The sequence below is a fragment of the Dyella sp. M7H15-1 genome (assembly GCF_004114615.1).
Classification (GTDB): domain Bacteria; phylum Pseudomonadota; class Gammaproteobacteria; order Xanthomonadales; family Rhodanobacteraceae; genus Dyella_B.
Window position 1 is genome coordinate 2,879,503 of record NZ_CP035300.1, and the last position, 115,343, is coordinate 2,994,845.

Here is a 115,343-nt window from a genome sequence, read left to right on the forward strand (position 1 = left end):
AATATGCCGCTCGGACGTGGTAACACATTGACCAATCAGGATGCCTGGGATGTGGCGTATTTCATGAATGCCCACGAACGTCCGCAGGATCCACGTTACAAAGACTCCATTCCTGTCACGCGCGCTGCTTTCCATGACACGCCCGATTCGCTGTACGGTGTGATGGTCAATGGACACCTGTTAGGGCAGGGCACGGCCGATTCGCGTACACACAGCGGCGGCTTGCGTGAAACTGAAGACGGGCACGAATAGTCGCCACCCGGAGGGGAGAGGATCCTTACCTCCAAAGGCACTAACTTAAAGCATCGTCGCCCCGGCGAAGGCCCTGTCTCTTGATCACATCTTTTTGTTTGCTATGTGCTGCAAATAACCAGCAAAACGGGACAGATCAGTCCCCTCTCCCCAAAGGGGAGAGGGGGTGCCGCAGCGTCAGATTTGTGATCAAGAGACAGGGCCTTCGCCGGGACGACGGCTCTGAATTTTTCGCAATATTCGAGCGAGATGCAGTTTAAGCGAGTGCCGTTGTCTCTAGCCCAACTTTGCGGCTTTATGTGAAACTCAGGCTTCCAGGTTCAACAGGGGGTGGACGTGCGTTTTCTGTCATTGCAAGATTTTGCCCCGCATGTGAATGAGACTTTTCATGTCGCCGTGGGCGACAGTCGCACCGATTTTATGCTGGTGGAAGTAAAGTCCCTGCCAGCGCGCGTTGTTCCCGGTTTGGTGCGCGCTCCATTTTCGCTGACGTTTCACCATGGTGCCGCGATCGTCTTTCCGCAAAAGGTTTATCCGATGAGGCACGATTCACTCGGTGAATTCGGTATTTTTCTGGTGCCGATTGCACGCAACCGCGACGGATTTTTATATCAAGCGATCTTCAATTGACCATCCAGCGCATCCGGATATAAGGCGGTTCCGGTTCGATGGTGACAAAACCTAGCCGTGTATAAAGTCGATGCGCCGCGACGTTTAGGATGTTGACATGCAGATCGATGCCAGCCGCTTTATTTTCGCACGCCATCGATTGCGACCATTGCAACAAGCTGCTGCCGATGCCTTGCCCACGCCACGTCGGCAATAAAGCGACATCGACGACCAGAAAATAAGCTTCTTGCCGCAGCAGATAGTAGCGTCCAATAGCGGTGTCGCCGGATTCGACGATCAGAAAATCGGATTCCCCGTAGTAATCCACGAAGTGCCGATGTTGCAAGGCGAATTGGTCGTCGAGGAAGAGCTTGCACATCGCCGCGGGCCATCCCGTCAGATGCAATTCTTCCATGTGCAGTTCGCCGTAGAGGTTTCGCAAGAAAAATAAATCCCGCTGCGTGGCACGACGCAGGCGAATACCGCGCGCGTCAAGTACGGCGCACGCAGGGATAGGTGCGTGAGCTGGTGGGAATGCCGGCAGTGATTCATCCAGTGGCATTAGCCGAATGATGGAAAGTTGCCGTACAAGGCGATGCAGTAATTGATGGCCAGTGACGGCTGGCAGTTTTCATGAGGTATGTTTTGACCAGTCATGCCCAACATGGTCGAAGCAAAATTCCCGTTGGGGTTAGTGCCTTGCGGTGGGAATGGATTGGCGTGCTGGGGCATCTGTAATGCGCTGTTGGCGAGCGGGCCAGCGGTGCGTTGTGTCGCATCGGTTTGGTCATAGATCAGGAAGCCGTGGTTGTGTGCAGGTATTTCCGTGGTCAGCAAGGCTACGCTGGCTTCGCCGAAGGTTTCACCTGCAGTACGCGGGCTGAGGCCCGTGCCTTGTCCCTGGCTGCAGGCTGCACGCGTGGTCAAATTGGGAAGCTGGAAGGTGGTTTGGCCATTGCCGCCGTAGAGGGTGCCGATCAACGAAAACAGCGCGGTGTTTTGCAGGACGTTCAAGGTAGCGCCGTTGCAGAATGCCCAGTCAATCGGCGCAAAGTTGAAGCCTAGCAGCTGGATTTCACCAATAAATGGCTGAGTCATGGAGATTGCCCCTGTATCAGCTTTGCGAGGGAAAAAGGCCTTCGAAGGCGATGCAATACGACGCCGTCAAAGTGGGCATGGTGTTGTCGTGCGGTTGACTGCCGCCGGTGTAGGTCACGGCACTGTTTTCCAGGTTGAAAGACCGAGCGCCGGTCAGATTGCTGGAATACATGGTGTCGGTGCTCGCCACGGTGCCGGGTGCCACGCTTGAAGAAGGGCTTGTCGCATTGGCTTGGTTAGTCGTTGCATAGGCGATGTGCGTGTGTAGTGGCAACTGGACGATTGTCAGGTCGACACTTTCGGTGCCGACACTCTGGCCCAGCGGACGAGGACTCAAGCCATTCCCCGTGCCTTGATGCAACGGCACCCTGCCGCGTAAGTCGGGGAGGCCAAAGGTATTTTGTCCATCGCCTCCATAGGTGGTGCCAAGCAGCGTGTATAGCACTTCGTAACCCGAAATGGATTGCAGGCTGCCATCACAGGCCAGCCAACCGGTGGGAATGCGTGGAAACCCGAACAGACGGATTTCGCCGACGAATGGTGTACTCATGAAGCACCTCTTTCTCTGGGTTCGATTCAACCGCGCGATGGATAGATGCCGTTCAACGCAATATTGAAGTTGATGGTGAGGTTCGGTTGCATATTGTTGTGCGGCAGCCCGGAACCGGCGTTTTGCACCTGCGCCGGATTCAGTGCAGACAGCCCCGATGCGGCGCTGGCATAAAGGGCCTCATTGGCAAAGCTGCCGTAAAGCGAGTTGGTGGGATTGCGGGAAACGCCATTTTGAGCGGTATTGGTCACGTTGTGGGTGTGCATAGGAAGGTTGGTCGTGGTCAAGCTCACCGTTTCCACGCCTAATGACTGGCCGACGGAATAAGGTGTTGGTTGCCATGCGCTATCGGCTGACGGGCCGGCGCCTACGGGCGTGCGCCCTCGCATATCAGGCAGCGCGAAATTCACGCGACCGTCACCTCCGAACTGAGTGCCCAGCAACGAAAACAACGCTGTGTTCTGGTTGATGGGGAGCAACTGCCCATTGCACTGGGCGAAACCACGCGGTGAAAAGCCGAAGCTGGTTAGCATGATCTGTCCGAGAAAGTAGTCAGACATCGTGAACCCCTTTTGGCTGGATGATTGGAACTTTGCCACTTTAGCCTAAGGATGCCATTTTGAATTAAAGTGGCAGCCTGTTGAAGGTCGAGCACGCCAAGCATTTTCGTGTATCGGCACGTTATATGCAGTTATTTTTGGCTGGGCCACGAAAGCGTGCCGTTTAAATAAATTCGGCACGAGTTAGATCGAAAGCTGCACGTTTACCACTCGCGGCCGACCTTTTAAAGGCAGGCTGCACCCTGGGGGAGGGTGAGTGATGAGGCTGCTGTCTGTTGTGAGTATCCGTTCACATCGCCATGCTACAGCGTGGGGAACGCTTGCTTGGCTGTTTTTGGCATGCTTCGCATGTTCTTCACTCACAAATCGTACACATGGCGACGGCGCGAGCCGTAGCGCTGGTCGTTTCGCCCGTATGGCCGCGCTTTTGTACAAGCTGCTGCTGGTTTTATCTTTGGCGGCATTTGCCCTTATGCCGATCACAGCGCGAGCCGGTAATTTGAGCGGCTGCCCGGCCTCGTTTGAAGTGCCGGCCAGTGGTTCGGCAACGTTGAACACCTTCAATTGTTCCGATATCTACGGCAGCCTGGATGGTCTGGGTACCAACTACCCGGCCTTCGATCCCGACAGTTCGCCGCCGCAAGGTCCGGATCAGGTCAATACCACCAACGGCACGGCCGTCAACGTCGACGATAACGATCAATATCTGCAATACACCAACAACGGAAATGGCAACACGACGGATAGCTACGTCTGGGTCGATGCCAACGACATCAACCATACCGAAACCATCAGTATTCTCAACATCAGCACAAGCAGTCTCCCCAACGCTACGGTGGGCACGGCTTATAGCAAGACGATCTCCGGCGCGGGCGGTACGACTTCCGGTTACAGCTTCAGTTCGACAACCTTGCCGGCGGGGCTGTCGCTCAGCACTAGCGGTGTGTTGTCGGGTACGCCCACGACAGCCGGCAGCTACTCGTTCACTGTCACCTTGTCGGACAGTGTCGTGTCGGTCAGCCGAACCTATTCCAGTTTCACGGTTGCCAACGCCAGCATCAGCATTTCCCCCAGCACCCTGCCCAATGGCACGGTGGCTAGTGCCTACAGCCAAACGATTACCGCCAGCGGCGGCACGTCGCCTTATACCTATGCCATCATCGCCGGGGCTTTGCCGGCGGGATTGAGCCTCAACAGCGGCAGTGGCACGATATCGGGCACGCCCACCGCAGGCGGCACGTTTACGGTGACCGTGCAGGCAACGGATGCCGGCAGCAATACGGCCTCCAAGACGTATTCCAGTTGGACGATGGCGGCGCCCACCATCACCGTATCGCCATCGACCCTGCCGGCCGCGACGCAAGGCAGCAGTTACAACCAGGCTATCACCGCCAGCGGCGGTACCTCGCCTTACACTTATGCGGTGACCAGCGGCAGCTTGCCCAGTGGTGTCACGCTTTCCAGTAGCGGCACGCTCAGCGGTACGCCCACGGTGTATGGAAACTTCACCTTTACCGTCACCGCCACGGATAACAGCACCGGCACCGGGCCTTATACCGGCAGCGCCAATTACACGCTCACCGTGAATGCATCGGCGCCGACCATCACCACCAGTACGGTGCCCAACGGCACCGTGGGTGTGAGTTACAGCACAACGATCAGTGCAAGCGGCGGCAATTCGCCGTATACCTTCTCGCTGGCGTCGGGCAGTTTGCCGCCGGGTTTGAGTCTCAGCAGCAGCGGTGTATTTTCGGGCACGCCCACCGCGGGTGGCAGCTATACGTTCACCGTACGAGTGACGGATGCGGCTAGCAGCACGGCCACCAAGACCTATTCGAATGTCACGATCAGTGCGCCGACCATCATGGTGTCGCCGTCGAGCTTGCCAAGCGCCACGCAAAACAGCAGTTACAGCCAAACCGTCAACGCCAGTGGTGGTACGTCGCCTTACACCTATGCGGTGACCAGTGGCAGCTTGCCCAGCGGTGTCACGCTCAATGCGAGCAGTGGTGCCTTGGGCGGTACACCCACGGTGTACGGCAATTTCAGCTTCACCGTTACCGCCACGGATAGCAGCAGCGGTACCGGGCCGTATACCGGTAGCGCCAATTACACGCTGACCGTGAATGCATCGACGCCGACGATCACCACCAGCAGCGTACCCAACGGAACGGTCGGCGTGAGTTATAATCAGACTATTAGTGCAAGCAATGGCAATCCGCCATATACCTTCTCGATTTCGTCCGGCAGCTTACCGCCGGGTTTGAGCCTCAGCAGTGGCGGGGTGATTTCCGGTACGCCGACCGCGGGCGGCAGCTACACCTTTACGGTCAAGGTAACGGATGCGAACAGCAATACCGCGACACAGACCTACTCAGGTGTAACGATAGCTGCGCCGACGTTGTCTATATCGCCAAGCAACGGCACCGCCTTCAGCGCAACCTACGCTACAGCCTATTCGCAAAGCTTCAGCGGTAGTGGCGGAACGTCGCCGTATACCTTCCACGTGAGCAGCGGCAGTCTGCCGGCGGGTGTGAGTTTGTCGAGTGCTGGTGTGCTCTCCGGTACGCCCACGCAGGCGGGGCATTTCAGTTTTGCGATCACGGCGACCGACAGTTCCACCGGCACCGGCGCGCCGTTTACCGCCACGGACAATTACAGCCTGACGGTGAGTAACAGCACGATCACCCTAACCCCGACCACGCTTACCAGCGGTGTGGCGGGTGTCAATTATTCCGCGACGCTGAGCGGCAGCGGTGGCGTAGCGCCATACAGCTTCAGTGTGACGTCCGGCAGCTTGCCCGCGGGTATTTCCTTGAGTAGCAGCGGTGTCTTGAGCGGTACGCCAACAGCGGCGGGTGCGTTCAATGTCACGATCACCGCCACGGATGCGAACAGCTTTACCGGTAGCCAGGCGTATACGTTGACGATGACGGCCGCGACGATCAGCCTCAGTCCCAGTTCGTCGACCTTGACCGTGGCGACCGCGGAAAGCGCTTATTCGCAAACATTCACTGCTAGCGGCGGCACAGCCCCTTATCACTACACTGTAACATCGGGCAGTCTGCCGGCGGGTTTGAGCTTGACCAGTGCGGGTGTGCTATCGGGTACGCCGACGGTATCTGGTGCCTATACGTTCTCCGTCACGGCCACCGACAGCAGCACCGGTACGGGTGCGCCGTTCACGGGCATGCGCAGTTATTCGCTCTCCGTCAATGCACCGACGCTAACGATAACGCCTACCACCTTGCCAAATCCGCAAGATGCAGCGGCATATAGCCAGCAGTTGCAAACCCGTGGTGGTACGGGCACGTACACCTATTCGGTCAGCCAGGGCAGCTTGCCCGGCGGGCTTAGCTTGAGCTCGGGCGGCTTGCTGTCCGGCACACCTGCGGTGAATGGTGCATTCTCGTTTACGGTGATGTCTAAGGACAGCAACAACTTCACCGCATCGCAAAGCTATAGTGTGAATGTCGAGCAGGCCGTGCCCGTTATCAGCAATGATGAGGTGACCACGCCTGCCGATCAGCCAGTGGTCATCGCTATCGGGTCACTGGATAAGGGCGGGCCGATCAACAGCGTCGTCATCGCCACAGCACCTTCGCATGGCAATGCCAGTGTGAACGGTTTGCATATCGTGTACACACCGGCCACCCATTATTTTGGTACCGATACACTCACCTTTACGGCCACCGGGCCGGGCGGCACCTCGGCAGCGGCCACCCTAACCATTGTGGTCACATCGCTGGCGGTACCCTCTGTGCCGGAACAAACCGTGATCGCGATGGGTTCCAAACCGTTGACCATCAATGCAGTGCGCGATGCCAGTGGCGCGCCGTACACCGCGGTAACGATCACGCAGCAGCCAAGCACTGGGCATGCGGTGGTATCGGGTACCAACATCGTCTACACGCCTGATGCCGAGGCATCGGGACGGGCAACGCTGCTGTATACCTTGACCAATCCGTTCGGTACTTCCGTGCCGATCACCGTCACCATCATCAACGAACCGATTCCGATGGCGGTATCGCAAAACACCACGCTAGTCGCCGGTCGAACGGCACAGGTGAATTTGACCCAGGGCGCGCAGGGTGGACCGTTCACGGGTGCTGCGCTGATATCGGTGTCACCCGCCTCGGCGGGCACGGCATTGATCCAAGCGGTATCCGGCGGTTATCAATTGAAGTTTGTCGGCGCACCTGCGTTTAGCGGCAACGTGGTGCTGACATTCACACTCTCCAATGCGTTCGCGACTTCCACTCCGGCGACCGTGACGATTGCTGTATCGGCGCGTCCTGATCCATCGAAAGATGCGCAAGTGCTAGGCGTGCTTGCCGCGCAGGTCGACGCGACTCGCAACTTTGCACTAGGTCAGATCAACAACTTCCAGCAGCGTCTGGAAGTACTGCATGGCGGGGGTGGTAGCGGTGGATTCCAGAACAACCTGAGTTTCAGTTCCGACAGCATGATGATGGCGCAACAACGCATGCTCAATGTGCAGAATCAGGGGCCCATCCAACGCAATTGGCTTGATCCGCAACCACAAAGGGCCCCGTCCACGGCCACCACGGCGCTGCCGGATGGTTATGCGGTATGGACGGGTGGTGCGATCAATTTCGGGTCGCGCGACAGCAGCGCCAGTGCAAACGGCTTCAACTTCAACACCAGCGGGATCAGTGCGGGTGTCGATAAACGTATCTCGCCATCGTTTGCGGTAGGTGGTGGTTTTGGCTACGGCCATAACGATACCCATGTTGGTAGCAACGGCAGCCGCATGAGTGGGGACAGTTACAGCCTGGCCGCTTATGCGAGCTACAGCCCTGGCGAGTCTACCTTTATCGATGGCGTGCTTGGCTATCAGTGGCTTTCGTTCAATACAGATCGTTACGTAACGGTCGACGGCAATCGGGTCAACGGTCATCGCGAGGGCGGGCAGTGGTTCGCTTCGTTCTCGGGTGGCTATGTGTGGCGCAAGGATGCATGGATGGTCTCGCCGTATGGACGTGTCGATCTTGCGTATGCGGACCTCGACGGTTACACCGAACAAGGTGACGACATCTATGCGCTGCATTACCAAGGTGAGACGGTCAGTACTAGTACCACCAGTTTGGGTGTGCTGACGAGTTATGTCTTCAAGCTCGACAACGGTATGGTCATGCCGCAACTGCGCCTTGAATATGGGCACGATTTCCAGAGCGCCAGCGAAGCGACGATGAGTTATGCGGATCTGCAATCGGCAGGCGAATATTACAGTGCACCGGTCGATCGCCTGGCGCGCAATCACTACATGCTTGGCATAGGCGTCAATTGGCAATACGCCAAAGGGACGACCATACGGCTGGAATACGACAATGAAATGGATGGCAGCAATCAGAACAGCCAGACCATCCTGCTGGGGATACAGATACCCTTCAACCCATAAAAAACGCAAAGGCCGCGGGGTTTGCAGTGACGCCGCGGCTTATCTGTTCTTGTCGTGATCGACCGGCGCATGCTCACGTTCATGCTCGTGACGCTCCGTGGCGACATGCCGCTCATGCAGCTCTTCGCTGGTATTCAACGGCAGTTCCTGCTGCTCACCAAGCTTTTCGCTCTCGGTTTGCGTCACAGATACGGGTTGCTCTGCGGGTGCAGCGGCAGGGTGGGCTGATTCTTTCTCCGGATCGCCGCCGGTGATCTTGAGAATGGAGTGGCGCATTTCCCGGGAGAGGATGACGCGGGCGTCACGCACCATGTCTTCCAGCGCTATATCGTAGTCGAGTTTGCCCCCGTCGTCGGTCCATACCACGCGGCGTTCGCGTAGTTTATGGATAAAGCCGCGGAACAGGGCTTTGTCGAAAAATTCGGGTGCCGAAAGTTCGCTGAGCAGGCTCAGGCGCTGTGCGGTGAGCGTGCAGATGTTTTCCAGCTCGGCGGCGGAGATGGTGTGCGGGCCGTTCTTCACCAGGGCAGCAATGGTGATGTAGTAGCGTTCGAAGGCTTGGATCAGACTGCGCGCGATCACTTTAAGCTGATATGCCGCATCGTCCTGCCCGGGGCCGCGTTCCAGCACGCGGCCTTCGCCGCGGGCTTCCAGCAGGCCTCGGCGTACGAAGAAATCGACGGTGGCCTGCAATTGTTGGCCGAAGCCCTCGCTGTCCCAGGGCAGGAACAGTTCGCCCCGGATAAAGGGATAAATGATGCGGCCCAAACGCAGGATCGAGGCGCGTGTCATGCGTCGGTTGTTGAGGAAGCAGCAGGCCACCCATGCCGCTGGGGCAATGAGGTGCTGCACGTTGTTGCGGAAGTAGCTCAGCAGCACCGCCGACTCGCTTTCCACTGTCAGTACGTCGCCGAGCGGATGGCGTACGCGGGTGATCCAGCCCATCTGTTCGCCGTAAGCGCCGATAGCATCGGGTGCCATCGGTGTGAGTGTGATGCGATCCGAATAGGGCAGCTCTTGCAGCAGTGACTTCATTAACTCCAATTGCGTGAGCAGATCGTTTTCCGCCATCGCATGCTTGGGCGTGGAAAGCAGGGCCAGCGCCAGCAAGTTGATCGGATTGACGTCTGCCGCGCGATTGATGTTGATCTGGATCTGTTCGGCCAGCTTGTCGACCACACTGTTGAGCCATTCGGGTTTCGTGTTCGCATCACCGGTGGTATTGCGCCAGTCTTTGCTGGTGGCGTCGAGCATCGGCATCAGCTCGATCGGCTCGCCGAAATTCAGCGCAACATGGCCGTAGCGCTGGCGCAGTACGCTAAGGCTGCGAATCAGGCCGATCAGCGATTCTTTTTCCTTCGGCTGGCCGGATAGCTCGCCAGCGTAGCTCTTACCTTCGGTCAGCTTTTCGTAGCCGATGTAGACGGGCTGGAACAGCACTGGGCGGCGTGGTGCGCGCAGGAAGGCGCGTACGGTCATGGTGAGCAGTCCGGCGCGTGGCGCCAGCAGTCGGCCGGTGCGCGAGCGTCCGCCTTCGATGAAATATTCGATCGGTACCCCGCGATCAATAAGCTGTGCCAGGTATTCGTTGAACACCACCGGATACAGCGCATTGCCCTTGAAGCTGCGGCGCAGGAAGAACGCGCCGCCACGGCGCAGGAGCGGCCCAATCAGCGGCAGATTGAGGTTCACACCAGCGGCGATATGCGGCACCACCACGCCAGAGGCGTATAACTGATACGACATCAGCAGATAGTCGGCGTGGCTGCGATGGCTGGGCACGTACACCACTTCGTAGCCGGGCGCAGCGGCGCGGGCTTTGTCAAAGTGATGCATGGTGATGCCATCGTACAGCTTGTTCCAGAAATTGCGCAGGAGAAATGACAGCGAGCGCACGACGGGATGCGAATAGTCGGCGGCAATTTCCATCGTCATCTTGTGCGCGCGTTCCCACGCCTTGGCGTAGCTGATACCTTCCTTGGAGGCGGTAGCCGTGATCGCGGTACGCACGGGTTCGGCATTGAGCACGGCGTCGACCACGGTGCGCCGGTGCGAAAGGTCCGGCCCGATCACCGCCGCGCGAATGCGGCGGAAGTGGGTGCGCAGTACACGCGCTATCTTGCGGGCGAAGCGCTCTGGCTGCAGTTCGCGGCTTTCATCCATGACCGTGCGCAGCGACACGGGTGCGGAGAAGTGCACGATGGTGTCGCGACCATTCAGCAGCAAGGCGAGCATGCGCCGGAAGCGGCCGACCATTACCCAGTTTTCCGAGAACAGCACACGGAACCAGCCGGTTTCACGCGAAGGTGCTCGGCCGACGTAGATCGACACCGGCACGATCTGGATATCACGTTCGGGAAAACCTTTCAGCGAGCGGATCAACTGACCGATAGGCTCATTGGGTGAGTGCTTGCGGTTGCGCCCGAACACTTCGCCGTCGCGGCGGGCAAGCGCAAAGACGGAGCGCTTGCGGCGCGTATGCGCCAGCGATTGCATCGGGCTGGGCAGGCCCGCCTCGCGGCAGGCGCGATCCAGGATCAGCGCATCGGAAAAGCCGTCGCGCTCGATGACATAGCAAACCGGGGCGCTGCTTTTCAGCAGCGCGGCTGGTTCGGCGGGGTCGCGGCGGATGCGTACCCAGGGCTCAAGCAGGTGCCCGGTGAGGTTGAACCACCAGGGGGCGCGGCTGCGGTAGGTGGTTTCCGCGGTCGTCATAGTCGGCATCTGCATATTCTATCGTTAGCGGATTGGCGCCTGCTGCAGCTCCTGCCCTGTTGGGAGGGCGGTTGTGGCCGAACCGAGCTCGTGGCGCATAGGGGCCGCGCTGCATCATAAAGAAAACCCCACGGGCGATGGGCCTCGCAGGGTTATGCCGGCATCGCCGGAAGGGAAATGGCCGTTGCCCGCCGTGGATTGGAGGTCAGCAGGATTCGACGGGGCTCATGATACGGGGCTGTTTAACTTCATGCAATACTTTAACTTTATGTATCTAAGTGATTAATAGTTAAGCTAATCGATGCGCAAGGCATTGATTTTCTGCGACAGAGACAGCGTAGCGGGAGGATAGCGCAAGTTTATGACAGACTTGCCGGCACCCTGCTCTGCCATAGGCCACCCACGTGCCAGCACTTACTGATGCCTCCCGTGGTATTCGCATCACGAGTTACATCCTTGCAGCGCTTGCATTGACGATGCTGCTGTTTCTGCACCTGCTGCCAGCTTTGCTGGCGGGTTTGCTGGTGTACGAACTGGTGCATGCCATGACGCCGCTACTCGGTCGCCGCATCTCCGGTGACCGTGCACGGTTGGTGGTAGTGACCCTACTGGGCGTGATCGTCGTCGGTCTTTTGACTTTGCTGGTCGCGTGGCTGGTGAGCTTCTTCCGCAAGGAAATGGGCGACCCCGATCTTTTGTGGCAGCAGCAACTGATGCCGCTGGTGGAAAAGGCGCGCGAGCAATTGCCCACGGCGATTACCAACTGGCTGCCGGATAGCGTGGATGAATTGCGTGTCATGGCGTTGGACCTAGCCCGCAAACACGCGATGAGTCTGCAAAACGTGGGCAAGGAAACGGCGCGGGTGCTGGTGCGCATCATGGTTGGGATGGTGTTGGGCGCGCTGGTAGCGCTCAATCGCGCCCGCCCGCCGCATCAGGTGGGGCCGCTGGTCGGGGCATTGGGAGAACGTTGCCAGCATCTGGCTGAGGCGTTTCATAACATTGTGTTCGCGCAAATCAAGATTTCGCTGATCAACACGGCAGCGACGGCCATCTTTCTGCTGGGTGTGCTGCCGCTGTTGGGGATTCACGTTCCTTTGTCCAAGACGCTGGTGGTGATCACCTTTCTGGCCGGCTTGCTGCCGGTGATCGGGAACCTGATTTCGAACACGGCGGTGACGATTGCCGGTTTGTCCGTATCCGTGTGGGTGGCCGTGGCATCGCTGGGTTTCCTGATTGTGATTCACAAGCTCGAATATTTTCTCAACGCACGCATCATTGGCACGCAGATACGTGCGCGCGCATGGGAATTGCTGGTGGCGATGCTGATCATGGAGGCAGCGTTTGGTTTGGCCGGGCTGGTTGCCGCGCCGATTTACTACGCGTATCTCAAGAGCGAGCTGGAGTCGGAAGGGATAATTTAGTGTGATGTCTCACAAGTACCATCCCATCATTACGGTGTCTTTCGCCGCGATTCTGTGTTGTTCGTCGTCGCCATAGTGCCCACGATGACTACGCTTGCGCCGAATTGCCGAACGGTTTCGAGCATATGGCCTGGAATTGTATCCAGACAAAAAACGGATAATTTATTGCCGAGACGTAAATCGGACGATGAATTATCCTGCGGTGAAGCTCACGTTCTTGGGCTATACCTTTCGACCGCGCAAAGCGGTGGACTGGTATGGTCGCGTCTACATGAACTTTGCACGTCAGTCAGTTGAGATGCGCTTCGCGCTATGTCTCCACTTTCGGTTGGTATCGCCCGAGGGGTATTGACCATTACATTGCATCTTTTTTATGCCTTTTAGCAGTAACTGCGTCAGTAGTTGTTGCTTGATCTATTCGCTTCCTGGCAGCAGCTGCGCCAGTAATTGTTATACGATCCTTTTTCTTTTTATTAACGCTATCGCGATCCGTATCTCTATTTAGTCTGTCTTCAATACTCTTCGTACGCACGACCTCTCCGTCCAAGCGATTCAAAAATTGGTTTAGCTCTTCTTTTCCTAGCATTTCTTCCCATTTATGCTTATTACAATTAATATCATTAACTATCGTCAAAAGCGCTTCATGTTCATACAGTCCATGGATTTCCGCGAAGAAAATGTTTTCGGCGTTATCTAGAAGAAGATCTTCCATACTAATTTCTATTCTTTCACGTAAATTTTCGACACGTTTGCTACATTCCTTATTAATATTCGCCAAAGTATCGATGGTGTTATTAGAAGAACGTCTCGCAGCGACAAGCACGTTAAGGGAGGCGTCCGCTATACTCGATGCATTAGATGATCGGCGTGAAGGTCTCGAGTGTAATGATTGGCCCATAATCTTGTTGGCTCGATCATTATTATAAGACTTAATATCTTTATATTTTTTTTCTTCCTCCACTTCTGCCTCTTTCTGGAAAGCCTTAAGCTCTTCACTGTCCATTTCCAAACGATCAAGAACAGAGAGTTCCTTATTCACCTCCGTGGACTTTCCGTTCACTATGTTATATGAAAAAGCCATATGCTCTTTTCCTACATGAACAAGCCTTGACACATTAAGACCGGCGCCATCACCTGAAAAAGTTGCAACGCCGACCCCGGATCCTCGGAGTCCGCCGCTATCATTATTTTTAATCTTTTTACTTATCTTATTTTCAATAGATTTATCGGTGCACAAGTTAACCGATGATGTCTGATATGCCGTTTGAGGTATTTCTTCGCCATCAATATTAGGGAGTTTAGCAGTTACACCAAATCGATCACCGAATATATGTGAATTATGTAGCGTTTTATCTCGATTATTATTATAATAATTCGTGTTAACAGCGTTATTTAACTCATCCCTCTCGGAACTATCTCTTTCATCTAGCTGCGTAGTCACAACCAGAACGTTTTCAGGCTGTGTGCATCCTTGAACTACCGCAGCAGTGCGTGGACATAGCTCCTGAAAGTTTTTCCACGAAAGCCATTCCGCGCCTCCTTGCAGATCTCTTGTGGCATGACCAGTCCTCCGACGAGGTACTACGATATCTACTTCATTTGCTACCACTGCGTATTGCAAAGGCGTTATTGGTGTTGTGCTAAACATATATTATATACTGTTATTAGATATTTTAAGTTTAATGAAATAATTAACGTGAATTAAGCTTTAGAGGAAAATTTTTTAATAAAGTCAATTTCTTCATAATTATTCCTGTTCACGGCATAATTTTCATCAAAGCGTTTTGACAGATAAATAGCTGACATGATGAGGTCGACCAATTTTTTCGCGTTAATCTCAACGAGAAGCTGTTCGAAGTACATCAAAATCTCGTCTTGTCCATTAACCCCAAAATGGGCGGGTGTGCCATCGTGGCATTTATAGTTATATTCCAATAATGTTTCTAACACCTTAGGACGGCGATGATCGCGTGGAAGGGTGCATACCACAGTGATTGCATCTACACGCTCAACGCCTGAGGATTTATGCCACTTCAGCATAGTTGACACATTATCTATCTCGAATGCGCAATAGATAGGAGCTTCGTACTGCGCATCGACTTCTAGCTTTTCACTTATTCTGGAAATCTTTTCTTCCGAAATATTTAGCTTCCTCATCGCTTCAACGATGAGTTCCGAAAATTTATTTTTCTCAATAGGTAATGTATTAGCCATTTCAGCGCCATCATTTAATCTATAATTTTAAAAAATTGAATTTATGTAGTAACAAATTTAAATGGTTTTGTATTTGTAATTATTATTAATGTGCTTCACTAAACTTACTATCGTGTATTGACTATTGCTTAATGCAGATGGGAACTTGATCTTTATGATTAAGATCAAGGCATTTGCCAAAGATAGTATTGTGTGCGGAGAATCTCGTCGCTACCGGGTAAACACCTGATATTGAATCCAAATAGTAGGTTATCAAGGATGTTCTGATCGATCGCTAATGTGAAAAATAAGGCGAACACCTGAATCAGACTTTTCTTGTGCACATCTCGCGGATCGATCAACGTGGTCACAAGAATCTTTCCTCCTACATCTACCTCGCGCAGCGTCAACGTGACTGGAAAAACTTGATGCTGCTCTGGCGTCATCCCAATGGGTCTTGCCGGTCTGTTCCAGGTCACTCGATGATCGCGCACGCCAAGACGTTGACCGCGACGAAAATCCGTTGTCCGTGAATCGTGTTGCTCAAACACTACATCCACGCCCAGGCGCTGCAGCGTCGCTATGACGAAATAACTGCAGTAGAGCGCATCCGCGAGCAACACATCCCCGATGTAAAGCGTATGGAGCAACCCTCCGAACAGACTGAGCTCGCTGCTATTCGTGCGGAAAGCCGTGGCAGGTCATGGCGTGATCTCAGTGACCCGCCAGCATGGCGGCAATCTTTGCCATGTGCGATTCAGCTGTTTCTCGGACAGCTTCCTTGTCGGCTTCCAGATCTTTGCCTTCCCAGTGCAGATCGTCCTGCGGCAATTCATGCAGAAAGCGACTGGGCTGGTTGTTGTGTATTTCGCCATAGCGTTTGGTCTTGGATGACCAGGACAGTGTGAGCAATTCCTTGGCGCGGGTGATGCCCACGTACATCAGGCGTCGCTCTTCGTCGGCGCGGCCCTCGTCGATGACGCCGTCGTGCGGCAAGGTGCCTTCCTCGCAGCCCACGATAAACACAAAGCGAAATTCCAGTCCCTTCGCCGCATGCAAAGTCATCATGCGCAGCGTGTTGCCGGGTTCGTCGCGATCGGCATGATTGAGCAGTGCGAGTTGTGACGCCAGGTTGCCGACGCTGTGATTGCCTTTTTGCATGGCGCGGAACCAGTCCGCCAGTTCGCGCAGATTGCCAAGCCGGCGATCGCGCAGAGTGACGTCTGCCGTGCTTGCTGCAATATGCGCGGCATAGTTGGTACGGGTCAGCACGCGGTCCACCAGGTCGGCAGCGCTTTCGTGCATCGAGGCACTACGAAATTCATCCAGCAGATCGGAGAACGAGGCGAGTGCCGCGGCGGGGCGCGGGCTGAGCTGGCGCAGCACACTGTCGCTGCGGGTAGCTTCCAGCAGTGAGCAGTAGCGTATTTGTGCAATCTGCCCGAGCTTTTCCAGCGTCGCGGCACCGACTTCACGCTTGGGTACGTTCACCACGCGCAGGAATGCGGCGTCGTCACTGGGGTTGGTGAGCAGGCGCAAATAGCACAGCAGGTCCTTCACTTCGACGCGGTCGAGGAAGGACAAGGCGCCGGTGAGGTGATACGGCACGCGCGCCAGTCGTAGCGCTTTTTCCAGCGGACGTGCCTGGAAATTGCCGCGATAAAGGATCGCCATATCGTGCCAGCGTACCTTGTGCTTTTCGGCCAGGGTCACGGCCATGCCGGCGATGCGCTCGGCTTCGTGCTCGTTGTCCTTGCACTCGATCACGCGGATGGGCGCACCTTCCGGGTGCTCGCTCCACAGTTTTTTCGTGTGCAAATGGGGATTGTTGGCGATGAGCTGGTTGGCAGCGCGCAGGATGCGCTTGCCGCAGCGATAATTCTGTTCCAGCTTGATCACGCGAAGACTGGGCCAATCTTTGCCGAGCTGGTCGATGTTTTCCGGGTTGGCGCCGCGCCATGCATAGATCGACTGGTCGTCGTCGCCCACGCAGGTGAAATGCCCGCGATCGCCTGACAATGCTTTCAGCAGACGGTATTGCGCATCGTTAGTGTCTTGGTATTCGTCCACCAGTAAGTAGCGTAGGCGCTCGCGCCAGCCGTTGCGGCATTCCTCATCGCTTTCGAGAATGCGTAGCGGCAGGCGGATAAGGTCATCGAAGTCCACGGCGTTGAACGCGGTCAGCCGCTGCTGATACAGCTCATAAAGGGTGGCAGCGTCCAGTTCGCGCGGGCTGCGTGCGGCGACGAGCACTTCTTCTGGTGAAAGGCCGCTGTTCTTGGCCCGGCTGAGTAGGTTGCGGATGCCGAACAGCACGTCGGGCTTGGCACCTTTCGGTGCAAGTTCCTTCACGATGTTCTCGCTGTCGTCGGCGTCCAATACGGAAAAGCCACGGCGCAGGCCGGCGCGCGCGTGTTCCATTTGCAGGAACTTCAGGCCCAATGCGTGGAACGTGCACACGGTCAACGCCTGTGCATCCTCCGCACTAACCAGTTTGCCGACCCGCTCGCGCATTTCGCGCGCAGCCTTGTTGGTGAACGTGATCGCGGCGATCTTCGAGGCGGCCAGTTTGCGCCGTTGCACCAGGTGCGCAATCTTTTGCGTGATCACGGACGTCTTGCCGGAACCTGCGCCGGCGAGCACCAGCAGCGGGCTGTCGACATGTTCGACGGCGGCCAGTTGTTGGGGGTTGAGCATGCGTCGAGCAAAGCGTCATGCGCATAGGCGCGGTGCATGATGGTACCAGCGACGCGGCGCGAATGGCGTCTGATCTGCCTGGGACGGGACGAGGTATGAGTTGCCCGCAGACGGTTATCCGAGTCGCGACAAGGCGTTATCGGCAGCTTCTGCCAGAACATGGGCCAATGTTAGGAATCATTTCGGTTGGATGGGAGCCGAATGACGCAAAAATGGCAGTACCATGCAAAGTCATCTGCACGGTTGGGAGACCATGGCCAAGTTGTATTTCTCTATAAGGATCCATCCATGAGCAATCCGCTTTATTTTCCCGCCTGGCAGCGCCCGCACTGGCAGCCCAGCGATGAGGAAATCCTGGTGCAGTTCTACGTGTTCGGCGAATTCCAGCCGATCCGCGTGCCCTCTGCGCAGTACGGCAGCGACGGCCTACCGGAAGAAGTGGAGCTGACCAGTCATCATCACAGCGCATTGCGTGAGTGGGAAGGTTATCCCTTGAAAGGCGCGCTGGGCGATCTGTTCCAGAGCGATGCGCCGGAGGCGTTCGAGAAAGCCATGGCGGCGCCACAGGTATTGGTGCTGCGCGGGCGTTTCAAGGACAGCGCGGATACCGGCTATCTGCGCGATACGTTTGGTGTGCTGGCGGGCTTGCTCGACATCGGCGGCGTAGCCGTTCTCGATCCCCAGATACTCAGTTTGTTCAGCGCTGACGAGTGGCGCCAGCGTTATCTGATCAAGGATGGCGCACCCTTGCGCAATCACGTGCTGATCCTGCGCGACGAGGAAGACGATTCGGATCGCTTATGGATCCACACGCGCGGACTGCGCAAGTTTGGTCGGCCTGATATCAGCCTGCGCGATGTGCCAGCGCAAGAGATCGACCGCGCCGGTTCGCTATGCCAGCGATTGGTCGAGCTACAGGCCCTGGGTGCGCATTTCAAGGATGGGCAGTCGCTGGAAGTTGATGGCGTGTTTGGCGGAGTGACAGCGGAACTGGGCGGCGGATATGACGACCCGCGGTTCAACAATACGTATGTGGCGTTGCACTGGCCTTCCGAACCGTAGGTTGGGGTGCAAACCCCAACTTTGCCATTTCCATATGGATCGCCTGTTGGGGTTTGCACCCCAATCTACTTCTGACAGCGTGGACACCAGAACGTCGAGCGCTGTCCGATTAGCGCCTGTCGGATCGTCGCGCCGCACACCTTACATGGTTCGCTTTTCCGCCCATAAACAAACAACTCGCGGAAGAAATAACCCGGCGCACCGTCTGGATTGAGAAAGTCGCGCAAGGTGGTACCGCCGCGTTCAATGGCCCAGGCAAGAATGCGCTTCACCTCTGCGGCCAGGCGCTGGTAACGCTGGCGGGAAACCGCGCCTGCGCTGCGGCGTGGATCGATGCCAGCAGCGAACAGGGCTTCGCTGGCATAGATATTTCCAACGCCGACCACCACCGTGTTGTCCATCAGGAACAGTTTTACCGCCGCCTTGCGCCCGCGTGAGCGTTGGAACAGCAGGTCACCGTCGAAGGCATCCGTAAGCGGTTCCAGAAACCTCAGGGTCAGGTTCACTTCCTAGGCGACAGGATGGTAAACACTGACGTTCATCGTTCCCGTTCCTACTTGATGACTCTGTTTCGAATGCACATAGCGCCACACTCGAAATATGGCGCGCCAACCTAGACTCGATCTCCCTTACGTTCCGCAGCACATCGTGCAACGAGGCAACAATCGCCTCCCTTGCTTTCTCGATGACAGTGATCGTCTTCGCTACTTGCAATTACTACACGAAGCGTTATTGCACACGAACTGCCAACTCCATGCATATGTCTTGATGAACAATCGCGTACACTTACTTGTTACACCACCAGCAATAGGTGCCATCGCCCGCCTAATGCAGAAGCTTGGACGCCACTACGTCGATCAATTCAATATACGCCACCTGCGCACAGGCACTTTGTGGGAGGGGCGTTATAAGTCTTGCCTCGTCGACAGCGAAAGCTACATCTTGCACTGTCACCGCTACATCGATCTCAATCCTGTTCGTGCACGCATGATCGATGACCCTACGAAGTTTCCGTGGTCTAGTGCTGCTGTGTTCCTGCAAGCCGACCCCGGGAGGCCTACTCCCATCTTTGATACAGCATCGCGTTTGATACAGCATCGCGAGCTTTCGATCGCGTTCGTGACACACTGAATCTGACCTCAGTTTTGCCGAACTGAGGTATGGACGGTAGGCCCGCAACCGAGCAAACGACGCCAATCTCGTAGGGGGCCGCCAGCTTCTGGGCCATATCCAGGGCAGACGTGCCGCTCATTTGCCCGTTAGGCCATTCCGCCGAGCAGTCGACCAGGTCCTCGCACTTGGATCGAATGAGCACCTGGATGCTGTGCTGGCCATCGGAGATCGACGGGATAAACCGATCGACGTAGCCGGTCATCACCAAATCATCACCCATCGAAACCGTACAGGCTTGACCCGGTTGGACCATGACTTGCGCCAGCTCTCCCGGATACAGCTCGGTGAAACCGATACTGCCATCGGACGGTAGCCGCTCTACCCCTCGGGTCAGCCGGATGCCCGTCCAGCCAGAGATAGTCTGACCATGGATGGTCAGGGTGAGATCATCGGTCATGGATGAGAAGAAGGGGCCATAGTGAACGTCAGCAACCGCTGTTCCACCCAGGCTTTTCGGTGTTCGTAAGAGCACCCTTCGTTATCCGTTCGTGGCGCATGAGCATATCGGCGAAAGACTAATTCATGGGTGACCCCGAAATCCCCTAATGGCAATGGTCAAGGGCCGACCATCCAACACGAGCATTGCGGAGCGAGCTTTCTGCGACATTGGTTCAAGAACACTCGGTGGGTCAACCAAATGGGGACTCTTCTGAGGCCTTTTGTCTGGCAATACACTCCTGGACGATAGCATCCCTTTGCTTGGCATGTTGTAATTTCCGGGGTAATGTCTGGCATTCCGCGAGTCTCAGGAGCTCTTGGCGAATAAAAATAATGGGAGCCCTATCGGAATAATTCAATTTGGGTTCGGTATCATTCAATTCATTCATCCATATATTCGACCAGGATTCGCGTGGTGGGCGCGAGAAAAAATCGCGCAATCCGGTAATAAAACGTGATATAAAGCCGTCGGATCGCTGGACCGTAAATCGGTCTGCGGGGTCCACAGTGACGTTATAGTTCCTTCCGGCGAAGGTGAGGGGGATAATTACATTAGCATCCCTTTGCTTGGCATGTTGTAATTTCCGGGGTAATGTCTGGCATTCCGCGTGTCTCAGAAGCTCTTGGCGAATAAGAATAATGGGAGTCCTATCGGGATCATTCAATTCGGGATCATTCAATTCGGGATCATTCAATTCGGGATCATTCAATTCATTCATCCATATATTCGACCAGGATTCGCGTGGTGGGCGCGAGAAAAAATCGCACAATCCGGTAATAAAACGTGATATAAAGCCGTCGGATCGCTGGACCGTAAATCGGTCTGCGGGGTCCACAGTGACGTTATAGTTCCTTCCGGCGAAGGTGAGGGGGAAAATTACATTCGACGGCCGGACCGGAAAGCCTCCGGGTTGGGTGTGGGGCACTTTTGTTGCATGATTTTGGGATGTTTGCTTTATCGCTATTTCCATGTTAATTCCTGCGTAATTTTAAGAGTTCTGTTTGTAGGATGTTGTGTGACTGCTATTTTAAGGATGCTCGACCTTTGAGCGAATCGCCGCCTTGAGGTATTCCAACCACTTGGTCGCTTTCTTGAGCTTGCCTTCCGGCAACCCAGTCACCGTGCCGCGCTTGGCCGCGACCTGCCACTCTACGTCCCTGTCCTTCACGTCCTCGCGCTTCTCTACGCCGGTGTAACCCGCATCGGCAAACGCCATCTCTTCCTTGCCATGCAGCAGTTTGCCGGCCTCGTTGATGTCGGCCTCGTTCGCTGCTGTGCACGTCACCGTGTGCACCAAACCCGATTGCATGTCCACGCCAATGTGCGCCTTCATGCCAAAATGCCACTTCCATGGCACCACCTGCTCCATCTGCGCCAGAAACTTCTCTCGGCGTGTCTGCCGCTTTTTGGTGCTGTAGCTCAGTGACGCGAACGTGGTTTGCTTCATGGCGTGGCTAACTAAGGCGATGGCGGTAGCATGCCAGAAACGTGGAATAAATCAGAGCATCCCTGGTGAGGTGTTTAGTTACTAGACCTTAGAAAAACCTATGATGCAAGGTATCCAGCTTCATTATGTGACATTACTAATGTTAGATTAGTAAAAGGATGATCTAAAGTTTCCAGTGGAATTTTAGGCCCCACTGATAAGGCCTTTTTCAAAGGGAAATAAGATAGTTATGCTTGATTGCGCAAATGGCCATATTTTTCGCTAAGCCATGTCGACGACTGATTAAGGCTTGGCGCTTGCGGCTCGGAAAGGCGGCTGGCTTCGAGTCGCTGAGCCCATACCATTTGCAAGTCGATAAATGAAAAGAAGGTATCCACCAATTGAGCGACATGAAGCTCAGCAAGCGGCAGACTTTGATGGATCAACACCTGGCCTGAGTCCAGGTCCGCGCCCATGCCTGGCTCACCGTTGCGAAGCGGCTTCAAGCCCATGGCAAGCATATCCAACCAAAGTGTTGTATCCGTGTGCGTGGGCAGTGTGTCGGCCACTTGGCCAAGGAGCACAAGACAGCCGCGCGCATCATCGCGACGAAAAATGATGGGATGGCTATCATCCACCGTGAGATAGGCCATGCCGTCCTCATCAAACGACAATTCAGGCAGCCCGATCGTTGAACTAAATTCTGAGAGCAGTCGCTCGAAACTATCTTTATTCATAAGCTTTGTTACCACGATTTGCGTTAGTAAAGTGCGTGAGTAAAGGACCCGCCCTTTTGAAGAACGCCATCCATCGCTTCATAGTCAGTGACAAACCGAAGCGCCTTCGCTCCTTCGAGTTATTCAGAATTATCTTCTCGCCAAACAACGGTGACGATCGGGTATTTACCTGAGATTGGCTGTGTCTCAATAACCTGATTCCGCGCCCCCTACTCAATATACGCCACCTGCGCACAGGCACTTTGTGGGAGGGGCGTTATAAGTCTTGCCTCGTCGACAGCGAAAGCTACATCTTGCACTGTCACCGCTACATCGATCTCAATCCTGTTCGTGCATGCATGATCGATGACCCTACGAAGTTTCCGTGGTCTAGTGCTGCTGTTCATTGCGGACTTCGTCCTGATGCGATAGTGACTGCCCATCCAGCATATACAGCACTAGGCATCACAGAAACCGAACGTAGCGCCGCTTATCAGGCGCTGCTGCGTGAAGCGTTATCGGACGACGAACTCCAGGCCATACACACCTACCTACAGCAGCAACGCGCACTTGGTCATGACACCTTCCAGGCAATGGTAGAAGCAAAGACCCAACGCTTCGCTGGTACACGTCCGGCACATCGTCCGCCCAGGAAGTGAACCTGACCCTGAGGTTTGACTTCGGCGGCGAAATGGTGACCCTGTTTTGGATTAGCTAAACAAGGTCAAAAATAGTCTTTTGTGTCTTCGACTTTCATGATCTTCCATAAGTTGTCTTGCTTCCGGAGGAAAATGATCACATTCGACTTTGTCGGGCCGGAGCCAAAGGTGGCGATGATCACCGCAACCTCACCCAACATGACTGGAGGGCGGATCAGCATATGCTTGCTCCAGTCATCTTCATCGAGATCCTGAGTCTTTGTGAAATAGTCTGCGTCCCCTGGCAAGTTGTCTTGCTCGTAATCGCGGCGCAACGCATCCACGGTCTTCTTTTCGACGTAGGCATAGATGTGGTCGTCAAGTAGCGGAAATTTTGACTTGGACTCCGTACCGACGTACCACGAATAGAACGCCTTTACAGCAGCTTCAGGGGAAGAGATTCTCTGCGACGATGCTGCATGTGAGCACAGTGCATAAATCAGCAGTGCGAGCGCTGGACCGATCAAGTAAAACTTCTTCGACATAAGCCCTCTCAGTCGTGACGGTAAATCGTATAGGGTGGTCTCGCCGCCCTATAGGCAGGGCCAGGATAGAAACCTTCCGGCCCTGGTCTTTGCTTGAAATCAGACACCCAAATCGTGCCGTTAAAGCTCAGGCCAAACTTTGATTGATCAAGACGCCAAATGAAATGCTAAAAATGTCCTCAGCATTGTCAGAGATTTTGTGGGATATGTATCAGCGATCGCCCTAATGGACGCCAGCACAGCATCGCCATCACAAAGAAATCCATGTTCAGCGATGCATCAGAGCAAAATGGGGAGTGGCTGATTGATCAGGCGTCACAATGGCTTGAATATTTACGATCTCCACCAGACGAAGTGCTGCAACAAATGAGCTTTCATGCATGAAAATGCGAAAAACGTTGGGAAACCTCAGGGTTTGCACCCCAATCTACTTCTGACAGCGTGGACACCAGAACGTCGAGCGCTGTCCGATTAGCGCCTGTCGGATCGTCGCGCCGCACACCTTACATGGTTCGCTTTTCCGCCCATAAACAAACAACTCGCGGAAGAAATAACCCGGCGCACCGTCTGGATTGAGAAAGTCGCGCAAGGTGGTACCGCCGCGTTCAATGGCCCAGGCAAGAATGCGCTTCACCTCTGCGGCCAGGCGCTGGTAACGCTGGCGGGAAACCGCGCCTGCGCTGCGGCGTGGATCGATGCCAGCAGCGAACAGGGCTTCGCTGGCATAGATATTTCCAACGCCGACCACCATCGTGTTGTCCATCAGGAACAGTTTTACCGCCGCCTTGCGTCCGCGTGAGCGTTGGAACAGCAGGTCACCGTTGAAGGCATCCGTAAGCGGTTCCGGACCCAGTGCGGCCAGCAACGCATGGGTGATCCCCGGCGGCTGCCAAAGCAGGCAGCCAAATCGGCGCGGGTCGGTAAAGCGAAGGATGCGTGCCTGTTCGCCTCGCAGGGGTTCAAGCGCAATATCAACGTGATCGTGCGTGCCGGGCGCCACGTCCGGTGGCAGCACGCGCAATACGCCAGTCATGCCAAGATGCAGCAATGCGCTGCCAGCATGCGTATGCAACAACAGGTACTTGGCGCGACGCTCGACTTCTTCAATGCGTTGGCCAGGCAGAAGTTCGCTGATTTCGGGCGGGATTGGCCAGCGCAAATCAGTGCGCCGCAGCGTTACGCCTGCTACGCGGCGTCCGATCAGATGCGGTGCGATGCCTCGTCGGGTGGTTTCGACTTCCGGCAATTCAGGCATGTCATTCTGCCTTGATGTTTTGGCTTTGGGCCGAGCGCGGCATGTAGCGCAGGGAGACGATACCTACGCGATCGCCAACCTGTACATAACCATTTTGATCGATCGCCGTGATGCCGCCGAAAAGTAGGGTTTGGCCGTTCAGCTCAAGCCGGGCTTGCGGCGGGGCCAGGCCAATCTTGGTGGCGTCGTAGCCGATCAAGGGAGCCCAGCTTTGCACCGGCGCGGCAGCGATGCGAGCCAGTTTGCGCAAGCGCAAATCATCGGCACGGATGGTGTTGGCTTGATCCACACGCCACCAATGTTCCTCGCGCTTCACATAGTGTTCGGCCGGTGCGCGGCCTAGCTGCAGTTCCACTTGTGTGATGGCGTCGGGGTTGATGGACAACAAGCTACCGGGTGCGGCGAATCGGTCGCTGCGCACCTGCCACGCTACGGCCGTTAGCAGAACTATGATTGTTGCCAACAACCCGAGCTGTCGTTGCACCGCACGTTTCATGAGCGACGCCGCCGCCAGGCGATGACACCGCCGATCAACAGCAGCAACATCGGTATGACCAAGATGTAAGCGATGCTGAGGAAACTCAGCTCAGCTTGTGAAATGGTTAGCACACGATCCGGTGCGCCGTGCGAAGGCATGTTGATCAACACGTCGTCACCGAGCAGCCAGTTGAAGATGCGTTCGCCCAGGGCGCGGTTGCCGCCGTTGCCGAGATAGCTGTTCGAAAGGAAGTCGCCATTACCGATGACCACCACGCGCTGCTCAGCCTTGGCTGGGCTTGGTGAGAGGCGGCTGAACGCGAAGCCGAAATCGAGGGGGCCTTTCAACCCATGGCCGGACGAACCATCCATGGCCTGGGTGGTGGCTTGCGGACTGGAGCGCAGGAAGGGCGTGACCTGCCATTCGCGCTTGTGCACTTCCGCCAATGCGGCCACCTCGGGGAACAGCGTGGTAAGGGTAAAGCCACGCGTAATCGGGCTGGGCGGGTAATCGCCCAGCGGAATGGTACGCGGATCCTTCAAACCTAGCGCGGCATTTGACGCATCGATCAGTTCGCCGGGCAATACGCGAATGCCGAGTGTGTCGGCCAGTGGCTGCAGGCAGGGATCCTGGTTGCCTGGATCGGCCAGCCACAGCAGGTTGCCACCGTTGCCGAGATAATCGACCAGCGCTTTGGTCGCCGCGGACGACACGGCGGCCTGCGGACTGGCCAACACCACCAGGTCGGTTTGATCGGGCACGGTGGCGATCTGGGAGAAATTCAGTGGCACGGCACGCATGCCACTTTGCTCAAGCTGCGAAACGAAGGCGCCCAGATCGGCATTGGCAACGCCATCCGCACGGCGCTCACCATCGCCGGTCACGAAAGCGACGATGCGATCGTTGCCTCGAACCAGTCGTTCGAACACCTGGGCGAGGCTGCGTTCGGACAGCATATCCAGGCGCTGCTCGCGATCGCGATAACGCAGGATCAGCTCGCCGTCGACCGTGATGCCGAGATGGCGCATTGCCGCGGGATCTTTCTGTGGATCGACGAAGCTGAGATGAATATCAGGTTTGGCTTGCTGATAGCGTTGCAATACAGCCGCTATGGTTTGGCGCAGATCGCCTTGCGGATTGGCGTAGCTGACGATATCGACCGGGCCATCCAGTTTCGCCAGCACTGCACGTGTTTCCGGCGCCATGCTGATGCGGCTGCCGTAAGTCCAATCCACGACATGATCATGGCGGGATGTGAGATATCCGATCGCGCAGGCGCCAACCAGCACCAGTAGTGCAAATAGCCAACTGTGGAGACGGCGGATGATCGTATTTATCAACGTCATCAACCGCGCTCCCGATCTGCCGCAAGGCGTTGTGTGCCCAGTGCCAACGCTACGGCGATGGCCAGCAGGAACCAGGTGATGTCCGCGCTCGACACTAATCCACGCAACAGGTTTTCCTGATGTGTACTCATCGCCAGCCAGTTAACGAAGCCGTTGCTGACACCTGCCATTTGCGCGCCGAGATTGACGCAGTTCAGTGCCAGGCCCGCCATCAGGGTGGCAACCGCGGCAACTGCAGGGTGTGAGGCGAACGCGGAGCAGGCTACGCCGATGGCTCCCAGCACTGCCAGCGCGAGGAAGGTGCCCAGGGTCGCTGCAGCGAGCTTGCCCCAGTCCAACGATGTGCCGTGTGCGAGGCTGATCGGAATGGCCAGCGCTAGCAGCAACCACAAGGCAAGCCAGATCAGCACGGCGAGATACTTGCCGAGCAGGATCTGTGCCGATGACAGTCCGCTCGCAAACAACAACGGCAAGGTACCGGCGTTGCGCTCGCTCGCGAGTGTCGACATGGTCAACAACGGCACCACCAGCAATGCCAGTTCGATCACGCCGAACGGCAAGGGGCTGCCGGTGATCAGGCTGCTATCCATGCGCACGGCGACCAGATCGGTGTAGCCGGGGCCGTCGGGCAAGGCGGCAAGCCGAACCTGATTGAGCAGGAAAATCTGCAGCAGTAGCGCAAAACGCCAGCCTAGTTCGGCCAGAGCCAGTGCCGCAATAATCCATCCAAGCGGACGCACAAACAGGCGGCGCAGTTCCAGTCGCGTCACAGCAAAAAGTGTCATGCGGCTTGAGTCCTGCCGGCCATTGCGATGTCGAAGAAGGTTTTTTCCAGGGCGGCATGCTGATCCACAGGCAACGGCGCATCATGGCGCAAGGTGCCCTCATGCAGGATCGCCACGCGATCACACACAGCCGTCACGTCGGCAAGCTGATGGGTGGAAAGAATAACGGTGGTGCCGTTGGCTGCCCGCTCACGCAGCAGGCTACGCAATGCAACGACCTGCACCGGATCGAGTGCGTTGGCCGGTTCGTCCAGCACCAGCAGGGCTGGGCGATGCAGTAGTGCGCAGGCCAATCCCAGGCGCTGGCGCTGACCCTGTGACAAGACGCCCGCCAGGCGGCGCGACAGATTTTGCAGTTCCAGTGGCTCGATGACGGCATCCCTTGCCGTGTTGAGATGGCGGCCCGTCAGGCCACGCAGGCTGCCATGTGCGTCAAGATGTTCACGCACGGTCAGTTCTGGCCAAAGCGGGGCACCTTCCGGCAGCCAGCCGATGGCCAGCCGAGCCAGTTCAGGGTGTTCTGAGAAATCCTGCCCCAGCAGACGAATGCTGCCACTATCGGGTCGTAATGCACCGACCATCATGGCCAAGGTGGTCGACTTGCCCGCGCCATTAACCCCAAGCAGCCCCAGCACTTGGCCGACCTGAAGGTCCAGGCTCAGGTTGCGGACGGCGAGCCGGCCGGCACGGTGTCGGGTGACTCTTTCAAGTTGCAGTACGGGAGGTGAAGCAAGTTTCGGCGCATTCATTGCATGATTGTCAGGGTGACCCTATCCGTTGCACAACCGTACATCGTCACGAAGCGGTGCTTTAACGGAGAGGGCGTTACCATGCTGGTGGGTATGCGATCCCTCTACTACACTGCTTCAATGCTTTATCAACCTTTTCAGGCGTATCCAAGATGTTAGATGTTGTACTGCAGTTCCTTTCCGGCGGTGTGAGTGGTGCCGGGTGGGTGGAGCTCCTTGTCTACCTGTTGGTAGTCACCCAGCTCACCATCTTTACCGTCACGCTCTACCTGCATCGCTGCCAGACGCATCGCGGTATCGACCTGCATCCGTCCGTTTCCCATTTCTTCCGCTTCTGGGGCTGGCTTACCACAGGCATGGTCACCAAGGAGTGGGTGGCTGTGCACCGCAAGCACCACGCCAAGGTGGAAACCGAGGAAGATCCGCACAGCCCGCAGATCTACGGCATCAAAAAGGTGTTCTGGGATGGCGTGTCGCTCTACCGCGACGCCAGCCTCATCAAGGAAGACCTGGAGAAGTACGGCCGCGGCACCCCAGACGATTGGATCGAACGCAAGCTCTACACCGGCCACCCGTACTGGGGCCCGGTGTTGATGCTGATCATCAACTTCACACTGTTCGGTGTCTTGGGTGCGGCCGTGTGGGCTGTGCAGATGGCCTGGATTCCGTTCTGGGCGGCTGGCTTCGTCAACGGCATCGGCCACTGGTGGGGCTACCGCAACTTCGAAAGTTCCGACACCGCTACCAACCTCATTCCTTGGGGCTTCTGGATCGGTGGTGAAGAGCTGCATAACAACCACCACGCTTTTCCCAGCTCGGCCAAGTTCGCGCTGCGCAAGTGGGAGTTCGATATCGGCTGGGCGATGATCTGCCTGTTGCGCGCGGTGGGTCTTGCCAAGGTGCTGCGTGTGGCGCCGACGCTGAATATCCGCCCCAACGTGTACCTGCCGGATGCCGACACGCTCAAGGCCGTGCTGACTCACCGCTTCCACGCGATGACCGACTACTACCGCAATGTGATCGTGCCAACCCTGGCTGACGAAGCGCAGCACGCCGGCGAAAGCATCAAGGCTGTTCCGCGCCGCCTGCGTCGTGCTTTCGCCGATGGTGGCCGTTGGCTCGATGGCGAAGGCCGCGAGCGCATGCAGGCGGTGTTGGCCAAACGCCCAACCCTCAGTACGGTTTGCGATTTCCGCAATCGCCTGGCGGAGCTGATGGAGCAGCGTGGCGCCGAGCAAGCCCTGAAGGGTCTGCAGCAATGGATTGTTGAAGCCGAGCAGAGCGGCATTCGTGCATTGCAGGAATTCGCGCAGCGTCTGAAAGGTTACGCCGTGGCGGCCGGTTGATATTTGGACTGCCATGGCGATGAGCAAAGAAAACCCGCCTGTTCAAGGCGGGTTTTCTTGTTGGGAGTGTCAATGAGCAGGGCGGTAGATGTGTTGATCGGATAACCGTTCTCGCCTACTTAGGGGCATCCGATTACACACATCCGCAACATCTGATGGGTAAGCCCCTCTCCCGGAGGGAGGGGCTCACGCTCTACTCACCCGTCCTGACATCGAAAAAATAATAAACAAAAATGAGAAATGGGTAGAGCAATGCGCAAATTTGACGGACATGCAACTTCAATATGCCCATGCAGGATGATCTGCCGTGGGTGTACGAAGGGCTTGCCGATTACTGGTGCGGCGTGCTGACTGCCCACGCAGGCCTGTGGAGCCCTGATCGCTGATGCGAAGAATTCGCAGGCGCCGATCGAACTGCTGGTGAAGAATGTCGATCTCTACAGCACCGTGAAGATCGATTACCGCGACGGCTTGCGTTATCCGTATCTGGTGCGGACAAGTGGCAAAGATTTGATGGGTGCGATTCTGGCGCCTCGCAAATAACTACTTTATTCAGTAGAGGCATGCTGGGGGAACACGATGCGCATACGCGTGCCGGTTCCCTCCCAGGCATCCAGGATCTCGAAGCGCGCACGGTGGCTGCGTGCGATTTCTTCCACAATGGCCAGGCCGAGCCCGCTGCTCTGGCCATCGCTTCCTGCCGAGCGGTAGAAACGCTCACGTACGCGTTCACGCTCGGCGTGCGGGATCCCTGGACCGCTATCTTCCACTTCCAGATACGGTGCATTGTCGTGCCGCCCGCAGCGGAGTGTGATGTTGCCGCCCTTGGGTGTGTGGCGGATAGCGTTATCGAGCAGGTTGATTAGCAGTTCGTGCAGAAGCCAATATACGCCATGGACCTGGATGGGTTCGCATTCGGCGCCCAGGTCGATGTCTTGCGCCAGCGCCCGATCGAGCAGGGAGCCCGCCACGGCGCCGATCAATGTGTCGAGCTGGATGGCGACGAAGTCACTGGGACCGTGCGCTGAAGGCTCCGCCCGCGCCAGGGCGAGAAGCTGATTCGTGGTATGGGCCAATCGATCCACGCTGCCCTGCAGGCGGCCGATGCGCGCTTGCTGGGCGTTATCCTGGGTTTCATCGGCGAGCACTTCCAGTTGCGCTTTCAGGCCAGTGAGCGGGGTGCGCAATTGATGGGCGGCATTGGTCAGGAAGTGCTGTTGTGCCAGGGCCGAATCGCGCACTGTCGCCAGCAAGGTATTGAGCGATTCCGCCAGTGGGCGCACTTCGCTCGGTACCGGTTCCAATGGCAATGGTTGCAAGGATTGCGGATCACGACGCATGATCTGGTCGCGCAGTCGATGGATCGGTCGCAGCGCAATGGTGATGCCGAATAGGCAAAGTCCCGCCACCAGCAGCAACTGGATGCCATCGCTGATGCCGACGACGGTAACCAGTCGGTGCACCACTGCATCGCGCCGATGTACTGTTTCACCCACCGTTACGGTGATTGGCTCGCCACCGATTTCCGTATGGTAGCTGGCGATGCGCAGTTGTTGTTCTTTGTAGGCCGCGTCACTGTAATTGAGGTTGTCGACGATCTGGCTGTTGGCAACGGGAAGCTCCTCATCGCCTGCCAGCGTGCGTCCGTCAGCCAGGTTGACCCGATAAAAGAAGGCCGCCCTGCCACCTGGATAAAGTTGCATCCAGGACATGGGGCGGTATTCGGAATCGGACCGGGGATGTGGCCTGTCGCCGATGGGCTCGAACGGCTCATCACCTGGCGGTGGCGGCAAAGGTTCGTTGCCGGGGGCATGGATCAACGGCGGACCCGGATCTTGTCTTTCGACATAAAGGCGTCCATTGGCGCCTTTTTGCACACGCGCAGCAATCGCGACCGCCGCATGCGATAACGCACGATCGAATATCTCGTACATGGACGTGACATAGGTGCGATGATCGGCCCATATACTAACGATCAACAGCAGCACCAAGGGCAGCAGCAAGTAGCCGAGCAATCGGCCCCGGATGCTGGGGGTGCGCATAGGCCTGGAGCGGGACATCATGCCGCGTACATCGAATCGATCAACGCATCCTAGGCGTCGTCGAGGCGATAACCCAGTCCGCGGATGCTTCGCACCGTGGCTGCTTCACCCAGCTTGGCACGCAAGCGGGAGACATGCACTTCGATGGCGTTGCCGGAGATTTCCTCGTCCCAGCTCCCGATCGCCTGGATCAAGCGCTCCTTGCTCACCACGCGTCCACTGTGATGGGCTAGGCATTCCAGGATGGACCATTCGCGACGGGTCAACTCCAGCGCTCGTCTGTCATCGTTGATGGCACGGCGTCCGGCCAGATCGATACGCAGGCGGCCCACTACCATTTCGTTGGCGGCGGCGGTGGCGCGACGAATCAGGGCGCGGCAACGTGCAGCAAGCTCAGGCAGGGCGAACGGCTTGACCAAGTAATCGTCAGCGCCGAGGTCCAACGCGTTGATACGGTCATCTAGGCCATCGCGTGCTGTCACGATCAACAACGGCAGTGAACTGCCTTCGCGGCGCAGGCGGTGGACCAAGGTAAAACCATCCTCTCCCGGCAGTCCCAGGTCCACGATGGCCAGATCGTAGTGGGCGGCGTCCAGGTGGACCTGGACAGATTCAGCATCGGTCACCGCGTCGACTGCATACCCGGCGGTGGCAAGGCCGCGCACGATGGCGTCGGATACCAGGGGATCGTCTTCAACTAGCAGAATGCGCATTACCGACGAAGAAAATGGGAAACATAAAATTCTAACAGTTAGTATGCCTACAACACAGTACGGCCCCAACATGCTGATTTTAAGGGTCGGGGTGACGTCCAGAAGGCCCGCAGGCTGCGCCACGCGGCTTGAACAGACGGCCAGTCTGCCCTGCGCCGCGCACACAGCCTGCGGGCCTTCTGGACGTTATGCCGGGTGCGTAGGAATAAATCAGAGGGTCCGTGGGCATTTGGGGGCATTTCCTGCTTGTACGAATGCTGCTGAACGAGGCAAGAACCCGGTTATGGGGTCGTCAGTGAAGCATTAAATGGACTGTTTATTCATGTAAACCAACAATTTTTGGGTATTTTTGGGCTGTTTTTTTCGACTTTGTCCGATATCTGTGCCCGGCGATCTCTGGCCCAATGGCAACACTATCAAGCCAGCGAGATGAGGATGTTCTCGCTATTCCCTCCACAGCAGCTTTTTGCCCGTGAGTATGGGTTAAGTCTCTGCGTGCCGGAAAAAATGATGTTCGTTGCCAGCCTGCCTTGCGTCAAAAAGCATCTAGCACGTGTTCATCTGCTTGCCGTAGCCAGCGGCATGCTTGCTGTATGGCTGGCTGCTTATGCCGTCATCGTATCGGCGGAGGGAATGCGGGCCGATTCGGGCATGATTGCGTTTGCCGACGGTCAGCAGCCCGATTTTCTGCAGATGCTGGAAAAAAGCTGGCTCTCGCACACCAACGTTTCCAAGCGCGTTTACGCGGCGACCGCTGACAACGTGCTTGATGAGCCATCGACAGCACCGGGATCCTATTTCCGCACGCTGACGCGCATCTACGGCGCGGCCACCGATCACTTTGCGTTTGGGTACGAGTCTGATGCGCAGGATACAGACGAGCCGCTGCCGATGGATGAAGTAGCCAGGTTCCATCAAATGGAAACGCGCATGCCCATTGCGCGCATGCGCGTCACATCCGAATTTGGCCATCGTCCGAACCCCATCGGGAAAGGCCATGTATTCCATCGTGGCATCGATCTGGCGGCACCCGCGGGTACGCCCGTGTATGCCGTCGCGCCGGGGACCATCATCCGCGCGACCAGTGATCGTTCGTTTGGCAACGTTGTAGTGATCAATCACCACAACGGTTACAAGACGTTGTACGCGCACAATTCCAGGTTGCTGGTGAAGGTAGGCGAGAAGGTGAAAGCTGGGCAACAGATTGCCAAGATTGGATCGACCGGTCATTCCACCGGACCCCATCTGCATTTTGAAATTCATCGCAGTGGTCAGCGGGTGGATCCGGGGCCTTACCTCGCTGCGTTGTGATGCGGCAAGCCAAAACGCCCGACGATCGCCGGGCGTTTTGCTATTTTCGTGCAGTGGACATCAACGCTTCATCGAATTGAAGAACTCGTCGTTGGACTTGGTATTCTTCATCTTGTCGAGCATGAACTCCATCGCTGCCAGCTCATCCATCGGATGCAGCAGCTTGCGCAGAATCCAGATCTTGGCGAGCAGGTCCGGCTCGATCAGCAGATCCTCGCGGCGCGTGCCAGAGCGGTTGATGTCGATGGCCGGATACACGCGCTTTTCGGAGATGCGGCGAGACAGGTGCACTTCCATGTTGCCAGTGCCCTTGAACTCTTCGTAGATCACCTCGTCCATCTTGCTGCCAGTGTCGATCAGCGCGGTGGCGATGATGGTGAGTGAGCCGCCTTCTTCCACATTGCGCGCGGCACCGAAGAAGCGCTTCGGACGCTGCAGCGCGTTGGCATCCACGCCACCAGTAAGCACCTTGCCGGAACTCGGCACCACGGTGTTGTAGGCGCGGGCCAGGCGAGTGATCGAGTCGAGCAGGATCACCACGTCCTTCTTGTGCTCGACCAGGCGCTTGGCGCGCTCGATTACCATTTCGGCCACCTGCACGTGACGCACGGCCGGTTCGTCGAAAGTGGAGCTGATCACTTCGGCGCGCACGGTGCGGGCGATTTCCGTCACTTCTTCCGGACGTTCGTCGATCAACAGCATGATCAAGTGCACGTCCGGATGGTTGTACTGGATCGCCTGCGCGACGTTCTGCAGCATCATCGTCTTGCCGGACTTTGGCTGCGACACGATCAGCCCGCGCTGGCCGCGGCCGACCGGTGCGACCAGATCCAGGATGCGTCCAGTGATGTCCTCCGTCGACCCGTTACCGCGCTCCAGGCGGAACACCTTGCGAGGGAACAGTGGGGTGAGGTTTTCGAACAGCATCTTGTTCTTCGATGCTTCCGGCGGATCGCCGTTGATGTCGTCGACTTTCAGCAACGCGAAGTAGCGCTCGCCTTCCTTCGGGTGGCGCACGCGTCCGGTGATGTAGTCGCCGGTGCGCAGGTTGAAGCGGCGGATCTGGCTGGGGGAGACGTAGATGTCGTCGGGGCCAGCCAGGTAGGACTCGTCGGCCGAGCGCAGGAAGCCGAAGCCGTCCTGCAGAATTTCCAGCACGCCTTCGGCCCAGATGCCGCCGCCGGAGCGGGCGTGGGCCTTGAGGATGTTGAAGATCACGTCCTGGCGGCGCTGGCGGGCGACGCCTTCCTGGATGCCGAGCGATTCGGCGAATTCCAGCAGTTGAACCGGATTCTTGCGCTTGAGTTCGGTGAGGTTGATGACGCGGTCGTTGCTGCCGATGTCGGCGTTTTCGTCATCTACCGGCAGACCGTGTGGATTGCGCGGCGGGCCGCCCGGACCCTGCGGGCGCTGGCCGCGCTCGTGGCGGCGGCGGCGGTTGCGGTCATTACGGTCATTACGGCGGTCGTTGTTGCCCTGACCCTGATAGGGGTTCTGGCTGCCATTGTTCTGGCCATTTTGGGTGCTCTGCTGAGGATTCTCGCGTGGAGCCTCCTGTCCTTCATGGCTCTGGCCATTGTCGTAGCGCAGTTGCTCTTGCGCTGGAGGAGGGGGAGCTTCCGCGCGTGTTTCCGGGGTGGGAGCCGGGCGCTCGACGGCAGGAGCTGGGGCTGTCGTTGGCCTTTCATTTTGGGCGTTGGCTTCGGCTGCTGCGGCAGCGGCAGCGGAGCGTCTTGGCGAGCGGGTACGGGTGGGAGTTTCACTCACAGATTTGGCCTCGGCGCTGGTGGCGTCGGAAGAATCTTTGCTTTCGATATCGGACACGGGCAAACCTCACGGGGCGCCGTTGATGACAATAGGGAGGACGAGCGTTGCGCGGAACGCGCGAGGGAGCAGGACAGCTCCGACTGGTAGGAATCTAGCACTCGCTGCGCAGCGTCGTAAAGGGCATGCGCAGCGAGATAAGCTTTACAGCGATTCAGATCGCCTTGTCGATCATCTGGGCGAGTTGGACTTTGCTGACCATGCCGACCTGGGTGGCTTCCACCTTCCCGTTCTTGAACACCATCAGGGTTGGAATGCCGCGCACGCCGTAGTGGCTAGGAGTCTTCGGGTTATCGTCGATGTTCAGTTTGACCACGCGCAGCTTGCCCTCGTACTGCTTGGCCAGCTCCTCCAGAGCGGGGGCGATGGCTTTGCACGGGCCACACCATTCGGCCCAGAAGTCCAGCAGAACGGGGGTTTCCGACTTCAGCACTTCTTGATCGAAGGTGTTGTCGTTCACATGGCTGATATGTTCGCTCACCGTGGTCTCCGAGGTAGGCGGGTAAGGGTTTACGACCGCGTGCTGATCATCAGCTACACTATTGAAATGCCCATGAGGCGCGGGTCGATCCGGAAATGGAAGCGGTGCCGTTGCGGCAGGGTTCCATTTCAGCGTAAGTCGGGACGTGATTCAAGCGATTCAAGGGTACGCGGAATGGTTCAAATTATCCCTACGACAGGTCCGGCTGGCATTAGATAAGGTGGCTTTATGAGCCGTTTCACCTATGCCTGCGGGGCGTGCTGCCTTTTCGGCGCCGCGTTGCGAGCGCGCCGCATCCATCCACCGTCCCAAGGTTGCCAGGTTAACTGCGGGACCGGGCCGGGCGCTTCGCGCCGGTCCGTACCAGACTCTCAATTTATGTCACAAACCGTACTCACCGAAACCTTTTTCACCCAATTCGACCTGCATCCGCTGCTGCAAAAAGGCCTGGACGAGGCCGGCTTTGCACGTTGTACGCCGATCCAGGCACTGACTCTGCCGGTCGCCCTGACGGGGCGCGATGTCGCCGGCCAGGCCCAGACCGGCACCGGTAAAACCTGCGCCTTTCTGGTTGCGATGATGAATCGCCTGCTGAGCCAGCCGGCGGTCGCCGAGCGCAAAGATTCCGATCCGCGTGCGCTGGTGATCGCACCGACCCGGGAACTGGCGATCCAGATCGAAAAGGACGCCAAGAACATCGGCCGCTACACCAACTTGCGCACGGCGCTGATCTACGGTGGCGTGGACTATGACAAACAACGTCAGCTATTGAAGGATGGCTGCGACATCATCATTGCGACCCCCGGCCGCCTGCTCGACTACCACAAACAGAGCGTGTTCGGGTTCAACGGTGTCGAAGTCATGGTGGTCGACGAAGCCGATCGCATGTTCGATCTTGGCTTCATCAAGGATGTGCGTTTCATCTTCCGCCGCCTGCCAGTGCGCGAGCAGCGCCAGGTGCTGCTGTTCTCGGCCACGCTATCGCATCGCGTGCTGGAGCTGGCTTACGAGCACATGCACAACGCCGAGAAACTGGTGGTGGAGACTGACAACGTCACCGCCGATCGGGTGCGCCAGCTCGTCTACTTCCCCGCCAAGGAAGAGAAGATGCCGCTGCTGCTCAATTTGCTTGAGCAAACCAAGGCCGAACGTAGCATCATCTTCGTCAACACCAAGGCTGCGGCCGAGCGCATCACCGATCGGGTGAAGCGTCAAGGCTATCGCGTAGGCGCCTTGTCCGGCGACGTGCCGCAGTTGAAGCGCCAGAAGTTGTTGCAGCGCTTCCAGGACGGCCAGCTCGACATCCTCGTCTGCACTGATGTGGCGGCACGCGGCCTGCATATTCCTGCCGTTAGCCATGTCTTCAACTATGACCTGCCGCAGGACGCCGAAGACTATGTGCACCGCATCGGTCGTACCGCCCGTCTAGGCGCCGAGGGCGACGCGATCAGCTTTGCCTGTGATCTCTACGCGATGTCCTTGCCCGATATCGAGGAATACATTGGGCAGAAAATTCCCGCCGCTACGATCGGGCCGGAGCTGCTGGTCATACCGGAGCCCAAGCAGATGAATGCGCAGTTCGTGGCGGATGCGGCAGCCGATAGCGCGGCATTTGGCGACAAGGTCGAGTCGCGCGAAAAATCCTCAGGTGGCTCGCGCCGTCGAGGTGGTCGCAGTGGCGAGCGTTCGGGTTCCCCAGAGCGTCGCCGCGAAGATCGTCCCCGCAAGCCACGTGTTGAAGATGCTGCCGCAGCCACCGTAGCTCTGACCCCGGCGTCCGATAAGGCGCAAGGCGAAGCCGCTGGCGAGCGCAAGCGCCGTCGTCGTGGCGGACGTGGCCGCCGCCGTTCGGGTGATGCAGCGGGTGCAGAGGTCGCTACCAATCCGGCGGTCACTTCGGCCAGCAATAACGATCGCCCATCGCGACAAGTGGTGGCTCAATCGCCTTCTGGTGAACAGCCCGCACCGCGGAAACAAGGCTTCTTCCGTCGCTTGGTGAATCTGTTCACCGGTCGCTGAACCGATATCCCGTCGCCACGCCAATTTGTAGTGATAGGCCAAGCAAAGACGCGCACAACACTTAAGTCATCCCTTATCCTTGCCGTCATTGACACGGTTCATAGGTGAGGAACGCGGTGATCCGCTTCGACCAAGTCAGCAAGCGTTATGAAGGGGGGCACGAAGCCCTCTCTCAGCTCACATTCGAAGTCGCCAAAGGCGAGATGGCGTTCGTTACCGGTCACTCGGGTGCTGGCAAGAGCACCTTGCTCAAATTGCTGGCGCTGATCGAGCGTCCTTCGCATGGGTATATCAGCCTCGATGGGCAGAGCTTGGCGAAGATCGGCCAGGGAGGTATTCCCAAGCTACGTCGCAGCCTTGGCATGGTGTTTCAGGATCATCGCCTGCTGATGGATCGCACCGTATTCGCCAATGTCGAGCTGCCCCTGGTGATTGGCGGCATCGCACCGCAGGAACGCGGCCGGCGTGTGCGCGCGGCATTGGAAAAAGTCGGCTTGCTCGATGACGAGCGCCAGCTTCCCGTTTCGCTTTCTACCGGCGAACAGCAGCGTGTCGGCATCGCCCGCGCCATCGTGGCTAAGCCGAGCGTACTGATTGCCGATGAGCCAACCGGCAATCTCGACCCACAGCTTGCTGTTGAAATCATGGGCCTGTTCGCGGAATTCCAGCAGTTTGGCACTACCGTGCTGATTGCCAGCCACGATCTTCCCCTGATCAAACGCATGAAAAAACGCGTGGCCGTGCTCGACCATGGCCGCCTTGTCGCTGACGTGGCGGCGGAGGAGGTGCTATGAGTGCGTCGGACGAGACCCAGTCAATGATGGCAGCACCTGCACGCACCGAGCGCAGTCATGGTCGCCCCGTGGCGAGCTGGCGTGAACATCATGGTTGGAGTGCGGGGGCCAGCCTGCGCCGTCTCGCTTCCAAGCCCGTGGGTACGGTGCTCACCATTGCAGTGATGGGGCTTGCGCTGGCCTTGCCGCTGGCTTTCTTCCTGCTGTTGTCCAATGTGCAATCGCTGGGTGATGCGCTGGGGCGCAACCAGATCATCAACGTCTTCCTGAAATCCGATCAGGTGGCCAGCAATGCGCAGTTGCTTGCCAAGCAGGTCGAACAGCATGATGGTGTCGTCAGTGTCACGGTAAAAAACCCGCAGCAAGGCATGGAAGAACTCAGCAAGATGCAGGGTTTCTCCGATTCGCTGCATGTGCTGGACGACAACCCGTTGCCCTTTGTGCTGCAAGTTCAGCCACAGGATGGCCTCCCTGCCGATGCAGCCAATCATCTCGTCGATGATCTGCGCGGTATGCAAGGCGTGGACCTGGTGCAAGACAGCGGCACCTGGCGGCAACGCTTGGATGCCTTGCTGGGCGTGGGTGACCGCACTGTACTGATTCTGGTTGCGCTGTTTGCGCTTGCAGTGTTGCTGGTAGTCGGCAACACGGTGCGCGTGGACATCACCAGCCGCGTCGAAGAGATCGGCGTGCTGAAGCTGATGGGTGCCAGTCGTGCGTTCGTGCGTCGCCCCTACCTATATGCGGGCATTTGGTACGGCTTGTTCGCTGGCATCCTTGCGGTCGGGTTGGTCCTGGCCATCGAGCTTGCGTTGGCCGAGCCAGTGGTGCGCCTTAGTCAGGTTTACGAAGGAACGTTGCACGTCGACGGCCTGCCGCTGTGGCTGCTGCTGGCGGTGCCGTTCGCCGCCGCCTTCCTGGGCTGGCTTGGTGCCCGTCTGGTCAGCGCTTGGCAATTGCGACGGGCGGCATAGGGCATCCTTTGGATTTAGCGGGTGGTGAAATCGTTCGTAACCATTCGTCAACAGCCGGGTGCACCATACGCATATCAAACGGGTGCAGAGGGGCGCCTGCTGATGCATGAGCATGGAGGCCACGCTTGACTGGGCTGGTGAGGTTTTTTGATGAGTGCAAGCATCAGCAGTCGTGATCTCAGCAACACACCGCGTGTGTTGGTGGTGGATGGCTCCAAAGTTGTCCGCCAACTGATCACGCGGGTGTTGAAGACGGAATTGCCACAGGCCGAGGTGGTGGGATGCGGTACGGCAGTCGAGGCACAGCAGTTGCTTGATAAAGGCGTCTTCGACTTCATGACCATCGCGCTGCGCCTCCCCGATATGGACGGGCTGGAGTTGGCGCGCTACGTGCGCGAATTCGCGCCGCAGGTCTACGTGCCGATCGTGGTGGTGTCCGGCGACGTGGACGATCGTCTGCATCGCCGTGCCCTGGGTGAGCACGTCACTGACTATTTCGACAAATCGCTAGGCTTCCAGGCATTGGCCGAATTCATTCGCGGTTATGTCAAGCCGGACAGCGCCGCGGAAGGCATGGTGCTTTACGTGGAAGACAGCCGTGTGGTGGCCTTGGCGACACGCCGCATGTTGGAAAAGATTGGCTTGACCGTACGTCATTTAGTAAGCGTGGAAGATGCGTTGGCACTGCTCGAAGCCGAGCGCGCCAAGGGTTCGGTCGGTGCCGACGTCGTGTTGACCGACATCAGCCTCAAGGGCGAACTGACTGGCGGTGATCTGCTCAAATTCATTCGCACCGATTTCGGCTACAGCAAGGGTAAATTGCCGGTACTGGTGATGACGGGCGATGAAAATCCCGACAGTCAGGCTGCGCTGATACGTGCAGGCGCCAACGACTTGGTCGAAAAGCCGGTCGAGGAACGTTTGCTGGTCACCAAGCTTCTGTTTCAATTGCGTGTCGCGCAACACCTGCGTACACGTGAAGAACGCACACGTGAAGAAATGGACCCACCGGAATGAGTGAAGAAGAACGCATCAAGCTCGAACCCTCCTGGAAGGATCGTATTGGCGATTACCTGCAGCGTCCGGAGATGCGGACGCTTTCGGAGTTTCTGCGCAACGAGAAGCGACAAGGCAAGGTGATTTATCCGCCCGGCCCGGAAATCTTCAACGCCTTCGCGCACACCCCCTTTGAATCGGTGCGCGTGGTGATCCTGGGACAGGATCCTTATCACGGTCCCGATCAGGCGCATGGCCTGTGTTTCTCCGTGCGGCCCGGTGTGCCGACACCACCATCGCTCATCAACATCTTCAAAGAGATTCAGCGCGACCTGAATATCCCGCCACCCGATCACGGGTGCCTCACGCCGTGGGCAGATCGCGGCGTGTTGCTGCTCAACGCGGTGCTTACCGTCGAGCGCGGGCTGGCGGCTTCGCATCAAGGCAAGGGCTGGGAAGGTTTTACCGACGCAGCCATCGATGCGCTCAACCGCGAGCGCGAAGGCATTGTTTTTATGCTGTGGGGTTCGTATGCGCAGCGTAAAGGTCAACTTATCGATACGCGTCGTCATGCCGTGTTGAAATCCGTGCACCCCTCGCCGTTGTCCGCTCATCGCGGGTTTGTCGGCTGCGGGCATTTCTCGGCGGCCAATCATTACCTGGAAAAAACAGAGCAGCAGACCATCGATTGGTCGCTGCCGTCCCGAATACAACTCGCTGCATTTTAAGGCAACGCTTGCACCATCAATTCCCCACGGAGTAGGAAAGCACCGGACCCTCCTTTGGCGGCACCGAGTGCAGGGCAATCAGTTGCGTCAACAAGACGAAGGTGGACTTGCTTTCCAGATCATTGTCCGCGATATAAAACCACGCATTGCGATAATGGATGGCGACGCTTGGCGCTTCCGGTGGCTTTGAAGAGCTGTGCACCTCGAATCGTCCGTCCAGCAAATCCTGCCATTTGAACGGCGTTACGCCATCGTTCTGCACGGTTCTGGTCACTCGTCCGCTGGCGACATCGATTGCGGGTACATCAACTGCTTGCGACAGGTAGTTCATGGCGGCGATCAAAGGTCGGGTCGTGATGGAAATGGTGTGATCATCGTGTTTTTTGTCGTCTCTGGTTATGGCGATCCGATCGATGTTTGGAGCCAGATGTAGCAATTGCTTCAGCTTTTTCGCTTCCGCGCTGTTCTCGCTTCCATGCAGAAAATGAAATTCCACCGACTTGTTGCTGGCCGTGCGCCCCACATCGAGATTGTGCGTACGCTGCATTACTCGCATCAAATGAGTCGCATCGCGAAAATCGCGGTATTCCGGCTCATAGAGCGGTGTAGGTCCGCTTGCGCTTGGCGCGTTTCCCAGGCCGTTCATTTCCTGCACGGCCACCGCAAATACTCGGTCGATAGACCAGCCAGAACGTACGAGCAGAATGAGCGTTTCTAGATTCATGGGCGTCATCATCTGGCGCACGAACTTCTCTCCTTCAATGGGAGCATAAAAAATGGTCGGTTCGTCGTTGAGCGCAACAGCCGCGGGGCCCAGTCCGAGGGTCTGGCTCTGGCCGTGGCTGATCACTGACGAGGACGTTGTTCCCTTGTTGTAAGGCGTGCTCTGGGTCCACCCCGCGGACAGATTGGCACCAGCGGAGCTAAGCAATTGCTCTGTCGACACCACACGTTCCACCGTAGTGAAGTACATGTTGTCGCGGTAATGCGCCCGTACGATGTTAAGCAAGAGCTCCTGATCGCTTGTACTTTGGATTGCCATATTGTAGTCGGCGCGATTGGCGCGGATGCTTCGCGGTCCAATGTCCGTGCAGCCCCCCAGAAGAACAAGTGCAAGCGTGCTGAGAACCACCTGTTTGACGCACAAGCTCATGCGCGTATTCAAGTCCATGACAACCCCTCGGCCCATGTTGTTTCAACTTACGATTCGTCGCTGATATACAACAATGACGGCCTTCAAGTGAAGGCTGAATAAAAGCAGTTGACACTTTTATAGACATCGCATTGACGGAATGCCGTTGATGATCCGCGCACCGAAGAATCATCCAGTGCGTGCTTTGCCTGTTGGAAAAGAGGGACATGGAAAAGAGAGGCAGGCAAATTCATGAAAAGGGCTTCACTATGAAGGTGATACAAAGATTCACCATCCTGCTCATCCTTGCACTTTGCATAGCCACGGCCGTAGCCCAAGGTACTATGCCGCCACTCAGCCACTTACAACAGGCGCCAGTAGAAGGTATTACGACGGCCGGCGACAAACCCATCGTCAGCATCAATCTGGTCTCCTACGATCCGATTATAGGAGACGTGGCCGGGCGAGTGACCGTCATATGGCCGCAAAGCATGCTCAGCAAAGACTATGGGCTATACCACGATGCGCGCCTGCTGGAGGGTTACAGCATCGAGGACTCCATTTTGGACATAAAAGGCAATAAGCCATTCGTCATCTTCAACTCCAGTCTCAAAACACTCAACGAAGTGGATGGAAGCGGATCGCAGTTTCTTTACCCATTCGACACCCATCACATTCGGATGAGGATAGGTTTGGTAACTAATCTTGGGAACGGCTGGCAGCCGCTTCCCTTCGATGTCGATTGTACGAAGTGCACCTTCGAAGGCTTCTTGATCACCTTTGATGGTCAGGTCGATGCTCAGGGCTATTACAACGTCAAGTTCACCATCCGTCGCACCTTTCCTACCATGGTTTTCGCCATCATCCTGAATGTCGTCATGGTGCTGATTGCGGTGATCGTGTTGGTCATGGCCGTGCGCATCCTGCGCCAGAACGAAGTTCCGCAGATCACTTCGCTCGGCTTTATCGGCGGTCTTCTGTTTGCCATTCCAGCGGTACGCAATTTGCAACCAAAGATTCCATCGATGGGTCTGATGATCGATTACGCAGGTTTTTTTTGGGCCGAAGGCTTTCTGGTGATCGCGCTGCTGATCGTGATGATTTGTTGGCTCATGCGTGAAAAACCTAAAGAAGACTGACACCGGAAACACGGCCTTCCACACTGCAGGCCACACTGTGGCCGTATGGACTCCCTTCATTCTGGGCTTCAAAAGGGTTTAGTTTTTCGCCGAGGGCCTCGGGTCGCCCTTAAGACGCCTTAAAACCCCGTCCAAGGGCAATCATGAACATGGACAAGGCCGGAGGCATTCATGTACCATCCGGTACACAAAAGGTGTCGGAACTCGTGATGCCTTTAGCAGTCCAGGTATCAGAGTGCTAAGCTGACCCCATACCCCAGGAGATTCCAACATGTCCCAAGCCTTGGCGACGGCTACTTTGCCGGTTCCCAGCGTCGTCGGCAGTCTGGATGCCTACATCTCGGCGGTTCACCGTATCCCGGTGCTCAGCCAAGAGGAAGAGCAAGACCTGTCGCGTCGTTATCAGTCGGAGGAGGATCTTGCCTCCGCTCGCAAGCTGGTGGTGTCGCACCTGCGCTTTGTCGTTCACGTAGCCCGCGGCTATAGCGGCTACGGCCTGCAGCTTTCCGATCTTATCCAGGAAGGCAATATTGGCCTGATGAAGGCGGTGAAGCGTTTTGATCCTGACCAGGGTGTTCGTCTGGTCAGTTTCGCCGTGCACTGGATCCGTGCAGAGATGCACGAGTTCATTCTGCGCAACTGGCGCATTGTGAAGGTGGCCACCACCAAGGCGCAGCGCAAACTGTTCTTCAACCTGCGCAAGAGCAAAAAGCGCCTGGGTTGGATGAACGCCGAGGAAGTGCGCATGGTCGCCAAGGATCTGGGCGTGCCGGAAGCCACCGTACGCGAAATGGAATCGCGTCTGTCAGGCCGCGATATCGGCTTTGAGGCCCCAGCCGATGCCGACGAAGATGCCAAGCCGGCACCGGAAGCGTTCTTGATCGACGAGGGTGCTGATCCATACAAGAACGTGGCCGACGCCGACCAGGCCGACAATCAGCTCGAAACCCTGTCGAGCGCGCTGCAGAAGCTGGACCAGCGTTCGCGCGACATCATCCAGCGCCGCTGGCTCAATGAAGAGAAGGCGACGCTGCAGGATCTGGCGGATGAATACGGTGTGTCCGCCGAGCGTATCCGCCAGGTTGAGGCGAATGCGATGAAGAAGATGCGCGGATTGTTTGCGGCCTGATCCAGCGTCGCTTCAATACGCAAGTTCTGACGGCCTCCCTTGTGGAGGCCGTTTTGTTGGGGGAAAGAAGCTTTCATATGAAGTGATCGTCACGGCCCCGTCGTTTTGGCGAAGGCAGGGATCCAGTGTCTTTGCGCATCTACAAGTCGCTGGGTCTCGGCCTTCGCCGGGGCGACGGATCATAGGGAGCTATGGATAAGGGCAAGCTCGTTTCATCAAATCATGAATCAGGCAAGCCTCGCGCGATTCACCTCCATTCATGCATGACCTACCCTAATGCCCATCGATGGAACGGTCGGAATCCCGCATGCCCCACATCCTGGTCATCGAAGATGACGAAATCACCGCACGCGAAATCGTGCTGGAACTGGCCTCGCATGGCATCACTGCTGAGCGTGTGCACGATGGCCTGCAGGGCTTCCAGCGTGCGCAGGAGCCGCATTTCGACGCTATTACCCTGGACCTGATGCTGCCTGGCATGGATGGCCTGACGCTAGTGTCACAGTTGCGCGAACGAGGCATTACTACGCCCGTGCTGATGATCAGCGCGATGGGCGATGTGGACGAGCGCGTACGCGGCCTGCGCGCAGGCGGGGACGATTACCTCACCAAGCCATTTGCACCGGACGAAATGGCGGCGCGCGCCGAGGTACTCCTGCGCCGACACCGGCTGAAGCAGCCGGCGCATACCAAGCTGCGCGTGACAGATCTCGAACTGGACATGATCAGCCGCACCGCTCGTCGCGGCAGCCGTGAGCTGACTTTGCTGCCCACCGAATACCGCTTGTTGGAATTCCTGATGCGCTACCCTGGGCAGGTACTTACGCGGGCGATGATTTTCGAAAGTGTATGGGGTTTGCGCTTCGATCCTGGCACTAACCTGATCGACGTGCATATCGCGCGCTTGCGCCGCAAGGTGGACAACGATGGTGAGCCGTCGCTGATCCGCACCATGCGTGGCTCGGGGTATCGCCTTGGCTAGTCCTGCCGGCAGAAGCCTTTCGATTCATTGGCGAGCAACCACGTCGCGATTGCTGCTTGCCTATGGCGTGTTCTTTGTCATCTGGGGCACGGTGTTGATGGGTTATATCTACTGGGAAACCCTGCACTACCTGGAAACGCGCACGGACATGCAGCTCAAGCAGCAGGTGACTTATCTGCGCGGTCTTGACCAGAACCACATGCTGGTGGCGCTGAATGATTACGTCATTCTGGAGCGCACCAATTACAACGCATGGGGTTTGTTCGACGCCCACAAAAAATGGCTGTACGGCGATGTGTTGCAATTCCCTGCTGGCTTGAAAATCGATTCGGATTCAGTACGCATGCCCACCGAGCAGGTGATCAGTGGGCCGTTTGCACCGCAGACATCCAAGCTTTCGGTGATCGCCACTCATCTTCCCAATGGGCAGATCCTGGTGCTGGCGCACAGTACACGCATTGCTGCGCGTGTCGGCAACATCATTTTTCATGCCGTATGGTGGGGTATTTCGTTCACCCTGGTGCCGGGTTTGATCGGTGGTTTGATCCTTAACCGGGGTCCGCGGCGCCGTATCAGGCATATCGAATGGGCCACCCAGCCCATCATGCAGGGCGATTTGCGCCAACGCCTGCCGGTGAGCAACCGTGGCGACGAACTGGATCGTCTGGCGGCGATCGTCAATGACATGCTTGATCAGATCGAGCGATTGATGGGCGAAGTGAAAGGTGTCTGCGACAACATCGCGCATGATCTGCGCACACCGCTGACGCGTTTGCGCTCGCAGTTGTACCGCATCCAGCAGGAAATGAATGAACAGGATCCGCGCGCCACGCTGATCGAGCGCTGTGCTTCGGATGTGGACGAAGTGCTGGCGCGCTTCCGCGCGCTGCTGCGCATTTCCGAATTGGAAGACCGCCGCCGGCGCGAGGGCTTTGTCGATGTGGACCTCGGCGAAACGCTAGAGCGGGTTTACGAACTGTACGCGCCGTTAGCGGAGGACCAGCAGTTGAAGTTCGAGCTTGAAACTGAGCCGGGCTTGATCGTGCAGGCTGATCCGGACCTGCTGTTCGAAGCCCTGGGCAATCTGGTTGGCAATGCGATCAAGTTCACCCCGGTCGGCGGGTGTGTCGATCTGTCGCTGCGGCGCAGCAGTCCTGACAGGGCGTACATCGAAGTGGCCGACAGCGGGCCAGGCATTCCGCAGGCGCAACGCCATGCTGTATGGCAGCGCTTCTATCGGGGCGACGCCAGTCGGGATGCAACCGGCCACGGCCTGGGGCTCAGCATCGTGGCGGCCATCGCCAAATTGCATGACTTTGGCCTGAGCATCGACGGTGACGGCAGCGGTACCCGGATGGGCATGGACTGCCCCTTGAAACGGTCAGCGTGAGCGTTTCCCAGTGGCTAGTGGGCACCATTTAACGCCTTTTCATTAAACAATCTTCATGTTGGCGAAAGGTGTTGCGGCGCCGCAATTCGGATAATCACGCGCATCGTCAACGCATGCTGGAAGTGACCGAATGTTGGCTCTCGTGCGGATAGCGCTTGCGCGCCCTTACACGTTCGTGGTCTTGGCGTTGTTTATCCTGATCGTTGGCCCCCTAGCGGCACTGCGGACGCCGACCGACATTTTCCCGAATATCGGTATTCCCGTGATCAGCGTGGTGTGGACCTATAACGGCCTGTCACCATCGGCGATGTCGGGCCGTGTGATTTATTACTACGAACGTTCGCTGACCTCGACAGTGAGCGACATCGAACACATCGAATCGCAATCGCTGCCTGGCATCGGCGTGGTGAAGATCTTCTTCCAGCCGGGTGTGGACGTCCGTACGGCCACGGCGCAGGTGACGTCAATCTCGCAAACGGTGCTCAAGCAGATGCCACCGGGCATCACCCCGCCGCAGATCATCAATTACAACGCCTCCACCGTGCCTATCCTGCAGATAGCGCTGTCCAGTATGCAGTTGAGTGAACAGAAGATTCGCGACATTGCACAGAATTTTTTGCGTCCCACGTTGGTGTCCGTTGCGGGCGTGGCGATCCCCACACCTTATGGTGGCAAGCAGCGGCAGATCATGATGGATCTTGATCCGCAGGCGCTTGCCGCTAAGGGATTGTCCGCGCAAGACGTGGGCAATGCGCTGGCGGCACAGAACCAGATCATCCCCGCTGGAACCATGAAGATCGGGCATGACGAATACACCGTCGAATTGAATGACAGCCCGTTGGCGATCGACGAACTCAACCAGCTTCCCATCAAGACCGTCGATGGCGCCACCATCACCATCGGCGATGTCGCGCATGTCCGCGACGGTTCGCCGCCGCAGACCAACGAAGTGCGCGTGGACGGTCATCGTGCCGTGCTCATGTCCTTCCTCAAGGGTGGCAACGTATCGACTCTGAACATCGTTGCCGGCATCAAGAAGCTCCTGCCGTTGGCCAAAGAAACCCTGCCGTCGTCGCTGAAGCTGAAGTTGATGGGCGATCAGTCGGTGTTTGTGCGTGCAGCGATCAGCTCAGTGGCGCGCGAGGGCATCATTGCCGCTTGCCTTACCTCGGTGATGATCCTGATCTTCCTGGGTAGTTGGCGCTCCACCGTCATCATTGCGGTGTCGATCCCGCTGGCCGTGCTGTCCGCCATCGCATTGTTGTCGGCGTTCGGGCAAACCTTGAACGTCATGACACTTGGCGGCCTTGCGCTGGCGGTGGGTATTCTCGTCGACGATGCCACTGTCACCATTGAGAACATCAATTGGCACCTGGAGCAGCGCAAGGATGTGCACACCGCCATCATGGATGGCGCCAAGCAGATCGTGACGCCAGCCTTTGTGTCATTGTTGTGCATCTGCATCGTGTTCGTGCCGATGTTCATGCTCGATGGCATTGCCGGTTTTTTGTTCCGGCCGATGGCGCTGGCAGTGATCTTTGCCATGATGTCTTCCTTTGTGCTGTCGCGCACGCTGGTGCCGACCATGGCGATGTACTTGCTCAAACCACACAGGGCCGAAGGTCCGCCGGGTGACCATCCGGAAGATCCGTACATCAATCATCACGTCGGCGATCAGCATCCTTCGCTGAAGCGTGGCCGGGTGCGCAGTGCGCTGGTGGCATTTCAGCAGGGTTTCGAGCATCGCTTCTCGAAAATCCGTGAGGTGTATTACGGCACGCTCTCGCTGGCGTTGGGCAGCCGTCGTCCGTTCATCTTGGGATTTTTGGGTGTAGTGCTCGCCTCTTTCGTGTTGGCGCCGTTCCTGGGACGCGACTTTTTCCCGACGGTCGAGGCGGGCGCTATCGCCATCCATGTGCGAGCCCCGGTCGGCACGCGTATCGAAGATACGGCGGCCGAGTTCGACCATATTGAGGCGGCCATTCGCAATGTCATTCCGCCGGACCAGCTCGACAACATCATCGACAATATCGGCCTGCCGCTCAGCGGTACGAACATGGTCTACAGCAATACCGGCGCCATCGGGCCGCAGGATGGCGATATCCAGGTGCTGCTCAAGCTGGATCACGACTCGGCTGATGGGTACATCAAGAAGCTGCGCGCGGTATTGCCGCGTGAATTTCCGGGCACGACATTCGCTTTCCTGCCGGCGGATATGGCCAGCCAGATTCTCAATTTCGGCGCACCGGCACCACTGGATGTGAAAGTGTCCGGTCGCAATGCGCAAGCGAATGAGGCCTATGCGCTTGAGCTGATGCGCGAGATGCGCAGCATCCCGGGCATCGCCGATGTCCGTATGCAGCAATCGAACAGCGCGCCGCAGTTGAACGTGGACGTGGACCGCGTGCGCGCCGATGAACTCGGCATCACCGAGCGCGATGTGACCGACAGCATGGTGGCCACGTTAGCCGGCAGTTCGCAGGTGGCGCCTGCGTTCTGGCTGAATCCGGCCAACGGCGTGTCGTATCCCATCGTGGCGCAGACACCGCAGTACAGCGCGGACTCCATGTCAGATCTGAACAGCCTTCCGATCACCTCATCCGGTTCCGGTGCGGAGCAGATTCTCGGCGCGGTGGCCAAGGTGGTGCGCACGTCCACACCTGCTGTGGTCACTCACTACAACATCGCACCGTCATTCGACATCTTTGCCGCCGTACAGGGACGCGATCTTGGCTCAGTCGCCAGTGATATCCAGCACGTGCTGAATCAGGCGGCGAAAGATCGCCCGAAAGGTTCGACGGTCGGTTTGTTTGGTCAGGTGACGGCGATGAACACGGCGTTCTCCGGTCTGTTGTTTGGATTGCTCGGCGCGATCGTGCTGATCTACATGCTGATCGTGGTGAACTTCCAGTCGTGGCTGGACCCGTTCGTGATCATTACCGCCTTGCCGGCGGCGCTGGCGGGCATTGTATGGATGCTGTTCGTGACGCACACCACGTTGTCGGTGCCCGCCTTGACCGGCGCGATCATGTGCATGGGCGTGGCGACGGCAAACTCGATCCTGGTGGTGAGCTTTGCACGCGAGCGGCTGGCCGAGCACGGGGATGCCATGAAAGCGGCGCTGGAAGCGGGCTTCACCCGCTTCCGTCCGGTGTGTATGACGGCGCTGGCGATGATCATCGGCATGCTGCCGATGGCGATCACGCACGAGCAGAACTCCCCGCTGGGCCGTGCTGTGATTGGCGGTCTGCTGTTCGCCACTTGCGCCACGTTGCTGTTCGTGCCGGTGGTCTTCAGTCTCGTACACGGCCGCGAACAAAAAGCTACCGATCTGGACGCCATCCCAGGAATTCCCCATGTCGCATAATCCCGTCACCGTGCAAGTCGCCCAGAAACCGCCACACCTCAAGGCCGTCGGTATCGGCGGTGCAGTGGTCGCTGTGCTTGCCGTCGTCCTTGGTCTGGCGATCCGCTATCACGAGCATCACGAACTGGTGCAGTGGACTGATGCGCAACTGATTCCAAGCGTGCGGCTGGCATCTTCCCTGGATCCTGCCAAGGATCATGCCATCACCTTGCCGGGTCATCTGGAAGCCTGGTACAGCGCGCCGATCCACGCGCGCGTAAGTGGTTATCTCAAGGCTTGGTACAAGGACATCGGCGACAAGGTCAAGGCTGGTGACGTGCTTGCCACGATCGATACGCCGGAACTGGATCAGCAATTGGAGCAAGCCAAGGCGGTGCTGGCCAAAGCACAGGCCGATGCCAATCTTGCCAATATCACCTCGCGGCGCTGGCAGCATTTGCTCTCGTCCGACTCGGTTTCCAAGCAGGAGGCCGACGAGAAGAGTGGTGAAGCCGAGGCCGCCCAGGCCACGGTGTTGGCGGCGAAGGCCGATGTGGATCGCCTGGATGCGCTGGAAGCCTTCAAGAAGATCGTCGCACCCTTCGATGGTACCGTCACTGCACGCCGTACCGACGTCGGAGACCTGATCACCGCCAACAGCGACAGTGGCCCAGAACTGTTCACCGTCGCCGACACCAGCCGCATGCGTCTGTATGTGCCGGTACCGGAGGTCAACGCCGACGGCATCAAGCCGGGCATGAAGGTGACACTGAGTGTGCCCGAGTTACCCGGTCGTACGTTCCAGGCGACCTTGATCGGCAGCTCCGACGCCATCAACCAGAACTCCGGCAGCCTGCTTGCGCAGTTTGTCGCTGATAACAGCGATGGTGTACTCAAGCCGGGTGACTATGCCGACGTGAACCTCAACCTGCCGATGGATCCCAGCTTGGTCAATGTGCCGGCTAGCGCTTTGATCTTCCGTTCGCATGGCCCGCAAGTGGCGGTACTTGGACCGGATGCCCGCGTGCATCTGCACGATGTGCATATTGCGGTGGATCTGGGTACGAGCCTGCGGATCGACCAGGGGCTGAGGTCTTCCGACGAAGTGATCGAAAATCCACCCGATTCGCTGATGGATGGCGACAAGGTCCGTGTCGAAACCGATACGGATCAGGATCTGGCAAAGCAGGATGTGGTTTCGGAGAAAAGTGGTTTCGGAGAAAAACAGTGAATCGGCACATTGATCTGCGACTTGCTGCTGTTGTTGCTGCGTGCATGCTTGGCGGTTGTTCGTTGGCGCCGACATACCACACGCCTAACTTGCCGCCGATGCCAAACAGCTACAAGGAAGGCGATACGGCGTGGAAGGTGGCGGCTCCCGCCGCCGAATTTTCGCGCGGCGACTGGTGGGCGATTTACAACGACAGCACACTCAGCCATTTGGAATCGAAGCTGGATGCGGATAATCCGACCCTGGCTGCCGCGTTAGCCAGGTACGACACCGTGCGGGCGTTTGAAAGCCAGCTACACTCCGGTTTGTTTCCGAGCCTGGATTTCGCCGCCAATCCAGAGCGTGCGCGTCAGTCGAACAATCGCCCGTTGCGTGGCAGCAACCAGCCGGATGAATACGACAGCGATACGGTTGGCGTCGAGGCCAATTACGATCTGGATTTATGGGGTCGCATTCGCAACGAAGTCAGTCAAGGACATGCCCAGGCGCAGGCTTCGAAAGCGGATCTTGCCTCGGCCAAGCTCAGTCTGGAAGCGCGGTTGGCTGAAGACTATGCGCGCTTGCGCGGCTACGACATCCAAGTGGGTATTCTGCAGGACACGTTGAAGGCGTATCAGCGCGCACTTCAACTCACCGAAAACCGTCATAGCGGCGGCGTAGCTTCGGGACTGGACGTATCGCGCGCCCAGACCCAGTTGCACGATGCGCAGGCGCAGGTGATGGATGTGATGGCCCAGCGCGCGTTGACCGAACATGCGATTGCGAGTCTGGTCGGTACGCCAGCATCGAGCTTCTCGATCGCACCGGTGCAGGAGCGGTTAAACGTGCCGTTGATGCCAGTTGGCGTACCGTCGACGTTGCTGCAACGTCGTCCTGATATTGCTGCGGCGGAACGTCGTGTCTACGCTGCCAATGCGGGCATCGGGATCGCCCGCGCTGCCTTCTTTCCGGATCTGAGCCTGTCGGGAAGCTACGGTTTCCAGGACACAGGCTTTGGCAATCTGCTTTCGATCGGTAACCGTTTCTGGGCACTCGGGCCGCTGGCCGCCTTGAACCTGTTTGATGCCGGTTTGCGTCGTGCCCAACTGCGTCAGGCGCATGCCGAATTTGCACAAGCCTCGGCCAATTACCGGCAGGTCGTGTTGGATGCATTTCGTGAAGTGGAAGACGATCTGGTATTGCTGCAGGATCTTGGTGCCGAAGCGCAGCAGGAAGATCAAGCCTTTGCTGCGGCACAACAGACGTTGAAGATCGCTACCAATCGTTACCGTGAAGGCATTGTCAATTACCTTGAAGTGGTCGTGGCGCAAGAAGCCGCACTGTCGGCGCAACAACATGCCGAGAGCATCCGTACACGGCGCTTGCAAGCCAGTGTGGATCTCGTTCGTGCGCTGGGTGGTGGCTGGCAGCATGATGCCGCAGGTATTGATTCGGCTTCTACCGCACAGGCCGCCGAACCTCTGGCTGTGCGTTGAAAACATCATGCAGTGTGCTCGTGCTTGATCCATCGGATGTGTTTATGAATGGATTGACACAAGCTCGGAATTAATGAGCATCCCTTCGCCCGGGTTTGCACGACACTGCCACTGGATTTCCGGGCGTCGCGTAATGCCGTTCAATCAGTACAAATCGACCGGATCAACATCCAGCGACCAGCGCACTTTGCGTGCGCTGGGCAGTTGCGAAAGTTGCATCGCCCAAGGTCGCATGGTGGCGTGCAGATGGCGTCGACTGCTGGATTCAATCCATAGCTGCCCGCGTTGGCGTCCTGCACGCAGGGGCATGGGTGCGGGCATCGGCCCGGCGATTTGCAAGGTTCCGGTATCGGGCAGCGCTCCACGTGCTTCGCTGAGAAAAGCATCCACCACGGCGCGCTGGTGCGCGTCGCAACGCAGCAGCACTTGATGCCCATAGGGCGGCAAGCCGGTTTGGCGGCGTTCGGCCAGCAGTTCCTTTGCCGCCGTGGCGTAGCCTTGCGATAGCAGGCTATGCAACAGCGGATGATCGGGATGATGCGTCTGCAGCAGCACGCGGCCAGGTTTACGCGCACGGCCGGCACGGCCCGCGACTTGCACTACTAGTTGTGCAAGGCGTTCGCCTGCGCGGAAGTCCACGCTGAGCAAACCTTCATCCACGCCGACAATGGCAACCAGGGTCAGATTGGGCAGGTCGTGCCCCTTGGCGAGCATCTGCGTGCCAACCAGGATGGCGGATGCATCGGCTTGCAGGTTGCCGAGTAACTGTTCGAAGGCATCGCGGCGCCGGGTGGTTTCGCGATCAATGCGCCATACCGGTGTTTGTGGAAAGTGTGCGGTGAGCGCTTCTTCCAGCCGCTCGGTGCCTTGGCCCTGCGGTTTCAATTCGTTACTGCCGCAAACAGGGCAGGTGGCGGGAATGCCGGATTGATGATCGCAGTGATGGCAGATCAATCGCCGCCATGCTGCGTGCAGTGTCATCGGATGTTCGCAGCGTGGGCATTCGGCATGCCAACCGCAACTGTGGCACAGCCATACCGGCGCGTAGCCGCGACGATTGCGAAACACCAATACTTGTTCGCCGCGCGCCACGGTCTCGCTCACCGCATGCAGCAGCGCAGGGGAGAGACCGTGCTCCAACCGTTGCGCGCGCATGTCGATGATCTGCACGTGCGGCGGCCGTACCGCACTGGGGCGAGAGCGCAAGTGCAGCGCTTGATAGCGACTGGCTTCGACATTGGCCAGGCTTTCCAGTGATGGTGTCGCTGAACCGAGCAGTACTGGCACGTTCAAGGCACGCCCGCGGACCAGGGCCAGGTCGCGGGCGTGGTAACGGAAACCTTCCTGCTGCTTGTAGGCGCCGTCATGCTCTTCGTCGACGATGATCAGGCCGGCTTGCGGCAGCGGCGTGAACACGGCCGAGCGCGTGCCGAGCACTACTTTCGATTCGCCTGAGCGCATGCGCAGCCAGGCGCGGGCGCGCTCGCCTTCGGCCAGATTGGAATGCAGCACTTCGACCGGCACGCCAAGCCGCTCGCGCAGGCGCCGTACGGTTTGTGGGGCCAGGCCGATTTCCGGTACCAGCAGCAAGGTTTGCTTGTCCTGGGCCAGCGCGCGCTCGATCAGGGCCAGGTAGACCTCGGTCTTGCCACTGCCGGTGACACCGTCCAGCAGAAACGGTTGAAACTTTCCGAAGGCTTCGGCCACCACGTTGACGGCGGTCTCCTGCTCGGCCTGCAAGGTTGGCGCTGGCAAGGACGGTTGAGGGGCGAACGACATCGCCTGCTCGCCGCGTTCGATCAAGCCCGCTGCGCCCAGCCGTCGTGCCGCGGCTCGCCAGTCGGGCAGCGACATATCCAGTTCCGTAGCGCAGAGTGGCCCTGCCGACAACGCTTGCAACAGCACGCGACTACCACCGCGCCGGTTACCGGCATCCAGCGCGCTGAGACCGGTAATGGTCAACTGCCACATCGGCTCGCGCGTCTCCGGTAGCGGTTTGTCTTCACGCAGCAGCGACGGCAAGGCGTTGGCGTAAGCTTCGCCGGGTGTGCCGAGCCAGTAGTCGGCGGCCCACGCCAGCGTTTGCATCAATTCGGCGTCGAGCAAGGGTGCATCGTCCAGCACGCGAAGCACACGCTTGAGTCGCGTGTTGCCCATGTCGGATGACACGTCGGTCTCGACCACCACGCCAACCGACTTGCCACGGCCGAACGGCACCAACACACGACTGCCGACGACCGCCTCGCCTTGAGCGGGGGGCAGATAGTCGAACAAGGTGGGCAGCGGTATGGGCAGGGCGACGCGAAGGACGGATGACATGGTTTATGAGTGGGCGCAGTGCCCGATCGAGTGTATCGCGAACGTTGATCGACCCGGCTTAAGGCAACGCTGAATAAGTATCGCCTTAAAACCCGCGAAAGATGCTGAACTGGATGCTTGGCTGCGATTGTTGCCCTGTCATCTAGGAACGGAGGCTAAGTGACTCATCAACACGCGGTTTTTTCCTTATCCACAAGAGCTGTGGATAAGTCTGTGGATGTGCCGTTGAGAGGGTGGCTCAATGCGCATCAGAACGGACCTTGCGACACGCTGTTCAAGTTTTGATCAGTTAAAAATAGCCATGTTTATCAATACCTTGAAAGGTGTCTTCGATGTTGTTCTCGTCTCGTGTGCGGTCTTGGCGGGCGGATATGTCAATAGTTTGACGCTGTGTAAAACCAGGCTTTTGCCATCTGAAAAATGACCATCCATGAGCCAGCCCGAGTGCCATGGCGCCCCCAGAGCCATGGTCAATAGAAGTCGGGCGTTTTGCCTGTGCCTGTTTTTCACGGGGAAGATGGTGGCGGAGGTGTACAATCGCGGGCCACGGAGAATCCATCCCATGACCCCGTTCCGTCTCGACCGCGCCAGAGCGTCGCGGGAGATAGGCGACACTGTACGCCTTGCCTTGCCGCTGATTCTGGCCCAGCTCGCCGCCGTTGGCAGCAACGTGATCGATGCTGTGCTGGCCGGTCATGTGAGCGCGCATGTGCTTGGTGCGGTAGCGGTAGGCACCAGTATCTGGACGCTGGCCATCGTGCTGGGGATCGGCATGATGATGGCGGTGCCACCATCCATCTCGCAGCTCGATGGCGCTGGCCGCCGGCACGAGGCGGGCGGGGTATTCCGTCAGGCGATCTGGCTGGCGCTGGGCATGGGCGTGGTGCTGTGGTTCGCGGTGCGTCATGCTGAGCCGTTGATCAAATTGATCGGTGTCAAGCCGGGTCTTTATATCAACGTGGGCGAATTCCTGCGCGCCATTAGCTGGGGTGCGCCCGCGCTGACCTGCTACTTTGCGCTGCGCGGTTTATCCGAGGGTTTGTCGATGACGCGGCCGTCGATGTATTTCAGCCTGGGCGGCCTGCTGCTGCTGGTGCCGCTGGGCTACATCTTCATGTTCGGCAAGCTGGGTTTGCCGCCGCAGGGTGCGCGGGGATGCGGCATTGCCACGGCCACCGTGCTGTGGATCGAGATGATGGCTTTCGCCATCTATGTGGCCTGTCATCGCAATTATCGCGGGCTGGGCATCTTCGATCATTTCGAGTGGCCGAACCCGCGGCGCATCGGTGCACTGATACATATCGGCCTACCGATGGCGATTACCCTGCTAGCGGAAGCTGGCTTGTTCGTGGCGGCGGCCTTGCTGATCGGTACCATGGGTGAAGACCTTGTCGCCGCTCACCAGGTAGCCCTGAATGTCGCCGCGCTGTTTTTCATGGTTCCGCTGGGGCTGGCGATGGCCATCACTGTGCGGGTGGGTAATGCGGTCGGGCGCAATGATGCATCGGGCGTTCGCTATGCCGGCTTTTGCGGCATCGGCCTGACTTTGGTGACCCAGCTTGTATCGGCGGGCTTCATGCTGGGCGTGCCACATCTCATTGCCTCGCTTTATACTCGCGACCAGACCGTGATCGCGCTAGCTTCCCAGTTGCTGGTGCTGGCCGGTCTATTTCAGTTTTCCGATGGCATCCAGGTGGCTTCCAATGGCGCTTTGCGTGGCCTGAAAGATACGCGGGTGCCCATGGCGATTACCTTGTTCGCCTATTGGCTGGTGGGCATGCCGGTGGGATGGTGGCTGGCGTTCCACATGGGCCTGGGCGCGCGGGGTATCTGGATGGGTCTGATCGCTGGACTGACCATCGCGGCGGTGCTGCTGTTCACGCGGTTCTGGCGCAGTTCGCGCCGGCATCAACCCAATACGTTTGGCCCTGTTGCACCGGCGGCCACGGATGTCACGATTCTCTCATGACCTGAGCTGCGGGCGCAGCTACGCTGAGACGATAGAAAGATCCGGCGTCAACCCCAAGGAACCGACTGATTTATGACGACACCCCCGCCCCTGCGCCAGTCACGGCAACCGAACGGATTTTGGGCCTTCCTGCGCGTATTCGGGCGCGGCATCAACGTGGTCAGGCTGGTTCTGATCAACCTGGTGTTCTTTGGTTTCCTGTGTCTTTTCCTGTTGCTGATCATCGGCGTGGGCGCCGCCAAGTATGGCAGCGATATCCAGGACAACAGCGTGCTGGTGCTGAAGCCGGAAGGGCGGCTGGTGGAGCAATACAGCATCAATCCGATGCAGCGGGCGCTGTCCAAGCTCTCTGGCAATGAACCGAAGGAAATGCAACTGCGCGACCTCATTGGTGCGATCGATGCCGCGGCGAAGGATTCGCGTATCACCCGCATCGTGCTCGACCCGGGTGAGTTGCAAAGCAGTGGTTTTGCTGCGCTGACTGAAGTGGGTGCAGCGCTGGATCGTTTCCGCGCAGCAGGCAAGCCGGTCGTGGTATGGGCAGCAAGCCTGGATCAATACCAGTACCTGCTGGCCGCACATGCCGATCGCATCCTGCTCGACCCGCAGGGCGGTTTGCTGATCTCGGGTCTGGCGAACTATCGATTGTTCTACAAAGGGCTGCTCGACAAGCTGGGCGTGAACGTCTACCTGTTCCGCGTGGGGCAGTTCAAGAGTGCCGCCGAACCGTTTATTCTCGATCACGCGTCGCCGGAATCCAAAGAGGCCGACAGTTACTGGATGGGTGATTTGTGGGACGGCTACATCGCAACGATTGCAAAACTGCGCAAGCTCGATCCCACCGAAGTGCGAGCAGACATCAATGATCTGCCGGATCGCATTTCCAGCACACAGGGCGATCTGGCCAAACTCGCACTGGACGAACATCTGATCGATGGCCTTGCCACCCGCGAAGAACTGATCGAGATGTTGCGTTCCCAAGGCGTCCCAGTAGGCAAGGAGGGTCACGGTTTCCGCGGCGTGAATCTGGATCGCTACATGGCCAACATGCCCAGTCGCAACAAGCTCACCGGTTCAGGTGTCACGATAGTGGTGGCGGAAGGTGAAATTAGCGCGGGCGAGCAGTCGGCCGGCTCGATCGGTGGCGAATCCACCGCGGCGCTGATTCGCAATGCACGCCAAGACAAGCGCACCAAGGCACTAGTGTTGCGTGTGAATTCGCCGGGCGGCGAAGTCTATGCCGCCGAAGAAATCCGGCGCGAAGTGGAACAGACGCGCAAGGCCGGAATTCCCGTGGTGGTGTCGATGGGTGACGTGGCGGCCAGTGGCGGTTACTGGATCTCCATGAATGCCGACAAGATCTATGCCGAACCCAACACCATCACCGGCTCGATCGGCATTTTCGGCATGTATTACACCATTCCCAATACGCTGGCCAAATTCGGCATCAGCAGTGATGGAGTTGGCACAACGCCGCTGGCCGGCGCATTCGATATCAGCCGTCCGCTTGATCCGAAAATGGGCTCGGTGATCCAATCCGTCATCAACAAGGGCTATCACGATTTCGTCGTCGGCGTCGCGCAGGCGCGCGGCAAGGATTACTCGGCGATCGACGCGATCGCGCAAGGACGGGTGTGGACAGGTGCCCAGGCCATGCAGCGCGGCCTGATCGATCAACTTGGCGGGCTCGGCACTGCTATCGATGAAGCGGCTGATCTGGCGCACCTAGGTAAGGATTATTCCGTGCACTACCAGGAACAGCCCATGGGTACGTTTGAGCGCTTCGTGACCAGCTTCGGTCAGAACGCCGTGGTGTCCTCGTTGCAAAGCCATGGCTTAAGGCTGCCAGCCTGGTTTGCACAATGGCCAATGCTGGTGCCGGAGCTGCAGATGCTGCGCATGTCGCAGGCGGGACAGCCGAACGTGTATTCGTACTGCTTCTGCTCGCCGCACTGAGATTTTTTCTCCCCATCGAACACTTCCAGCGGTGATTTGCTGGTGTAGTCCAACTGTACTGCGGGCGAGATGATGCCGATCAGGCTGCGCAATTCGCTGACGTTCAGACGTCCATATGTCGAGCTTATTGCGTCGGCTGCTCGATCTGCTTGTCCTGGTCCGCTACCTGCTTGTTGACGACCTTTTGCACGTTCCTGGCGCGCTGCTCATCCTGCTTCATGGCATCCCATGGCGTGGATACCGAAGCAGTGGCGGTGGGAACCGATTGGGGCGCTGGCGGCTTGCCACTACAGGCCACAAGGCCGATCACGCACAGCAATGCAGGAAGGATTTTCATGGGGATGCCCTCTATCGGCGACCGCTAAAGTTTCCCGCCCCATGGCACCTTAGACAAGTTGTTCATGTAAGCTTTGTTCATGAACAATCGCATCGATGCCTGGCAATTGCACGACCACACTGCCTTGATCACTGGCGCCAGCAAGGGCATCGGTTATGCCGCCGCGCGTGAACTGGCCGGGCTGGGTGCCAACTTGCTGCTGGTGGCACGCGATGAAGATTATCTTGAACAAGTTCTGGTAGAGCTGACTGACGACTATCCCGGCATCGACGTGCTGTCTTTCGCCGCGGATGTCGGCGAAGCCGAGGATCGCATGGCCGTGTTCGACTGGATCGCTGATCTGGGCACGCCGCTGTCAATCCTGGTCAACAATGCAGGTGGCAACACACCGAAAGCGACGCTTGACTATCAGCCGGACGAGTACCGCACGATCTTCGAGCTGAATCTTTTTTCCGCCTATGAAATGTGCCGCCTCGCACATCCATACCTGGCACAGCATGCGAATGCGGCGATCATTAATGTGGGATCGGTTTCCGGCGCGACACACGTGCGCACAGGTTCGCCTTATGGGATGAGCAAGGCGGCGCTGCACCAGCTCACACGCAATTTGGCGGCGGAGTGGGCGATCGACGGCATTCGCGTGAATGCCGTCGCTCCGTGGTACATCCGCACGCAGCGTTCCGAGCCGGCGCTGGCCGATGCGGATTATCTGGATGAAGTGCTTGACCGCACACCGTTGCGACGCATTGGCGAACCGGAAGAGGTGGCCGCCGCGATAGCGTTCCTCTGTCTGCCGGCGGCGAGCTATGTCACCGGCCAGGTGCTGGCGGTGGATGGCGGGTTTCTCAACTACGGTTTCTGAGCTTCATTCCCCGCACAGTTTTCCACAGCGATTGGGGAAACTCTGGTGGCAACCCTGTGGACAACTCTGCACAGTCGTTACGCGACAAGCTTTTACATGACATTGCGCACTTTTTGCGCAGGCTCTGCCCTGAACCCAGCCTCCGTGTGGAGATCAGAACTCGACCTCGTGCTCTTCCGCGGCAAAGCCGATGGTGACGGCACCTTCGCCTACGTTGACCATGCCTGTGATGCTCATCGGCGCCTGCATCAGGGTCACACCACATTCCTCGCACGCCTGCGCCAGTTTGTTATAGCCAGGGAGCTTGGGCAGTTCGGCCAGATTGCCGCCATAGGCGGTGCACATGACCGGTACCAGCAGGCCGGCGCGCACGCGATCGGCTGCGTACTGGAACAAGGTCTCGCAGCCATGTTTCCAGCCGCGCACCTTGCCGACCGAGCTGGTATCGCCGCGGTAAGCGCGCAATAACGGCTTGATATCGAGCGTGGAGCCAAGCACGGCGCTGAACAGACCCACGCTGCGGTCGCCTTTCTTCTTGGCTCGCACGCGCAGGTAGTAGAGATCGTGTGGCAGCATGTAACCGTAAGAGTTCTCGGCGATGAAGGCCAGGCGCTCGCGAATGGCCGCAGGCGTTTCGTTGGCTTGCATCAGGCGCACCGCTTCCACTACGCATGGGGCGGATCCTACGAACAGGCTGCGCGTATCCAGCACGCGCATCAGGAAGGGGCCGGGAATGCCAGCAGGTTCGCGCACCTTGCGATAGTTCTTGAGCACCGCAAAGCTGGCTTTGACTACGTGGTCGTAAATCGGGCTGCGGGTGGCGGTGATGGTGAGGCAGAACACGCAGTCCTTTTCCAACACCAGCTTTTCCAGGAACAGTTTCTGCACATCTTCGACCGAACATGGCTCGGTTTCAGCGGAGTGGCTGCGGTTGCCGAACTTCAGGCTAAAGAAGCGCTCGATTTCGGCGGGATCGCGATCATCCTTGAAGGTCGTGGTGTCGACCTGTACGGCAATAGGCATGACGGCGATGTCGTGTTGCTTGAGAAAATCCGGCGGCAGGTCGCAGGATGCATCGATAGCTAACCCCATTCGCATGCTGTCGCCCCCTCACTTGCCATGGCGTACCGAACATAGCACGCGTTATGGATAGGTGATTGTCGCAGTGCGTCAAGGTTCAAGCGAGCACTTTGCTGTGCGTTTGTGCAAGCACCTTCCCGGATAGGATATCCGCTGGCATGCCTGCCGGATGGGTAGCCTTTGCATAGTCACGCATGCACTGCCTCAGCTTGCACAACGCAGCTACGTGAACAGGGTGGACAGGCCCTAAGATAGCCACACATTGTCATCTGGCGTCCTGCCGGCGTGGCGTCGCTGGTCTTGCGTAGCGAAGGTGCGCTGCGTTCCGCTAAAGAGTCCTTATGAAGACCAAACATGAAATCGTCACCAACTGGTTGCCGCGTTACACCGGCGTGCCGCTGGAGCAGTTCGGTCCCCACATTCTGCTGACCAATTTCGGCCACTACGTGGACTTGTTCGCTGAATGGCATGGGGTGGAGGTGCAAGGGAGTGACCATCCCATGCCCAACGCCACGGCTGATGGCATCACCATGATCAACTTCGGCATGGGCAGCCCCAATGCCGCCACCATGATGGACTTGCTCGGCGCCATCCAGCCCGGTGCGGTGCTGTTTCTGGGCAAGTGCGGTGGGGTCAAGAAGAAAAACAAGCTCGGCGACCTGATTCTGCCCATTGCCGCCATCCGTGGCGAGGGCACCAGCAACGATTATCTGCCACCGGAGGTGCCGGCACTGCCCGCATTCCAGCTCCAGCGCGGCGTCTCCACTATGATTCGCGACCTCGGTCACGATTATTGGACCGGTACGGTCTACACCACCAACCGTCGAGTGTGGGAGCACGACGAAACCTTCAAGGATTACCTGCGTCGCACTCGCTGCATGGCCGTGGATATGGAAACGGCCACCATCTTTGCCGCTGGCTTTGCCAATCACATTCCCTGCGGTGCATTGCTGTTGGTTTCCGACCAGCCGATGATCCCGGAAGGGGTGAAGACTGAGCTGAGCGACCACAGTGTCACCGCCCAGTTCGTAGAAGCACACATCCGCGTCGGTATCGAGGCTTTGAAGCTGGTGCGTCGCAACGGGCGAAGCGTCAAACATCTGCGGTTCGAAGAAGATCTCCTGGAGTAGTCATCGGTGTCAAGGTGGCAAGATACTGTCTTCATAAGCTTATGGAGATGGTCTTGTCGCCTTTGCTTTTGTTAGTTTTACGACAAGATGCTGCATTTTTTTGACGTAAGTTATTTCGATAAATAAGTGATGCTTCCTGAATTATTCAATTAGCTCGTTGAATTATAGGTAATTTCACTGCGGCATTATTTTTCGTTTTGAATCGCAAATTATTACTGTTGACTTACGGTTGACTGACGCCTAAGTTCAACCCGCAGATTGCTAAGGGACCGTTAAAAGTGCTTAGGGCACTTGACGGAGTGATTTGCGGGGGGTGCGGGAAGAGTAAGGGCATCGAGTCCTTCGGGCGTGACTCTTCACATACCCCTGAATGTGCGATTCAACTTTGGAGGGTATTTTTATGATTCGAAACAAGCTAGCGCTTGCACTGGCAGGATTGTTGTTGGGGCCTGCTACCAGCGTCACGTTCGCCCAGGGTGTTCCTGCCGGCACACAGGATCAGGCGCAAGGTCAGTCCCCGACCAGCAACAATGCCAAACAGTTGCAAACCGTCACGGTGACGGGCTCGGCGCTGCCCCGCGTCGACACGGAAACGCCCTCTCCGGTGACGGTCATTACCGCCCAGGACATTGCGCGTTCGGGCTTCACCAGCGTTTCCGATGTGGTGCGCGCCGTCTCCGCCGACAACAGCGGCACCATCCCGCCCACGTTCTATGCGGGCTTTGCGACAGGTTCGGCGGGTGTCGCGTTGCGCGGCTTGACCGTGAATTCCACGCTGGTGCTGATCGATGGCAAGCGTGCGGCAAGCTACCCGTTGGTGGATGACGGTATTCGTTCGTTCGTCGACCTTCAGACCATTCCGCTGGCTGCCGTCGAGCGCATCGAAGTGCTGAAGGACGGTGCTTCGTCGATCTACGGCTCCGATGCGATCGCTGGTGTGGTCAACGTCATTCTCAAGCCCGGCTTCGAGGGTATCCAGGCCAGTGCCGACATCGGCGATTCGCAACGTGGTGGTGGCTTTACCAAAAAGGCCACGCTGTTGGTCGGTCATGGTGATTTGAACACGGATCACTACAACGCCTACTTTAGTGCGGAATGGGAGCAGGACCAGGCGATCCCGTTGAGGAGTCGCAGCTACCCCTTCAATAGCTCCAACTACACCGGTATTGGCGGTCAGGATCTTCGCTGGGGTAATCCGCTGAACAACCAAGGTTCCACCATCGGCTCGGTGACGCCGGCCGGGCCAACGCCAGGCGGCTTAGCCACAGGCCCCACCCAGCCGCTTGGCGCTTGCGCTGGCGGTACCCAACTGGTGACGTTCGCCCAGGGTTCGTATTGTGCGCAGGATCAGCAAAATCAGTATGGCTATGCGCAGCAGTACACGAACCGCGGGGGTATCTACGGCCGATACACGTTCAAGTTCAGTGACACCACCAAGGCTTATGCCTCGTTGAGCTACTACGAGTCGAAACTCGACGCCAATGGTTTTCCGGCGCAGATTCAAACTAGCGTGCCTAACAACACCAACACTATCGAACTGCCACCTGGGAATCCATCCAATCCATTCCCCGGCCAGTACGCCTATATCAACTACGCGTTCGGCGATATTCCGTCACAGACGATCACCGACGACCACAACCTGCGTGCCGTGCTCGATCTGCAAGGTGCGTGGGGCGACTGGAACTATGAAGCCTCGGTGGCGGCCAACCATCAGTGGATGCAATACTCGAACCTGGGTTTGCTCAGTTATCAAGGGTTGCTCAACGCGATCGCGAACGGTACGTACAACTTTGCTAATCCGTCGTTGAATACAGCTGCCGTCCTCAACGGAGTTGCGCCTCCCAATACCGTGACGGATAACGCGGACATGGATGTGTTCGATTTCACCGTCAACCGCGAACTGTTTGATTTGCCAGGTGGCGCCACGGGTTTCGCGGCTGGCGTTCAGTTCCGCCACGAAGCACAGTTGGAGCAGCCACTCAACCCGGGCGGTATCTACCAAGGCCTGGGCTCGACCAACATCGTGGGCAGCCGCAACATCAGCGGTATCTATGGTGAATTCGATGCGCCGCTGCTCGATAACCTGGAAGCTGACGTTTCAGGTCGCTTCGACCATTATCCGCACGTTGCCAACAACTTCTCGCCAAAGGTCGGCCTGAAGTGGAAGCCGACCGATTGGTTGGCCGTGCGTGGTACCTATTCCAAGGGTTTCCGCGCGCCGCAATTTGGCGAAAGCGCCGGCAGTTACACCGCGGGCTTCGTCAACGGTTCGGTCGAAGCCCAGGGTGCGCCGGACTCGTTCCTCGCGGCACACGGCTATTCGAATTATGTGACGGTGCCTTATCCGCTCGAAGAGGGCAGTTCGGGTAATCCCAAGCTGAAGCCGGAAAAGTCGGATAGCTTCACTTTCGGCGTTGTGGTGCAGCCGGCTAGTTGGTTGAACGCTTCTCTGGACTACTACAACATCAAGAAGAGCAACGTGATCGTGCCGGCGGATCCAGGTGTCGCCTTGTTGAACTACTACACCAACGGCACGGTATTGCCGGGCTACACCATGGTGTTCGACACACCTGACCCGTTGCATCCCAATGCGCCGCTGCGTCCAGTCTTCGTGGGAGCCGATTACATCAATGGCAACTGGCTGAAAACCACGGGCGTCGATCTGGACTTGCGAGCACATTTTGAGTTCAGCAACGGCATCAAGTACATCAGCGAACTGCAAGGCACGCAGATCTTCCAGTGGAAGCAAGATGTTGCCGGCCAGGTTGAGAGCTACGTCGGTACGCAGGGTCCGTACAACCTGTCCTCAGGTGCCGGCACGCCCCGTACTCGCGGTAACTGGGCGAACACCATTGAGTACGGCCCGCTCAGCCTGACCGCCACGGTGTACTTCACCAGCCATGAGTATGAATCGGCACAGGACGTCACCGGTACTACGGCGTGTTTCGATACCCTGGGTGCGAACGGTGGTCCGCTGGCCAACAACTGCACGATGGCCTCGTTTACCTACGGCAACCTGGTGGGCAGTTACAATATCAACGATCACGTCACGGTGACGGCCTCGGTGGATAACGTGACGGACCGCAAGCCGCCGATCGATCCGCTGAACTATGCAGCCAATCTGTACAACCCTACCTACGCTTACGCCGGCATCGTCGGCCGCTTCTGGAACCTGGGTGTGAAGGTGAAGTTTTAAGGACAGCAGTCGATAAGCTGCTCTGCAAAATCGCGCGGCGCGTTGGGGAGCCAACGCGCCGTTCTTATGAAGCAATGGGTCGAATGGGTGTCCGCCATTTTTGCCCTGATGAAAGTGGTCATACGGAATGCTCCCTGCTTACGTCCTCAACCCCTTCGCAGCAAAATCTCCAGCATCTGCCTGAAACGCTTGCCATAAGGCGGATTGAGCAGCCTGGTAGCATTGATGCGGGTTTGATGAAACACCGGTTTCATGTGTGAGAACGTGCGAAAGCCTGCTTCGCCGTGATAGCCGCCCATGCCTGAAGGGCCGACGCCGCCGAAAGGCAGGTTGTGCTGAACAGTGTGATAAAGCGTGTCGTTGAGGCTGACGCCGCCGGCATGCGTGCGTGTCAATACCTGGTCGATTTGCGCTTGATCCTGCTCGAACAGATAGAGCGCGAGTGGACGCGAGCGATGAGCGATGTAATCGATAGCGTCGTCGAGGTCGTCGTAAGGCACCAGTGGCAGCAGTGGGCCGAAGATTTCTTCCTGCATCACCGGCATGTCATCGGGCACGTCGGTAAGCAGTGTCGGTGTGAGCAGGCGTTGCAAAGGGCGGTCTTCCACTCCGGCCAGTTTTGCGCTTTGCGCACCAGCCTGCACCGCGCTATCGCGCAGATGGGTCAGGCGTTGATAATGGCGATCGGTGGCGATGCTGGCGTATTGCTTGTTGTTGGCAAGATCGGGATACAGTCGTGCCGTCGCATCGCGAGCCGCCGCGATAAAGCGCGGTACGTCAGCGCGAGGGAGCAGCACATAATCGGGCGCGATGCAGGTTTGACCGGCGTTGACCATCTTGCCGAACACAATGCGTTCCACCGCATGTTCGAAGCGTGCGCCGGGGCCAATGATCGCCGGCGACTTGCCACCGAGTTCCAGTGTGACCGGCGTGAGATGGGTCGAGGCTGCGCGCATGACATGATGGCCGACTGTCGTCGAGCCGGTAAACAACAGATGATCGAACGGCAGGCTGGCGAACGTCTGGCCTACCGATGCATCGCCATTCACCACGATCACTTCGTCCGGCTGGAAATGTCGCGCCACCAACTCCGCGAAAAACTGCGAGAAACATGGCGTATATTCGCTCATCTTCACCATGGCGCGATTGCCCGCGACCAGCGCATCCACCAGCGGTCCCACAGCCAGAAATAGCGGGTAATTCCAGGGCACGATGATGCCGACCACACCCAGCGGCTGAGGACGCATCTCCGTACTTGCCAGCAAAAAAGCGAGGCTTGCCCATTCACGCTTTGGTTTCATCCAGCGGCGACCATGGCGTAGCGCGTGGCGAATGGCCGATAGGCAGGGAAAGATCTCCAGCATCTCCGTTTCTTCGCGCGGGCGACAGCCGAAGTCGGCATGGATCGCATCGGCGATTTCCTGCCGATGCTCGCGGACCACCGCATCGAGCGCACCCAGGCGGCGGGCGCGGGTAATCCAGTCTGGCAGTGGTTGCTGCGCCTGCACTTCACGCAGACGTTTGAGTTCGCTTGGCAGGTCAAGGCGATCAGGTTGATTCATTGGCAGTGTCATCCTCGCTCAGAACTTCGTTCTCAGTTCAATACCATATACCTGCGGAGGTGTAATGACCGTATACAGCGTACCGAAGTCTTGGGTGCGAGGCCCTTACCTCGATGGCGCAGCTACGGTGGACGAAATGTATCTGCGATCAAGATCATGCCCGCTGGGAGCAGGCTTTCTTCTGCGACAATCACATACGCGGTCAAACAGGGAAACTACGGCGAGCTAACTGCGGTCGCATGCACATCGGCATGGAATGGCCTGCGCCTCAATCTGCAACTAGTAGGCGTACGCTTGCGTCCAGCGAACGGTGAACGATGCGTCCGATTGGCAAGCGACGCTGGCGAGATAATCAGGCCCCATGTCCAGGTCGGCGATGCGATAGGGCGCATCGGGTCCGTTTGCGACCACGTCAATCGGTGCGGGGGATGCAGGCAGCGGGAATTGTCGCAACGGCAGGTCCAATCCCAGGCCGGTGGCTTTTGCCAGCGCCTCTTTGCGTGTCCACCATTGCAGTCCTTGGACGTGACGTGTCGCGGATGGCGCTTCAGCGTATTGGCGGCGTTCCTGTTTCGACATGAAGCAGTTCGCCAGTGCATCGATGTCGATGGCGCGTTGGCTTGGTTCGATGTCGATGCCGATGTCGCGGAACAAGGTCACGGCAAGCAGCAGGCGTTGCTGGCAATGCGATAGCGAGAAACGAATCGGACAATCGGGCAGGTCGATGCGCGGCGCGCGCCGAGGCGGGCGAATCAGCGGAACGCGATCCAGTGGCAATCCGAGTGTTTTCCCGGCGATGGCGCGCACCATCGCATAAGCGGGTTCCGAGCCGGCGCTAGGCCAGTCGTAGAGATCGACGACGTCCATGCAAAGCTTCATGCCAAGGCAGGATCGGCCCGTACGAGCGGCGTCGGTACGGCATGAAAGCGGCCCGTGTCCCATTCGAATTGGGCCCACTCAATCGGCATGATGCCGGCGATTTCCAGCAGTATCCGGCCATCCGGCGCCAGCGCGACCAGGCGTGGCGAATTCGCTCCCTGGTGATAATGCAGATGCAACGCCGAGCCGTAAGCACGATACAAGTCGGCATCGTTACCCGTGGTGTAAACGTCGATGCGTGCCACGCCACCGAATACGGATACCGTTTGGCGCCCACCGTGAAGCGACAAGAAGCGCGTGCGTGCCAAGGCGTCCATGGCGATGCTGGGAATCACGAACTGACGCAGGCTCGGGTCTTTCTCGGCAGCGGAAAGATCGAGTGATGCGCGGATGCCGTCATGGTGTTCCCGTAGATTGCAGATCGCATGGAACGCATGGCGTAGCAGGATCGGGCCACCGTCCAGGCAATACGGGTCCAGCAGCGATTGGCCGGTATCACGCGAGTGATCGGACGGCCAAACGGCGTTACACGAATGCGGCGCGGCGCCAAGTTCGACCGTGATGGCTGCATGTCGTCGGGGCGCGCCGAGGTGGTAACCATCCTTGGTCACGGTCTGGCTTTCGATAAACACCTGCACGACGGATAGCCCCGCGGTAGCGCTGACGAGGTCGGCGGTCACCGTGATCTCGGCAGGCCACCACGCGACAGGGCCACGCAAGAAATGGGAGAAAACCACGTCGCGAAAGGCATGGATGGTCAGCTCTGGTGCCAACGCCTTGGCGGCTTCCGCAGCAATTTCCAGGTGAATGGTTCCGGGTATGCATGGCCGCCCGTCGACCAGGTGATCGAGCAGGTACGCATGCCGATCCAGCCCAATCGTGACGTGCCAGCTTCCGTGCGTTGCAGTCTCGGTTTTTTCGTCGATAAAGCCGTACCTGCGGGAAGCGTCTGCAACGGATGCGGCATCGGCGAGTTTGCCGAGCGTGCGAAACTCAGCTTTCCCCAGATAAATGCTATGGGCGTCGCGCGGTGCGGGCTCGGCGATATCGTGCAGGAAATGCGCTGTGGCGTGTTCCGTCGACATGCCGCTAAACAATTCTCTGCGCTGCATGAGGCCGCGGAACACCGGCTGCGCGGCAAAGCCGGCCTCCTTCCACAGCGGCCAGGAGAGCGTGAATTCGTCGCTGCCGCGCACAATGTGCGCATGCTCGGCCGCGGTGCAAAGAAAACCGTTGGCCGATGTGTAGTCCTGATCGCCTTGCGCGCCGATGTAGGCGGAAACCGAGCCGATGTTGCACCAGATTGCGGGCGGTGCGTTGGCCAGGGCGTGCTTGAGGTTCAAATACCCTTTGATCTTGATGTCGCGAACGGTCTTGAAAACATCCAGCGGCTTTCCCTTGAGCGACGTGCGGTGCACGCCCGCGCCGTGTACCAGCAGATCGATGTGGCTCTCCGCGCCAAGCACTTGGCGCATCGTGTCATCGACGGCTTCGGCGTCGGTGGTGTCGCACGCCAGGTAATGCACGTGCTCCGCGCCGCAGTACCGCCGCAAGGCAGCCAGGTTACGAAGCTTGAGGGCTCCGTCTTGCAGGCGATCGAAGCGTCGGCTCAATGCGGCAATCGACACATTTGGTTCACACTCGCGCCATTGTTCGAGCAGTACCGCCCGCCCCGCAGCAAGCATCGCTACATCGGCTTCGTCGGGCAGCGGCTGACTGCCTAGCAGCCACAATCGCAGCGGTGTACGTGCGGCCAGAGTGAGCAGCATCTGTGCGGTGATGCCTCTGGCGCCACCGGTTGCCACCACCACGGGCGCGGTTCCAAGGCGTGTTCCAGCTTCGCCGTCTTTGCTGTCGGGGGCGGCCTGAAATGCCAGCTCAAAGCGCTTGCCCGCGATGTGATAGGTGACGGGATGGCGCCGCGCTAGCAACATTTCTTCATTCAGCGCCTGCAGGCCGGGTTCCAGTGACTCGATGTCGCTGACCAAGCTGCAAACCAGGCATCCATGCAAATCCCACGGCAGGCTTGCTGCAAAACCGGTGAACAAACCCACGTGCGGTTTGGGTGTGCCGCGTTCAAACGCCGAAAGCAGCAGGATGCCGAACGAACCGTGTTCGTTCAGCGGTTCGCGGTGCCGTTGCAGCGCCAGGAAACAGCAGTCGTGCAAGGCTTCGGTGCGCTTGGGCAACGGCAGCGCGCCGCCGGCAACGATCACCCGGATGTGCCGGATGATGTGCTCGCCGATGGCTGCGGCGTAGTCGTCTTCGGTCATGCGGGCACTCGCCAAAAGAACCAGGCTGTCGTTGCGTGCGATAATCGCGTGCGCGATCTCGACGCTGTCGGTCAAGGTGATCGTTTCCGCTGCATGGGTGACCAGCGGCGCACGAGCCTTTTCCGTTGGCGCAAGCTGCATGACCTGGATATGCCGCTGCACGATATCCGTTTGGGCATCGCTGACCCGATCGGGCGCGTGGGTCTTCGCCGGGGTGATGCGCAACGCGAGACGATGTTGCATGTCCTGGCATGCAAGTACTTTTGGCGTATCGCGCGTCATGGCGCGCAACAACCGCAGTGCGCTGTCGGCGCCCAGCATCGTGCGGTGTGGTGGAATGCTATCGGCTGCGTGGTCTTGCAAGGATGCATCGGCGTCAGGCATGCCGTGATGCAAGACCTCGAGCTGGGCCAGTTCGGCGATGCCGTGGGCGCGGGCGATCGAGCGCCGCGTCAGCGCGAAGCCGAACGCGCCTTCGGCGGGCACTGCATCCGGCGCGACGGTCTTCGTCATCTCCGGGTCGGTATAGGCGTTGAGTGCGAACACCAGCGCGGCGTCGATGTCTCCCGCCTGTACGTAGCGCGCGGCGACCGCCAGCGCGCATAGCGCCGAATCGCGTCCGCCGTCGATCGCCATGTTGGGGCCGCGCAGGTTGAGCAAAGCTGCTACGCGAGCTGCGGTGACATTGGGCATCAGCCCGGGCAGGGTGTCCATGTTGGAAGGCATGGTCCGTGCGCGAGCGTGCGCGGCCAACTGCGCGTGCTGTTCCGGTGCAAGCACGTGCTTGAGCGTGTGCAGGTGGCAGCGCAGCGCGTAACGTGCGCCCGCCTGCGCAGCGCCCATGTGACCAAGAAACACGCCCACTTTGTCCGGCTGCTGCAACCACGCGTTGCCGCTGCCGGCGGCCAGCATGTCGGCACAGCGCATGATGATCAATTGCGAACGATCCACGGCTTGCATGGCCGCCGGGGTCATGCGCACGTCCTGCGGTGGCGGCAAGGGGTAGTCGGTGAACATCCCCGATGGCGCATCGCGTCCGCTCTGCAGCCAGGCGAGTATCCGTTCCCGCGATGGATCGCCCGGTAAATGGGCCGCCCAATCGATCAGTACCAGCGGATCGTCGTGCTCGGCCTGCATGCGATGTGGCCGAGGCGTTTCTCCCGGCAGCGGCGGTTCCTGGATCAGCGCAAAAGCATTGGTGCCGCCGAATCCAAAACCGGATATGCCCACGATGCGTGGCCGGCGTGGCTGGCGGGGCCAGGCTTCGGCGATGCGCGGAATGCGCAGGCTTGGCGCCGTCGATGCCGGGTTTTCCGGGCTACCAAAGCGGGGTTGCGCGGGAATCGCGTCATGCTGCAACCCAAGCAGTGCATGGATGACCGATACCGTGCCCGCCGCCCAACCGGTGTGGCCGACCAGGGCCTTGTTGGACGTGACCGTCCAATGTGCAGTGTCCGACGCCACTGCTCGCAGGGCGTCCAACTCGGAAAGGTCGCCGCGCGGCGTGCCGGTGGCATGGGCGATGATCCAGTCGACATCCGCCGGTGCGATGCCCGCCGCGGAGAAGGCGCGCGCGATGGCGAGCTGCTGCCCTTGCGTGTTGGGCGCGTTGATCGCCTTGCCGCGCCCATCGGAACTGGTGCCTATGCCGGCAAGCATGCCAAGCACCGTATCGCCGTCTTCGACCGCTTGTTTATAGCGCTTGAGCACCACGACCGCTGCGCCATCGGAAAAGGCCGTGCCATTGGCATCGCTGGCGAAACTGCGCACTTCATTGCTGGCGCTGATGCCCTGCAGTTTGGAAAAAAGTGTGAGAAAGCGTGCGCCGAGCGCAAAGCTGCCACTGCAGACCGCGATGTCGGCATCGCCCGTGCGCAAGGCTTTGGCGCCCAGGTCGATCGCATAGAGCGAAGAGGAGCAAGCGGTGTCGATCACGACGATCTCGGTGTCGGCGGGAAGGATGCCGTGGATCGCCAGCGACGGAAGGCGATGCGGCAGCACGCTGCTGAGGTCATCCACGGCGTGCGGATAATGGCGCTTCAGTGCTGCGTGAATCTGCTCATCTGGCAGCAAGCGATCGACAGCTTTCGCGACCAGGGTTTCGTCCAGGTGCTGGTTTCCATCCAGCGCCGCACCCACGACGAACTGAAAGCGATCCGAATTGCGCGACGCGACGCCATCCAGCGCCTGCAGCACCGAGTGCCGCAGCCATCGCACGCTATGCTCATCGGGTGTCAGTGCGTCGGCGTTCAATTCGGCCTGCAATCGCGGGTGAGGTTCGAAATGGCGGAGATAGCCGGCTTTTCTCGCGTAATAGCGATCTTCTTCGTTGGCGTCGGCAGACCAAAAATCATCGATGTCGTGTCGCTCGCCGGGCTCGGTGAAAACGTTCTTGTCCTGTTGCAGTAATTGCCAGAATGCTTCGGGCGAGCTGGCGCCCGGCACGGCCATACCCATGCCGACGATGGCGATGAGCGGTTCGGTTTTTTCTGCTGCCGGATCCTTCGTTGCTTGAGCCTGCAGCGGCTCGGCGGGTGTTGGCGATACGTCGGCAACAGTTATCGATGGTGGCGGCAAGTTGGGTTCTTGCGGCGCGGTGCCGCACTCCGGCGGAAAGTCCGGAATTTGCACGAACGCCATCGACTGCGCGGGTGCAAGCGATCCTAGGCCACCATCCGCGCAGACGATCTGGCCCGTCATCCAGCGTGCATCGTCGCTGACCAGCATGGCCACCAGACGTGCCAGATCGTCATGTTGGGTGGTTCGTCCCAATGGCGTGATGTGCTCCATGGCGTGCAACATGTGCGCGCCCATAGGGAAGCTGCGAAACGCGGCACCATCGATCGGCGCACAGGACGCGGCATTGACTCGGATGCCGTAGGGGCCGTATTCCACCGCCAGATAACGCGTAAGGGATTCCAATGCGGCTTTGGACGTGCCGACCGCCGAATACTTGCCGACGACGTGCTCGCCGCCGGGCGAGGAAATATTGACGATAACACCGCTGCGTTGCGCCACCATCATCGGCAGCGCATGCATGCAGCATAGGCGCGCGCCATGGAAATTGACGTCGTGAATGCGCCGCCAGTCGCGTTCGGTCAGCTCGCTGAAATCGTGGAAGGCGCCGATGGCCGCGTTGTTGACCAGGATGTCGAGGCGGCCGTGGCGTTCGCGGATCTGGCCGAACATCTCGGCTACCTGCTCAGCCTTGGCCACGGACGCGCGCGCAGTCTCCACGGACCAGCCGTTCTGGTGCATCTCGTTGCAGGTCGATTCCGCGCTTTCGCGATCGTGAAAGTAGTTGATGACGATATGCGCACCGCGCATTGCCAATTCGATGGCGATCGCGCGGCCTGCGGACCGGCCACCGCCGGTCACCAGTGCAACGCGCCCTTGTAGCGAAGCAGTCATGGGTCGGCTCCTGCGGCAGGTCCGCCTTCAAGCGCAAGCTGAGCGATTGGGGCTGGAGCTTGCGCAGTGTTTCGTGTGCTATGACCGTTAATGAATTTGCGGGTTTTTCAGGTGATCTTGGATATAGCCGGCGACCGACTTCAGGGTCGGGTAGTTGCCGATGCGAAAGCCATCGGAAATGCCCGCGGCGTGGTAGCGCTCAATCGCACGCGCGAGCAACTCGCTTTGCTTGAGTGAATCGATGCCGAGGTCCGATTCGAGATCGGCCGAATCCGTTAGGTACTGCTGCGGATAGCCCAGCCATTCCGCATAAAGGTTGCGTAGTTCGGCAACCAGATCGGCCGGTTTGCGTTCTGGCGGTTCCTCCTGGCGTACGTGCGTGTCTCTCGATGCCGAGGCAGGTAAAGCGACGATTTCGGGTGGCACGGGGAGGGATGGCATGGTTTGCGCGCGGTGCGGTGCGTCGCTGAAAGTGCGTGCCTGCACGTGCGGAACACATTGATTGACCAGCCTCGTCAGCAAGGAGGTGGCACTGCATTCGATAAAGTCATCCACGCCCCAGGCATGCAGGGTCCGGATGGCATCCATGAAACGCACCGGTTGCAAGAAATGCCCGGCGATCCGCCCGGCAATGTCGGTGGCCTTGTCGTAGAAAGCTCCGTCAATCGGCGAATAGACCGCGCGTTCCGGCGTGTTGATGGTGATGGGGCGGATCGCTTCGTGGAATTGCCGTGCGGCGGCTTTTAGCAAGGGGTTATGGAAGGGGATGGGCGAAGGCAAGGTGATGCACTTGATGCCTAGGGCGGTAGCGACGGCGCTCACGCTTGCCAACGCCTGTGGTGTTCCGGACAGCACGGTCTGGCGCGGTGCGTTGGCGGCAGCAACAGCTAGATCGGCATGTCCGATGGCAGCCACCAAGTGCAGCGCACGTTCCATGCCGATCGCTATCGCCATCATGCCGCCGGCGGTCGATGGGTCCGCCTGCGCCGCCTTGGTGCGTGCGACGACGATCTGCGCGCCATCGTCGACGCTCCATGCGTTGGCGAGCGTCAAGGCGGGAATTTCACCCAGGCTGTGGCCGATCAGGATGGTGTCGCGCGGCGCACGCTCGGCGGCCAGATGCCCGAACGCAAGTGCTTGCGCGTAAAGCGCAAGTTGCAGGCGCATAACATCGTTTGCCAAGAGGCTGGCTATCGGAGGTGAATAGGGATCCAGCAGCAAGGGCGACATGGGCGCTTGCGCGTGTTGTCTTGCCACGTTGTCGGTGGTGGTGAGGATGTCCGAAACGGCAGATAGTTGCGCGAAGGCTTGCAGACATCCTGGTGCATACGCGCCCTGGCCTGGAAAGAGTAAAGCAGTAGTCGTTGCGTGCATGACACATCCTTGACGTGATGACGACTAGGGTAAGGATTATCCAAAGACGACCTGTTTTCTCTTTGAGAAAGACGGGTGTGTTTGGCGTAACGAAAAAGAGGGACACATTTGAAAGTGAGAACGGGTTCCCATGTTGCATCCAGCCCTTGTCAAAACCTGCATGGACCATCGCTTGATGCTGTGACCTTGATGCTGCGACGTTGCCTCATGCAATGCTGGATCATCGCGCCAGGTATCGCTGGCAAACGGAGCGTGCCGTATGTCGATGCGTGTACAACATCTTGAAGGCCAGGTGGCGATCGTTACCGGTGCGTCGCGCGGGCTGGGGCGCATTTACGCCGAGAAGCTTGCCTCGCAGCGCATGACCGTGGCGTTGCTGGCGCGCGATCGTTTCGCACTGGATACGGTCTCGGAACATATCCATGCGGTGGGGGGGAACGCTGTCGTTATCGAATCCGATGTCGGTGACCAGGCCTCCATTGCCGACGCGTTCGCCCAAGTGGATGAGCGTTTGGGACGCGTTGATCTGCTGATCAACTGCGCCGGCGACACGCCCGCCGTGGGCCAGGCGTGGGATATCGACCATGCACAGTGGTGGCGCACGATGGAAGTGCACGTGCGCGGAAGTTTTCTGTGCATGCAGGAAGCGATGCGACGCATGGTTGTCAGCGGTGGCGGCCGCATCGTCAACCTTGCCAGTCGGGCAGGTGCTCCGCGCTGGGCCACCGTGTCGGCTTACTCGGTGGCCAAGGCCGCCATCATCAAGCTGACCGAGAACGTTGCCGAGGAGGCGCGCGAAAAAGGGATATGCGTTTTCGCCTTCAACCCCGGTGTGGTGCAAGGCGTTGGCATGCTTGAAACCGCGAGCCATGTGGCGACGGAGCCTGGTACGGTTTGGGCGGATCTCGGCGACTGGTTTCGCCGAAGAGGCGAAACGGGACACTTGGTTTCGGCCGAGCGGGGTGCGGAGATCATCGTGGCCTTGGCGAAAGGCGAGTGCGATTTTCTCAGTGGACGTTACCTGGCGGTTGGCGATGATTTTGCCTCCTTGCGTAAACAGGCGCGTATGATCGAGAACAGCGACGTGTTGACCATGCGCATACGGGAAGTCGATTGGATAGCCCGAAAGCAGCCGGCAGAGGTCTCTGGGGCTGGGTTGCGCTAATCAATCTGCGATTGCGTCAATGTGTGTGATCAATGCGATATCGCTGGCGAGGCTTTCTTCCATTGCTCTATCCAGATCAAAGGTGATGGATACCAGATCACTCGCCGATCGTCAGCAACGAGGCGTTGCCACCTGCCGCTGTGGTGTTGATGGTGAGCGTACGCTCACCCGCAAAACGCAACAGATAGTGCGGACCGCCGGCTTTCGGGCCGGTACCGGACAGGCTTTCGCCCCCGAACGGCTGCACGCCGACCACCGCGCCGATCTGATTACGGTTGACATAGCAGTTGCCGACGCGGGCGTGGCTACGAATGTATTCCACGGTGTCGTCGATGCGGCTGTGCACACCGAGGGTGAGGCCGTAGCCGGTGCCGTTGATGGCGTCGATGACCTTGGGCAGTTCCGCACCCTTCCAGCGGATCACGTGCAGCACGGGGCCGAACACTTCGCGCTTGAGGATGTCGAGCGATGGGATTTCATACGCGCGCGGTGCGAAGAAGGTGCCGTTGCCAGTGGTGGCCGGATCGAGCTTGGCTTCGGCGATCTTCTTGGTTTCCTTGTCCATGCGTGCGGCATGGTCGTTGAGGATTTTCAGTGCGTCTTCATCGATCACCGGACCCACGTCAGTGGAGAGTTGGCCCGGATCGCCCACCTTCAGTTCGGCCATGGCGCCAGCGAGCATGCCGATCACCTTGTCGGCGATGTCTTCCTGCACGAACAGCACGCGTGCGGCGGAGCAACGCTGACCGGCGGACTGGAAGGCGGAGGCGATCACGTCCTTGACGATCTGCTCGGGTAGGGCGGAGGAGTCGGCGATCATCGCGTTCTGGCCGCCGGTCTCGGCGATCAGGGCGGCGATCGGTGCGTTGCGCGCGGCAAGCGCGCGGTTGATCGCCCAGGCGGTTTCGGTGGAGCCGGTGAAAGCGACGCCGGCCACGCGTGGATCTTTGGTGAGCGCCGCGCCAACCACGGCGCCATCACCCGGTAGGTATTGCAGTACGTCGGTGGGTACGCCCGCTTCGTGCAGCAATTTTATCGCGGCATAGCCGATCAGGCTGGTTTGCTCGGCGGGCTTGGCGATCACGCTGTTGCCGGCAGCCAGAGCAGCGGACACTTGGCCGAGGAAGATCGCCAACGGGAAGTTCCACGGGCTGATGCAGACGAATACGCCGCGACCGTTGAGAAAGAGCTGGTTGCTTTCGCCGGTCGGGCCAGGCAACTGTTCCGGATGGCCGAACAGACGACGCGCCATCGCAGCGTAGTAACGCAGGAAGTCGGCCGCTTCGCGGATTTCGGCGATGGCGTCGGGCAAGCTCTTGCCGGCTTCGCGTACGCACAGTGCGATGAATTCGCTGCGGCGCGCTTCGAGCTGGTCGGCGGCATGCTCAAGAATGGCAGCGCGGCTGGCGGCCGGAAGACGGTCCCAGTTCGGTTGCGCGGCTACGCCGTTGGTCAGCGCTTTGTCGACCAGTGCGGCATCAGCGCTGACATAGCTGCCGACAACGTCGCGACGGTCGGCTGGATTGGCGACCTGCACGGTCGGGCCGTTGCCCTGGGCGCCCGGCACCAAGGCCATGGCATTCCACGAGCCGGACTTCGCATTAACCGCCTCGGCGAGGGCCTTCAGTTCATTGTCGTTGGAGAAGTTGACGCCCATGGAGTTCTTCCTGGATACCGAATTGGAATCTTGCGCAAGCGCAAAATGGTCACCGAAGAGATTGATCGGCAGCAGAATACGTGGATGTGCATGGCTGCCATGATGGGCAGTGGCGAAGCGGCGCACTGTTTCGCAGGGATCGGCCACCAGGTCGCGCACCGGTAGCGTTTCATCCACCACACGGTTGACGAAGCTGGTGTTGGCGCCGTTTTCAAGCAGGCGGCGCACCAGATACGGCAGCAGGTCTTCGTGCGTGCCAACCGGCGCATACACGCGGCAGGGTACGTTGAGCCCGCTTTTATCGGTTTGGGGTGTGCCGATCACTTCGGCGTAGAGATCCGTGCCCATGCCGTGTAGACGTTGGAATTCGAACGGACGGCCGCGCGCAATGTGATGCGCGGCGGCGATGGTGTGCGCGTTGTGTGTGGCAAACTGCGGATAGATCAGATCGCTGCCCGCGTCGAACAGCTTATGCGCGCAGGCCATGTAAGAGACGTCGGTGTTCGGCTTGCGCGTATACAGCGGATAGCCGGACAGGCCAAGCTCCTGTGCACGCTTGATTTCGGCATCCCAGTACGCACCTTTCACTAGGCGCACGTACCAGCGGCGATCAGCGGCACGGGCGGTTTCGATCAGCCAGTCGATCACCAACGGCGTGCGCTTGGAGTAAGCCTGCACCACGATCCCTAAGCCATTCCAGCCTTGCAACGAAGGATGCGCGAAAACGTCGCCGATGATGTCGAGCGAGAGTTCCAGGCGATCGGCTTCCTCCGCATCCACGGACAACGCAATGCCTTGTTTCATCGCGAGCTGCGACAGTTCCAGCAGTTTGGCGGTGAGATCGCGGCGTGCGCGTGTGCGGTGGGCGACTTCATAACGCGGATGCAGCGCGGAGAGTTTCACAGAGATCGACGGCGCATCCGTGTGATTGGCGAATGGCCCGCGCCCGCCGATGGCGGCGATGGCGTTGCGGTAATCCTGCTGATAGCGCTCGGCGGTTTCGCGGGTCAGTGCCGACTCGCCCAGCATGTCGTAGGAATAGCGATAAACGGCATATTCGGGTTTGGCGCAACGATCGAGCGCTTCGTTGATGGTCTGCCCCATCACGAACTGATGCCCCATGATGCGCATGGCCTGGCGCACGGCCAGGCGAATCGCTGGTTCGCCCGCGCGGCCGACCAGGCGGCGCAGCGCACCGGTGAAATCGTGGCGGGTTTCCTCGGCCAGGTTCACCAGCTTGCCGGTGAGCATCAAACCCCAGGTGGAGGCGTTGACGAACAGCGACTGGTTTTGGCCCATGTGCTTCTTCCAGTTCGCGTCGCCCAGCTTGTCGCGGATCAGCTTGTCTGCGGTGGCCCTGTCCGGAATGCGTAGCAGGGCTTCGGCCACGCACATCAGCAGCACACCTTCCTCGCTGGAAAGGTCGTACTGGCGCATGAAGGATTCCACCGCGCTCTGGTCTTTGGCACGCGCACGCACGCGGGTAACCAGGTCGGCGGCCAGGTCGATCACCTTTTCGCGTTCGACCGGCGGCAGGGTGGCTTGAGCGAGCAGGTCGTTGACGGCTTCGGTCTCGTCGCGCAGCCAGGCAGCAGTAATGCGTGCACGGGCCGGCTCGGTGCCGGTCGGCAGTTCGGGTGTGAGAATAGGTTGGGTCACGTTGGCGTGGTGCGTTGGGAGTGGGGCGTCGGGGATTCGCGATTGTACGGTGGGGTGGGGAGGGAACGCATTCGTACAAGATGAGTATGGCGTGGGGGCTGGCTCCTCGATGTTGAAGGAGTGACGCTGCAGAGGAAGGCAACGCCTCGCCCCGCGACAATTTGTAGCAACGGCAGAATCGGTTACATCGTTCCGCGATTCGCAAATCTACGACAACCGCAAACGGCGTGTAACGCGTATATCCGTGCAAATGCTCATATTTTTGTGCGCAAGCGAAGCCTCTGGCGATGCGCTGCGCACGCTGCACTCATCCTTGCCCCCTCCTGCCTCGCGGCCTATGATCGGACCGTTCCAGGCACGCCGGACTTTTCATGATCGTGCTTCGACCAGCCGTCGGCGGCCTGCCGTACGTGTTGTGGCTAAGGCCCAATCGCGTGCTCAGTCGGCGCGGTCTGAGTCGTTTGATCCTGGTGCTGGCTACCCTGGCGTTGATGACGGCAGGTCTGGGAGCGTGGCAGGGTAATGTGTTTGCCCCGTTGTTCGCCCTGATCGAGGCTTCCGCCGTGGCTATCGCGTTGAGCGTGGCCTGGCGGGCAGGCGACCGCAGCGAACGCATCACCCTCGACGCTGAGTCGCTGGAGGTGCAAATTCTGCCGGGGCGCCGTTGCACGCGCTTCCAACCCTATTGGGTGCGCGTGCTGCTGGAGTCTGGGGAAGGGCGTTACCGATTGTTGTTGTCGTCGCATGGATGCAGGCTGGAAGTTGGAGCTTTCCTCGCGGAGGAAGAACGCGCCGAGCTGTTCCGGAAACTCAGGGTGCTGCTGGCCGATGTCCAATCCCAGCCGCGCGGGAGGATGATCTGAAAAGGTGCAAACATGAGAGCTGGCGGTATCGGGAAGCACGGTATTAGGTTCAAGGCAAAGCAGACAGTTGTGGCATGGGGGTGGGCAGCCCTTGGTTTGTTCGGTGGCACCGTCCAGGCGAATCCGCAGCCGGGGCAGTTGAATCTCACGCCTGGCGTGACGACGTATTCTCACGTGCCCTACGTGCTCAACAACGTGGCGCTGGGTGTGTGCGTGGTGATCGGCATTCTGGTGTTCGGCGCCATGTTCATCGCCATGTTCCGTTTTCGCAAATCGCGCGGCGCAGTGGCGGGGAAGTGGTCGCACAACACGATGGTCGAGATCATCTGGACCGTCATTCCCGTTCTTATCCTGATTACGCTGGCCTGGCTGGCCACCAATGGCCTGCGTGAGTTCTCCGACACCACGGGCGCGCAGATGACGGTGAAGGTCACTGGTTATCAGTGGAAGTGGCGTTACGACTACGTTGACTACCAGGGCAAGGCACTCAGCCACGTCGATTTCATGTCGAAGCTGGATGATCAGAGCAATGCTACCCGCCAACTCAATTCCGGCCTGGATCCGTGGGCCGTCAAGGCTGATGGCGAGCAAACCTATCTGTTGAACGTGGACCATCCGCTGGTGGTGCCGATCCACACCAAGATCCGTTTCGTGATCACCGCCGACGACGTGATCCACTCCTGGTTCGTGCCGGCGCTGGGTTGGAAGATGGACGCGATTCCGGGCGTAGTGAATGCCGCGTGGACCAATATCAACACGCCAGGCATCTATCGGGGCCAGTGCGCGGAACTGTGCGGCCAGGATCATGGTTTCATGCCGATCGTGGTGAAGGCGGTGTCGCAGGAAGACTTTGCCAAGTGGCTGGCCGAACAGCAGAAGCCCGCCGCGGCCCCGGCTCCGTCCTCCACGGTGGCGACGCCTGCGCAGGCTACGGCGCAGGTGGCACCGGCACACGCCCCACAGGGCTGATCATTCGGCTGCTTGCGCAGTTCACCCGAAGCAGTTTTATGTCGACGTATTCAAAGGTAGAGGTTCAAGGTTATGGCCCAAGCAGCCGCCCACGAACACCACGATGAGCATCACGACGAACACCACGAGCACCTGAACTTCGTTCAGCGCTGGGTGATGTCCACCAACCACAAGGACATCGGTACGCTGTACCTGGTTTTCTCCCTGCTGATGTTTTTCATCGGTGGCAGCTTCGCAATGATCATCCGCGCGGAACTGTTCCAGCCGGGTATGCAACTGGTGCAGCCGTACTTCTTTAACGAGATGACCACCATGCATGCGCTGGTGATGATCTTCGGTGCGGTGATGCCGGCCTTCGTGGGCCTGGGCAACTGGATGATTCCGTTGATGGTCGGTGCGCCGGACATGGCGTTACCGCGCATGAACAATCTGTCGTTCTGGATTCTTCCGTTCGCGTTCGCCTTGTTGCTGTCTACCTTGTTCCTGCCAGGTGGTGCCCCGGCCGGTGGGTGGACCATGTATCCGCCGCTATCACTGCAGAGCGCGTCGCTGGCTTATCTGGTGTTTGCAGTGCACTTGATGGGTGTCAGCTCGATCATGGGCGCGATCAACATCATCGCCACCATTCTCAACATGCGCGCGCCGGGCATGGATCTATTGAAGATGCCGGTGTTCGTGTGGAGCTGGTTGATCACCGCCTTCCTGCTGATCGCGGTGATGCCAGTGCTGGCTGGCGCGGTGACCATGTTGCTCACCGACAAGTATTTCAATACGCACTTCTTCGATGCCGCTGGGGGCGGTGATCCGATCCTGTTCCAGCACGTGTTCTGGTTCTTCGGTCACCCTGAGGTGTACATCATGATCCTGCCCGCATTTGGGATCATTTCGGAGATCATTCCCACCTTCTCGCGCAAGCCGATCTTCGGCTACAGGGCGATGGTGTTCGCGATTGCGTCGATCGCCTTCCTGTCGTTCATCGTGTGGGCGCACCACATGTTCGCGGTGGGTTTGCCGCTGGGTGCGGAAATTTTCTTTATGTACGCGACGATGCTGATCGCGGTGCCGACCGGCGTGAAGGTGTTCAACTGGGTCGCCACCATGTGGGGTGGTTCGATGACCTTCGAAACGCCGATGCTGTTTGCCATCGCCTTCGTCATTTTGTTCACCATCGGCGGCTTCTCCGGCCTGATGCTGGCGCTGGTGCCGGCTGATTTCCAATATCACGACACCTATTTCGTGGTGGCGCACTTCCATTACGTGTTGGTGACCGGTGCCATCTTCGCGATCATGGCCGCTACGTATTATTGGATCCCCAAGTGGACCGGTCACATGTACAACGAGTTTTGGGGCAAGGTGCACTTCTGGAATTCGGTGGTGTGGGTGAACGTGTTGTTCTTCCCGCAGCATTTCCTGGGGCTGGCCGGCATGCCGCGTCGCATCCCGGATTACAACGTGGCTTTTGCCAACTTCAACATGATCAGTTCAATCGGCGGCTTTCTGTTCGGCGCCTCGCAGTTGATCTTCCTGGGGGTGGTGATCCACTGCGTGTGGTTCTCCAAGAAGAAAGCCACCGATCGGGTGTGGGAAGGTGCCAAGGGACTGGAGTGGACGTTGTCGTCGCCGCCGCCGCACCACTCTTTCTCGGTTGCACCAGTGATTCATGATGAAGAACTCGCGCATGGCCATGTCGAGGACTGATCGATGAAGCTGGATCACCAGACGCTTGAAACAGGACAGGCTCAGCGACTGCTCCGCGCCAGGCGCACTGCGGCGGTGGTCGGAGCCATTGCCTTGGCGGTGTTTGTGTTTTCGATTGCGCAAATGCTTTGGCTGCAACATCATCCACAGGCACATGCGCGGGCAGTCCAGGAAGCGCTCATGCAGTAACCCGCCACAGCGGGGGAGAACGTAGGTCACCAGCAACATCTACGGAATACACATCATGGGTCAGCAGCACGATATCTATTACGTACCGACCAAGAGCCAGTGGCCGATCGTGGCTGCCATGGTCATGTTCCTCACCGTATTCGGCGCGGCGCACTGGCTCAACGCCGAACCGGGTGAGAGCAGCCTTGGCAGGACGCTGCTGCTGATCGGTTTCGTCGGCATCCTTTGCATGTTTTTCGGCTGGTTCCGCTCGGTGATCCACGAGTCGATGGCCGGGCGCTACAACAGTCAGGTGGATCGCTCCTTCCGCATGGGCATGATGTGGTTCATCTTTTCCGAAGTGATGTTCTTCGGCGCCTTCTTCGGTGCGCTGTTTTACATCCGCATGTTTTCGGTGCCCTGGCTAGGTGGTTACGGCCATGGTGTGTTGACGCATCAATATCTGTGGAGTAGCTACGCTGCATCGTGGGGCTCGGGTGGCGGTAATGGTCCGGCGCATGTCGGTGGTGCGTTCGAGACTGTGGGGCCATGGGGCTTGCCGCTGCTCAATACGCTAATCCTGCTCAGCTCCAGCGTGACGGTGACCATCGCACACCATGCCTTGAAGGCAGGGCATCGCGGCAAGGTGCTGCTGTTCTTGGGCTTGACCGTGCTGCTGGGCGCCGGCTTTCTGTTCTGTCAGGCGCACGAATACATCGAGGCCTACAAAGAGCTCAATCTCACCCTGGGCACCGGCGTCTACGGCTGCACGTTCTTCATGCTCACTGGCTTCCACGGCATGCATGTCACGCTTGGCACGATCATGCTCGCCATCATCTGGCTACGCGTGTTGGCTGGCCACTTCAACAAGGAACATCACTTCGGCTTCGAGGCGGTGGCCTGGTATTGGCACTTCGTGGATGTGGTGTGGCTGGGGTTGTTTATGCTCGTCTACATCCTTTAGGGGTTCTTCGGCGAAACAACAATCGTCTCGCGCTGATGTCCCATGCGTCTTGTCGTCATTGCGGCGAATGCCGCAATGACGACAAGACTGCCCTGGTTACTGCCCCACCCCATGCGGGTGAATCCACCCCATCTTGATGCCAATGATGACCATCACAATCAGCACCAGCGAAAAGCTGATGCGCCGGGTCAGTGCCCATACCGTGCGTTTACTGCCGTCCTTGTCGGTCATCATGAAATACAGCGCCTGGCCAAGGTTGAACACCACCACCAGGAACATGATCACCAACGCGACTTTGTAGATGGTTTCCACGTGATTGACCTGAGCAGGCTCGACATGGCCAGTATAGCCATCCATATAGGAGTCGCCGCATGAGCTGGATGCGCCGACCAGCATGGTGGTCAGTGCTGCTGACCGTGGCTGGAGTGCTTGTTTTTGTGCGTTTGGGCGTCTGGCAACTGCATCGCGCCGAGTATAAGGACGAACTTCTGCGACGGTATGCCGCAGCGGCCGGTGCGCCGGTGCAGGACTTTGCGGTCGCGGTGGCTAATGTGGTCGAAAACGTGTATCCGCGTGTTCGTGTGCAAGGACATTACCTGATCGATCGTCTTTACCTGCTCGACAACCCCAAGCATGACGATATGGGCGGCGTGGAGGTTTTCGCGCCATTCCGTCCAGATCATCAGGACAAGCTGCTGCTGGTCGATCTGGGATTTTTGCCCGGCAACGGTTCAGACAAGGCGCCGCAACTGTCGCCATTGCCGACCAGTCCGCAAACCTTGCACGGGCTGTATCAGCCACCACCTGGCAAGGGTTTTGAAATGGGTGGAAATGCACTGGCGCAGCAGGCGCAGTGGCCCAAGACGTCGATCTATCTGGATCTGGGCCAGGTCGCCGCTGATTTGCATGCATCGCTTTATCCGCGTGTGCTGGCACTGGATGCGGATCCGGTGGCGATCTATGTGCGTGTGCATACGCTGGATCTTTCTTCCATGCCGCCGGCGCGGCATCGGGCCTATGCTTTTCAGTGGTTCACCTTCGCTGTGGTGGTGGCGGTGATGTTTGTGGTGCTGCATGGAGCCAAGCGTCGTCCGAACAAGAACAAATCATGACCCAATCAACCGACCACGCCTTGCGCGCAAGCCGCCTGAAATTCCTGTGGGTGATAATCGTATTCGCCGCGCCCATCATCGCGGCGGCCTTGCTCAATGTGAGTGGCTGGCAGCCGACGGGCAATGCCTACGGCGAGCCGATTTTGCCCCAGCGCAATTTTGAACAGGAACACGTGCAGGTACGACTTGCTGACGGCACGTTCTGGGCCTGGCGCGACAGCTCACCCCGCATGACCTTGGTCGCACTCGTGGGCCCGGTCTGCGCGGCCCGCTGCATGGATACGCTGACCAAGGTGGCCGCCGCTCGCATCACCCTCAACAACAACATGACGCGTCTGCGCCTGCTTTACGTCGGCCAACCGCCCGCGGATGCGGCCGCCAGCGGTATGCAGAATTATTGGGATCTGGGCACCGATGTGGGTGGGAATCTCGCTGCCTATCGTCCCAGTCGCCCCGATTCGGTGAGTGCGTTGCTGGTGGAATCCGACGGAACGGTCCTGACCCTGTATCCTGATGAGTTCGATCCAAGCGGTTTGCGCAAGGATCTGCAGAAGGTGATTCGTTAAGGATGCTCTGAATACTCATGTCGCTACGTGTCCGGAAAATCGTGCCCTATCTTGCCGTGCTGGCGGCGATCTTCGCCTTTGGCCTGGTGATGTTTGGCGCGTTCGTCAGGCTTTCCAACGCCGGCCTGTCTTGCCCGGACTGGCCTACCTGCTACGGCAAGGCAACGTGGCCGCAGCACGCGCAGGCGGTGGTGCAGGCCAATCAGGCTTTTCCGGATCGTCCCTTCGAGGCGGACAAGGCGTGGCGCGAACAAGTGCATCGCATGCTGGCCGGTACGCTAGGCGTGCTGGTATTGCTGCTGGCACTGGTGGCCGCGCGCCGCGATTGGCTCATGTTGTTATTGATCCTGCTTAGCGCCATTTTTGCTACGGCGGGGGTCACGCTCTATTTGCATGGCGCGCACCAGGTGGCCTCGGGGCTGGCCTTGCTGGCGATCCTGCTTCCAATCACTGGGGCACTTTGGCTGCGCGAACATGGCGCGTTGAAGATGAGCGTGCTGGCACTCGCCGTCATCATCTTCCAAGCGATGCTGGGTATGTGGACAGTGACCTTGTTGCTCAAGCCGGTTGTGGTAATGGGGCATCTGCTGGGTGGCCTGACCACGTTCGGGTTGCTTGCGTATGTCGCCTTGCGCTACAGCGGTGTTGGTGCACCAAACAATCGCTACGCGTCGCTACGCCGGCTGGTCGTGTTGGGCATGGTGTTGCTTGCGTTCCAGATCGCGCTCGGCGGATGGACCTCCGCTAACTATGCAGCGCTGGCCTGCGGTACTGATTTCCCGACCTGTCTGGGACAATGGGCACCGCCTACCAATTTTCATCAGGGCTTTGTGCTGTGGCGCGAAGTCGGGGTGAACTATGAAGGTGGCGTTCTCGACACGGCCGCGCGCAGCGCCATCCAGATCACGCATCGGATCGGTGCGCTGGTGGTGTTCTGTTATCTGAGCTGGCTGTCGTATCGCTTGATGCGCAGCGGCTTTCGATGGGGCGGTATCGCGGTGTTGGCGGTTTTGATTTTTCAGGTGCTGCTGGGTATCAGCAATGTGCACCTCGGCTTGCCTTTGGCCGTAGCGACCATGCACAACGGCGGCGCAGCGCTGTTGCTGTTCGTGCTGCTCGCGAATTTCACGCGAGTGCAACCATGGCGGACTGATGTGACGGACGTACTGATATGAGCCTGGTTCGTGAATACCTGCAGTTGACCAAGCCGCGCGTGGTCGCGTTGCTGGTGTTCTGCGCGGTGATCGGCATGTTTCTCGCGGTACCGGGCATTCCGTCGTGGCACGCGCTGGTGTTTGGCACGCTCGGCATCTGGATGGCTTCCGGCTCGGCGGCGGCTTTCAATCACCTGATCGATGAGCGCATTGATAAGCTGATGGCCCGCACTGCGCGTCGCCCGTTGGCCACGGGCAAACTCAAGCCGCGGCAGGTGCTGGTTTTCGCCATCATCCTCGGTATCGTCTCGATGCTGGTGCTGGCGTTGCTGGTCAACGGCCTAACCGCATGGCTCACGTTTGGTGGCCTCATTGGTTATGCCTTGGTCTATACCGCCTACTTGAAGCGTGCGACGCCGCAAAACATCGTGATCGGCGGCCTAGCGGGAGCGATTCCCCCCGTGCTGGGCTGGACCGCCGTCACCGGTGCGCTGCATCCGTTCGCCCTGCAGTTATGCCTGATCATCTTCGTCTGGACCCCGCCGCATTTCTGGGCGCTGGCCATTTTCCGCCGCGACGACTACGCCCGCGCGGACATTCCCATGCTGCCCGTCACCCACGGCGTGCGCTACACCCGCTGGAACATCCTGCTCTACACCATCCTGCTGGTGATCGTAAGTTTGCTGCCAACTTTCACGGGTTATACGGGACTAATCTATCTCGGCGGCGCAACCGTGCTGGGTGTCGGCTTCCTGTATTACGCCATTCGCATGATGAACCCGCCGGACGAATACTTCGCCATGCGTACGTTCAAGTATTCTATTATCTACCTGATGGCGCTGTTCGCGCTTTTTCTAGCTGATCATTGGATTGCATCGCCGTTGCTGCATAGCACTGCGGCATAGATTCAGTATTCAAGTTCCGTTTCGCTGCGGCAACTTAATTCAGATCAGGCGGTGCGTGTAACGCTCGTCATGGATAAAGGGTTTCTGCGTGAAGCAATATTATTTCGACATTATCAAGGCATGTTCCACGTTTGTCGCGCTTGACGCCGCCGACATCGCATCGCTCGCTAGCCTCGCAGTCGAAACTTCGCTAGCGAGCGGCGAGGCTCTGATGTACAAAGGGGACACCTCCCGTGACCTGTACATCGTGATTAGCGGACAATTGGTGGCTACAACCGGCACGCGCGTGTGCAGCAGCGACTCAATTGGGCAGATATTACCGGGCGAAGTGGTCGGCGAAATGAGCCTATTGACCGGTGAGCCGCGTTCTTTGTCGGTGCTCGCCGTGCAACCATCGGTATTACTCAAAATCAGCTACGATAATTTCACGCGCTACTGTCGTGACAAACCAGGCGTCGCGCTTAAGTTGTTGGAAACTGTCGCTAGCCGTACCCAGGGCGTGATCAGGCACTTTGATAAATCGTATGCGCCCAAATTTATCGCGTTAGTTGCTACTTCCCTCGAGGTTGCATTGGACCCGCTAATAGCGCGACTGCAAATGGTGTTGAACGATCAGTGCGGTGTTGTTGCGCTCGAACCACATTCTTTTGATGGCATGGAGGCCGAACATGTACATAACGTATTGTTCAAGCACAAACACAATGCCGACATTATCATCTATCCGGTGACACAATTTGATGACCCGGACAAACGCCGTTGCTTATTGCAACAAGCCGAAAAAATCGTTATCTGCGCCAATGGTAGTCAAACGTTCGATCGTGCTATCGCCGACGTTATCATGTTACAGCAGCTCCAAAGCAATGCGTCGAAATACAAAAAAAACCCGTGCGAATTGGTGTTTCTCTACCCACAGGGCATGGTTAAACCATGCGATGTCGATACCTGGCTAGATACAGGATATTTTTCGCGCCACCACTATATTTGTCTGAATTCAGAATCTGACATTAGGCGTCTGGCTCGTTTTCTAACTGGCAATGCTATTGGCTTGGTGCTGGGTGGCGGCGGCGTGATGCGCGGCTGGGCACATCTCGGCGTACTGAAGTACATGCTCGAACACAACATTCAGGTTGATGCCATTGGCGGCACTAGCATAGGCGGCATTGTCGCCGCGTGTTATTTACTCAGTTCTTCGTATGAGGAAATGGTCGCCCTCTATCGTAGGGTCAGCATCGCGTTGCTGGAAACCACGGGGCTCAGAGGCTTAGTGTTTCCGGTAATTTCGTTGTACAGCGGCAAAGCGGCTACTGTGACCGGACAGCAAATCTTCGGAAGTGAAAAAATTGAACATTTACGCAAGCCCTTTTTTTGTGTGTCGTGTAACCTCACCCAAAAACGCGAAGAAATTCACATGCGTGGCTTGTTATGGGAGTGTTTGCGCGCGACCGCGTCAATACCGGGTATAATTCCGCCCGTAGTTTTGCATCAGCACTTGCACGTGGACGGCGGGGTAATGAATAACCTGCCAGTCAACGTCATGTCCAACCTGTTAGAAAGCACTGGAACTGTGCTGGCGGTTTCGTTATCTAACTATCTCCCAAAAGAAGAAACATATTGCTTTCCGCCGATTATTTCATTTTGGGAATCGATGCTGATTAAAATGGGAGTTATCCGACATTATCGAATACCAGAGTTTTTCAGCACATTTCTCGAAGCGTTGCTAATGGGGTCGCATCGTCAGATAATGCAAAATATGCACGATGCTGACATTTTATTAGTGCCTGATCTAGAGGGTTATTCGACGCTTAGCCGTAAGGGCTCTTCCGAAGAACTGATAGAAAGAGGCTACCAATGCGCACAAAAATTTCTCAATCATTTTCAAGTTCCGTTGTCCTAATTATCTAATGGGTTGCGAGTGACCTAAGCGGCTATGTCTGGAGAATGGGCCTGAGCTTATCAGTGCTGCATTGCGCCAGTGGGCACAGTAATGTGGCATCGAACTGATCCACCTCCAGCCGGGCAAGCCGACTCAGAACGCTTACATCGAGCGATTTAACCGCACCTTCTGCACGGAAGTACTGGGTCGCTACGTCTTTATCCCACCTCAACGAAGTACGCCGTATGGCTAAGAACTGGCAACATCGTTACAACCATGACTGGCCACATCGATGGCCGACCTATTACCCATTCGCCATGCCATGGCATCACCAACCCCCGACCCCTACGTCTGAATGATTCTCGTAAGATTTTGCTATTTTTCGTAATTTAGCACCGCACGAACAAATATCTTGATATCGCCACCACAATATGGTAATCCAGTGTCAACGCGCGGTACTAACCATATGATAGGTGGATGAAATGCGCATCGAGATAAGAATTGGGCTCCTGCTGTGTATCAGCGGAGGCATTAACTCAGCTTTAGCCACGGATGGGATGTACTTGGAAGGCTATGGCCCTATCGCAACAGGCGTGGGCGGAGCGGCAATGGCTTTTGATAATGGCACCTCAGCCATGATGAATAACCCTGCCACATTAAGTTTGTCTCAAGATCCTTCACGATTCGATATGTTGGCCCTATATCTCGGTCCTGATTTATCTACGAATGGACAAGACTCTGGATTTAAAAATATCGGTATGGCTTTCGGATATGTCAGACGGCATCAGAACGTTTCGTTTGGCTTCGGTATTTTTCCACAAGGCGGAATGGGAACTAGCTATTCGAATTCCTCATTCCTTGCGCCCATGCATTCGCTTGGAGGAATGCCGGTGGCGCCGCCTGCACTGCAGAATGAGAGTATGTTGGGCGTTGGAAGGGTAATTTTTCCGCTGAGTGTTCAGGTCAATAACAATTTAACTATTGGGGGCAGTATAGATTATGTTTGGGCGACCATGAATCTCAGTATGGTCATGGATGGGCGAAATTTCGCTGACTACGCAACAAGCTTAGGGGGGAGTGGGCGTTTTGGCACCGTGTCTGGATCGTTAATGAACATGTTAGCCAATCCACAATTGGGTGATGTTAATTACGGCTATTTTGATTTTAACAATGGAAATAATTATTTTGGAGCCGCCAAAGCGAGTGGTTGGGCCGCAAAATTTGGTTTCACCTATAAAATTGCGCAGGATTTGACTATAGGCGCCTCATATCAGAGCCGTACTCATCTGGGCGACCTATCAAGTAACGGTCGAGTTTTATTCTCGACAACGGGAATGGGCATAGCGTCAGTTGGTGGTGCTATTCGTGTGCAAAACTTTCAGATGCCTAATGAATATGGTGCAGGATTAGATTGGAAAATCTCAGACAATATGAATTTCATGATGGATTATCGCCGGATTGACTGGGGGGGGGTTATACAGAATTTTCAAATGTTATTCTCTAGTCCGCAAGGAAATTTGGACGTGACGATGAAACAAGGTTGGCACGATCAGAATGTGCTAATGCTGGGGGTTGCGGATCGCGTGAACGATCACTGGACATTACGTATGGGACTCAACCTTGCAAATAACCCGATTCCAGCCACGTATACCAACCCGCTGTTTCCCGCAATAGAAACAACCCATGCGTCATTCGGTGCCAGTTACGCATTCACTCACAAAGATTCGTTACACATTTCTCTGGTGCATGCATTCAACGTCCGCGTTACAAATGGGTACGGACAAGACATCGATCTTAGCGAATGGAATGCGCAGTTAATGTATAGTCACTTGTTCTGATGTAAACAGATTTTGTCCGGTTTAATAGAGCATTTTTGAAATTACATCATAACACGCTTTAATGTAGCTTCTGTTGGAGACTGAGTTATGAAGATGCAGCGCGGAGTAATTATTATAGCCGATATTAGTGGTTATACCAATTTTGTAAAAATGCACGCTATTTCCATGTTACATGCGGAATGGGTGCTCTCAGAATTGATGAAGGTATTAACATCTTCGTTCACGCCGCCGGTGACGCTGAATAAATTAGAAGGCGATGCTGCTCTATTTTTTGCTCCGTTTAAGGAAGGAGAAGAGATGGCGGCCATTGAAAAAATTACAAAACAGGCAATATTGGCCTATCAAGAATTTAAGAGGACACGAGATAGTTTTTTGAACTCGAATATTTGCATTTGCGGCGCTTGTTTAGGTATGAAAAATTTGACTATTAAAATAGTCTTGTGTCTGGGGGATACAGTAGAGAAAAAGTTGCTTGGAAAAAAAGAACTTTCAGGCAATGTTGTAATTATAGCGCATCGGTTGTTAAAGAATTCTATTCAAACTCATGAATATATATTGATGGACAATCATTTCTACGAGCATGCAAAAATTACTTTTGGACATGAGGCAAAAATGCAAAATGAAATGGTGGATGGCTACGGAGAAACTCCAGTATGTTTTTTTGATGGAGAGATGTTGGATAGTATTATTGAAAAGCTGCCTCCTTCGAGACGATCTATTTTCAGGGGGTTTTATCAGATATTTCGTGTCCAGTATTTTATGCTTAGGCGCGGTATGGGTCTGCTAAAGAAACAAGCATTTACAAACCTGGTAGCACACAAATGAATTTGATTTTGGGGCTCTTAGGTGATAAGAGCCAACAAGATTTGTGACCAAGACTTGACAGTTCTGCACCGCAGCATGACAATGCACGCGCCCACCGGCGCACTATGGCCGACCGGGCCTCTGTCCGAACTAACCAAGGCATATGGACGTTTACCCTAGTCGCAACGTCGACATCCGCAAGCATCGGGTGCCGGCATTGCATAACAAGCTGATCGTTCGCGGCAACCGCCAGCGGTTGGCCGGCGCTTTCCTCGACTAGGGAAGTCCGGCCTGCTCCTAACGGTGCCGCGGCACCGTTTTAAGGAGATGGGCCATGAAGCTCATTCGCGATTTCTTTCGTCTACGCACCGCGGGTCGATTCCCGTTGGCTGGCCGCCGTGAGGCCGTGCGTGTTCCCCTGACTGTGACTGTCCCTCAGCCGCTGAACAAGCAGGCTGAACGCGCACCCATCGATATGCATTGGCAGATCGAATCCACCCAGGGCCGCCCGCTGTCCCGTTGGCATGAGCACCAAGGGGACCATCCGCGCATGTCTCGTCATCTTCATCTGATATCTAGCCACTAATGCGCCGTTGCGATCTGCGCAAAGGGTGGCCTCCCCCTGGTTGGTGATCCGACCGGGGTGGTTTTCCCCTTGCACGGATCGCTTTAGCGGAAGCCAGTCGTTCCAAGCGCTCGCCTCCGAACCGCATGCAATACCTTTCCACGGAAGCGAGACATGATGAAGCACTCCACCCAGGCTGTTATGGCCAAGGCGGTCGGCAAGACCACGGCCGCGCCCCCGCGTGTGGCTGCTGCGCAGGATGCGTTCAAGGAAAGCGAAACCCTGCTAGCTGGCTTGAACACCAGCACGGCTGGCCTGAACGAAGAGCAGATTACCGAGCGCCTTGAGCGCGATGGTGTGAACGAGGTGTCGCACGAGAAGCCGCCGCACTGGACGGTGCAGTTGCTGCGTGCGTTCAAGAATCCCTTCATCATCGTGTTGCTGATCCTGGCGGTGGTGCAGGTGTTTCTGACGCCGGATGATCTGTCCGGCCCGATCATCATCGCGGTGATGGTGGGCATCAGCGTATTGCTGAGTTTTACCCAGGAATACCGTTCCTCGCAGGCTGCCGAAAAGCTCAAGGCGATGGTGCGCAATACCGCCACCGTCACGCGCCGCGCTTCGGATGGCCATAGCGAGCGTATTGAAGTGCCGGTAGGTGAGCTGGTCGTCGGCGACATCGTGCACCTGGCCGCAGGCGACATGGTGCCCGCAGACCTGCGCCTGCTCAACGCCAAGGATCTGTTTATCAGCCAGGCCATCCTCACCGGCGAATCGCTGCCGGTGGAAAAGGCCAGCCCGACCCAGGCACATGGGATGGAACGCGGCGAGCACGGCGTACAGCAGGGCAATCCGCTGGACTTGCCCACCATTTGCTATATGGGCACCAACGTAGTCAGTGGCACGGCTGCCGCCGTCGTCGTGGCGACCGGTACACGTACTTATCTGGGTTCGCTGGCGCGCAGCATCGTGGGCGAACGCGTGCAGACCAGCTTCGATCGCGGCGTGAGCGGTGTGAGCTGGCTGCTGATTCGCTTCATGTTGGTGATGGTGCCAGTGGTGCTGGGCATCCAGTGGTACAAGCACGGCTTCCTTGATGCGCTGATGTTCGCGCTGTCGGTAGCGGTTGGCCTGACGCCGGAGATGCTGCCGCTGATCGTAACCGCCAACCTCGCCAAAGGCGCGATGGCGATGTCCAAGCGCAAGGTGGTGGTGAAGCGCCTCAACGCGATCCAGAACTTTGGCGCGATGGACGTGCTGTGCACCGACAAGACCGGCACGCTCACGCTCGACAAGATCGTGCTGGAGCGTCATCTTGATCTCGACGGCGAAGATTCGGAAGACGCGCTGGAATACGGCTACCTCAACAGCCACTTCCAGACCGGTTTGAAGAACCTGATGGACAAGGCGGTGCTGGCGCATCGCGATCTGGAGCCGATTGTGGCGCGTTATCGCGTGGTGGATGAAATTCCGTTCGATTTCCAGCGCCGCCGCATGTCGGTGGTACTGGCCAATGGTAATGGTCATCATCTGCTGGTGTGCAAGGGCGCGGTGGAAGAGATGCTTTCCATCTCCTCGATGGAGCGCGTCGGCGACGAGATCGTGCCGATGACCGACGAACGTCGCCGCGAGATCAAGGCGATGACGCGTCGTCTCAACGAAGACGGCCTGCGCGTACTGGTGGTGGCGGTCAAGCAGGAAGAGCCACACAACCGCGCCTATGGTGTGGCCGATGAAGCCGGCCTTACTGCCGTAGGCTGCCTGGCCTTCCTCGATCCGCCGAAGGATACGGCCGCCACCGCGATCGCGGCGCTGCATCACCACGGCGTTGAAGTGAAGGTGATCACCGGCGACAACGAAGCGGTAACGCGCAAGATCTGCCGCGAAGTGGGCCTGGATGTCGAACACTCCGCGCAGGGCCGCGATATCGAGCCACTGGATGATCCGGCGCTCGACAAGCTGGTCAAGCGCACCACCGTGTTCGCCAAGATGTCACCGCTGCAGAAGGCGCGCGTGGTGAAATCATTGCAGCGTCAGGGCCACACCGTCGGCTTCCTCGGCGACGGCATCAACGATGCGCCTGCCTTGCGCGAGGCGGACGTGGGCATCTCGGTGGATACCGCCACCGATATCGCCAAGGAGTCGGCCGACATCATCCTGCTGGAAAAAAACCTGATGGTGCTGGAAGAGGGCGTGCTCGAAGGGCGCGTCACCTTCGGCAACATCATCAAGTACATCAAGATGACCGCCAGCTCCAACTTCGGCAACGTGCTGAGCATGGTAGCGGCTGCCTTCTTCCTGCCGTTCCTGCCAATGCTGCCGCTGCAGATCCTGGTGCTGAACCTGCTCTACGACATCTCGCAGTTGTCGATTCCGTTTGACCGCATGGACGAGGAGTACCTGCGCAAGCCGCGCAAGTGGAATGCCAGCGACATCGGCCGCTTCATGTTCTGGATCGGTCCAACCAGCTCGATCTTCGATATCACTACATTTGCACTGTTGTGGTTCGTGTTTGATGCCAACAGCGAAGCACATCAATCGCTATTCCAATCGGGTTGGTTCATTGAAAGCCTGCTGACCCAGACCCTGGTGGTGCACATGATCCGCACGCGCAAGATTCCGTTCCTGCAGAGTGTGGCCGCCGCACCGGTGCTGGGCTTGACCACGGCGATCATCGTGATCGGCATGATCATTCCGTTCACCACGGTAGGCACCAAGATCGGCATGGTGCATTTGCCGGGCGAATACTTTGGCTGGCTGGCGGCGACCGTGGTGACTTATTGCGCCCTGACCCAGTTGGTGAAGGTGCTTTATATGCGTCGCTTCGGGCGTTGGCTATGAAGTGGGTTCACAAGCCGTAAAGCGCCCCCGGCCTTCGTCGGGACGACAAGTGAAAAAGCGAGCATTTGTTTTGGAGTTGCCGACATGAAAAGCACATTCGCACTATTTGACATTGCCGGCTACGTCGCGCTCCTGCTGTGGGGCACGCATATGGTCACCAGCGGTGTGCTGCGCGGTTATGGCAGTGCGCTGCGTCGTTCGCTGGGTCGTTTTCTCGGCAGGCGCTCGGCCGCCTTCCTGTTTGGCGTGTGCATCACAGCGCTTCTGCAGAGCAGCACCGCTACCGGCATGATGGCCACCTCGTTCGCCGCGAATGGCTTCTTGGGGCTGGCTCCCGGTTTGACGGTGATGCTAGGTGCGAATGTCGGTACCACGCTGATCGTGCAGGTGATGTCGTTCAACATCGCCTTGGTTGCCCCCATCCTGATCCTGCTCGGCACCGCGCTGCATCGCCGCAGTGATGACGCGCGTTACGAGAACCTCGGTCGCGTAGGTATCGGCCTGGGCCTGATGCTGCTGGCGCTGCATCTGCTGGTGCTGGCGATGGCGCCGATGGAGAACGCACAGCTTCTGAAAGAAGGCATGCAGGCGCTGTCTGGCGCACCAGTGATGGCCGTACTGGTGGCGGCAGCATTGACCTGGCTGTGTCATTCCAGCGTGGCCGTGGTGTTGCTGATCGTGTCGCTGGCGACCGGTGGCGTGGTCGATGCTCCCGGCGCGATGGCGCTGGTGCTAGGCGCCAATCTCGGCGGCACCTTGCCCGCCTTGCTAGAAGCGCATACGCCGGTAGCGCGCCGCCTGCCGCTGGGCAATCTGCTGGTGCGCGCCTTTGGCTGTGTGATCTGTCTGCCGCTGCTACAACCGCTGGCGCACTGGCTGGCGGCACTCGGCGATTCGCCGGCACGCATCGCGGTGAATTTCCACACCGTGTTCAATCTAGGGCTGGCAATCCTTTTCATTTTGCCAGTGCAAAAACTGGCCCAACTGCTGGTGCGCCTGCTGCCCGAGCCGCCACGTCCTGCAGATCAGGGGCTGCCGCTGTACCTCGATGAGGCTGCACTGGAAAGCGCCGGCGTCGCGCTGGTGAATGCCACGCGCGAATCGATGCGCATGGCTGATATGGTCGAAGGGATGTTGAAGGGCTTGGTCGAGATTTTCGGCAAGGACGATACCTCGCGCGCGGCCACCATCAGCAAGATGGATCCCTTCCTCGACCGCCTCGGTGTCGCCATCCGTCAATACCTGGCCGATCTCGGCGGTGAAGCCTTGAACGAAGAAGATGGCGAGCGCAGCCAGGAAATTCATGCCTTCGTGATCAACATCGAGCACATCGGCGATATCACCGCGAACAATCTGATGGAATTTGCCGCCAAGAAGGCCGAGCGTGGACAAGACTTCTCCGCGGACGACATTCAGGATCTTGCGAACATGCACACGCAGGTGATGGAAAGTCTGCGGCTGGGCATTGCGGTCTTCATGCGCAGCGACTTGCGCGCGGCCCAGCACTTGATGGAGCGCAAAGAATTGCTGTGGCGCCTGGAAAACGATGCGTCCGACCGGCATATCCGCGACCTGCGCCAGCAGCGCGACGGTGGTGGCGACGTGTATCTACGCATTTTGCGTGACCTGCGCCGTATCCACTCACATTTGGCCGCCATTGCCTATCTGCCATTGGAGCGTGCTGGCCTGCTGCAGGGTCGATTGGTCCAGCCTCCCACCAATACTTTTGCAGAAGAAAAAGTCTGAACTAGGACAATCACACGCAAGCCGAATCTCCCAGTATGAGTCCGCCTTACTGATCCTGTCGTCGTGTGCGCTCCATCGGGGACCTGCTCGGATACGGTGATTTTGGGCGGCCAAACCGCGGTCCGGGGAGAGGTATGCCAGCCATTTCATGCGCTGGCAGGCTTCCCTTCACCGTATTGCAACAGCTCTGTGGCCGTGTGATGACGGGGAAGCATTCGAGCACCAAGCCGAGGGGAAAGCCTTTATGTTTCATCAGATGATCAAGAATGGGTCGTGTCTGTCCACGGCGATCGCCGTCGCATTGAGCATGGCCGCCTGCTCGCACGGTAACGAGGGCACTGAACCGCCGCCGGCTTTTACGGTGGACCATGGCTTGTACAAGGTTCCCGAGGGCTCGCCCTTGCGCAAGGAGCTGGTGGTGCAGTCGGTGGAAATGCATCAGGCACCACACGCCAAGACATTCCCAGGGATCGTTGAAGCTGATCCCACGCACACCGCGAACGTGTTGCCGCCACTCACCGGCAAGGTGATGGAACTCAACGTGGGGCTTGGTGATCACATCACGCGGGGCCAATGGCTGGCAGTCATCGATTCGGGCGACCTGGCCCAAGCCTATGCCGATGAGTACAAGGCGAAAGACGCACTGGGTCTCGCTAAGAAAACGCTGGATCGCACACGCGCTGTGAAGGCGGTCGGTGGCAACGCCGTGAAGGAACTAGAGGCCGCACAGAGCGTCTATAACCAGGCTCTGTATGAATTCAATCGTGCCCAGGCGCGCCTGGGCGCCGTCGGTGGTACACAAGGCGCGCAAGCCACGCGCCCGATGCGGATCACGGCACCGGCCACCGGTTACGTCACAGCGCTGTCCGTGGCGCCGGGCACGTATGTCAACGACGCGACAGCGTCGATGATGACCATCTCCAATCTCGACTCGGTATGGATCACCGCGGACGTGCCGGAAAGCGATATAGCCCAGGTGGCCAAGGGCGAAAAGATCCATGCGGTGCTGACAGCCTATCCGGATCAGATTTTTCAAGGCACGGTGAGCTTCGTCAATCCGGTGTTGCAGCCGGATACGCGCCGTGATCGGGTACGCGCGGTGTTCGCCAATCCGGATATGCACCTAAAGCCCAATATGTTCGCCAATGTCAGCATCGATATTCCGCAGCCGGATGAAGTGTTCGTGCCGCAGTCAGCGCTGCTGATGAACAACGACAACATCAGCGTGTTCGTCGAAGTGTCGCCGTGGACGTTCGAGCGCCGCACGGTGGACCTAAGCTATGACGAAAGCGACGGCACCCGCGTGCTGAAGGGTTTGAAGGCGGGTGACCGCGTGATTGTGCGCAGCGGAGTGCTGCTCAATGATTAATCAGCTCTTCCGCTTCTGCTTCGAGAAGCGAATGCTTTTCATCGTGGTGACGATGCTGGTCATCTGCTTCGGCTACTACTCCTGGACCCAGCTTTCGATCGAGGCTTATCCGGAACTGAGTGACGTGACAGTGCAGGTGACGACGCAGGTGCCTGGCCTGGCCGCGGAAGAGGTCGAACAGCAGGTCACTACGCCGTTGGAACGTGGCCTGGCTGATACGCAAGGCCTGGTCAGCATGCGTTCCAGCAGCACCTTCGGCTTGTCGCTGATCACCATGGTGTTCAAGGATGGCGCGGATGATTACTGGGAACGCCAACGCATCATGGAGCGCATCAGCCAGGTGACGCTGCCGCCGGGCGTGATGCCGGGACTCGACCCGGTATCCGGTCCGGCTGGTGAGATCTATCGCTATACGCTGGAGTCGAAAAGCAAGAACTTAATGCAGTTGTCGGAAATCCAGAACTGGGTGGTGATCCCTGCGCTGAAGCAGGTGTCCGGCGTGATCAACGTCGACAACTTCGGCGGCTTTACCAAGGAATTCCAATTGGAACTGGATCCGCAGCAACTGCTGCACTATGGCGTCAGCGTAAGCCAGGTAACGGCGGCGATTTCCGCTAACACGTCCAATGCGGGCGGCGGGCGCATCACGCGCGGCGAGCAGTCCTACATCGTGCGCGGCATTGGCATGGTGCATTCGTTGAAGGATCTGGGCGATGTCGTCGTGACCCAAAACAACGGCGTGCCGGTGCTGGTGAAGGACCTTGGCAAGTTGCGCTATGGCCACCAGGTGCGCGAAGGCATTCTGGGCAAGGACAACAATCCTGATACGATCGAGGGCATCGTTGATCTGCTGAAGTACGAGAATGCCTCCAAGGTGCTTGAAGGCATCCATGCCAAGGTCGACGAGCTGAGCAAGCAGCTCAATCCGCAAGACATCTACATCGTGCCGTACATCGATCGCGACGATTTGGTCAACGCCACCAAGGAAAAAGTCTTTCACACCGTGATGGAAGGCATCGGCCTGGTGTGCATCGTGCTGATCCTGTTTCTCGGTAGTCCGCGCTCGGCGCTGGTGGCCGCCGTGGCGATTCCGATGTCGCTGGTGACAGTGTTCATCTTGATGCAGTTCACACACATGTCGGCGAACCTGTTTTCGCTGGGGGCGATCGACTTCGGCGTGATCGTGGATGGCGCGATCGTGATCACCGAGGCCATTCTGCGCCAACGCGAGCTGAAGTCGACCGAAGTGCTAACGGAAGATGACGTGATGACGGTGACGGGCTACGTCGGCCGTTCGATTTTCTTCGCCACGCTGATCATCGTTACTGCCTACGCACCGCTGTTCGCGTTCGAACACGCCGAAGGCAAGTTGTTCCGCCCGATGGCATTTACGGTGGGCTATGCTTTGCTTGCCGCGCTGCTGTGCACGGTGACACTGACGCCCGCACTCGCTTATCTGGCGCTGCGCAAGCCGCGCAAGATCTTCTACAACAAGCCGTTGCAGAAGCTGCAGTTATGGTTCACCCACGCTCTGGGCAAGCTACTGCATCAATTGCCGGTTGCCTACACGACCGCTGCGATCGCGCTCTGTGGGGTGCTGATCCTCGGCTCAACCATCGGCCGTGAATTCCTGCCCGATCTCGATGAAGGTTCGTTGTGGCTGCAGGTGCAAATGCCAACCGGCCTGTCGTTGGACAAAGCCAGCCAGATGACAGCGGAGCTGCGCAAGGTGGTGCGTGAGTTTCCGGAGGTGTCTTACGTCGTGACGCAATTGGGCCGCAACGACACGGGTACCGACCCATGGACGCCCTCGCACGTGGAGTCGGCGGTAGGTCTCACGCCTTACAGCACCTGGCATGGTGAAACGAAAGCGGAATTTCTGCGCAAGTTCAATGCGCGTCTGCAACAGATTCCCGGCATCTCCGTAGGCATCAGCCAGCCGATCATCGATGGCGAGAACGATATGGTCGCCGGTGCGCATGCGCCGCTGGTGCTACGCATCTATGGTGATGACCTCCACGAAATGCGTCGCCTTGGGGGTGAAATCGTCGATGTGCTTCGTGATATTCGTGGTACCGCTGATGCGTCGATTTTCCAGGAGCCGCCGATTCCCCAATTGTCGATGACGGCCAGTCGCGACGCGGCTGCGCGTTATGGTGTCAACGTCGGTGATATCACCCATCTAATCCAGACCGCCATCGGCGGTGCGGCCATCACACAGGTGTATGTGGCTGATCGCATCTACAACGTGACAGCACGTGTTTCGAATGATGTGGCCAACAGCTTGCAAGCGGTAGGGGAGCTACCATTGAGTTCCACCAGCGGTGCGCAGATTCCGCTCAAGGAAGTCGCCGATATCAAACTCGCGATGGGCGAGAGCACCATCGCGCACGAACATGGCAAGCGTGAGCTGACTCTTCGCATCGATAACCGCGACCGCGCGCTGTCGGATTATCTGGCCGACGCACAGGCGCACATCGACAAGAACGTGCATGTCGACAAGCAGAAGTATCAGTTGGAATGGGCGGGCAACTTCCAGAACGAAGAGCGCGCGCAGGCCCGGTTGATCGTGGTGATGGGCATGGTCATGGCGATCATGCTGGTGCTGCTGTTCTTTGAATTCGGCAAATTCCACCAGGCCATGCTCGTGCTTGGCGTGGTGCCGTTGGCCACGGTAGGTGGACTGATCGCCCTGCATGTGCGCGGTGAGACGCTGAACATCGCCACCGCGGTCGGTTTCATTGCCTTGTTTGGTGTGGCGGTACAGAACGGCATCATCATGGTGTCGAACATCAATCGTGTGCGAAAGGAAGGTTTGTCGCTCAATGAAGCCGTGCTAGTGGGCGCCACCGAGCGTTTCCGCCCGGTGTTGATGACGGCCACCGTGGCCAGCATCGGCATGCTGCCGGCGGCTTTGGCGACGGGTGTTGGTACCGACGTCCAACGTGGCCTGGCGACCGTGGTGGTGGGAGGTTTGCCCATCGCCACGCTGCTGACGTTGTTCATCCTGCCCAGCCTGTACTTCGGGATGGAAAACTTCATCCACAAGCGCTGGGGCCATCCGCCTTCGGCGGGGGAGATCTGACCATGCCCGTGACCCAGACACTTGTATTGCAGCGCGCCGGTCGCAGTTTGCTGACTATTGGTATCGCCCTGACGCTTGGCGCTTGCGCGATTGGCCCGGATTTCCACCGGCCGACAGCGCCCGACAGTCAGGACTACGCGCCGATTGCCACGCCGGTGGCTACGTCGGCCACGGTTGGCCCCGATGGCGGCGCACAACAATTCGTACGCGACATGGACATTCCCGGCCAATGGTGGACGCTGTTCCATTCCAAGCCGCTGAATGCGTTGATCGACGATTCCATCAAGCACAACCCCGACGTGGCTGCAGCTCAGCAGGCGTTGCAGGCGGCGATGGAGAACGTGCGTGCCCAGCAGGGCCAGTTTTTCCCGCAGGTCAGTGCAAGCATTGACCCTACGCGACAAAAGACGGGCTCGGTGATCGCCAGCGGGGTCGTGTCCAATGCCAAGCTATACAACCTCACGACGACGCAAGGGAGCATTTCGTATAGCCCTGACCTTTGGGGGGCGAATCGACGTTCGGTGGAATCGTTGGTGGCGCAAGCCGATGCGCAGCGCTTCCAGCTCGAAGCGACCTATCTCACCTTGACGACCAGCGTGGTCAATGCGGCGGTAACGGAAGCTGCGTTGCGTGAGCAGATCGCGGCCACACGGGACATGATCGACAGCCAGCAGAAAATCCTCGATACCAACCGCAGGCAATTGACATTGGGCGATATGGGTGAGAGCAATATCGCCGCGCAGGAAGTGACCCTGGAGCAGACGCGCGCGAGCTTACCGCCGCTGCAGAAGCAGCTCGCCCAGCAACGCGGTCTGCTGGCCATGCTCGCTGGCCGCACGCCAGATCAGGATGTGCCGGCGCATTTCGAGCTTGATGGCCTGCAATTGCCCCAGGATCTGCCAATGAGCCTGCCAGCTCGCCTGGTGGAGCAACGCCCTGACGTGCGTATGGCCGAAGCGAATATGCATGCTGCCTGTGCGCAGGTTGGCGTTGCTTTTGCGGCACGCCTGCCGAACATCAACATCATCGCCAACGGCGGCAGTGCGGCGGATCAGATGCGCACCCTGTTCGGCCACGGCACCAGCTTCTGGAACATCGGTGCGGCGATCACGATGCCGATCTTCAGTGGCGGCACGCTCAAACATCGTCAGCGGGCCGCGGAAGCCACCTACCGACAGGTGGCCGAGCAATACCGCAGCACGGTCATGTCAGCTTTGCAGGACATGGCGGATTCGATGCACGCGGTGCGGGCCGATGCGGATGCGTTGGTTGCCAATTCGCGCGCCGAACAGGCTGCTGCCCGCAGTCTTCAGATCGCGCAACGTCAGTATGTGGTAGGCGACATCAGCATGGTGGTCTTGCTGGCGGCGCAGGTCACCTATCGTCAGTCCGAGCTGGCCTTGATCCAGGCACGCGCTGCCCGCTACTCCGACACGATTGCCTTGTTCCAGGCCGTAGGCGGAGGTTGGTGGAATCGCCAGGATGTTGCGGCATCCACTGGCTTCACGACAAAGTAGATGCGGGTCCGGTTGAAGTCCGCGGCTGCGAAGCAGCTGAGCGGCTGCACCATGCGGCCGGTTTCGGCCCGGCCCCGGCGCGCTACGAAACCATGTTTGAGGTCGTGCAGCGCCAACAAGCTGCGATCCCGCCAAAGACAGCATTGGCCTTTTTTAGGACCAAGACGGAGAGCTATGATGATTCAGGGTGTTGCGGGATTTGTTCAGCCCGGTTGACTCAGCCCTTGGGGCCGCCTCCATGCTAGCTGCACCTAAGTCAACGCCCAAGAGGGTAATTATGTGTTCAGCTCGTTCGTGTGTGAACGTTTCCGAAGCAGCCAGACAGCTCGGCGTGTCGATCAAAGCCCTGCGACTATATGAACAACGTGGCATGGTAAATCCTGGCCGGACAGCGGCAGGATATCGGGTGTATGGGCCTCGCGATATGGTCCGTGCCGCCGAGATTGTGGCTCTGCGCACGCTCGGGCTGAGCCTGATTCAGGTTGCACGCGTATTGGACGGAGACTCCGAAAGCCTAAATGATGCTTTGGCATCCCACGAAATGGCACTCGACGATGAAATTCATGAGTTAATCCGGAAGCTGGACAAAATTCGCGGCATACGGGCTGGCCTTGCTCAAGGCCAGATGCCATGCGATGGCGAATTGACTAAATTGCTGGACCGCTTCCCAGAAATCAGCGCCGCGTTTGAGCTTCCGTGGCCTTGGGGTGGGGAGTGGTTCGAGGTTCGCGACGTTCGCCCACTGAACTACATCATCGGCTCGCTTGGCAGCGGAAAGACTCGGCTGGCTCGTCGTTTTGCAGAGACTCTGCCTAACGCAGCTTTCTTGGGGCTGGAGCGGCTAGACAACGGATGTGCTGTATCGAAGGCATTATTGAAAGCCGATTCGGCTCTCAAGTCGCGTGTCGATCACGATTTGGAATGGCTCGCCGGCGAAGGAGCGATAGAGTCCGAAGCCCTGATCGCCTTGCTCACTGGCTTAGAAGCGGAAGGGCCTGCGGTCTTAGTTGTCGAGATGGTAGAACAGGATCTCGAACAGACTACGCAGGAAGCTTTGATGGCGCACCTTCGGCGCCGCGCGAAAACTGGAGGACGGCCGCTATTTTTAATGACACGTTCTTCATCGATCCTGGACCTAACGGCGATTGGGTCGGACGAAACAATCATCCTTTGTCCTGCCAATCATAGTCCTCCCAGCCGTGTGTTGCCTTTCCCCGGCGCACCGAACTACGAAGCCGTTGCGACGTGTCTGGCATCCCCGGAAGTGCGAGCACGGATCGCACGACGTCCCCAGGCCCTTTGACAGCACCTGATTCCGTTATGTCTTCAATGCTGGCAATGACGGTTAGGCTAAGTAATCGACTCATTGGAGGCTCCATGGAAGCCAGTCGCGATCTTGAATTCCTGCCCCACGATGAACCGCTACGCGAGGATGTGCATCGCCTCGGCGCTATGGTGGGGCGCATGTTGGCCGAGCAAGGTGGCGACAGCTTCTATCAGCGGGTGGAGCAAGTGCGGATGGCATCCATTCGCCGCCGGCGCGAGGGCCGCGCGGTCGATGATCTGGCTGAATCGCTGGCGGGGCTGGATGCTGAAGCAGCCGAAGCGCTCGCCCGCGCCTTTGCGACTTACTTCCAGGCAGTGAACACCGCTGAGCGTGTGCACCGTATCCGCCGTCGCCGTGACTATCAGCGCGAAGGCGGCAAGCCGCAGCCCGAATCGTTGCTCGACGTATTGCAACGCCTGAAAGAGCAAGGCGTGGGCGTGGATGAATTGCTAAAGTGGCTTTTCAAGCTCAACGTTGAGCCGGTCTTCACGGCGCACCCCACTGAAGCGATGCGTCGTTCCCTGCTGGAAAAGGAACAAGCGATCGTGCGCGCGTTGGTCGACAACTTCGACCCCACCCGCACGCCGCAGGAACGCAAGGAGGACGACGATCGTATCTTCATGGCGCTCTCGGCGGGATGGCAGACGGCCGAAGCATCGCCGATTCGCCCGAGCGTGCAGGATGAGCATCATCACGTCGGCTTCTATCTGGCTAACCCCATATATCGCATCGTGCCCGCTTTCTATGAAGCGCTGGCCGATGCCTTGCAAGCAGTTTATGGCGTAGCGGTACCGCTACCGTGCCTGCTCAGTTTTGCCACCTGGGTCGGTGGTGACATGGATGGCAATCCCAATGTGGGTGCCGAAACCATTGCCAGCAGCCTGGCCACGCAGCGCGCGCACGTGCTTGAGCACTACGTCGCGGACATCGATGCACTCTCACGCTTGCTCAGCCAGACAGACGACCGCGTGGACTTTGATCCGGCGCTGCTGCAACGGCTTGAGCGCTATCGCGAACAATTTCCACGCGCAGCAGCAACCATTCGTCCACGCCACGCAGACATGCCTTACCGCTGTTTGTTGACACTCATGCGCGCACGAATCCAAGCCACACTGGAAGAGGGGCATGCAGAGGGTTATGCCTCTGCCGAGGAATTGCTCGACGACTTGCTGCTGATCGTGCATAGCCTGATCGGTCACCGTGGCTTGAATGCCGGCGACTATGCCGTGCGTCGTCTGATTTGGCGTATACGCACCTTCGGCTTTCACATGGCGCGGCTGGATGTCAGGCAGGATTCGCGCGTACACGACGATGCATTGGGCGCCTTGTTGCACGATGAAATGTGGACGCAGCGCCAACCCGCCGACCGCATTGCGACATTGCGGTCTTATGCCAGCGGCGAGCAAACCTTGGCTCGGGTCGATGATGCGCAAGCCGAATCATTGCGCGCTGTTTTTGCTACGCTGCATGAATCACGCGGGCGCTATGGCAAAGATGCCATCGGTCTTTACATCATCAGCATGGCGCGCTCGGCGGCCGACGTCCTGGCAGTGCTTGCGTTAGCCAGGCACGGAGGCTTTGTCGTCAACAACACCGGTGGCGAAGTTCCCATGGATATCGCACCTCTGTTCGAAACCGTGGATGATCTGAAAAACGCGCCAGCGACATTGTGCGCTTTGCTGGATGATCCGGTCTATCGTGCGCATCTTCGTGCACGCGATGATCGTCAATGGGTGATGCTGGGCTACTCGGACAGCGGCAAAGATGGCGGCACGCTCGCTTCGCGCTGGGGACTGCAACGTGCCCAGATGGAATTGCTGGAGGTGGCACAACAGGCGGGCATTCGGCTGGCGTTCTTTCACGGTCGCGGCGGTTCAGCCAGTCGCGGTGGCGCGCGTATTACGCCTGCACTGATGTCGTCCCCGCGTGGCTCGGTGGGCGGTGTGCTGCGTGTGACTGAGCAAGGCGAGGTGATCCACCGCAAGTACGGCATTCGTGCCCTGGCTTTGCGCAATCTGGAGCAAACAGTGAGTGCGGTGCTGCGAGCCAGTTTGCGTCCGCGTGAAGATGAGCCATGCGAAGGGAGTTGGCGCGAGCGCATGGCGACGCTCGCCGCGGACAGTCGTCGTGCCTATCGCGAGCTGGTCGATCGCGATGGTTTCGTCGATTATTTTCGTGCCGCGACACCTATCGACGTGATCGAGCAGATGGCCTTAGGATCGCGCCCATCACGTCGGCGCAGCATGCGCGGCGTGGAGGATCTGCGCGCCATTCCGTGGGTATTTGCCTGGACCCAATGCCGGTCGATCATCACCGGCTGGTATGGCCTCGGTGCTGCGCTCGAACAGGCTGTGGCAAGGCATGGCGAAGCTGTATGGATTGAAATGGCGCGTGATTGGCCGTTCTTTGCCAACCTGCTCGATGACGTGGAAATGGTGTTGGCTAAGTGCGATCTGGATATTGCCGAAGCCTTTTCAAAATTGTCTGGTCCACTTCATGACACGTTCTTCACGATGATCCGTGACGAATTCAACCGCACCCGGTATTGGTTGCTGCGCTTGAAGGGCAGCGAGGATCTCTTGCGCGATGATCCACGGCTGTCTCTGTCGATCCGCCTGCGCAACCCGTACGTGGATCCCATGAGCCTGATGCAGGTCGACTTGTTGCAGCGCTGGCGCGCAGCGGATCGCAGCGATGAACATCTGCTGCGTGCATTGGTGGCTTGTGTCAATGGCGTGGCACAAGGTTTGCAGAACACGGGCTGATGCCAGTGTCTTGATTGCGTTCTCGCGGAGCCGCTAGGCTGATGGAAATTTCCAGGAATAACCACTTATGGAACAGCCCCATCAGCCTCGCCTCGGCTCGCTGCCGATTCTCATCTTCGGTTCGCGCTGGTTGCAGTTGCCGCTTTACGTCGGTTTGATCGTTGCGCAATGCGTCTACGTGTACCTGTTTGCCAAAGAGTTATGGCATCTTATCCACGAGGCGCCGACGCTCGGTGAGCAGGACATCATGCTGATCGTGCTGGGTCTGATCGACGTGGTGATGATTTCCAACCTGCTGATCATGGTCATCGTTGGCGGTTACGAGACATTCGTCTCGCGCCTCGGTCTTGAGAATCACCCGGACCAACCCGAATGGTTGTCGCACGTGAATGCATCCGTGCTGAAGGTGAAGCTGGCGATGGCGATCATCGGTATTTCATCCATTCACCTGCTCAAGACCTTTATCGCGGCCGGCGCACTTGAAGGCTTGCCGTTCTGCTCACCGGAGATGTTGGCCACTATGGCGCAGAGCGATGGCACTGGAGCCATGCTCAAGTGTGCCACGCTTACACAGGCGGGCGTGATGTGGCAAACCATCATCCACATTGCCTTCATCCTCTCCGCGATGGGTATTGCGTGGACGGATCGCTTGATGCATTCGCACGTTGCGAGCGCGAATAACCCACATTGAGCTCGCGCTCACGCAAGTGTGACCAGAAGATAGTTGCCAGGCAGGGGAAGGGCAGGGCTTGTGCTCAGCCTTCCAGCTCAGTCCAGCGTGCATAAGCCGTATCCAGCTCGGCTTGCACTTTCGTCAGGTCATCATTTGCCCGCTGAATCGCCGCGCTGTCCTGCTGATAGAACGACGGATCATTCATCGCTTCGACACGCGCGGCGACATCGGCTTCCAGTTGCTCGATACGTGCTGGCAGTTGCTCCAGTTCGCGTGAATCTTTGTAGCTGAGTTTGCGCTTCGACTTTTCGCTGATGTCGGCAGCCACGGTTGCCACCTTCGACGTGACAGCGACAGGCGTGACGATTTCGGTAGCATGACGCTCCATCGGTTTCTGCCGCAGCCAATCGCTATAGCCGCCTACGTATTCGCCGACCTTGCCTTCGCCTTCCAGCACCAAGGTGCTCGATACCACGTTGTCGAGAAATTCGCGATCGTGCGAAACCAGCAACAAAGTACCTTTGTACTCGGTCAACAGCTCTTCCAGCAGTTCCAACGTCTCGACATCAAGATCATTGGTCGGTTCGTCCATCACCAGCAGATTGGAAGGTTGCGCGAACAGTTTGGCTAGCAACAGGCGATTGCGCTCACCGCCGGAAAGTCGCGTGATCGGTGCGCGTGCACGCTCGGGCGAGAACAGGAAATCCTGCAGGTAGCCTATGATGTGCTTGCGCTGGCCGTTGAGCTCGATGTATTCGCGACCTTCAGCGACGTTGTCCAGTGCATTCAGTGCATCGTTGAGCTGGGCGCGATGCTGATCGAAATAGGCGATCTGCAATCCGGTGCCCAAAGTGACCACACCGCGCTGCGGCTTGAGTTCGCCGAGCAGGATCTTGAGCAGCGTGCTCTTGCCGGCGCCATTGGGGCCGATGATGCCCACGCGATCGCCACGCATGATGGTGGTGATGAGATCGTCGATCAGCACGCGACCGTCATAGGCTTGGTGGACATACTGCAATTCGATCACTTTTTTGCCGGAGGCCTGCGCGCTGGCAAGCGCCATCTTGGCATTGCCACCCAGCTCACGGCGCTCGGCGCGTTCGCGGCGCATGACTTTCAATGCGCGCACGCGGCCCTCATTACGGGTGCGGCGTGCCTTGATGCCCTGGCGTATCCACACTTCTTCTTGCGCCAATTTTCGGTCAAACAACGCATTGGCTTGTGCTTCGGCGTGCAGGCGCTCTTCGCGTCGGCGTAGGTAGTTGTCGTAATCGCCGGGCCAACTGGTGAGCTGACCGCGATCAATTTCGACAATGCGTGTTGCCAATGCGCGCAGGAAACTGCGGTCGTGCGTGATGAAAACGATGCTGCCTTCGAATGGCTTGAGGAAACCTTCCAGCCAGTCAATCGCTTCGATATCGAGATGGTTGGTCGGCTCGTCCAGCAGCAATACATCCGGCTTGCGCACCAGTGCCTGGGCCAGCAGCACACGGCGCTTCATGCCGCCGGAGAGGGCGGCGAAATCGGTGTCGGCCGGCAGTTCCAGCTTGGTGAGGACTTCGCTGACGCGGCGATCCAGATCCCAGCCGTGCTGTGCTTCGATTTTGTTCTGCACGTCACCCAGCGCTTCAAGATCACCTTCCGCCAGCAGATGGTGATAGCGCGCAAGCAAGTGGCCGAGATCGCCGAGACCGTCGGCGACCACATCGAACACACTGCCGGATGTTGCCTGCGGCACCTCTTGCGCCATACGTGCAACGACAACGCCGCCTTGCACACGCACTTCGCCATCGTCGGCGTGCAGTTCGCCGGCGATCAGCCTCATCAGGGTGGATTTGCCTTCGCCGTTGCGACCGACGATGCACACGCGCTCGTTCGCCTCGATGGAGAGGTCGACATGTTCGAGCAGAAGGGGGCCGCCGATGCTGAAGTCGACGCGCTGAAGTTGGATCAGGGACATCGTTTCATTCTACCGGTTGGCCCGTCGAAAGCCGCTATTCGGGCCTGCGCTAAAGGCGCACGCAGAGCATTGTGTCGATAAATAATGCAGGCCACCGTCACGGATGCGTAACAATATTTTGCGTTTCTGATGGCGTTAAAATTTACAAAAACATGTACTTAGCATGGCCGATTAAAGTATTTCCTCTGGAAATTGTGGTGACTATGCATTAAGGTTGCATGGCGCGGGATAGAGCGCGTTTTTGAACGTGAGGAGGTCATGGTGAATATTGTCAAGCGTATACAGCCACGACAGTCACTGGGCCGCCTCATGGGCCTATTTGCGGTGATGTTTGTGCTTGGCTTGGGCGCTTTTAACGGCGTGGCCCATGCCGGTTATGCCGCCATCGTGATCGACCCGGTCACCGGCGAGGTGCTGAGCGCGGTGAATGCCGACGAGCAGAACTATCCCGCCTCGCTCACCAAGATGATGACGCTGTACCTCACCTTCCAGGCGTTGCAAAACGGCAAGCTGAAGGTGGATCAGGAACTATCCGTATCAACCTGGGCGGCTTCCCGTGCGCCGACCAAACTGGACCTGCGCGCTGGCCAGACCATCTCGGTCAACGATTGCATCCTGGGCATGGTGACCAAGTCGGCCAATGATGCCGCGACCGTGGTGGCCGAAAGCCTGGGCGGCGGCTCCGAGAGCAAGTTTGCCGACATGATGAATGCCCAAGCGGCACTGCTCGGCATGTCTTCCAGCCATTTCGCCAACGCTAATGGTCTGCCCGATCCGGACAACCGGACCTCGGCGCGTGACATGGTCAAGCTGGCCATGGCGCTCTACAAGGATTTCCCGCAGTACACCCATTACTTCGCGACCAAGGAATTCGTGTTCCGTGGTCAACTCATCCGTGGTCACAACAATCTGATGGATCGCTACCCGGGCATGGATGGCCTGAAGACGGGCTTTACCGATGCCTCTGGCTTCAATCTCGCCTCGACCGCTGTTCGTGATGGCCACCGCTTGTTTGCGGTGATGCTGGGCGGTCGTTCGGCCCGTGCTCGCGACAACCTGATGGCCCGCCTGCTGGATGATGGTTTCGATCATCGTCCCACCCCCGACGCCCTGGTGGCTCAGGCCGGCGTAGGTGGCTCGACGCGCCGCGTGCTGGCAGCCCTCTCGCCGATCGAAACGGCGGATGCCGAGGATGCGCCGCTGACGCACCGCCGGGCTCATGCTTCAACAGCACCCAGCTGCAAGCCGCATCGCGGCAAGACCTGCCCGCAGGTCAGCAAGTCGGGCAAGCCCAGGACCAAAGCCAAATCCAGCCAGGGCACCACTCGCCTGGCGCATCGCGACCGCAAGGCCAAGAAGCCGGTGATGCTAGCGGCGTCGCAGGACAAGCACGAATAAGGGCGGGGACGCCCTCTTTGAAAGCCCTCTTTCGAAGCTTCTGGCGCATTGAAAGAAAATTTGTTTTTTCTTTCAATGCTAGCTACAGTGTTCCCCGACTATCCAGACGTATCGGGGGAATACCAACGCAATGGATGCCACGGATTTTCAGGCCCCTCAGGCTGGAACAGTGGTGCGCACGCCGCAAGGCTACCCAGCCTTTCATCCCGCCCCCTTGCCGCCAGACTTGCCTGCCTTCGGTTTTGGCGATCCTCTAGCGCTGGCTTTGTCCCGCGCCGATACGGCGCTTAGCGAGCTATCCGGCCTGGGGCGCCAACTGCCGAACCCGCATCTGCTGATCGCGCCCTATCTGCGTCGTGAAGCCGTGCTGTCCTCGCGCATCGAAGGTACCCAGGCCACGCTGGAAGATCTGCTTGCCGACGAGGCAGGCCAACATCCACAGGCCCCAGTGAACGATGTGCTGGAAGTCCGCAACTACGTATCGGCGCTGGAATACGGCATCCAACGGCTGGATACATTGCCGCTGTCGCTAAGGCTGGTGCGCGAGCTGCACGAGAAGCTGATGGACGGTGTGCGCGGCGAACAAGCTTCACCCGGTGAATTTCGCCGCAGCCAGAACTGGATCGGCCCACCCGGCAGCACGCTCGCTACCGCTACCTATGTTCCACCGCCTCCCGTGGAAATGAAACAGGCATTGGAGTCATGGGAGAGTTTCCTGCACCAGCGAGACACCTTGCCTGAGCTGGTGCAATGCGCCTTGATCCACGAGCACTTCGAAGCCATCCATCCCTTTCTGGATGGGAATGGACGCATCGGCCGCTTGCTCATCACCTTGTTTCTCATCGAGCGCGAACGGCTAAGCCAGCCACTGCTTTACCTGTCGGAGTACATCGAACGTCAACGCGATGCTTATTACACATGCTTGCAGCGCATTCGCACGCAAGGGGACTGGGTGGGTTGGCTGCATTATTTTCTTAACGGTGTGCAATGGAGCGCACGCCGCGCCGCGACCCAGGCACGCGAGTTGATGGACTTGCGCGAGCAGATGCGTCGCAAAGTTCAGCACGCATCCAAAGCGTTGGCATTGGTTGACGAACTGTTTGTCAATCCAAATATCAACACCGCGCGCGTGAAACAACTGCTCGGCGTTTCTGATCCTACCGCGCGCGCCGCATTGGGCGAGTTGGAACAAGCCGGATTGATTCAAGAACACAGCGGGCGCCAATGGGGACGTCAATATATCGCGCGCGGCGTGCTGCGCGCGATTGAGGCCCCTGCAAGCGACGCCAATACGGACGAGAACACTACGCATGCCTGAATTGAACTGGCTGGGCGATTACAAGGCCCGTAAAGCCGCCGCCAAAGTGCGGTACCGGCTGCTGCAAGCCGAGGTGCAAGTGGGTGATCCGGCCTCGATGCTTTACGAGCCGGAGTTATTGGCTGAGTTTGCCGATTTTTCGCTAGCAAATTTGCCCGTCGATCTTCCAAGCTTTCAGCGAGAGTCCAGCGTCCGCCCTTATTTGATCGACGTGGAGCGGGGGCGCATGCGGGTGGAAGAGGATTCTGCCCAATACAATCTGGATATCGATAGCGGGGATGATGGCATTCGCCGTGAAGACTTGCTGCGGGCGCTGGATCGCCGCTTGCGCCGCGACGATATTCTGCAGGCGGACATGATCGCTTGGCTTGGCCGTGTGCTGGACGGATTGCAGGCGCGTGGTTTCGAGCTGGCTTATCTGATGCGGCATGCGCGGACGCTGGCAGATGTCATGGCAGAGAGACTCGCTTATCTGCTGAGGCAAGAGCGGCATGCTGCATTTCAACAATCGCTGCTTGATGGTCATAGTCGTATACGCATCGACAGCCGCATGGCTTTTCAGTTTGATTCGGCAAACTATCCAGCGCGCTGGTGGTACGACGGAACTTATCGCTTCAAAAAGCATTATTACCCGTTGCCGGGTGAGTTGAAGGGTGACAATGACGCCGAAGAGACGCAGTGCGCCATTGTGCTGGACAGTTCCGCCACGGTGGAACGTTGGGTGCGCAACTTAGAACGGCAACCGATGGCCTCCTTTTGGCTGCCGACTTCGACAGATCGTTTCTATCCCGATTTTATTGCCCGCTTGAAAGATGGACGTTTGTGCGCGGTGGAATACAAGGGCGGTTATTTGGAAAGCAATAACGATTCGCGCGAAAAGCGCGATATCGGCTCGGTTTGGGCCGCCGCCAGCGAGGGGCGCTGTGTGTTTGCCATGGTCACCGACGCCAAGACGGCGGGCTCGTCGATGGAGGCGCAGTTGACAAGGGTTATCGGCGAATAGGGTGATGGCAGCTTTTCGATGTACTGCGAAGCTTTTGAAGGCGATGAAGGCTGTTCCCGTAAGTGATCCTCAATTACCACGCAATCGCCTCGGTGAATGGACGGCCAATCTTGTTCGAGTGTCACGTATTCAATTGGTGATTGCAGTCAGCGAGCCGACTCGCTTTGGGGTGGTCTTGGACGCCGCCCCCTATGTATTGATGCCGGAGCGATTTCAGCAAATGTTGTTTCATGCCTTGCAGTACATCGGCATTCCCGCTGATGCGGCCGTCGGAGAGGCAGAGGCGATGTGGCCGCTTGAGCTGGCCGCGAGCAATTCACGTTCGGTGCTGGGCACGCTCAATCAGTTCGCGGAGGAGGTGGCCAGCGCTGTTTACCACGGCCAGGCATGCTCGGCGAGAGAGTTGACGCAGAGGCTGAGCGGGACGCTAGTCCTGAGCCCCAAAGATATTGGGTCGCCCGCGGATCGCGTGCGCGAACGTTTTGGGTTGCCGCCGATCGACTGGCAAGCGAGGGGGCAGATGCAGATGCCTCTGGGGACGCTGCTGCATTGAACCCGCGTAAACGCAAACGGACCGCTCAAGGCGGCCCGTTTGGTGAAAGCGCAACTGGAAGGGCTTACAACTTAGCGTCAGCGCGCAACGCGTCAGCCTTGTCGGTCTTCTCCCAGGAGAACGCTGTGTAGGTCTTGCCGTCCGGATCCTTCACTTCATACGGGGTGCGGCCGAAGTGACCGTAGCTGGCGGTCTGCTGATACATCGGGTGGATCAGGTCCAGCATCTTGATGATGCCGTACGGACGCAGGTCGAAGTGTTTGCGGATCAGCTTTTCGATCTTGTCGTCAGCGATC

Annotated in this window: 89 protein-coding genes and 2 pseudogenes (2 of these 91 only partly in view); 55 read left to right on the top strand and 36 right to left on the bottom strand. The window is 58.2% G+C overall.

Features of this window, described 5'->3' with window-relative positions; translation table 11 throughout:
• Both EO087_RS13310 and EO087_RS13315 read left to right on the top strand, forming a co-directional pair.
• A protein-coding gene (locus EO087_RS13310; RefSeq protein WP_128899290.1) for a c-type cytochrome crosses the window boundary here: on the top strand, window positions 1–252 show its final stretch. Its footprint begins 723 nt before the window's first position; only the last 252 of its 975 coding nucleotides appear in the window; the start codon falls outside the window, past its left edge; it ends in the stop codon at window positions 250–252.
• Window positions 253–588: 336 nt separating this feature from the next.
• Window positions 589–882, top strand: a complete 294-nt coding sequence (locus tag EO087_RS13315) for a hypothetical protein (RefSeq protein WP_128899291.1) — start codon at window positions 589–591, stop codon at window positions 880–882.
• Here the strand turns inward: EO087_RS13315 and EO087_RS13320 are convergent.
• The 4 genes from EO087_RS13320 to EO087_RS13335 all read right to left on the bottom strand — a co-directional run bounded on the left by EO087_RS13320 (window position 875) and on the right by EO087_RS13335 (window position 3,069).
• On the bottom strand, window positions 875–1,303 hold the full coding sequence (locus EO087_RS13320; protein ID WP_164931843.1) for a GNAT family N-acetyltransferase: 429 nt from the start codon (window positions 1,301–1,303) through the stop codon (window positions 875–877). The two genes, EO087_RS13315 and EO087_RS13320, sit on opposite strands and share 8 nt — an antisense overlap.
• A gap of 119 nt (window positions 1,304–1,422) precedes the next feature.
• Window positions 1,423–1,959: a tail fiber protein gene (locus tag EO087_RS13325; RefSeq protein ID WP_128899293.1), complete on the bottom strand. Its 537-nt coding sequence runs from the start codon at window positions 1,957–1,959 to the stop codon at window positions 1,423–1,425.
• Window positions 1,960–1,975: 16 nt separating this feature from the next.
• Window positions 1,976–2,509, bottom strand: a complete 534-nt coding sequence (locus EO087_RS13330) for a tail fiber protein (RefSeq protein ID WP_128899294.1) — start codon at window positions 2,507–2,509, stop codon at window positions 1,976–1,978.
• Window positions 2,510–2,535: 26 nt separating this feature from the next.
• Window positions 2,536–3,069, bottom strand: a complete 534-nt coding sequence (locus tag EO087_RS13335; RefSeq protein ID WP_128899295.1) for a tail fiber protein — start codon at window positions 3,067–3,069, stop codon at window positions 2,536–2,538.
• A gap of 415 nt (window positions 3,070–3,484) precedes the next feature.
• Here EO087_RS13335 and EO087_RS13340 point away from each other — a divergent pair, with 415 nt between their 5' ends.
• The gene (locus tag EO087_RS13340) at window positions 3,485–8,491 is read left to right on the top strand and encodes a putative Ig domain-containing protein (protein ID WP_164931844.1); all 5,007 of its coding nucleotides are present in this window, start codon (window positions 3,485–3,487) and stop codon (window positions 8,489–8,491) included.
• Between the two features lie 39 nt (window positions 8,492–8,530).
• Here the strand turns inward: EO087_RS13340 and plsB are convergent, their stop codons facing one another.
• Window positions 8,531–11,215: a glycerol-3-phosphate 1-O-acyltransferase PlsB gene (plsB, locus tag EO087_RS13345; RefSeq protein WP_128899297.1), complete on the bottom strand. Its 2,685-nt coding sequence runs from the start codon at window positions 11,213–11,215 to the stop codon at window positions 8,531–8,533.
• 467 nt (window positions 11,216–11,682) lie between these two features.
• Between plsB and EO087_RS13350 the strand changes: the two genes are divergently transcribed.
• Window positions 11,683–12,630, top strand: coding sequence for an AI-2E family transporter (locus EO087_RS13350; RefSeq protein ID WP_128899952.1), 948 nt, complete (start codon window positions 11,683–11,685; stop codon window positions 12,628–12,630).
• 355 nt (window positions 12,631–12,985) lie between these two features.
• Here the strand turns inward: EO087_RS13350 and EO087_RS13360 are convergent, their stop codons facing one another.
• The 4 genes from EO087_RS13360 to EO087_RS13375 form a co-directional block, all read right to left on the bottom strand.
• A complete protein-coding gene (locus tag EO087_RS13360) occupies window positions 12,986–14,278 on the bottom strand; it encodes a hypothetical protein (protein WP_128899298.1) in 1,293 nt (430 codons plus the stop codon).
• Window positions 14,279–14,331: 53 nt separating this feature from the next.
• Window positions 14,332–14,844 (bottom strand): type III secretion system chaperone, encoded by a 513-nt coding sequence (locus EO087_RS13365; protein WP_128899299.1) that lies wholly within the window; start codon window positions 14,842–14,844, stop codon window positions 14,332–14,334.
• Window positions 14,845–15,008: 164 nt separating this feature from the next.
• A complete protein-coding gene (locus EO087_RS13370) occupies window positions 15,009–15,473 on the bottom strand; it encodes a hypothetical protein (protein WP_164931845.1) in 465 nt (154 codons plus the stop codon).
• 64 nt (window positions 15,474–15,537) lie between these two features.
• Complete coding sequence (locus EO087_RS13375; protein WP_128899301.1) at window positions 15,538–17,520, bottom strand: UvrD-helicase domain-containing protein; 1,983 nt, start codon at window positions 17,518–17,520, stop codon at window positions 15,538–15,540.
• A gap of 288 nt (window positions 17,521–17,808) precedes the next feature.
• Here EO087_RS13375 and EO087_RS13380 point away from each other — a divergent pair, with 288 nt between their 5' ends.
• Complete coding sequence (locus EO087_RS13380; RefSeq protein WP_128899302.1) at window positions 17,809–18,582, top strand: hypothetical protein; 774 nt, start codon at window positions 17,809–17,811, stop codon at window positions 18,580–18,582.
• A gap of 65 nt (window positions 18,583–18,647) precedes the next feature.
• Here EO087_RS13380 and EO087_RS13385 read toward each other — a convergent pair.
• Window positions 18,648–19,097, bottom strand: a pseudogene (locus EO087_RS13385) (zinc finger domain-containing protein); the annotation flags it as partial.
• 85 nt (window positions 19,098–19,182) lie between these two features.
• Here EO087_RS13385 and EO087_RS13390 point away from each other — a divergent pair.
• Window positions 19,183–19,713: a transposase gene (locus EO087_RS13390; RefSeq protein WP_343132989.1), complete on the top strand. Its 531-nt coding sequence runs from the start codon at window positions 19,183–19,185 to the stop codon at window positions 19,711–19,713.
• Here EO087_RS13390 and EO087_RS16305 read toward each other — a convergent pair.
• The 4 genes from EO087_RS16305 to EO087_RS13405 form a co-directional block, all read right to left on the bottom strand.
• Window positions 19,640–20,152, bottom strand: a complete 513-nt coding sequence (locus EO087_RS16305; RefSeq protein WP_164931711.1) for a phage baseplate assembly protein — start codon at window positions 20,150–20,152, stop codon at window positions 19,640–19,642. The genes EO087_RS13390 and EO087_RS16305 overlap by 74 nt on opposite strands.
• 232 nt (window positions 20,153–20,384) lie before the next feature.
• Window positions 20,385–20,912: a hypothetical protein gene (locus tag EO087_RS13395; protein WP_128899303.1), complete on the bottom strand. Its 528-nt coding sequence runs from the start codon at window positions 20,910–20,912 to the stop codon at window positions 20,385–20,387.
• A 309-nt stretch (window positions 20,913–21,221) separates the two neighbouring features.
• A complete protein-coding gene (locus EO087_RS13400) occupies window positions 21,222–21,641 on the bottom strand; it encodes a transposase (protein WP_128899304.1) in 420 nt (139 codons plus the stop codon).
• Window positions 21,642–21,868: 227 nt separating this feature from the next.
• Window positions 21,869–22,357: a CesT family type III secretion system chaperone gene (locus EO087_RS13405; RefSeq protein ID WP_128899305.1), complete on the bottom strand. Its 489-nt coding sequence runs from the start codon at window positions 22,355–22,357 to the stop codon at window positions 21,869–21,871.
• Window positions 22,358–22,767: 410 nt separating this feature from the next.
• Here EO087_RS13405 and EO087_RS13410 point away from each other — a divergent pair, with 410 nt between their 5' ends.
• The gene (locus EO087_RS13410; RefSeq protein ID WP_128899306.1) at window positions 22,768–22,995 is read left to right on the top strand and encodes a hypothetical protein; all 228 of its coding nucleotides are present in this window, start codon (window positions 22,768–22,770) and stop codon (window positions 22,993–22,995) included.
• Between the two features lie 65 nt (window positions 22,996–23,060).
• Here the strand turns inward: EO087_RS13410 and EO087_RS13415 are convergent, their stop codons facing one another.
• The 6 genes from EO087_RS13415 to EO087_RS13445 all read right to left on the bottom strand — a co-directional run bounded on the left by EO087_RS13415 (window position 23,061) and on the right by EO087_RS13445 (window position 28,132).
• Entirely contained in the window at window positions 23,061–23,519 is a 459-nt protein-coding gene (locus tag EO087_RS13415) for a DUF3828 domain-containing protein (RefSeq protein ID WP_128899307.1), read from the bottom strand.
• A 427-nt stretch (window positions 23,520–23,946) separates the two neighbouring features.
• Complete coding sequence (gene mutM, locus EO087_RS13425) at window positions 23,947–24,774, bottom strand: bifunctional DNA-formamidopyrimidine glycosylase/DNA-(apurinic or apyrimidinic site) lyase (protein WP_128899308.1); 828 nt, start codon at window positions 24,772–24,774, stop codon at window positions 23,947–23,949.
• 1 nt (window position 24,775) lies between these two features.
• Window positions 24,776–25,270, bottom strand: coding sequence for a hypothetical protein (locus EO087_RS13430; RefSeq protein WP_128899309.1), 495 nt, complete (start codon window positions 25,268–25,270; stop codon window positions 24,776–24,778).
• Window positions 25,267–26,589: a DUF4350 domain-containing protein gene (locus tag EO087_RS13435; RefSeq protein ID WP_128899953.1), complete on the bottom strand. Its 1,323-nt coding sequence runs from the start codon at window positions 26,587–26,589 to the stop codon at window positions 25,267–25,269. Before EO087_RS13435 ends, EO087_RS13430 begins: the two co-directional genes overlap by 4 nt.
• A gap of 8 nt (window positions 26,590–26,597) precedes the next feature.
• Complete coding sequence (locus tag EO087_RS13440) at window positions 26,598–27,383, bottom strand: ABC transporter permease (RefSeq protein ID WP_128899310.1); 786 nt, start codon at window positions 27,381–27,383, stop codon at window positions 26,598–26,600.
• Window positions 27,380–28,132: an ABC transporter ATP-binding protein gene (locus EO087_RS13445; RefSeq protein WP_128899311.1), complete on the bottom strand. Its 753-nt coding sequence runs from the start codon at window positions 28,130–28,132 to the stop codon at window positions 27,380–27,382. Before EO087_RS13445 ends, EO087_RS13440 begins: the two co-directional genes overlap by 4 nt.
• A gap of 152 nt (window positions 28,133–28,284) precedes the next feature.
• Between EO087_RS13445 and EO087_RS13450 the strand changes: the two genes are divergently transcribed.
• The 3 genes from EO087_RS13450 to EO087_RS16900 all read left to right on the top strand — a co-directional run bounded on the left by EO087_RS13450 (window position 28,285) and on the right by EO087_RS16900 (window position 30,021).
• Entirely contained in the window at window positions 28,285–29,478 is a 1,194-nt protein-coding gene (locus EO087_RS13450) for a fatty acid desaturase (RefSeq protein ID WP_128899312.1), read from the top strand.
• A 284-nt stretch (window positions 29,479–29,762) separates the two neighbouring features.
• Entirely contained in the window at window positions 29,763–29,864 is a 102-nt protein-coding gene (locus tag EO087_RS13455; protein WP_128899313.1) for a hypothetical protein, read from the top strand.
• Between the two features lie 34 nt (window positions 29,865–29,898).
• Window positions 29,899–30,021 carry a hypothetical protein gene (locus EO087_RS16900; RefSeq protein WP_255417025.1) on the top strand — a complete coding sequence of 41 codons (123 nt, stop codon included), beginning with the start codon at window positions 29,899–29,901 and terminating at the stop codon, window positions 30,019–30,021.
• 5 nt (window positions 30,022–30,026) lie between these two features.
• Here the strand turns inward: EO087_RS16900 and EO087_RS13460 are convergent, their stop codons facing one another.
• Window positions 30,027–31,520 carry a sensor histidine kinase gene (locus EO087_RS13460; RefSeq protein ID WP_164931846.1) on the bottom strand — a complete coding sequence of 498 codons (1,494 nt, stop codon included), beginning with the start codon at window positions 31,518–31,520 and terminating at the stop codon, window positions 30,027–30,029.
• Window positions 31,521–31,570: 50 nt separating this feature from the next.
• Window positions 31,571–32,233, bottom strand: coding sequence for a response regulator (locus EO087_RS13465; RefSeq protein ID WP_128899315.1), 663 nt, complete (start codon window positions 32,231–32,233; stop codon window positions 31,571–31,573).
• 507 nt (window positions 32,234–32,740) lie between these two features.
• Between EO087_RS13465 and EO087_RS13470 the strand changes: the two genes are divergently transcribed.
• The gene (locus EO087_RS13470; RefSeq protein WP_164931847.1) at window positions 32,741–33,544 is read left to right on the top strand and encodes a M23 family metallopeptidase; all 804 of its coding nucleotides are present in this window, start codon (window positions 32,741–32,743) and stop codon (window positions 33,542–33,544) included.
• Window positions 33,545–33,604: 60 nt separating this feature from the next.
• On the opposite strand, the gene rho is transcribed toward EO087_RS13470, so the two are convergent.
• Window positions 33,605–35,368, bottom strand: coding sequence for a transcription termination factor Rho (gene rho, locus EO087_RS13475; RefSeq protein ID WP_128899317.1), 1,764 nt, complete (start codon window positions 35,366–35,368; stop codon window positions 33,605–33,607).
• 154 nt (window positions 35,369–35,522) lie between these two features.
• Complete coding sequence (gene trxA, locus EO087_RS13480; RefSeq protein WP_128899318.1) at window positions 35,523–35,849, bottom strand: thioredoxin TrxA; 327 nt, start codon at window positions 35,847–35,849, stop codon at window positions 35,523–35,525.
• Window positions 35,850–36,227: 378 nt separating this feature from the next.
• On the opposite strand from trxA, the gene EO087_RS13485 reads away from it, so the two are divergent.
• From EO087_RS13485 to ung, 5 genes are all read left to right on the top strand, one after another.
• Entirely contained in the window at window positions 36,228–37,868 is a 1,641-nt protein-coding gene (locus EO087_RS13485) for a DEAD/DEAH box helicase (RefSeq protein ID WP_128899319.1), read from the top strand.
• 116 nt (window positions 37,869–37,984) lie between these two features.
• The gene (gene ftsE / locus EO087_RS13490) at window positions 37,985–38,662 is read left to right on the top strand and encodes a cell division ATP-binding protein FtsE (RefSeq protein WP_128899320.1); all 678 of its coding nucleotides are present in this window, start codon (window positions 37,985–37,987) and stop codon (window positions 38,660–38,662) included.
• Complete coding sequence (gene ftsX / locus EO087_RS13495; protein ID WP_128899321.1) at window positions 38,659–39,636, top strand: permease-like cell division protein FtsX; 978 nt, start codon at window positions 38,659–38,661, stop codon at window positions 39,634–39,636. The genes ftsE and ftsX overlap by 4 nt, the downstream gene beginning before the upstream one ends.
• 150 nt (window positions 39,637–39,786) lie before the next feature.
• On the top strand, window positions 39,787–40,653 hold the full coding sequence (locus tag EO087_RS13500) for a response regulator (RefSeq protein WP_128899322.1): 867 nt from the start codon (window positions 39,787–39,789) through the stop codon (window positions 40,651–40,653).
• Window positions 40,650–41,360, top strand: a complete 711-nt coding sequence (gene ung / locus EO087_RS13505; RefSeq protein ID WP_128899323.1) for a uracil-DNA glycosylase — start codon at window positions 40,650–40,652, stop codon at window positions 41,358–41,360. Before EO087_RS13500 ends, ung begins: the two co-directional genes overlap by 4 nt.
• 16 nt (window positions 41,361–41,376) lie before the next feature.
• Here the strand turns inward: ung and EO087_RS13510 are convergent, their stop codons facing one another.
• Window positions 41,377–42,531 carry a hypothetical protein gene (locus tag EO087_RS13510; RefSeq protein WP_128899324.1) on the bottom strand — a complete coding sequence of 385 codons (1,155 nt, stop codon included), beginning with the start codon at window positions 42,529–42,531 and terminating at the stop codon, window positions 41,377–41,379.
• 188 nt (window positions 42,532–42,719) lie between these two features.
• On the opposite strand from EO087_RS13510, the gene EO087_RS13515 reads away from it, so the two are divergent.
• The 7 genes from EO087_RS13515 (at window position 42,720) to EO087_RS13545 (ending at window position 53,184) form a co-directional block, all read left to right on the top strand.
• On the top strand, window positions 42,720–43,631 hold the full coding sequence (locus EO087_RS13515) for a DUF4436 family protein (RefSeq protein ID WP_128899325.1): 912 nt from the start codon (window positions 42,720–42,722) through the stop codon (window positions 43,629–43,631).
• A gap of 271 nt (window positions 43,632–43,902) precedes the next feature.
• Window positions 43,903–44,760, top strand: coding sequence for an RNA polymerase sigma factor RpoH (rpoH, locus tag EO087_RS13520; protein ID WP_128899326.1), 858 nt, complete (start codon window positions 43,903–43,905; stop codon window positions 44,758–44,760).
• Between the two features lie 307 nt (window positions 44,761–45,067).
• Entirely contained in the window at window positions 45,068–45,742 is a 675-nt protein-coding gene (locus EO087_RS13525) for a response regulator transcription factor (RefSeq protein ID WP_128899327.1), read from the top strand.
• 49 nt (window positions 45,743–45,791) lie between these two features.
• Window positions 45,792–47,132: a HAMP domain-containing sensor histidine kinase gene (locus EO087_RS13530; RefSeq protein WP_240669059.1), complete on the top strand. Its 1,341-nt coding sequence runs from the start codon at window positions 45,792–45,794 to the stop codon at window positions 47,130–47,132.
• 130 nt (window positions 47,133–47,262) lie between these two features.
• A complete protein-coding gene (locus tag EO087_RS13535; RefSeq protein ID WP_128899328.1) occupies window positions 47,263–50,499 on the top strand; it encodes an efflux RND transporter permease subunit in 3,237 nt (1,078 codons plus the stop codon).
• Window positions 50,489–51,709 carry an efflux RND transporter periplasmic adaptor subunit gene (locus EO087_RS13540; protein WP_128899329.1) on the top strand — a complete coding sequence of 407 codons (1,221 nt, stop codon included), beginning with the start codon at window positions 50,489–50,491 and terminating at the stop codon, window positions 51,707–51,709. The genes EO087_RS13535 and EO087_RS13540 overlap by 11 nt, the downstream gene beginning before the upstream one ends.
• Window positions 51,706–53,184, top strand: coding sequence for an efflux transporter outer membrane subunit (locus tag EO087_RS13545; protein WP_240669060.1), 1,479 nt, complete (start codon window positions 51,706–51,708; stop codon window positions 53,182–53,184). The genes EO087_RS13540 and EO087_RS13545 overlap by 4 nt, the downstream gene beginning before the upstream one ends.
• Window positions 53,185–53,328: 144 nt before the next feature.
• Here EO087_RS13545 and EO087_RS13550 read toward each other — a convergent pair whose 3' ends face one another.
• Window positions 53,329–55,503: a primosomal protein N' gene (locus EO087_RS13550; RefSeq protein WP_128899330.1), complete on the bottom strand. Its 2,175-nt coding sequence runs from the start codon at window positions 55,501–55,503 to the stop codon at window positions 53,329–53,331.
• A 562-nt stretch (window positions 55,504–56,065) separates the two neighbouring features.
• Here EO087_RS13550 and EO087_RS13555 point away from each other — a divergent pair.
• Together EO087_RS13555 and sppA are read left to right on the top strand one after the other, a co-directional pair.
• Window positions 56,066–57,472, top strand: a complete 1,407-nt coding sequence (locus tag EO087_RS13555; RefSeq protein ID WP_128899331.1) for an MATE family efflux transporter — start codon at window positions 56,066–56,068, stop codon at window positions 57,470–57,472.
• 72 nt (window positions 57,473–57,544) lie between these two features.
• On the top strand, window positions 57,545–59,428 hold the full coding sequence (gene sppA / locus EO087_RS13560) for a signal peptide peptidase SppA (protein ID WP_128899332.1): 1,884 nt from the start codon (window positions 57,545–57,547) through the stop codon (window positions 59,426–59,428).
• 124 nt (window positions 59,429–59,552) lie between these two features.
• Here sppA and EO087_RS13570 read toward each other — a convergent pair whose 3' ends face one another.
• A complete protein-coding gene (locus EO087_RS13570; RefSeq protein ID WP_128899333.1) occupies window positions 59,553–59,765 on the bottom strand; it encodes a hypothetical protein in 213 nt (70 codons plus the stop codon).
• Between the two features lie 79 nt (window positions 59,766–59,844).
• On the opposite strand from EO087_RS13570, the gene EO087_RS13575 reads away from it, so the two are divergent.
• Window positions 59,845–60,627 carry an SDR family oxidoreductase gene (locus EO087_RS13575; protein ID WP_128899334.1) on the top strand — a complete coding sequence of 261 codons (783 nt, stop codon included), beginning with the start codon at window positions 59,845–59,847 and terminating at the stop codon, window positions 60,625–60,627.
• Window positions 60,628–60,780: 153 nt separating this feature from the next.
• On the opposite strand, the gene EO087_RS13580 is transcribed toward EO087_RS13575, so the two are convergent.
• On the bottom strand, window positions 60,781–61,725 hold the full coding sequence (locus EO087_RS13580) for a DegV family protein (protein WP_205744372.1): 945 nt from the start codon (window positions 61,723–61,725) through the stop codon (window positions 60,781–60,783).
• A 323-nt stretch (window positions 61,726–62,048) separates the two neighbouring features.
• Here EO087_RS13580 and EO087_RS13585 point away from each other — a divergent pair, with 323 nt between their 5' ends.
• Together EO087_RS13585 and EO087_RS13590 are read left to right on the top strand one after the other, a co-directional pair.
• Window positions 62,049–62,837: an AMP nucleosidase gene (locus EO087_RS13585; protein WP_128899335.1), complete on the top strand. Its 789-nt coding sequence runs from the start codon at window positions 62,049–62,051 to the stop codon at window positions 62,835–62,837.
• A 400-nt stretch (window positions 62,838–63,237) separates the two neighbouring features.
• On the top strand, window positions 63,238–66,033 hold the full coding sequence (locus EO087_RS13590; protein WP_164931848.1) for a TonB-dependent receptor: 2,796 nt from the start codon (window positions 63,238–63,240) through the stop codon (window positions 66,031–66,033).
• Window positions 66,034–66,179: 146 nt separating this feature from the next.
• Here the strand turns inward: EO087_RS13590 and EO087_RS13595 are convergent, their stop codons facing one another.
• From EO087_RS13595 to EO087_RS13610, 4 genes are all read right to left on the bottom strand, one after another.
• Window positions 66,180–67,595, bottom strand: coding sequence for a coniferyl aldehyde dehydrogenase (locus EO087_RS13595; protein WP_128899337.1), 1,416 nt, complete (start codon window positions 67,593–67,595; stop codon window positions 66,180–66,182).
• Window positions 67,596–67,874: 279 nt separating this feature from the next.
• Window positions 67,875–68,462 carry a 4'-phosphopantetheinyl transferase superfamily protein gene (locus tag EO087_RS13600; protein WP_164931849.1) on the bottom strand — a complete coding sequence of 196 codons (588 nt, stop codon included), beginning with the start codon at window positions 68,460–68,462 and terminating at the stop codon, window positions 67,875–67,877.
• Window positions 68,463–68,470: 8 nt separating this feature from the next.
• Window positions 68,471–74,158, bottom strand: a complete 5,688-nt coding sequence (locus EO087_RS13605; protein ID WP_128899339.1) for an SDR family oxidoreductase — start codon at window positions 74,156–74,158, stop codon at window positions 68,471–68,473.
• Window positions 74,159–74,245: 87 nt separating this feature from the next.
• Window positions 74,246–75,532, bottom strand: a complete 1,287-nt coding sequence (locus tag EO087_RS13610) for an acyltransferase domain-containing protein (RefSeq protein WP_128899340.1) — start codon at window positions 75,530–75,532, stop codon at window positions 74,246–74,248.
• A 259-nt stretch (window positions 75,533–75,791) separates the two neighbouring features.
• Between EO087_RS13610 and EO087_RS13615 the strand changes: the two genes are divergently transcribed.
• The gene (locus EO087_RS13615; RefSeq protein ID WP_128899341.1) at window positions 75,792–76,697 is read left to right on the top strand and encodes an SDR family oxidoreductase; all 906 of its coding nucleotides are present in this window, start codon (window positions 75,792–75,794) and stop codon (window positions 76,695–76,697) included.
• Window positions 76,698–76,794: 97 nt separating this feature from the next.
• On the opposite strand, the gene putA is transcribed toward EO087_RS13615, so the two are convergent.
• On the bottom strand, window positions 76,795–80,013 hold the full coding sequence (gene putA / locus EO087_RS13620; RefSeq protein WP_128899342.1) for a bifunctional proline dehydrogenase/L-glutamate gamma-semialdehyde dehydrogenase PutA: 3,219 nt from the start codon (window positions 80,011–80,013) through the stop codon (window positions 76,795–76,797).
• Between the two features lie 371 nt (window positions 80,014–80,384).
• Between putA and EO087_RS13625 the strand changes: the two genes are divergently transcribed.
• The 5 genes from EO087_RS13625 to EO087_RS13645 all read left to right on the top strand — a co-directional run bounded on the left by EO087_RS13625 (window position 80,385) and on the right by EO087_RS13645 (window position 84,675).
• The gene (locus tag EO087_RS13625) at window positions 80,385–80,876 is read left to right on the top strand and encodes a DUF2244 domain-containing protein (protein WP_240669061.1); all 492 of its coding nucleotides are present in this window, start codon (window positions 80,385–80,387) and stop codon (window positions 80,874–80,876) included.
• 12 nt (window positions 80,877–80,888) lie between these two features.
• A complete protein-coding gene (gene coxB, locus EO087_RS13630) occupies window positions 80,889–81,845 on the top strand; it encodes a cytochrome c oxidase subunit II (protein WP_128899343.1) in 957 nt (318 codons plus the stop codon).
• A gap of 72 nt (window positions 81,846–81,917) precedes the next feature.
• Window positions 81,918–83,543 carry a cytochrome c oxidase subunit I gene (gene ctaD / locus EO087_RS13635; protein ID WP_128899344.1) on the top strand — a complete coding sequence of 542 codons (1,626 nt, stop codon included), beginning with the start codon at window positions 81,918–81,920 and terminating at the stop codon, window positions 83,541–83,543.
• A gap of 3 nt (window positions 83,544–83,546) precedes the next feature.
• Entirely contained in the window at window positions 83,547–83,732 is a 186-nt protein-coding gene (locus EO087_RS13640) for a hypothetical protein (RefSeq protein ID WP_128899345.1), read from the top strand.
• 55 nt (window positions 83,733–83,787) lie between these two features.
• Window positions 83,788–84,675 carry a cytochrome c oxidase subunit 3 gene (locus EO087_RS13645; protein WP_128899346.1) on the top strand — a complete coding sequence of 296 codons (888 nt, stop codon included), beginning with the start codon at window positions 83,788–83,790 and terminating at the stop codon, window positions 84,673–84,675.
• A gap of 96 nt (window positions 84,676–84,771) precedes the next feature.
• Here EO087_RS13645 and EO087_RS13650 read toward each other — a convergent pair whose 3' ends face one another.
• A complete protein-coding gene (locus EO087_RS13650; protein ID WP_128899958.1) occupies window positions 84,772–84,987 on the bottom strand; it encodes a twin transmembrane helix small protein in 216 nt (71 codons plus the stop codon).
• A 59-nt stretch (window positions 84,988–85,046) separates the two neighbouring features.
• Here EO087_RS13650 and EO087_RS13655 point away from each other — a divergent pair, with 59 nt between their 5' ends.
• The 17 genes and pseudogenes from EO087_RS13655 to EO087_RS13735 all read left to right on the top strand — a co-directional run bounded on the left by EO087_RS13655 (window position 85,047) and on the right by EO087_RS13735 (window position 108,833).
• Window positions 85,047–85,787 carry an SURF1 family protein gene (locus tag EO087_RS13655; RefSeq protein WP_128899347.1) on the top strand — a complete coding sequence of 247 codons (741 nt, stop codon included), beginning with the start codon at window positions 85,047–85,049 and terminating at the stop codon, window positions 85,785–85,787.
• Window positions 85,784–86,353 carry a hypothetical protein gene (locus tag EO087_RS13660; RefSeq protein ID WP_128899348.1) on the top strand — a complete coding sequence of 190 codons (570 nt, stop codon included), beginning with the start codon at window positions 85,784–85,786 and terminating at the stop codon, window positions 86,351–86,353. The genes EO087_RS13655 and EO087_RS13660 overlap by 4 nt, the downstream gene beginning before the upstream one ends.
• A 17-nt stretch (window positions 86,354–86,370) precedes the next feature.
• A complete protein-coding gene (locus tag EO087_RS13665) occupies window positions 86,371–87,528 on the top strand; it encodes a COX15/CtaA family protein (RefSeq protein ID WP_128899349.1) in 1,158 nt (385 codons plus the stop codon).
• The gene (gene cyoE / locus EO087_RS13670) at window positions 87,525–88,412 is read left to right on the top strand and encodes a heme o synthase (protein ID WP_128899350.1); all 888 of its coding nucleotides are present in this window, start codon (window positions 87,525–87,527) and stop codon (window positions 88,410–88,412) included. Before EO087_RS13665 ends, cyoE begins: the two co-directional genes overlap by 4 nt.
• A gap of 88 nt (window positions 88,413–88,500) precedes the next feature.
• Window positions 88,501–90,306: a cyclic nucleotide-binding and patatin-like phospholipase domain-containing protein gene (locus tag EO087_RS13675; RefSeq protein ID WP_128899351.1), complete on the top strand. Its 1,806-nt coding sequence runs from the start codon at window positions 88,501–88,503 to the stop codon at window positions 90,304–90,306.
• Window positions 90,307–90,346: 40 nt separating this feature from the next.
• Window positions 90,347–90,527: pseudogene (locus tag EO087_RS13680) on the top strand (integrase core domain-containing protein); the annotation flags it as partial.
• Window positions 90,528–90,767: 240 nt separating this feature from the next.
• Window positions 90,768–92,123, top strand: a complete 1,356-nt coding sequence (locus EO087_RS13685; protein WP_128899352.1) for an outer membrane protein transport protein — start codon at window positions 90,768–90,770, stop codon at window positions 92,121–92,123.
• 87 nt (window positions 92,124–92,210) lie between these two features.
• Window positions 92,211–92,948: a DUF2652 domain-containing protein gene (locus EO087_RS13690; protein ID WP_128899353.1), complete on the top strand. Its 738-nt coding sequence runs from the start codon at window positions 92,211–92,213 to the stop codon at window positions 92,946–92,948.
• 313 nt (window positions 92,949–93,261) lie between these two features.
• Window positions 93,262–93,513, top strand: a complete 252-nt coding sequence (locus tag EO087_RS13695; protein WP_128899354.1) for a hypothetical protein — start codon at window positions 93,262–93,264, stop codon at window positions 93,511–93,513.
• A 153-nt stretch (window positions 93,514–93,666) separates the two neighbouring features.
• The gene (gene mgtA / locus EO087_RS13700) at window positions 93,667–96,333 is read left to right on the top strand and encodes a magnesium-translocating P-type ATPase (RefSeq protein ID WP_128899355.1); all 2,667 of its coding nucleotides are present in this window, start codon (window positions 93,667–93,669) and stop codon (window positions 96,331–96,333) included.
• A gap of 84 nt (window positions 96,334–96,417) precedes the next feature.
• A complete protein-coding gene (locus EO087_RS13705; protein WP_128899356.1) occupies window positions 96,418–98,079 on the top strand; it encodes a Na/Pi cotransporter family protein in 1,662 nt (553 codons plus the stop codon).
• A 244-nt stretch (window positions 98,080–98,323) separates the two neighbouring features.
• Entirely contained in the window at window positions 98,324–99,448 is a 1,125-nt protein-coding gene (locus EO087_RS13710) for an efflux RND transporter periplasmic adaptor subunit (protein ID WP_128899357.1), read from the top strand.
• Complete coding sequence (locus tag EO087_RS13715; RefSeq protein ID WP_128899358.1) at window positions 99,441–102,533, top strand: CusA/CzcA family heavy metal efflux RND transporter; 3,093 nt, start codon at window positions 99,441–99,443, stop codon at window positions 102,531–102,533. The genes EO087_RS13710 and EO087_RS13715 overlap by 8 nt, the downstream gene beginning before the upstream one ends.
• Before the next feature lie 2 nt (window positions 102,534–102,535).
• Window positions 102,536–104,050: an efflux transporter outer membrane subunit gene (locus EO087_RS13720; protein ID WP_128899359.1), complete on the top strand. Its 1,515-nt coding sequence runs from the start codon at window positions 102,536–102,538 to the stop codon at window positions 104,048–104,050.
• Between the two features lie 298 nt (window positions 104,051–104,348).
• Window positions 104,349–105,353: a MerR family transcriptional regulator gene (locus tag EO087_RS13725; protein ID WP_205744373.1), complete on the top strand. Its 1,005-nt coding sequence runs from the start codon at window positions 104,349–104,351 to the stop codon at window positions 105,351–105,353.
• Between the two features lie 74 nt (window positions 105,354–105,427).
• Entirely contained in the window at window positions 105,428–108,142 is a 2,715-nt protein-coding gene (ppc, locus tag EO087_RS13730) for a phosphoenolpyruvate carboxylase (RefSeq protein ID WP_128899361.1), read from the top strand.
• Window positions 108,143–108,209: 67 nt separating this feature from the next.
• Complete coding sequence (locus tag EO087_RS13735; RefSeq protein ID WP_128899362.1) at window positions 108,210–108,833, top strand: TIGR00645 family protein; 624 nt, start codon at window positions 108,210–108,212, stop codon at window positions 108,831–108,833.
• Window positions 108,834–108,897: 64 nt separating this feature from the next.
• Here EO087_RS13735 and EO087_RS13740 read toward each other — a convergent pair whose 3' ends face one another.
• A complete protein-coding gene (locus tag EO087_RS13740) occupies window positions 108,898–110,775 on the bottom strand; it encodes an ATP-binding cassette domain-containing protein (RefSeq protein ID WP_128899363.1) in 1,878 nt (625 codons plus the stop codon).
• A gap of 258 nt (window positions 110,776–111,033) precedes the next feature.
• Here EO087_RS13740 and EO087_RS13745 point away from each other — a divergent pair, with 258 nt between their 5' ends.
• The 4 genes from EO087_RS13745 to EO087_RS13760 all read left to right on the top strand — a co-directional run bounded on the left by EO087_RS13745 (window position 111,034) and on the right by EO087_RS13760 (window position 115,047).
• The gene (locus tag EO087_RS13745) at window positions 111,034–112,173 is read left to right on the top strand and encodes a D-alanyl-D-alanine carboxypeptidase family protein (protein ID WP_240669062.1); all 1,140 of its coding nucleotides are present in this window, start codon (window positions 111,034–111,036) and stop codon (window positions 112,171–112,173) included.
• Between the two features lie 130 nt (window positions 112,174–112,303).
• Window positions 112,304–113,491, top strand: coding sequence for a Fic family protein (locus EO087_RS13750; RefSeq protein WP_128899364.1), 1,188 nt, complete (start codon window positions 112,304–112,306; stop codon window positions 113,489–113,491).
• Window positions 113,484–114,494: a hypothetical protein gene (locus tag EO087_RS13755; RefSeq protein WP_128899365.1), complete on the top strand. Its 1,011-nt coding sequence runs from the start codon at window positions 113,484–113,486 to the stop codon at window positions 114,492–114,494. Before EO087_RS13750 ends, EO087_RS13755 begins: the two co-directional genes overlap by 8 nt.
• Before the next feature lie 34 nt (window positions 114,495–114,528).
• Entirely contained in the window at window positions 114,529–115,047 is a 519-nt protein-coding gene (locus EO087_RS13760; protein WP_164931850.1) for a hypothetical protein, read from the top strand.
• 64 nt (window positions 115,048–115,111) lie between these two features.
• On the opposite strand, the gene metK is transcribed toward EO087_RS13760, so the two are convergent.
• Window positions 115,112–115,343, bottom strand: the 3' end of a protein-coding gene (gene metK / locus EO087_RS13765; protein ID WP_128899367.1) for a methionine adenosyltransferase. The gene runs 965 nt beyond the window's last position; the window shows 232 of its 1,197 coding nt (coding positions 966–1,197); its start codon lies beyond the right edge, outside the window — the gene reads right to left on this strand; it ends in the stop codon at window positions 115,112–115,114.

What these genes read in the sequence shown, in the direction of transcription:
- sppA (WP_128899332.1), top strand. Translation starts at nt 57,545, where the DNA reads ATGACGACACCCCCGCCCCTGCGCCAGTCACGGCAACCGAACGGATTT.
- EO087_RS13440 (WP_128899310.1), bottom strand. Translation starts at nt 27,383, where the DNA reads ATGACACTTTTTGCTGTGACGCGACTGGAACTGCGCCGCCTGTTTGTG.
- EO087_RS13655 (WP_128899347.1), top strand. Translation starts at nt 85,047, where the DNA reads ATGAGCTGGATGCGCCGACCAGCATGGTGGTCAGTGCTGCTGACCGTG.
- EO087_RS13740 (WP_128899363.1), bottom strand. Translation starts at nt 110,775, where the DNA reads ATGTCCCTGATCCAACTTCAGCGCGTCGACTTCAGCATCGGCGGCCCC.
- EO087_RS13325 (WP_128899293.1), bottom strand. Translation starts at nt 1,959, where the DNA reads ATGACTCAGCCATTTATTGGTGAAATCCAGCTGCTAGGCTTCAACTTT.
- cyoE (WP_128899350.1), top strand. Translation starts at nt 87,525, where the DNA reads ATGAGCCTGGTTCGTGAATACCTGCAGTTGACCAAGCCGCGCGTGGTC.
- EO087_RS13360 (WP_128899298.1), bottom strand. Translation starts at nt 14,278, where the DNA reads ATGTTTAGCACAACACCAATAACGCCTTTGCAATACGCAGTGGTAGCA.
- EO087_RS13690 (WP_128899353.1), top strand. Translation starts at nt 92,211, where the DNA reads ATGAAGATGCAGCGCGGAGTAATTATTATAGCCGATATTAGTGGTTAT.
- EO087_RS13750 (WP_128899364.1), top strand. Translation starts at nt 112,304, where the DNA reads ATGGATGCCACGGATTTTCAGGCCCCTCAGGCTGGAACAGTGGTGCGC.
- EO087_RS13640 (WP_128899345.1), top strand. Translation starts at nt 83,547, where the DNA reads ATGAAGCTGGATCACCAGACGCTTGAAACAGGACAGGCTCAGCGACTG.
- EO087_RS13340 (WP_164931844.1), top strand. Translation starts at nt 3,485, where the DNA reads ATGGCCGCGCTTTTGTACAAGCTGCTGCTGGTTTTATCTTTGGCGGCA.
- EO087_RS13535 (WP_128899328.1), top strand. Translation starts at nt 47,263, where the DNA reads ATGTTGGCTCTCGTGCGGATAGCGCTTGCGCGCCCTTACACGTTCGTG.
- EO087_RS13510 (WP_128899324.1), bottom strand. Translation starts at nt 42,531, where the DNA reads ATGGACTTGAATACGCGCATGAGCTTGTGCGTCAAACAGGTGGTTCTC.
- EO087_RS13390 (WP_343132989.1), top strand. Translation starts at nt 19,183, where the DNA reads ATGGCGCGCCAACCTAGACTCGATCTCCCTTACGTTCCGCAGCACATC.
- EO087_RS13610 (WP_128899340.1), bottom strand. Translation starts at nt 75,532, where the DNA reads ATGCACGCAACGACTACTGCTTTACTCTTTCCAGGCCAGGGCGCGTAT.
- ftsX (WP_128899321.1), top strand. Translation starts at nt 38,659, where the DNA reads ATGAGTGCGTCGGACGAGACCCAGTCAATGATGGCAGCACCTGCACGC.
- EO087_RS13500 (WP_128899322.1), top strand. Translation starts at nt 39,787, where the DNA reads ATGAGTGCAAGCATCAGCAGTCGTGATCTCAGCAACACACCGCGTGTG.
- ctaD (WP_128899344.1), top strand. Translation starts at nt 81,918, where the DNA reads ATGGCCCAAGCAGCCGCCCACGAACACCACGATGAGCATCACGACGAA.
- EO087_RS13595 (WP_128899337.1), bottom strand. Translation starts at nt 67,595, where the DNA reads ATGAATCAACCTGATCGCCTTGACCTGCCAAGCGAACTCAAACGTCTG.
- EO087_RS13720 (WP_128899359.1), top strand. Translation starts at nt 102,536, where the DNA reads ATGCCCGTGACCCAGACACTTGTATTGCAGCGCGCCGGTCGCAGTTTG.
- EO087_RS13570 (WP_128899333.1), bottom strand. Translation starts at nt 59,765, where the DNA reads ATGAAAATCCTTCCTGCATTGCTGTGCGTGATCGGCCTTGTGGCCTGT.
- ppc (WP_128899361.1), top strand. Translation starts at nt 105,428, where the DNA reads ATGGAAGCCAGTCGCGATCTTGAATTCCTGCCCCACGATGAACCGCTA.
- EO087_RS13330 (WP_128899294.1), bottom strand. Translation starts at nt 2,509, where the DNA reads ATGAGTACACCATTCGTCGGCGAAATCCGTCTGTTCGGGTTTCCACGC.
- EO087_RS16305 (WP_164931711.1), bottom strand. Translation starts at nt 20,152, where the DNA reads ATGACCGATGATCTCACCCTGACCATCCATGGTCAGACTATCTCTGGC.
- EO087_RS13755 (WP_128899365.1), top strand. Translation starts at nt 113,484, where the DNA reads ATGCCTGAATTGAACTGGCTGGGCGATTACAAGGCCCGTAAAGCCGCC.
- mutM (WP_128899308.1), bottom strand. Translation starts at nt 24,774, where the DNA reads ATGCCTGAATTGCCGGAAGTCGAAACCACCCGACGAGGCATCGCACCG.
- EO087_RS13400 (WP_128899304.1), bottom strand. Translation starts at nt 21,641, where the DNA reads ATGAAGCAAACCACGTTCGCGTCACTGAGCTACAGCACCAAAAAGCGG.
- EO087_RS13465 (WP_128899315.1), bottom strand. Translation starts at nt 32,233, where the DNA reads ATGCGCATTCTGCTAGTTGAAGACGATCCCCTGGTATCCGACGCCATC.
- EO087_RS13395 (WP_128899303.1), bottom strand. Translation starts at nt 20,912, where the DNA reads ATGAATGAATTGAATGATCCCGAATTGAATGATCCCGAATTGAATGAT.
- ung (WP_128899323.1), top strand. Translation starts at nt 40,650, where the DNA reads ATGAGTGAAGAAGAACGCATCAAGCTCGAACCCTCCTGGAAGGATCGT.
- EO087_RS13455 (WP_128899313.1), top strand. Translation starts at nt 29,763, where the DNA reads ATGCCCATGCAGGATGATCTGCCGTGGGTGTACGAAGGGCTTGCCGAT.
- EO087_RS13695 (WP_128899354.1), top strand. Translation starts at nt 93,262, where the DNA reads ATGAAGCTCATTCGCGATTTCTTTCGTCTACGCACCGCGGGTCGATTC.
- EO087_RS13365 (WP_128899299.1), bottom strand. Translation starts at nt 14,844, where the DNA reads ATGGCTAATACATTACCTATTGAGAAAAATAAATTTTCGGAACTCATC.
- mgtA (WP_128899355.1), top strand. Translation starts at nt 93,667, where the DNA reads ATGATGAAGCACTCCACCCAGGCTGTTATGGCCAAGGCGGTCGGCAAG.
- EO087_RS13685 (WP_128899352.1), top strand. Translation starts at nt 90,768, where the DNA reads ATGCGCATCGAGATAAGAATTGGGCTCCTGCTGTGTATCAGCGGAGGC.
- EO087_RS13645 (WP_128899346.1), top strand. Translation starts at nt 83,788, where the DNA reads ATGGGTCAGCAGCACGATATCTATTACGTACCGACCAAGAGCCAGTGG.
- EO087_RS13600 (WP_164931849.1), bottom strand. Translation starts at nt 68,462, where the DNA reads ATGGACGTCGTCGATCTCTACGACTGGCCTAGCGCCGGCTCGGAACCC.
- EO087_RS13525 (WP_128899327.1), top strand. Translation starts at nt 45,068, where the DNA reads ATGCCCCACATCCTGGTCATCGAAGATGACGAAATCACCGCACGCGAA.
- EO087_RS13375 (WP_128899301.1), bottom strand. Translation starts at nt 17,520, where the DNA reads ATGCTCAACCCCCAACAACTGGCCGCCGTCGAACATGTCGACAGCCCG.
- EO087_RS13710 (WP_128899357.1), top strand. Translation starts at nt 98,324, where the DNA reads ATGTTTCATCAGATGATCAAGAATGGGTCGTGTCTGTCCACGGCGATC.
- EO087_RS13660 (WP_128899348.1), top strand. Translation starts at nt 85,784, where the DNA reads ATGACCCAATCAACCGACCACGCCTTGCGCGCAAGCCGCCTGAAATTC.
- EO087_RS13665 (WP_128899349.1), top strand. Translation starts at nt 86,371, where the DNA reads ATGTCGCTACGTGTCCGGAAAATCGTGCCCTATCTTGCCGTGCTGGCG.
- EO087_RS13430 (WP_128899309.1), bottom strand. Translation starts at nt 25,270, where the DNA reads ATGAAACGTGCGGTGCAACGACAGCTCGGGTTGTTGGCAACAATCATA.
- EO087_RS13585 (WP_128899335.1), top strand. Translation starts at nt 62,049, where the DNA reads ATGAAGACCAAACATGAAATCGTCACCAACTGGTTGCCGCGTTACACC.
- rpoH (WP_128899326.1), top strand. Translation starts at nt 43,903, where the DNA reads ATGTCCCAAGCCTTGGCGACGGCTACTTTGCCGGTTCCCAGCGTCGTC.
- EO087_RS13460 (WP_164931846.1), bottom strand. Translation starts at nt 31,520, where the DNA reads ATGCGCACCCCCAGCATCCGGGGCCGATTGCTCGGCTACTTGCTGCTG.
- EO087_RS13705 (WP_128899356.1), top strand. Translation starts at nt 96,418, where the DNA reads ATGAAAAGCACATTCGCACTATTTGACATTGCCGGCTACGTCGCGCTC.
- EO087_RS13745 (WP_240669062.1), top strand. Translation starts at nt 111,034, where the DNA reads ATGGTGAATATTGTCAAGCGTATACAGCCACGACAGTCACTGGGCCGC.
- EO087_RS13605 (WP_128899339.1), bottom strand. Translation starts at nt 74,158, where the DNA reads ATGACTGCTTCGCTACAAGGGCGCGTTGCACTGGTGACCGGCGGTGGC.
- coxB (WP_128899343.1), top strand. Translation starts at nt 80,889, where the DNA reads ATGAGAGCTGGCGGTATCGGGAAGCACGGTATTAGGTTCAAGGCAAAG.
- EO087_RS13380 (WP_128899302.1), top strand. Translation starts at nt 17,809, where the DNA reads ATGAGCAATCCGCTTTATTTTCCCGCCTGGCAGCGCCCGCACTGGCAG.
- EO087_RS13575 (WP_128899334.1), top strand. Translation starts at nt 59,845, where the DNA reads ATGAACAATCGCATCGATGCCTGGCAATTGCACGACCACACTGCCTTG.
- EO087_RS13335 (WP_128899295.1), bottom strand. Translation starts at nt 3,069, where the DNA reads ATGTCTGACTACTTTCTCGGACAGATCATGCTAACCAGCTTCGGCTTT.
- EO087_RS13625 (WP_240669061.1), top strand. Translation starts at nt 80,385, where the DNA reads ATGATCGTGCTTCGACCAGCCGTCGGCGGCCTGCCGTACGTGTTGTGG.
- EO087_RS13415 (WP_128899307.1), bottom strand. Translation starts at nt 23,519, where the DNA reads ATGTCGAAGAAGTTTTACTTGATCGGTCCAGCGCTCGCACTGCTGATT.
- plsB (WP_128899297.1), bottom strand. Translation starts at nt 11,215, where the DNA reads ATGCCGACTATGACGACCGCGGAAACCACCTACCGCAGCCGCGCCCCC.
- EO087_RS13350 (WP_128899952.1), top strand. Translation starts at nt 11,683, where the DNA reads ATGCTGCTGTTTCTGCACCTGCTGCCAGCTTTGCTGGCGGGTTTGCTG.
- EO087_RS13540 (WP_128899329.1), top strand. Translation starts at nt 50,489, where the DNA reads ATGTCGCATAATCCCGTCACCGTGCAAGTCGCCCAGAAACCGCCACAC.
- EO087_RS13715 (WP_128899358.1), top strand. Translation starts at nt 99,441, where the DNA reads ATGATTAATCAGCTCTTCCGCTTCTGCTTCGAGAAGCGAATGCTTTTC.
- EO087_RS13515 (WP_128899325.1), top strand. Translation starts at nt 42,720, where the DNA reads ATGGAAAAGAGAGGCAGGCAAATTCATGAAAAGGGCTTCACTATGAAG.
- EO087_RS13450 (WP_128899312.1), top strand. Translation starts at nt 28,285, where the DNA reads ATGTTAGATGTTGTACTGCAGTTCCTTTCCGGCGGTGTGAGTGGTGCC.
- EO087_RS13445 (WP_128899311.1), bottom strand. Translation starts at nt 28,132, where the DNA reads ATGAATGCGCCGAAACTTGCTTCACCTCCCGTACTGCAACTTGAAAGA.
- EO087_RS13470 (WP_164931847.1), top strand. Translation starts at nt 32,741, where the DNA reads ATGATGTTCGTTGCCAGCCTGCCTTGCGTCAAAAAGCATCTAGCACGT.
- EO087_RS13555 (WP_128899331.1), top strand. Translation starts at nt 56,066, where the DNA reads ATGACCCCGTTCCGTCTCGACCGCGCCAGAGCGTCGCGGGAGATAGGC.
- EO087_RS13550 (WP_128899330.1), bottom strand. Translation starts at nt 55,503, where the DNA reads ATGTCATCCGTCCTTCGCGTCGCCCTGCCCATACCGCTGCCCACCTTG.
- EO087_RS13735 (WP_128899362.1), top strand. Translation starts at nt 108,210, where the DNA reads ATGGAACAGCCCCATCAGCCTCGCCTCGGCTCGCTGCCGATTCTCATC.
- EO087_RS13485 (WP_128899319.1), top strand. Translation starts at nt 36,228, where the DNA reads ATGTCACAAACCGTACTCACCGAAACCTTTTTCACCCAATTCGACCTG.
- EO087_RS13590 (WP_164931848.1), top strand. Translation starts at nt 63,238, where the DNA reads ATGATTCGAAACAAGCTAGCGCTTGCACTGGCAGGATTGTTGTTGGGG.
- EO087_RS13580 (WP_205744372.1), bottom strand. Translation starts at nt 61,725, where the DNA reads ATGCGAATGGGGTTAGCTATCGATGCATCCTGCGACCTGCCGCCGGAT.
- EO087_RS13615 (WP_128899341.1), top strand. Translation starts at nt 75,792, where the DNA reads ATGTCGATGCGTGTACAACATCTTGAAGGCCAGGTGGCGATCGTTACC.
- EO087_RS13405 (WP_128899305.1), bottom strand. Translation starts at nt 22,357, where the DNA reads ATGAATAAAGATAGTTTCGAGCGACTGCTCTCAGAATTTAGTTCAACG.